Here is a 108,516-nt window from a genome sequence, read left to right as displayed (position 1 = left end):
TCGCCATCGCGCCAGAACTTCCAGCGGTCATACACCTCTTCACCGAGCATGAAGCACAGGCAGCTGTGCGCGGCGAGCGCCTGCGGCGTCTCGGGCCTGCCCCGCGCCTGCAGGTAGGCCGGCGATGCGCACAGCACGCGGCGATTCGTCAGGTGCACCGGCAGCGCCAGCATGCTGGAGTCGGGCGGCTCGCCCTGGCGGAAGGCGGCATCGACCAGGTCGCTGTAGACATTGGTGACACGGTCCGACAAGTGCAGGCGGTACTGGATGCCGGGGTGTTGTTGCTGGAACGTTTCCAGCCAGGGCAGCAGCAGGTTGCGGCCGAAATCGGAAGGCGCGGCCAGCTGCAGCATGCCGCTGACCTGCTGCCGGCCGCTGGCCAGCTCCAGCTGCGCATCCCGCAAGGCGGCTAGCGCAGGCCGGCAATGCGCGAGAAAGACCTCACCCTCGCGCGTGAGGCGCAGGCTGCGCGTGGAACGCACAAACAGCGGCGCCTGCAGCTCTTCTTCCAGCCGCTTGAGCGCGGCGCTGGCGGCGGCGGGCGTCAGGTCCAGGCCGCGGGCAGTGGCCGACAGGCTGCCCGAATCCACGGTCCGGACAAAGATTTCCAGGTCTTGCAAGGCTTTCATTTACAAATTTTATTTGTAAATAGCTTCAACCAGTGGCTTGTTTATCTTCATTTTCAAAATCCATACAGTTCAAACCATCCAATCCATTCATTCCTCTCTGCAACTCAACTCAAAGGACTCCACCATGAAAGCCATTGGCTACCAGCAAGCCCACGCACTGGACCAGGCAGGCCAGCCCGGCCTCGTCGACATCACCCTGCCCGACCCCACCCCCACAGGCCAGGACCTGCTGGTCGAAGTAAAAGCGATTTCCGTCAACCCGGTGGACACCAAGGTGCGCGCCGGTGTTTCGCGCGCCGCGGGCCAGGACTACAAGGTGCTGGGCTATGACGCCAGCGGCATCGTGCGCGCCGTGGGCCCTGACGTGACGCTGTTCAAGGCCGGCGACAAGGTCTGGTACGCCGGCTCCATCCTGCGCGCCGGCACCAACAGCGAACTGCACCTGGTGGACGAACGCATCGTGGGCCGCATGCCCGCCTCGCTCGACTTCGCCCAGGCCGCCGCCCTGCCGCTAACCAGCATCACCGCCTGGGAAATGCTGTTCGACCGCCTCGGACTGCAGCCGGGCAAAAAGCCCACGCACAAAAAGCTGCTGATCATCGGCGCCTCGGGCGGCGTCGGTTCCATCATGACGCAGTTGGCCGCGCGCCTGACCTCGCTGACCGTCATAGGCACGGCCTCACGTACCGAAACCCAGGCCTGGGTGAAAGAGCTGGGCGCCCACCACGTCATAGACCACAGCCAGCCGATTGCCGCGGAGCTCAAGCGCATAGGCATTCCCGAGGTCGACTACGTGGTGAGCCTCACGCAGACCGATTCGCATCTGGACCAGATCGTCGAGGCGTTGGCGCCCCAAGGCCATTTCGGCCTGATCGACGACCCGAAGAACGTGGACATGACAAAGTTCAAACGCAAAAGCATTTCCATCCACTGGGAGTCCATGTTTACCCGTTCGATGTTCGGCACGGCCGACATGGTGGCGCAGCACAGGCTACTGACCGAGATCGCGCAACTGGTCGACGCAGGGCTGGTACGCAGCACGCTGACCGAACGTTTTGGCAGCATCAATGCCGCGAATTTGCGGCGCGCGCATGCCCTGATCGAATCGGGCAAGTCGCGCGGCAAAGTGGTGTTGGAAGGGTTTCTTTGACCTTGCCGGTCGGGCTTGGTTTGGCCGGCTCTTGCTCCGGCCTTTGCGCTTTTTGCTGAGAGCTGCTGGCCGGGGGTTGCCCGGCCAGCAGCCCTCAGCAGAGAAAGCAGAAAAAAGAAGAGAGGAGAAGGAGAGAAGGGAGAGCGCGCACCCGCCGGAGCAAGACCCGGCTCAATCCACCGAACGTTTAAGCCGAATCTCCTCAAGCTTGACACTCCCAAACGCCACAGTCTTGAGGGAAGGCATTTCCCTCTTGAACCCAGCGGCGTGCTCGTAAAACGCCAACGCAGGTTCATTGCGCAACAGCACCCACAGCGTGACCTGCGTGCAGCCTTCGTCCTTCAGGCCTTCGCGCGCGCCGTCCCAGAGGGCCAGGCCGGCGCCTTTGCGCCAGTGTTCGGGGTGGACGTACAGGGCCCAGATTTCGCCGACGGTGGATTTGGTGCCGGCGTCGCGTGAGCGGTCAAAGCCGACAAAACCTACGATCTGTTCGCCCTCGGTGGCCACCAGCAGTTGCGGTTCGCTGAATTCGATGGCTTCGCGCCAGTAGGCCTGGCGTTTTTCGACCGTGATCTTGGCGAGGTAATCCTCGGGCAGGAGGTCCTTGTAGGCGGCTTGCCAGGTGGCGACATGGATTTCGGCGATGGCTTTGGCGTCGCGGGACGTGGCAGGACGGATGGAGTAACTGGACATGAAAAATCGCTTGCTGGTGAATCGGTGCGGGAAATATTCGGGGGGAGCGGAATTGTCGCGCAAATCGCAGCCCGTGCCTCACCTCAGCGGGCCATAGGGCTCTTCTGGGGTAAATTCAGCCCTCCTTCCTCGCGTTTTTCCCGCGCTTTCCTCGATTCCACAGCTGAGGTCCCACATCCCATGCCTGCCAGCGGCCCGCCAGTGCCCGCCTCCTCACAGGCGTTTTCCAAAAAAGAGGAGGAAAACCAGGTGTTCAGCGCACGCATGGCGCCGGACGGCCCTGTGTTTGACGCGCCGGCCGTGCTGCCGCTGCTGGAAGCCGCCGAGCTGGCGGGGCTGGCGCCGGCAAGTTCCTGCCGCAACGGCACCTGCCGCACCTGCATACGCCGGTTGGCCGGCGGCAGCGTGCACTACCGCATCGAGTGGCCGGGCCTGAGCGCCGAGGAAAAGAAGGCGGGCTACATCCTGCCCTGCGTGGCGTATCCGCTGTCGGATGTGGTGATCGCGCCAGCCGATTGAAGCGCAGGCGGCGGCAGGCCACCTGGCGAGGCCGCGCCGTCACCCAGCGCGCGCTGCATCAGCACCGTGTCCACCCACTGGCCGAACTTGTAGCCCACGCAGCCCAGCGTGCCGACACGGACAAAACCCTGCGCCTCATGCACCCGCAGCGAGCCGGTGTTGGCGCTGTTGCCGACCACGGCCACCATCTGCCGGAAACCGCGCTGCTCGCACTCGCGGATCAGTTCGCGCAGCAAGGCGCTGCCGACGCCGGCCTGGCGCATGCCGGGCGCGACATAAATCGAGTCCTCCACCGTATGCCGATAGGCTGGCCGCGAACGGTAAGCGCTGCCGTAGGCATAACCCGCCACCTCGCCGTCGCATAGCGCCACCAGGTAGGGATAGCCGCCGCGCAGGATATCCGCGCGGCGCGCACGCATCTGCTCCACGCTGGGAGGCTCGAGTTCGAAGGTAGCCAGGTTGGTCGCCACATAGTGGGCGTAGATGGCCTGGATCGCCGCCATGTCGCTCTCGGCGCAGGGGCGGATGGACAACGCACCGGCCGCGGGACTGGCGGAGGACGCAAGAAGGGCTTGTGAAGAAAGATGCTGCATGCCACCATGGTTGCGCAAGGACCAGCATAAGTAAATATGTGAAAACTTATGGTTTTCATTAGAATTTCTTTGCATGCTCAACCTCGACCACCTGCGCACCTATGCGCTCATCATCGAAACCGGCAGCTTTTCGGGCGCGGCCGAAAGGCTGGGGCTGTCGCAGCCGGCCATCAGCCTGCAAGTGCGGCAGCTGGAGCAGCGGCTGGGCGTGCGCCTGGTCGAGCGGGTGGCGCGCCGGGCCGCACCCACGCCGGCGGGGCTGGACCTGCTGGCGCAGATCCGGCACGTGGATGCGGCGGTGGAAGGCGTGATGACGGCCATGGCCGCGCATTCGGCCGATGTCACCGGCCGCGTCACGCTGGGAACCGGCGCGACGGCCTGCCTCTATTTGCTGCCGCACATCCTGCGCTCCTTGAGGGTGCGTTTCCCCAATCTCAGCGTGCTGGTCAGCACCGGCAATACCGCCGACTTCGTCAAGGCGGTGGAAGGCAACACCATGGACATGGCGCTGGTGACCCTGCCCGTCAAGCGCCGCGCGCTGGTCACCACGCCGATGCTGAACGACGAGTTTGTGGCGGTCATTCCCCGGCATGAAACGGGCTTGCCCGCCAGGATCACGCCGGCCTTCCTGGCCAAACGCGAGCTGGTGCTGTTTGAACCGGCGGCCAACACCCGCGTGATCATCGACCAGTGGTTTCGCGATGCCGGCCATGCGCCCAGGCCCGTGATGGAGCTGGGCAGCGTGGAAGCCATCAAGGAGATGGTGGCCGCCGGCCTGGGCTGCAGCATCCTGCCGGCCATGGCCGTGACAGGCCCCGGCCAGCATCCCGAACTGGCCGTGCACCCGCTCTACCCGCGGCTGCAAAGAACACTGGCGCTGGTGATGCGCGGCGACAAGCCGGTCAACAAGGCCATGCGCCAGGTGATTTCCGCGATCGAGCAGCGAACGGGAAACTGAAGGGGCTTAGAGGCATTCGATACAAAAAACCCGGCCGGCATGTAGCGCGCTGTCAAACAACTGTGCCAGCATGTCAGGGATGGAAATCCCGCCGCCGACCGCCGCCGTGCAAAGCCCCCGCAGCCTGCACAGCCCCTACAGCCTGACGCCGGCGCGTGACGCGGCCGCGAGTTTTGCGGAGCTCGAGGAGCTCAAGGCGATCCTGCTGGCGGGCAGCGCCCACTTCGACGTGGCCGTGGTGGCCGAGGCGCACACGGCCGGGCCTTCGTTTCCGCTTTACACGGCCAGCATAGGCTCGGCCGACCCGCAGGCGCCGGCCGTCGGTTTTTTCGGCGGCATCCACGGGCTGGAGCGCATAGGCACGCAGCTCATCCTGCACTACCTGCGCGCCCTGCTGTTTCGCCTGGAGTGGGACGAGCTGCTGCACCGCCAGCTCGAAAAAATCCGGCTGGTCTTCATGCCCATCGTGAACCCGGGCGGCATGTGGGCGCACAAGCGCGCCAACCCGCAGGGCGTGGACCTGATGCGCAACGCGCCTCAGCGGGCCGAAAGCCATGTGCCTTTCCTCGCGGGCGGGCAGACCATCAGCCCCCTGCTGCCCTGGTACTGCGGCCGGCCCGGCGCGCCCATGGAAGCTGAAAGCGCGGCCCTGCTGCGTGTGGTGAGCGAGCAGCTCGCCAGCCGCCCCTTCAGCCTGGCACTGGACTGCCATTCGGGTTACGGCTTTGACGACAGCCTGTGGTTTCCCTATGCCAAGACGCGCCGGCTGATGGCGCACCTGCCCGAGATGTTCGCGTTGCGGACCATGCTGGAGCAGTCGCACCCGCACCACGCCTACAGCTTCGAGCCGCAGAGCAACCAGTACCTGCTGCACGGCGACCTCTGGGACCACGCCTACGACCACGCGCCGCCGCGCCATGTGTTCCTGCCGATGACGCTGGAGCTGGGCTCCTGGCTGTGGATACGCAAAAACCCGCGGCAGCTGTTTTCGCGGCACGGCATCTTCAACCCCATGAAGGCGCACCGCACCAAGCGCGTGCTGCGCCGCCATGCGGACTTGCTGGACTTCCTCACGCGTGCCGCCTTTGCCGCGCCAAACTGGCTGCCCTCGGACGAGCGGCGCGCGCAACTCGCGCGGCTGGCCACGGCGCACTGGCGGCCCAGGCGGGTGCTCGCATGAGCTGGGTGCTGCTCAGGGGCCTGACCCGCGAGGCGCGGCATTGGGGCGACTTCGCGGAGCGGCTGGCGCGCACATTGCCGGGCTCGGCCAGCGCCGCCACCCGCGTGTTGGCGCTGGATTTGCCGGGCAACGGCGTGTTCCACCGCGAAGCCTCGCCGGCCACGGTGGGCGCGATGGCCGACTTCGCGCGCGCGCACCTGCTGGCCCGAGGGCTTGCGCCGCCCTACAGCCTGGTGGCGATGTCGCTGGGTGCGATGGTGGCCGCCGACTGGGCACATCGTTATCCGCAGGAAATCGAGCGGCTGGTGCTGATCAACACCAGCATGCGGCCGCTGGGCCGTGCGAGCGAACGCCTGCGTCCCGGCAACTGGCTGCCGCTGGCGCTGGTGGCCGCCCGCTGGAGCGACGCGAAGTATGCCGAGCGCGTGATCCACCGCATCACCTGCAATCGCACGACCTCGATGGAGCAGGATATCGCCGCGTGGACCCGCATTCGCCAGGACGCGCCCGTGAGCCTCGCCAACGCCTGGCACCAGCTCAAGGCCGCGGCCGCCTTCAGCACGGCCGCGCCGCTCGCCCGCCCGACCCTGGTGCTGTCGTCGGCGGCCGACCACCTGGTGCACCCACGCTGCTCGGCCCGGCTGGCCCAGGCCTGGCAGGCCGCCCACCACGAACACCCCTGGGCCGGCCACGACCTGCCGCATGACGATGCGGACTGGGTCTGCAGGCGCATTGCCGGCTGGGTCGATGGCGGCTGAACCGGCGCGCTTTACATTCGGCTGTCAACGCTTTCCTTGGCGCAAAACCGGGTTTTGCCGACCCGGGCCGGCGCGGCCAACCGACTCGGGCAGAATATTGCCTTGTCTATACAAGACACGCCGTCCATGAAGAACCCCTCCCCTCCCGACACCCAGCCCGCCGGCCCACAGCCGGCCGAGGACGGCCAGGCCGCTGCAGCGCCAACGCGCAACAAGCGCATGTGGGCGCTGGCACTGGGCACGGCGGCGCTCTGGAACCTGGACCCGGCCTTTGGCGAAATGGCCGAAATGATTGGCATGATCGCCTGCGCCGGCAACAAGACCCTGGCCAAGGACGCCATCGCCCAGATGCGCAGCAAGGCCGACAGCCTGCGCGCGCAGATCCCACCCCTGCCCGCCAGCGCTCTGACCAAGGTGGTGCGGCGCGCCGAGGCCGCCTGCGGCGCGGTGCTCGACAAAGGCGTGCGCGTCAAGGAAGTGCAGGCCAGCTGGGACCATTTTGTGGCCTGCGTGCGTGCCCTGCCGGACAAGCACCGCTAGGCAAGCCGCCAACGCTCAGCTCGCAGCCTTGTCGTAAGGGCTTTGCCGCCTTGCCAGCATTCCCAGGCCCTGCATCGCCGCCTCAAACCGCTCGCTCCACGGATGGCCGTAATTGAGCCGCAGGCAGTGCCGGAAGTTGCGCCGCGCTGAAAACACCGGGCCCGGCGCCACGCCTATGCCCAGCTCCAGCGCCGCCTGGTGCAGGGCCAGCGCGTCAAAGCCCTCGGCGAATTCCACCCACACAAAATAGCCGCCCGCGGGGCGCGACACACGCACGTCCGGCGGGAAATGGCGGGCGATGGCGGCCAGCAGGCTTGAGAGCTGCGACTCCATCGCATGCCGCAGCTTGCGCAGGTGTTTGTCGTAGCCGCCGTGCTGCAGATAGTCGGCGATGGCCAGTTGCGCGGGCAGGCTGGCCGATAGCGTGGTCATCAGCCTGAGCCGCTCTATCTGCTGGCCGAAGCGCCCGGGCGACACCCAGCCCACGCGGTAGCCAGGCGCCAGCGTCTTGCTGAAAGAGCCGCAGTGCATCACCAGGCCCTTGCGGTCAAAAGCCTTGGCCGGCAGCAAGCCGCGGTGGCCGAAATACAGTTCGGCGTACACGTCGTCCTCGATCAGCGGAATATCGCGCGTGGCCAGCAGCGCGACCAGCGCTTTCTTTTTCTCCAGCGACAGGCTGGCGCCCGTGGGGTTCTGGAACGAAGTCATGAACCAGCAGGCCTTGACCGGGTGGCGCTGCAGCGCGTCGGCCAGCGCCGCCAGGTCCAGGCCGTCCTGCGGATGCACCGGGATTTCCAGCGCTTTCATCTTGAGCCGCTCCAGCGCCTGCAGGCTGGCGTAAAACCCCGGCGACTCGACCGCGACCAGGTCGCCGGGCTGGGCCACGGCCGTCAGGCACAGGTTCAGCGCCTCCAGCGCGCCATGCGTGACGATGAGCTCATCAGCCGACTGCGCCAGCCCCAGGCCCAGGTAGCGCAGCGCGATCTGCCGGCGCAGGCCCTCATCGCCGCGCGGCAGGCTGGCCACGGTGTCCGCCCCCTGGATAAACCGCGCGCTGCGGGCCAGCGACTTGCCCAGCCGCTGCAGCGGGAACAGCCCCGGCGCGGGAAAAGCCGAGCCCAGGGGAACGATGGCCGGGTCCTGCGCCGCGCCCAGCACCGAAAACACCAGCTCGCTGACGTCCGGCCGGGGCGCCACCCGGGCCGCCTTGCCCGCCCTGCTATCGGCCGCGCCGCGCGCCGGTGCAGCGAGCTGCTGCATGGACGAGGCCGTCACGTAATAACCCGAACGCGGCTGTGCGCGCACCAGGCCTTTTTCTTCCAGCCGGTAATAGGCCTTGAAAGCGGTAGAGGCGCTCAAGCCGTGCTGCGCGGTGATGGTGCGTATCGAGGGCAGTCGCGTGCCGGGGGCCAGGCGCCCGTTGCGGATATCGGTCGCCAGCAGTTCGACCAGTTGTTCGTAGCGTTTCATGGGGTGTACGCGGTGCGGCTCGCTTTGGCGCGGCCTGCCGCGATCTGATATTGCAATTTTCCGCTGTTTTTCATCTGATATGCTTTTTTCGTCGGCAACTGATGCTTACGCGGACTGGCCATGTGGGGCATGATCCCCTCATGCATGAGACCTGTTCTGGATATTCCTGGCTGCGCACGCTGGCCCTGCATACGCTGCCGGCCGCCCTGGCCTGGGCAGCGGCCGGCGCCGCCGTTGCGGCGCCACCTCCCTTTGAAGACAGCATCGCCCAGCGCGCCATGGCCTGCACCGCCTGCCATGGACCGCAGGGCCGCGCCGCGCCCGACGGCTATTACCCGCGCCTGGCCGGCAAGCCGGCCGGTTACCTTTACAACCAGCTGCTCAACTTCCGCGACGGGCGGCGCCACTACGGCCTCATGACGCAGCTGATTGAACCGCTGAGCGACGCCTACCTGATGGAGATCGCGACGTATTTTTCGCAGCTCGAAGTACCCTACCCCGCGCCGCTGCCTGCCGCCGCCGCGCCCGAGGTGCTGCGCCATGGCCGCCAGCTGGTGCTGGAAGGCGACGCTGCGCGCCAGCTGCCGGCCTGCGTGCAATGCCACGGCCAGGCCATGACCGGCGTGGCCCCCGGCATCCCAGGCCTGCTGGGCCTGCCGCGCGACTACCTCAATGCGCAGCTGGGCGCCTGGAAGGCCGGCCAGCGCCGCGCGCATGCGCCCGACTGCATGAAGGACGTGGTGAGCCGCCTGACCCTGGAAGACATCAATGCCGTGGCCAGCTGGGCGGCCGCACAGCCCCTGCCCGCCAGCACCAAACCGGCCGCCAGCCTGCCGCCACTCCCCCCGGGCGCGAGCGCCATCACCTGCGGCAGCGCGACCGCGCCCGCGGCGACCGCCGCGGCCCCCGTGAAGGCGCAAAAGTGAAAAAAGCCTTCAAATTCGCCATCGCCCTGGCAGTCATCGCCGCGGGCGGCAGCGCGCTGGTCTGGGCCCTCAATGTGCGCGACGAAGTCGACGTGAAAGCGCCGGTGGCCAGCGCCGCACCCAGCGACGGGCTGATCGCGCGCGGCGCCTACCTGGCGCGGGCCGGCAACTGCCAGGCCTGCCACACCGCGCAGGGCGGCCAGCCCTATGCGGGCGGGCGCGGCATCGCGACGCCCTTCGGAACCGTCTTCACCTCCAACCTCACGCCCGACGACAAGACGGGCATAGGCGGCTGGTCATCCACCCATTTCTGGCGCGCCATGCACAACGGCCGCTCCAAAGACGGCAGGCTGCTTTATCCGGCTTTTCCCTACACCAGCTACACCCAGGTCACGCGCGAGGACTCCGACGCGCTGTATGCCTACCTGCGCAGCCTTCCCCCGGTGGTCGCGCCCAACCTGCCGCATGCGCTGCGCTTTCCCTACCAGTCGCAGGCCGCGCTGGCGGTGTGGCGCGCGCTGTTCTTCAGCCCCGGTGTGTATGAGCCCGACACGGCGCGCGGCACCGAGTGGAACCGCGGTGCCTACCTGGTCAAGGGCCTGGGCCACTGCGCGGCCTGCCACACGGCGCGCAACGCGCTGGGCGGAAGCGACCAGGGCCTGGACCTGGCCGGCGGCCTGATCCCGATGCAGAACTGGTACGCACCCTCGCTGGCCTCGCCCTATGAGGCCGGTGTGGGCGACTGGGACAAACAGCACATCGTGAGCTTGTTGAAAAACGGCGTGTCGCCACGCGCCTCGGTCACCGGCCCCATGGCCGAAGTCGTGCAGCGCAGCACCCAGTATTTGAGCGACGCCGACCTGGGCGCGATGGCTCAGTTCCTCAAAGAATTGCCCCCCTCGCACACAGCGCCCCCCGAACCAGCCGCCATCAAGACACAGGGCGAGTCGGTGGAGCGCGCCGCCAAACTTTATGAGCAGCACTGCGCCCAGTGCCACGGCGCCAAGGGCGAAGGCATCGCCAATGCCTACCCGGCACTGGCCGGCAACCGCGCCGTCACCATGGGCCAGGCGGTCAATCTGGTGCAGATCGTGCTCAACGGCGGCTACGCGCCGGCGACTGAAGGCAACCCGCGGCCTTTCGGCATGCCGCCCTTTGTGCTGGTACTCAATGACGCCGACATGGGACTGGTGCTCACGCACATCCGCCAGTCCTGGGGCAACCGGGCGAGCGAGATCACGCCGCTGGAGGTGAACCGGATACGGGCGAGTACGGGGCGGTAGGCAACCTTGCCCGTTTATCTGCGAAATCAACCTTATCGCAGTGGGCCGGTCATCATGATGACAAAGACTCTGGGGCGGGCAACTGGCATGTGTTGTGCATCAAACCTGCGGTGCCTCCTCAGCTTCTCGCTATAGTGCCTGCTCACATTTACATCGAGCCTTTACCATGCATTCATTACCGCTTGCCAATGCAGTCCCTGAGAACGAAGACAGAGAAAAAATTGCATTGCAAGCGCGCCGAAAGTTTTCTGGGGCGCTTGCGAATGACACAAAATGGAATGAGCTGATCGTGTATGTACGTGGGCTCGGTTACAAACCTTCGTATCGCTCGAAATGGGTCAGCGGCCACATTTCGGGCTGGGATACCGAGTGGTGCTACCACCTCCCGTTCCCATTTGTGGGTGTGGAGTGGTTTGATCTCGGCTTACATGGAGAAGCCCGGACTGGTCGCCTCCTCGCACCGAAAGTCATTGATTACTCGCCAACGATGCTCGGCAAACTAAAAGAGATCGGCTTCGACTTTGAATACAGGGAAGGTTTTGCAAGGATCTGGGGCTATTACCCCAAATCGTATGAAGATTTTCCGCCGGGCAGACGAGCCTAATCCGTCTTCATCGTCCACGATGTATCCGATTTAGCTCCCACTCCAACCCATACACACATCGCGGCTACCACCACTCTGAAGGTCAAGGCGGTGCCACTATACGGTCGCGTCGCGACAGCGACGGAAACATCCGGAACCACGCCGCCGCCACCAGCAGCGTACCCACACCGCCGGCCACCACCGAGCCCACAGGCCCCAGCAGCGCGGCAGTAGCGCCGGACTCGAACTCGCCAAGCTGGTTGGAAGCACCTATGAATACCGAGTTGACGGCACTGACGCGGCCGCGCATCTCGTTGGGGGTTTCAATCTGCACCAAGGTCTGGCGCACCACCACGCTGACCATGTCGGCGCTGCCCGAAATAGCCAGCACCAGCAGCGACAGCACAAAGCTGGTCGACAGGCCGAACACCACCATGCACAGGCCGTAAACCGCTACTGCCGACAACATGGTCGGCCCGACGCGGCGCTCCAGCGGCCAGCGCGTGAGCAGCGCCGACATCAGCAAAGCGCCCGCGGCGGGTGCGCCGCGCAGCAGGCCCAGGCCCCAGGGGCCGACGTGCAGGATGTCCTTGGCGAACATGGGCAGCAGGGCTGTGGCGCCGCCCAGCAGCACGGCAAACAGGTCCAGTGAAACGGCACCCAGCAGGGCCTTGCGCTGCCAGACAAATTCCACGCCGGCCAGCAACGTGCTCAGAGTCACGGGCTCACGCGGCGGCGGGGCATGGTCGTAGCGCAGCACGGCGATCAGCCCGCAGCCGGTGGCGAACAAGAAGGTGCAGGTGGCATACACCGCCGTGGCGCCGGCCACAAAAATCACGCCGCCCAGCGCCGGCCCGCCTATGATCGCCGCCTGCATGCCGGCTGAGCTGAAGGCCATGGCGCGCGGCAGCATGGCGGGCGGCACCAGCATGGGGGTCAGCGCCTGCTGCGCCGGCATCTGGAAGGCGCGGGCCACACCCAGCAGGACCGACACCGCCAGCAGCAACTCGCGCGAAGCCCAGCTGTGGTGGGCGCCCCAGCCCTGCGTGGCGGCCACCAGGATCATCGCCACCGTGCCCTGAGTGACCAGGCAGCCGGCGATGATGCGGCCGCGGTGCACCCTGTCCGCCACATGGCCCGCCACCAGCGTGAGCAGCAGCGCCGGCATGAACTGGTACAGGCCCACCAGGCCCAGGTCCCAGGCGCTGCCGGTCAGCTCGTACATCTGCCAGCCCACGGCCACCATCAGCATCTGGTTGCCCGTGGTGCCGAAAATCCGCGCGAACCACATGCGCATATAGGCGCGCTGGTGGGTCAGTTCTTTAAACGTGTGTGTCGGCATGCGGGCGTGAAGCTTAACAGCGCCGTGTGAAAGCAGCACCCCAAGGGATATTGCGCCCTTCCAGGGGCGCCCCCGCCCGCCAGTTAACATGGAGGCATAACTACAGAGCAACACCCCTGGAGGTTTTATGCACCGCATCGTCATCGTCGGAGGGGGCGCCGGAGGGCTGGCGCTGGCCACACAACTGGGCAAGCGCCTGGGCAAAAAAGGCCTGGCCGAAATCACCCTGGTCGACGCCGCCCGCACCCATGTCTGGAAGCCGCTGCTGCACCAGCTGGCCGCCGGCAGTTTCGACACGCACGCCGAGGAAATCGAATACCTGGCGCAGGCGCGCTGGAACCACTTCAAGTTCCGCCTGGGCAGCCTCACCGGCGTGGACCGGCAAAACAAGACGGTGCAGCTGGCCGCCAGCCATGACGAAGCCGGCCGCGAAATCACGCCGGCCCAGCAGCTGGCCTACGACACCCTGGTGATCGCCGTGGGCAGCCAGACCAATGATTTCGGCACGCCCGGCGCGGCCGAGCACACCATCAAGCTGGACAGCCCGCAGGCGGCCAAGCGCTTTAACGACAGGCTGATCAACGCCTGCCTGCGCGCCCAGACCGTGCCGCGCGTGGCCGGCAGCGGGCGCCTGACCGTGGCCATCGTGGGCGGCGGCGCCACCGGCGTCGAGCTGGCCGCCGAGCTGCATGCCGCGGCGCGGGTACTGGCCAATTACGGCTTTGACCACATCCACCCCGAAAAAGACCTGCAGATCGTGCTGGTGGAAGCATCGCCGCGCCTCTTGGCCCAGCTGCCCGAGCGCCTCAGCGAATCGGCCATGCGCGAGCTGCGCAAGCTGGCCATCGAGGTGCACACCAATGAAAAAGTGGTCGAAGTCACCGCCGACAGCCTGAAGATGGCCAGCGGCAAGGTGGTGCCCGCCAGCATCACGGTGTGGGCCGCCGGTGTGAAGGCCGCGGACTTTTTGCGCAGCCTGGGCGGCACGCCCGAAGGCGGTGAGGCGCTGGAGACCAGCAAGCTCAACCAGTTGATGGTCAACGGCAACCTGCAGACCACGCGCGACACCAGCATTTACGCCTTCGGCGACTGCGCGGCCTGCCAGCAGCCCGACGGCACCTGGGTGCCGCCGCGCGCGCAAGCCGCCTACCAGCAGGCCATGTACCTGGCGCGCTCGCTGCAAGACCTGATCGCCGGCAAGCCGGTCGCGCCCTTTGTGTTCAAGGACCAGGGCTCCCTGGTGTCGCTGTCTGAATATTCATCGGTCGGCAGCCTGATGGGCAGCCTCACCAAGGGCAGCTTTTTTATCGAAGGCCAGCTGGCCAAGTTCATGTACTGGGGCCTGCACAAGCAGCACCAGCTGGCGCTGGGCGGCTTCAAGAAAACGGCCTTGATCACGCTGTCTGAAATGCTGGACCGCACCCACCGCCCGCGCATCAAGTTGCATTGATAATCACAGCATCCCCACTTATCAACCTGACGGAGAAAACCATGGCAAAAGGACAGCAAAACAACAACAAGATGGTCAAAAAGCCCAAGAAGGACAGCTCGCCGCCCAAGCCGGTCTCGCCCGACGCGGTGCGCCCGACCATCGTCACGCAGGTGATCCCGCGCGGCAAGATCAAGGACAAATAAGCCGTGGCAGCCGGCACCGGCGACCCGCCTGCAAAGGCCCTGGCGGCTACGCAGCAGCCAGGGAATCCGCTGCATGGCGTGACGCTGGAAGTCATGGTCACCGCGCTGTCGGGCCACTATGGCTGGGAAGAGCTGGGGCGGCGCATCAACATACGCTGCTTTACCAGCGATCCCAGCGTGGCCTCCAGCCTCAAGTTCCTGCGCAAGACGCCCTGGGCGCGCGAGAAGGTCGAAAGCCTTTACCTCTTCATGCTGCGGGAAGCCAAACGCAGCGGCCCCACGGTTCATAACTTCCCGCCGCCCAAGCCCAGGGGCTGACCCCGCTCCAAAGAGCTGCTCAAAGAGCTACTCAGAAAACCCAGCGAAGCGGTCCTGGCTAGGCGCGTCGCCGCAGACAGTGCACCGGCACGGCAAGGCGATGCAACAACGCCAGGAGGGCTTTATGAGTAGCTCAAAGCGGGTTGGCGAAGAGCAGCATCATGGCAATACCCACCCCGATCAGGAAGTTGGCATCTATCAGGCCGGCCAGCAAAAACATCTTGACCTGCAGCGGCTCCATCATTTCGGGCTGGCGCACGGCGCCCTCCAGGAAGCGCCCGCCCATCGCGCCTATGCCCAGGCAAGCGCCTATGGCACCCAGGCCTATGATCAATCCACATGCAATGGCAATGGCACCTGCGTCAGTCATGCTTTCTCTCCTTGGTTGAAAACTTTGTTGATGGCTCCATCATGAAGGCCGGCACGCCGCCAAACAATGACCTCGCAGGTAATGGCGCCAGCGCAGCCGGCCTGGTCCTGCTGCATGCCGACGACCACCTGCTGGTGCTGGACAAACCCGCGGGCCTGCTCGCCGTGCCGGGGCGCGGCGAAGGCAAGCAGGACTGCCTGAGCGCGCGCGTGCAGGCGGCTTATCCCGACGCGCTGGTCGTGCACAGGCTGGACCAGGCCACCTCGGGCCTGATGCTGATGGCGCGCGGCGCGGCCATGCAGCGCGCGCTGAGCCTGGCCTTTGAAAGCCGAGAGGTCGGCAAGCGCTACGTGGCCGTGGTGGAGGGCCGCCTGCCCTCATCGGGCAGTGACGACGGCTGGGGCCTGATAGACCTGCCCATCATCGTGGACTGGCCGAACCGCCCGCTACGCATCATCGACGCCGAACGCGGCAAGCCCAGCCAGACGCGATGGCGTGTGCTGGCCTTTGACACGGCGGCGAACACCACACGCGTGGAACTTGAGCCCGTCACCGGCCGATCCCACCAGTTGCGTGTGCACCTGAAAGCCCTGGGCCATCCCATCCTGGGTGATGCCTTGTACGCCCCTGCCGAAGTGCAGGCCAAGGCGCCGCGCCTCTTGTTGCATGCTGCGGCGCTGCGCTTCACGCACCCGGCCAGCGGCTTGCCGATGTCGTTTGAAAGCGCTCCCGGGTTTTAGCGGTGCCGGCAGCCCGGGCTTGCCGGCGCTAACATGGGGCCATGAAACATCTCACCCTCCTCACAGGCGCATCGCGCGGCATGGGCTTGTCCATGGCGCGGCAGCTGCTCTCCGCCGGCCACACCGTGCTTTGCATCTCCCGCACGTCGGTACCCGACCTCGACGCGCACGCCAGGCACGTGGGTGCCACGGCGCTGCAATGGGAGCATGACCTGGCCGACAGCGGTTCCCTGGCCGGCAAGCTCGAAAGCTGGCTCAAGGATTCGCAGGCGGACCAGGCCTGGGCCAGTGCCACGCTGATCAATAACGCGGGCGTGATCCCGCAGATCGCGCCGCTGAGCGCCATAGGCGCCGACGATCTGGCGCGCGCGCTGCGTGTCGGGCTGGAAGCGCCCATGCAAATTACGGCCACCTTCCTGCGCGCCACCGAAGACTGGAAAGCGCCACGCAAGGTATTGAATATTTCGTCGGGACTGGGGCGCAGGGCCATGGCCTCGCAGGCCGCCTATTGCGCCGCCAAGGCCGGCATGGACCACTTCACGCGCAGCCTCGCCCTGGACGAAGCCTTGAAGCCACTGGGCGCGAAAGTCTGCTCGCTCGCGCCGGGCGTGATAGACACCGGCATGCAGGAACAGTTGCGCGCAGCGCCGGCCGAAGCCTTTCCCGACCGGGCTTCGTTTGTGGGCCTGAAAACCGGCGGGTCTCTGACTTCGCCAGACGATGCGGCGGCGCGCATCATTGCCTATTTGGCGCGACCCGACTTCGGGACAAATCCAGTAGCGGACGTCAGGGACTAAGAACCATCAGCAGGGGCCGAGGGTCCGGCTTCGCCGGCCCCAGGCGCCGCCCCCTGCAAGGGGGGAACGGGCTACACGAAGTGAGCCCGGACGGGGGTGTTCAATAGACCTCGGGAACGACGATGTCTTGAGGGACAGGATTGCGCACGTAATCCTCGTGCCGCACCCGCTCCGGTAGAACGATGGCCGGGTGTTCGGTTTCCTGGTAAGGCATCTGCTGCAACAGATGGTGTATGCAGTTCAGGCGCGCCTTTTTCTTGTCGACGGCCTGCACCACCCACCACGGGGCTTCGGGAATGTGGGTGCGCTCCAGCATGATTTCCTTGGCCTTGGTGTATTCCTCCCAGCGCCGGCGCGATTCGAGGTCCATGGGGCTGAGCTTCCACTGCTTGAGCGGGTCGTGGATACGGCCCAGGAAGCGCAAGTGCTGCTCTTCGTCGGAGATGGAAAACCAGTACTTGATCAGCTGTATGCCGGACCGGCCCAGCATTTTTTCAAATTCGGGCACGGTGCGAAAAAATTCCTCGTACTGCTCGTCGGTGCAAAAGCCCATGACGCGCTCCACACCGGCGCGGTTGTACCAGCTGCGGTCGAACAGCACGATCTCGCCGGCCGCCGGCAAATGTGACACATAACGCTGGAAATACCACTGCGTGCGTTCGCGGTCATTGGGGGCCGGCAGCGCCGCCACGCGGCACACGCGCGGGTTGAGCCGCTGGGTAATGCGTTTGATGACGCCGCCCTTGCCGGCCGCATCGCGGCCTTCAAACAGGATGACCACCTTGTGGCCGGTGGCGACCACCCAGTCCTGCAGCTTCACCAACTCGGCCTGCAGGCGGAACAGCTCGCGGAAATACTGGCGGCGGTATTCCTTGTCCTTGGCCGTATCCTTGGTGCTGCGGCCGCGGTCCTCGCCTATCAGCTCGTCCACGGTGCGGTCTTCGATCTCCATCTCCAGCTCTTCGTCGAGGCTGTCGAGCAGGTCATTGCGGATACGCCGCATCAACTCTTCGTCGCTTGAATTCAAGGGTCTCTCCCGCAAAAACCGAAAACCGGCAACACGCCAGCGTAGCGGGCTTCCGTGGCAGTTTGATGAAAAGCCCTAAGGGCTTTGCGCGGAACCCGCGAAGGGCCAGTCTCAGGACTTCTTGAGGATCTGGTAGATCTCGTCCTTGACCTTGAGCCGCCTTTTCTTGAGGTCTTCCAGCGCCTCGTCGGTGATGGCGCCCACGCCTTGCTCATAGCGGGCGATGGCGTGGTTGTCGGTGTCGTATTGGGTAAAGAGGCTGGCAAAGTGCGGGTCGGACACCTTGAGGCTGCGCATTTTCTGCAGGTATTGCGGAAACTCGTGCGCCAGATCGTGATTCAGCAAGTCCATGGGAAGCTCCTTGTTTGGCCGGTGAATGCCGCGGGAATCTCGGGGAAGGGACAGCTTAGTCCCTAACCACCAGCACCGGCAAGTGGGCATGCGACAGCACCTGGGCCGTGACGCTGCCCAGCACCAGCTTTTCAAGCCCGCGCCGGCCGTGCGAGCCCATGACGATGAGGTCGGCATTGACCGACTCGGCGGTGTCCAGGATGCCGCGGTAGATCGCATGGCCTTCGACAACCGAGCCGGTGGCGGCGATGCCCACGCCCTCGAAAGCCTGCTTGGCGGTCTTGATGGCCTCGTTGGCCTCGGCCGTGGCCGCGCCCAGGTACTCGGCCTGGCCGTAGGCGAAGTCGGTGCCCACCCCGGTGAAGGCATAGGGGTCTATGACGTAGATGATGGTCACCTCGGCCTTGAAGGCCTGCGCGATTGTCAGCGCGTTGCCTATGGCTTTTTGCGAGGTGGCCGAGCCATCCACGGGGACCAGAATGTGCTTGTACATGATGCGCTCCTTGAAAACCCTGGACAGATTCTCAGGCACCCGCCCCTGGCGGGTCAATGCCGGCCTCGGCCGGCCCGCAAAAGGACCGGCCTTGCATCATTTATAGATCAGGGCGCCCGCGGGCGCCGTCAGACAAGGCGCCGAAACCCGGCGGCCCCGGCTTACTCAGCCTTGATGTTGGCCGACTTGGCCAGCTGCGCGTAACGCGCGAGGTCGGCCTTGATGAGCCTGGACAATGCCGCGCCATTGCCCGACAGCGGCTCGACACCGGCGCCCGAAAGGTTTTCTTTCACGGCGGGTTCGGCCAGCACCTTCTGCACGTCGGCGTATATCTTGGCGGCCACTTCGGGTTTCATCTTGGCCGGGCCCATGAGCGCGTACCAGATGGAAAAGTCCAGCGGCTTGAGGCCCTGCTCTTCGAACGTGGGAACCTGCGGCATCAGCTGGTAGCGCGCGGCGGTGGACACGCCGATGGCATTGAGCTTGCCGGTCTTGAGGTGCGGCGCGGCGAGGTTGGCGCTCAGGATGGCCAGTTGCACCTGGCCGCCCACCACGTCGGTCAGGGCCGGGGCGCAGCCCTTGTAGCCCACGTTGGTGGCGGCGACCCCGGACTTCTGCTTGACCAGCTCCATCACAAAATGCTGGGGCGTACCGACACCGCAGGAGCCGTAGCTCAGCCCGGTCGGGTTGGCCTTGGAATAGGCGACCAGCTCCTTGAGGTTGGTAATGTTGGTGCTCTGGTGCGAGACCAGCGCGATCGGCGTGAGGCCCAGCAGCATGATGGGCGTCAGGTCTTTTTCGGGATCGTAGTTGAGCTTGCCGTTGACGGCCGGGTTGACCACCATGGTGCTGTTCTGCAGCAGCAGCGTGTAGCCGTCCGGCGGCGCGTGCACCACAGCCTCGGTACCTATGTTGCCGGAGGCGCCCGCGCGGTTGTCCACCGCAACGCCCTGCCCCCACATGGCCTGCAGGCGCGCGCCTATCTGGCGCGCCAGGATGTCGGAGCCGCCGCCCGTGCCGTAGGGCACGATGATGCGCACGGCGCGCGACGGGTAGTCCTGCGCCAGTGCCTGACCGGCGCCCAGGCAGCTCAGGGACATCAGGGCGGCCAGCGCCAGCAGTCGGGGGAATTTCATGGTGTGCCTTTTCGTTGACGGGTGGTGTTGCGGTGATGAAGGGATTACTCGACGGCCCCGACGGCCCGGCTCCACAGCTCCCAGGGCCGCATGACCTGGCCCTCGTTGGTGTTCATGGCCTTGTCGGCCTCTTCGGGCGTCAGGAATTCAATCGGTCCCAGCGCGCTGGCGCTGAGTTGCAGCTTGGCGTTTTCCTCGGCATAGACGGCGCGGTAGACCGCGCGCTCCAGCGAGGGCGCCACCACGGTGGAGCCGTGGCCGCGCATCAGCACGCAGCTGTGCTGGCCCAGCGCCTTGGCCAGGTCCTTGCCCAGGCCCATATCGCGGATCAGCAGGTCGGTGTTGCCGTTGGACTCGCGGATCTCATACAGCGACGAGCCGCTGCCCAGGAAACCGCTCATGTGGAAGATGGGACGCAGGCGCTGGCCGGTCACGCCGAAAGGAATCACGCTGGGCGAGTGGCTGTGCACTACCGCCATGACGTCGGGCCGCGCGCGGTAGATCTCGCCGTGGATGAAACGCTCGAGATAGGAACGCAGCGTGGACGGGACCGCCAGATCGCCGTTGAGGTCGTACACCAGGACGTCGGATTTTTTGACCAGGCCGGGCGCGCGGTTGCATGACAGCAGGAAGTGCTCCGGTGACTTGTCGTGGCGCACGCTCACGTGGCCGAAGCCGTCGACCACGCCCCGGTCGTGGAGGATGCGGTTGGCAACCACGAGTTTTTCGACGAGTGCGGGATCGGGAGCGGAAAGCGTCATGGAGTCTCCTTATCAGCAACGGCCGGGGAGGCTGTTTTTAATAAGTATACATATTACATTCGAATTTTCCAGGCAAATGGCGGAAGACAAAGGGTAAACCCGCCCTCTTCCTTCAATCGCCCGCCCCTCGACTGTGGCAGCGCCGGAACCGGCGTCAAGGCTCGATCTTGACACCCTTCCAGAAAGCGATATGGCCCTTGATGTTTTCGGCCTCGGGCTTGGGATCGGGGTAATACCAGGCGGCGTCGGTATTCATCTCGCCGTTGACCAGCAGCGAGTAATAGCTGGCCTGTCCTTTCCAGGAGCACATGGTGTGGTGGTTGCTGAAGGTGACGTAGTCGCGGTTGAGCGAGCTCTCGGGGAAGTAGTGGTTGCCTTCCACCACCACGGTGTCGTCGCTTTGCGCAATCACTGCGCCGTTCCAGATGGCTTTCATGGGAATGTCTTTCTGCGGATGCGAATCGGGGTCAACAAGTCCCCAATGCTACGCTCCCCGCGGCAGGCTCGCGAACCCCGGGGTTTATTCCCGCCGCCGCACAAGGCGCAGCCGTGTGGCGCGCAGAAAAAAGCCGGTGGCAGGCACCGGCTTTTTGAGCAGAGTCGAGGAAAGCCCAGCCGTCAGTCGTGACCTTTGCCGTGCTTCCCGCCGCGGCCCTGCTCATCGTCGTCCCCACCCTTGTTTTTATGCTTCTTGTGCTTGCCGCGCTCATAGTCCTCATCGCCCTGGACTTTCACAAAATACACAGGCTGACCGCAGGCGTTGTACTTCGCGCAGTGCTTGGACCATTTCTTGGCATGGCCGGGGGGCACATGCAGGTACAGGGGCGGCTGCTGCACCACCACAGCGGGGCGCTGGATGATGACGGGCTGCGTGTAAATCACGGGCGGCGGCGGCGCGTTGCCGATTTCAATGCGGCCGTACACGCCGGGCGACAACGCGCCTTCAACCGTGGCGGTGGCGTAGGGGCCGGCGGCCATGGCCGCACCAGTCCACAGTGCGGACAGCGCAAAGACACCAGCCGCCAGCAAAGGGATTTTGTATTTTTTCATGGTGGGAGTTTTCGTTGTTAACAAACCTAAGAGACGCCTCCCTCCGAGCCAGCAGGGGCCGCGGAACCGGCTTTGCCGGGCCGCAGGCGCAGCGCCCCCTCGGGGGGCAGCGAACCACACGCAGTGGGGAGCGTGGGGGCTCTATTTCTAAGCAGCCATACGAAGGTTCTTGCCTTCAACAATCACCTTGGAACCCACGGCCACGGCGCTGGACAGCTCCATATTGCGCACAGAGCCGTCATCCATGCGCACGCGCACTTCATACACGGTGACCTTCTTCATGTTCTTCTCAATCTGGTTGCCGGCAAAGGCGCCGCCGGCCACGCCCAGCACGGTCATGGCCGTCTTGCCGTTGCCGCCGCCCACCTGGTTGCCCAGCAGGCCGCCGACCACGCCGCCGGCGACAGTGCCCAGGCCTATGGTGGTGTTGCCGACATCAACGCCGTTGACCTTGCCTTGGCGCTGCACCGGCGTCACGGCTTCCACCGTGCCGCAGCTTGCGCAGACGTTGGCTCGCGGCGAAGCCTGGGCAACCACGGTCGGGGTGGTGTGCGGCTTGGCGGCTTGCGGTTTAGGCGATTCCGCCGCCAGTTTGGCGACTTTCGCGGGCTCGTTCACAGGCGCGGCGGCCGAGCCGTTCGGATACGCATCGGAGCGGTTGACGACCAGTGCGGCGGCCAGGGCCATGACGGTCACGCCGAGCACGGCAACGATGGCGACAAGCGCCTTGCTGTGCTGCATGCGCTGGGAAAACCCCGGCTGGGCAACTGGGGCATTGGTGACTTGGTTATTGGTATCCATGATGGACTCCTTCTGTGTGAGTCCCAGTTGTAACCACGCCGCTTGATACATCCTGTAGGACGAAGTGACATTCGTAAGGAAAACTTTCCGCATCCCCTTGAAAGCGTGCGTTTATGCGCACATCTGGCCGCCTTTATGCGGCCCTCACTGAACCTTCACCGACGCTTTACACGGCTCCACCGGGGTGCGTCGGGTCCACCCAGAGCACGGTGTCGGGCTTTTCGACCGGCTCGATCTCCAGATTGACGGCCACCGCCTCGCCGTCGCTGCGGCACAGCACGCATTCCAGCACCTCGGTCGGGCTGGCGTTGATTTCCTGGTGCGGCACATAGGGCGGCACGTAAATAAAGTCGCCCGGCCCCGCCTCGGCGGTGAATTCCAGGCGCTCGCCCCAGCGCATGCGGGCCTTGCCGCGTATTACATAGATCACACTTTCCAGGTGGCCGTGGTGGTGGGCACCGGTTTTGGCGTCGGCATGGATGGTGACGGTGCCGGCCCACAGCTTTTGCGCACCCACGCGGGCGAAGTTGATGGCGGCACGCCTGTCCATGCCCGGCGTCTGCGCGGTGTTGCCGTCGAGCTGGTTGCCCGCGATCACGCGCACGCCGTCATGTTTCCACGGTGGGTCGGCCTGGCCCTGGGCGTGGGGATGTGTATGCCCGGGGCCGTGGGAATGGTCGTGGTCGTGCGGGTGGTGCGGCAGCGTGGGGTCTTGGCTCATGCCGCCAGCGTACACCAGCGCCGTGCATTCAGTCCAGCACCACCACATGTCCTTCCAGCGGGTCCATGCGCCCGCCGTGCATGTCGTCGATCAAGGTTTGCGCGGCCTCAAACCCGCGATGTTCACGCACCTGCATCCAGGGATCCTGCGCGTCACTGACGCGGCGGATAAAGGCCAGCTGTGCTTCGTTAAAGCGCTGGTTGACCACGGCATGGCCCCAATCGGCGTTGCGTTTGCGTATCTGCACCGGCGCGAAGTAAAACTTCGGCTCAGGACCCGGCATGTCCAGGGGCCGCAGAAATTGCGTGTTCTGCGCCGAGCCCGCATAGCAGTCATAGACCAGCGACTCGCCGAAATGCCGGTGCACCGCCATGCGCAAACCCTCGTCGCCCGAGAAATCCACATACAGCGTGGGTATGCCGCGGTCCAGCCTGGTCAACTCCTCGTAGCTCGCCACTTCGCCATAGCAGCCCAGTGCTTCGACAAAGCCCCTGTTGCGCGCCGAGGTCAGTGCGATCCGCTTGACCTGCGCAAAAGCCTCCAGGCAAAAGGCCGTGCCGTAGGCGGTCTTGCTCGATGCGCTGGAGAACACCAGCTGCTGCGCGCCGAAAAACGCGTTGTCCTGCAAAAAATCCGCCAGCATGAAAGACGTGATGAACAGCGGGCGCACCAGCATCTGGTAGTTTTCATCTTCCAGGCGGTAAGCGGCGTCGGCGCTGCAGCGCATGTACTGGTTGTAGGCCGAGGTCAGGCTTTTACGGTGGTCGGTTCCGTCGTAAAAGCCGCGCTCCGTCACGCGCTCGGGCCGCACGCGCAAATGGCTGGCGACCGGAAAGTAGCCGTAAAAGCGCTCACCCACTTCCACGCCCGGCACGCCGGAGCTTTCCACATCGGCGAATCCCCACACCGGCATGTGGCCCCAGTCCGCCTCGCCGGTCGGGAAAAAATCCCAGTACTGCATGGCGTCGCCAAAGGCCGCGTAGGTGATGTTGTTGGTGGTGACGGCCACGCGCCGGATTTTGAGGACGGCCTCGCCCGAGGTGTCGCCTGCGGGCTGTTGCCTGTCCACCCGGGTGTGATTCAATGCATTTTTGCGCGTGAGCAGCCGCGTCAGCTGGGCCGGATTGTTCATGGTGTCTTCTTTCCTCGTTGATAGGTCAGTGACAACCAATGTATAGCCGCCACCCTCCTCCCGGGTTCGGAAAACCGCCGGCCGCCAAGCCCCTGAAACGCCCCACGCAGGCGCGCGCGGTGTTCACCGTGCAGGCCATTTATGACGCCTTTGTTCGGATTTGGCAGCGCGACGGCTGGGACGGCGTGAGCACGCGCGCGGTGGCCCTGGAAACCGGCATCTCCGTCGGCACGCTGTACGACTATTTCCCCAACAAGGCTGCGCTGCTGTCAGGTTATGTGCGGCACTGCATGGAGCAGTTGCTGCTGGCGATAGAGCAGCAGGCGGTCAAGCCGCCCGGGCTCAGCGCGGAACAAAGGTTGCGCGCGCTGGTTCGCCTGGCCTGCGGTGCGGATACGCCCGAGCTGCCCTGGTTTGACGCCGGCATGCTGGCGCTGGAGGCCGGCATTGCCGAGGACAAACACCACAGGCGCGTGCACGAGGAACTGCTGGCCGCCTGGACGCGGGTGTTTACCGCCTGCACCGACCTGCCGCAGCGGCCATCGGCCGAAGCCATCCAGGCCATGCACATGGCGGTATGGGGTGGGCGCCGCTACGGCCTGCTGATCGGCCTCAGCGATACCGAGATCGTCGAATGGGCACGCCAGATGGAGCGGCTGTGCCTGGCGTTCGCCAAACCTGAATAAGGCTTATTTGTAGCGCTCACGCGCCAGCGCCGCACCCTGGGCCAGGGCCTGCAACTTTTTGAGCGCCACCTCCCGGTCCATGGGCGCCAAGCCGCAGTTGGTGCAAGGCAGCAGGCGGTTCTTGGGCACATACTGCAGCGCTTTGCCTATGGTGTCGGCCACCTGCTCAGGCGTTTCGATCTCGTCGCTGGCCACGTCGATGACGCCGACCATCACGTCCTTGCCTTCCAGCAGCGCCATCAGGTGCGGCGGAACATGCGAGTGGTAGCACTCCAGGCTCACTTGCTGGATGCTGCTTTTGGCCAGCGCCGGGAACACCGTCTCGTACTGCCGCCACTCCTCGCCCAGCGAGGCCTTCCAGTCGGTGTTGGCCTTGATGCCGTAGCCGTAGCAAATGTGTACGGCGGTCGTGCAAGTCAGGCCCCTGGCCGCGACTTCCAGCGCCTTCACGCCCCAGTCGGCGGCGTCCTTCATGTAGACGTTGAAGGCCGGCTCGTCGAATTGGATGATGTCCACGCCGTCGGCCTGCAGGGCCAGCGCTTCCTGGTTCAGCAGCTCGGCAAAAGCCATGGCCATCTTGACCTTGTCACCGTAAAACCGGTCGGCCACGGTGTCAACAATCGTCATGGGCCCGGGCAGGGTGAACTTGATCTTCTTGCGGGTGTGAGCGCGCAGCAGCCGGGCCTCGGCAGCATGCACGCGCCCTTTTAGCCTGAGCGCCGCCACCACCTGCGGCACCATGGCGTCGTAGCGGTTGTCGCGTATGCCCATCTTGACCTTGTGCTCGAAGTCAATCCCCTCGACCTGCTCGAGAAAGCCGTGCACAAAATGCTGGCGCGACTGTTCGCCGTCGCCTATCACGTCCAGGCCCGCGTCTTCCTGCGCCTTGATCCACAGCAGCGTGGCGTCGGCCTTGGCCTGCTTGAGCTCCTCGCCCTCGGCCTTCCATTGCGGCCAGAGTTTTTGGGTTTCGGAGAGCCAGGCGGGTTTGGGCAGGCTGCCGGCGATGGTGGCGCTGAAAAGCGGGCTTGCGGAGGGCGTCGTCATGGGGGCTTGTTTCCTTGTCTCAATCATTCATCGTTCACGGCCTGCGTTCTAGAAAAACTCGCGGGCCAGCAGTTCGTAAGAGTGGCGGCGGGCGGCCGGGTCGTGGGCCCAGGTAATTACCACCAACTCCTCAACCTCCAGTGTATTAGCCAGGGCCCGCAGTTTGGCGGCGACCTGCGGGCCGCTGCCGACAAACGCATGGGCCCTGAGCTTGTCGGCCTCCAGCTGTTCGGCCGGTGTGTAGGGGCGCAGCGCCACCTCTTCGGGCGACGGCAGGGCCGCGAGCGCGCCGCGGTTGCGGTCTATCTTCCAGCGCTCCCGGCCCGAGAAGTGGTGCCAGGCCTCGGCTTCGGTATCGGCCGCCAGCGCCCAGACGCACAGCACGGCCTGCTGCGTGGGATGGCGCGGGCTGGGCCGATAGTTGGCGCGGTAGAGCTCCAGCGCCTGCTCCGCGCCCTGGCCGTCGGTGATGAAGTAAGCAAACGCATACGGCAGGCCGTAGTGCGCGGCCAGCTGCGCTCCGTAGTCCGAGCTGCCCAGCATCCACATCTCTGGCGTGGTCGGGCCCATGGGGTTGGCCGTCACGCCGCGGCCCGGGTGGCCTTCGGGCAGGTCGATGCCGGCCAGCCAGGCCTGCAGCTCGCGCACCTGGATGGGAAAGTTTTCGGCCGACTGCCGGGGGTCGCTGCTGAGCAGCCGCGCCGTGCGCATGTCCGAGCCCGGCGCGCGGCCCACGCCCAGGTCTATGCGGCCCGGCGCGATGGCCTCGAGCACGCGGAACTGCTCGGCCACCTTGAGCGCCGCATAGTGCGGCAGCATGACACCGGCGCTGCCCACGCGTATGCGGCTGGTGGTCGCGGCGATTGCGGACATCAGCACTTCGGGCGCGGAGCCGACGATGGTCGGGTGGCTGTGGTGCTCGCTGACCCAGAAGCGGCGGTAGCCCAGGGCCTCGCAATGGCGGGCCAGGGTCAGGGTTTCACGGATGGAGGCATCTTCCGTGCGGCCGGTGACGGCGACGGACTGGTCGAGGACGGACAGTTGCATGGTCGGGCCACTATAGCCAGCAGAGATAAACCGCGCTTGCCGGGGGTTTCGCCGGCAAGCTCCCGCGCTCTGTTCCAATAGAGGGTTAGTTCCCGTCCAGACACGAGATAAAGAAGCAAACCCTATGGCACTCAAAGCCACCATTTACAAAGCCCAATTGGCCCTGTCCGACATGGACCGCGGCATCTACGCCGACCACAGCGTGACCATCGCGCGCCACCCCTCGGAAGCCGACGAACGCATGATGATTCGCCTGCTGGCCTTCGCGCTCAATGTGCCGGCCGACGACAAAAAGGGCAACCTGGAGTTCGCCAAGGACCTCTGGGACGTGGACGAGGCTGCGCTCTGGCACAAGGACTACACCGAGCAGATCCTGCACTGGATAGACGTGGGCCAGCCCGACGACAAGCGCCTGATGAAGGCCGCGGGTCGGGCTGAACGCGTCAGTGTCTACAGCTTTGCCAGCAGCACGCCGGTCTGGTGGAAGAACATTGAAACCAAACTCACGCGTGCCGCCAACCTGGTGGTCTGGCAAATCGACGCGGCCGAGAGCCAGGCGCTGGCCAAACTCGCCGAGCGCAGCATGCAGCTGCAGGTGACGGTGCAGGACGGCACGGTGTGGATGAGCACGGCGCTGGGCTCGGTGGAAATCACGCCGCGGCGGCTGACGGCCGGCGAATAAAAACCCGGTCGCCTAGGAGGCCTCGGCCTTTGCCTCCTGGTGCTGGTAAGGCGGCAGCCTGGCGCCGCAGTGAAAGCAGAAGTCCGCCTCGGGCAGGTGGCCTTCGGTCAGGCATTCGTGGCAGCTGCGTGTAGTCGGCAGAGGCAGGTGCTGCAGGCGCCGCTCGGCCGCCATCTCGGCCGTGACGATGCCGGTGGGCACGGCCAGGATGCCCCAGCCCAGCAGCATCATGAAAGACGAGATCAGCCGGCCCAGGTCGGTCTTGGGTGTGATGTCGCCGAAGCCCACGGTGGTGACGGTGCTGATGGCCCAGTAGACCGAGGTCGGGATGCTGGTAAAGCCATTGGACGGCCCTTCGACCACATACATCACCGTGCCCATGACCAGCACCATCATCACCACGGCTGACAGGAAAACGAGTATCTTGCGCCCGCTGGCGGTCAGCGCCCGGCCCAGCGACTGGTATTCGGCCACATAGGCCGCGAGCTTAAAGATGCGGAACACGCGCAGCAGCCGCAGCACCCGCACGTCGATGAGCGCGTGCAGCTCGGGGAAAAAGAGCGCCAGATAAGTCGGCAGCACCGCGACCAGGTCGATGATGCCGAAAAAGCTGGTCGCGTACTGCAGCGGTTTGCGCACACAGGCCAGGCGTGCGAAGTACTCGGCAGTGAACAGCAGCGTGAAGATCCATTCGACCACGGAGAACGCCCGCCCGTGCGAGGCATGGATGGACTGCACGCTGTCAGCCATCACCACCGCGATGCTGACCAGGATCAGGGCGATCAGCGCCTTGTCAAACAAGCGGCCGGCACGGGTGTCGGCCTCGAAGATGATGGTGTAAAGCCGCAGCCGCCAGCCGGCCAGCGGCTTGCCGCCAAAGTCTTCGAGCGTGGGCGGGGTGGGTTTGGCCATGGGCGGGTGACAGTAGCGGCGCCGGCGCTCAGGCCGTGGCCTGGCGGAACTTTTCCCAGGCGGCCGGCGTCGGCGTGGTGCTGGCGCCCGGCTGCTGCGGCAGGCTGAAGTGGCCGTCCACCACCTGGGCGGGCTCGAGGAAGCAGTCCTTGATCCAGGGAATGTATTCCAGCACCGTACAGGCCGGGTGCGCGTGGTTGAGGTGCACATGCACCTGGCTCATGTCGCCCGCATGCGGCGCCACCGGCAGCCGATAGGAGTGCGCGGTGTCGCAGACACGCAGCACCTCGGTGATGCCGCCCATGCGCGTCACGTCGGGCTGCACCCAGTGGATCGCTTCCTGGTGGAAAAATTCGGCAAAGGCATCGTGGGTATAGAGCTGCTCGCCCAGCGCTACAGGAATACTGGTGCTGCGCGCGAGCTGGGCATGGCCTTTCACATCGTCATACCAGAGCGGCTCTTCAATCCAGTACAGGTCAAAGGCCTCGGCCGCCCGGCAAAAACGCTGGCAGGTGGGCAGGTCCCATTTGCCGTTGCCGTCGGTGGCCATGGTGATGGACGGACCTATGGCACGGCGCACGGCTTCCAGGCGCTTCAAGTCACGGTCCACGCTGGAGCCTATCTTGACCTTGATGCCGGTAAAGCCTTCGTCCACCGCGCGCTTCGCGCCGGCCACCAGTTGCTCGTCGGGGATGCTGAGCCAGCCGATGTCAGTGTTGTAGGCGCGAACCTTGTCGCGCACCTGGCCACCCAGCAGCTTCCACAGGGGCACGCCAGCCGCTTTGGCCTTCAGGTCCCACAGCGCGATATCGATGGCGGCCTGCGACAGCGTGATGATGCCGGCGCGCCCCACCCACTGCAAGGCAGGGTTGCGCGCGAGCTTGAGCCACAGGCGGTGGATGTCCATCGCGTCCTCGCCGATCAGCAGCGGCGCATGGCAGGTCTCTATGCAACGCGTGATCAGTTGGTCGCTGGGCAGATGGGCATGGGTGCCGGTAAAACCGTAACCGCTCAAGCCGGTGTCGGTATCTATCTGCGCGCCGACCACACCCCAGTGCGAGATGGTGTGTGTGCTGTCGGCGATCTGGGAGCCCGTCACGGGCACATGCAGGATGAAGGGCTTGACCGAAGTGATTTTCAAACGGGCTCTCCAGAAAACAGGGCCTCGGCCGGAACAATCACTGCTGGCGTTGCTCGGCTTCCTGCAACGCGCGCCACATGACCTTGCCCGAGCCGCTCTTGGGCAGCGCGTCGACAAACTGCACCACGCGCGGGTATTTGTAAGCCGCCATGTTATCCCGGCACCAGCTGATGATGTCTTCCTCGCTGGTATTGCCTTTGGCGGCGGGACGCAGCACGACCACGGCCTTGACGGTTTCACCGCGGTAGGCGTCGCGGGTCGAGATGATGCAGGCCTCCTGGATGGCCGGGTGCTTGAACATCAAGGCCTCCACCTCGGCCGGCCAGACCTTGAAGCCCGAGGCGTTGATCATGCGCTTGAGCCGGTCGGTGATGAAGAAGTAGCCCTGCTCGTCCATGCGGCCCAGGTCGCCGGAGCGGAAAAAGCGCTTGCCGTCGAGTTCGATAAAAGCCTGCTCCGTCGCGTCGGGGCGCTTCCAGTAGCCCTGGAACACCTGCGGCCCGCTCATGATGATTTCGCCCTGCTCACCCTGCGGCACTTCCTTGAGCGTAATCGGGTCTATGACGCGCGCGTCACAGCTCATGAAGGGCACGCCCAGGCATTGCTGTTTGGTGGCGTCGTAGGGGTTGCTGTGCGAGGGCGCGGCGGTTTCCGTGAGGCCGTAGCCTTCGGCAAAGCGCAGGCCGTATTGCTCCCACAGGCGCTGGGCCACGGCCTGCGGCATGGCCGCGCCGCCACCGCCGATATAGACCAGGCTGCTCAGATCGAACTCCGCAAAGTTGGGGCTGGCCAGCAGGTCTATCACCATGGTGGGGATGTTGGTCCAGTGCGTCACACGCCAGCGCGAGATCAGGCGCCCGGCCAGCTCGCGGTCCCAGCGCGGCATGATGACCATGGTGGCGCTGCCGTAAATGGACGCATGCATCACCGACACCATGCCCGTGATATGGAACATGGGTACCACGGACAAAGTCACGTTTTCAAAAGTGCTGCCGCCCCACAGACAGCTGGCCACCGCGTTGTGCATGATGCTGGCGTGGGTGTGCATGCAGCCCTTGGGCAGGCCGGTGGTGCCGCTGGTGTAGGGCAACACGGCCAGGTCTTGCGGCGTGGCGGTATGCGGCGGCAATTCGCCGGCCTCCAGTGCCTTGCCCGACGTAGCCTCGGCCCAGTCCATCACGCCGGCGCCTGCTAGTGTCGGCAGCGCATGGCGCGTGCCCAGCCATTCGCGCCAGGCCGGCGGCATGGCTGCGTCGCCCTCGCCTTCCCCGTCCAGGTCGAAGGCGTCGCTGTAATGGGTGACCACTATATGCGCCAGCTGCTCGCCGGGTGCCAGTTGCGCATCGGCCCTGGCGAGTTCGGCCGCCAGATCGGCAGTCGTGATGGCGACTTTCACGTCGGGGTCGGTGATGTAGTGCTTGAGCTCCTCGGCCCGGTTCATGGGATTGACCGGCACCACCACCGCGTTGGCGCGCAGGATGGCAAAGTGCGCGATCACCCACTGCGGGCAGTTCTGCATGTTGAGCAGCACGCGGTCGCCGCGGCGCACGCCCAGGCTGTGCAGCGTGGCGGCCAGGCGCTCGGCCTGGCACATGACTTCGGCGTATGTGAGCACGCGCTTGAAAAACACCAGCGCGGGCTTGTCGGGAAAACGCAGCGCGCTGACCGCGAGGTTGTGCCACAAGGAGGTGGCCGGCGGCGTGATGCTGTGCGGCAGGCGCTTGGGCCAGACCTGGTGGTGCAAGGTATGCGAGGGCATGGCGGGGACGGCCTGGCCGGTATCGGATTCAAGGGACAAGAAGGGCTCCAGGCAAGTGCTGACTTGAGGGCTTCAGCCTACCCCGAGTCCGCGGCGCACACATCCGGGAAGCTCCCGATAAAACACTGTCACTTGAGCGACCGGTGCTCACTATGATCAAACGGCACCGCGTGGGCTTTCGCCCGAAGCGGCGGGCATTCCCGCCGCGCTTGCCGCCTCATCAAAAACCCGGCATTGCTTACACGCGGAAACAAACCCAACAGGAGACTTCATGACTCGCTTCCTCGCCCTGGCCCGCAAAATCCTTACGGTGCTGGCCATCGCCTCCCTGACCTGCTCCACGGCCATGGCGGCATTTCCCGACAAGCCCATCCGCGTCGTCATCGGCTTTCCGGCTGGCGGCCCGCTGGACCAGCATGCCCGTTTGCTGACCGAACGCCTGCAAGTCGTGCTGGGGCAACCCATCGTAATCGACTACAAGTCGGGCGCGGGCGGCACCGTGGGCGCACAGGACGTGATGAAGGCCCCGCCCGACGGCTATACGCTGATGCTGGCCAATACCGGTGTGATGGTGATCAACCCCGCGCTGTACAGCAAGCTGCCTTACAACACGCTCAAGGACTTCACGCCGATCGCGCGTACCGCCATGCAGCCGCTGGCCCTGCTGGTCAACCCCAAGCTGCCGGTGAACAACCTGCAGGAATTCATCGCCTACACCAAGGCCAGGCCGGGCCAGGTCAACTACGGCTCGGCTGGTAACGGCGGCATCAGCCACTTGGTGCCCGAGATGTTCAAGAACGCCACCGGGCTTTTTATGGTCCACATTCCCTATCGCGGCAGCGCGCCGGCCTTTACCGACCTGATGGCCGGCCAGGTGCAGTTCATGGGCGAGTCCATCCCGCAGGCCGCCAACTACCACAAGCAGGGCAAGGTCCGCGCCCTGGCCGTGACCAGCAGGGAGCGCAACCCGGCCCTGCCGGACATCCCGACCGTCATTGAATCGGGCATCAAAGGTTTTGAAGTGGTCGGGTTTTACGGCTTTCTGGCGCCGGCCGGCCTGCCCAAGGACGTGACCGCCAAACTGAGCGACGCCTTCAAGCAGGTCATGAACAACCCGGACATCCGCACTCGCATGGTGACCCAGGGCGCCGACCCGGCCTTTATGGGCAGCGAGGAGTTCGCGCAGTTCCTGGCCGCTGAAATGCCGCGCTGGGCCCAGGCCGTCAAAGCTTCCGGCGCCAAGATGGACTGAGTGGCGACCGGAAGGCAATCCCCTTTTTGGTGCGACCGGCCGCCCAAAAAGCCGCAAGCCGGTGCGCAGGCACGCCAGTCAGGTGCACATATCTTGCATACCAAATAGTGACAAATTCAACAAAACCATCCCGAAAAGGGGTAAATGCCAGACACAAAAAATAAGAAGAAGGTATAGGCTGACAAGGTCAACGGTTCAGGCCGGATACGCCCGTCAGGAAACCGTGCAGGCCTCGCCAGCCCCTTTTTTGCGCCGGAAACGGGACTCCCATTTTTTCGGCCGAAGATTGGCACAAGACTTGCACTCAAGATTCCGGATTCAGGTCGCATCGGCGCAAATCGGTATGACTTTTTCAACCTACGGAGCGTGCCATGACCTCAAGTAAATTCCTGCTTTCGCTGAGCCTGACGGTTCTTTCACTCCTGTCGAGCTTTGGTGTCCACGCGCAAAGCGCCCTGGACACCATCCTCAAAAACAAAAAAATCACCATCGCGGTTCCACCCGACTTTCCGCCTTATGGTTCCATGGGGGCGGACTTCAAGATCCAGGGCCTGGACGTCGACATGGCCAACTACATTGGCGCCAAACTGGGCGTGGCTGTCGATGTGATTCCCGTCAGCAGCGCCAACCGCATTCCCTACCTGCAGACGAAAAAAGCATCGCTGGTGATCGCGACCCTGGGCAAAAACCCGGACCGCGAAAAGCAGATTGACTTTGCCGGCGCGTATTCGCCTTTTTTCCAGGCAGTCTTTGGCCCAAGAACGCTCAACATCAAGAGCTTCACGGACCTGGCGGGAAAAACCATTGGCGTGACGCGCGGCTCGGTCGAGGACGAGGAGCTCAACAAGCTGGCCCCCTCGGGCACCGATATCCGCCGCTTTGACGACAACTTCAAGACGGTGAACGCCTTCACCGCCGGCCAGGTGCAGCTCATCGCCACGGGCGCTTCCGTTGCGGGCAACATCATGAGCAAGAGCCCGCAGCTGCGCACCGAGTACAAGCTGCTGCTCAAGGAGAGCCCCAACTTTATCGGTGTACCCAAAGGAGAAGACACGCTTCGCCTGACCGTCAATGGCATCCTTGCCGAGGCCAAAAAGAACGGCGACCTGGACAAGATTTCACTCAAATGGCTGGGACGCCCCGCGGGCGATTTGCCGCAATAACTTCGTACGACCGGGAGGACGCCATCCTCCGAGAAAACCCTGACGTGATACACCAATCTTGTATACAAATATTGAGTTAACTCATCTACATTTGCACCATGGCCACCGCCCCCGACATCAGCAACCGCATCATCGAAGCCGTGATGGCGCAAAAGCTCGCCCCCGGCTCGCGCCTGGGCGAGCAGCAGTTGGCCCTGCTGTTTGACTGTAGCCGCACCATCGTCCGCGAGGCCCTGACCCGACTGGCAGTGCGCGGCATCGTCACCGTCAGCAGCCGGCGCGGCTGGTATGTCATAGAACCCTCCCAGGAAGAAGCGCGCGAGGCCTTTGAAGCGCGCCGCGTGATCGAGATGGGCCTGATCCGCTGCACCACCGACGTCAGCAAGGCCGCCATCAAGCAGCTCAAGAGCCACCTGACCCGCGAAAAGGCTGCCATCAAGGGCGACGACGTGGGCCTGCGCAGCTTTTTGCTGGGCGACTTCCATGTCTGCCTGGCCGAATGCCTGGGCAACAGCCTGCTGGCCGACACCCTGCGCGACTTCACCGCGCGCACCACACTCATTGCCATGCTGTACCAGTCCTCGCACGACGCGGCGCAGTCCTGCGAAGAGCATGTGCTCATCGTGCAGGCGCTGGAAAAGGGCGACCTGGCGAAAGCCGAAAAACTCATGCAGGCGCACATCGGCAGCGTGCAGGCCGCGCTCAAGCTGCAGGCCGGCGCGGGCGATCCGCTGGCGCAACTGCGCAGCGCGCTGAGCCCGCTGGCCGCGCAAGACAACAAACCGGCGTCTTCCGTGCCTTCCCGTGTTCGCAAAGCCGGCCGCACCGCGGCCAAACCCACAGACGATTCCTCAACCTACCTTGGAGCCCTGCTATGAAGTCCAGCAAACGCGTTTTTTCTTTCGCCCTCGCCGCAGCCGCGGTGCTGGCCGCCACCGGCGCCCATGCGCAAACCGCGCTGGACGACATCATGAAGGCCAAGGAAATCAAGATCGCCATCCCGACCGACTTCCCGCCCTACGGCATGGTCGGCACTGACCTGAAGCCCCAGGGCCTGGATGTCGAGATGGCCGGCTACATCGCGCAAAAACTCGGCGTCAAGGTAGAACTGGTTCCCGTCACCAGTGCCAACCGCATCGCCTACCTGCAAACCAAAAAGGCCGACCTGGTGATCTCCACACTGGGCAAAACCGCGGAGCGCGAAAAAGTCATCGACTTCACCGCCGCCTACACCCCCTTCTTCCAGGCCGTGTTCGGCCCCAAGAGCATCAGCGTGAAGTCTTTTGCCGACCTCAATGGCAAGACCATCAGCGTCACCCGCGCCGCCCTGGAAGACCAGGAACTGAGCAAGGTCGCGCCGGTCGGCGCGGACATCAAGCGCTTTGAGGACAACAACACCACGGTATCGGCCTACACCGCCGGCCAGGTGCAGCTGATCGCCACTGGCGCCTCGGTGGCCGGCAACATGATCGCCAAGAACCCGCAACTCAACACCGAGTACAAGCTGCTGCTGAAGGACTCCCCCAACTTCATAGGCGTTGCCAAGGGTGAAGACAAGCTGCGCCTGAAGGTCAATGAAGTGATTGCCGAAGCCAAGAAAAACGGCGACCTCGACAAGCTGGCCCTCAAGTGGCTGGGCCGACCTGCCGGCGATTTGCCGCAGTAGTTGCACACCCCCGTTGCGGTTCGCTTCGCGTAACCGCCTCCCCCCTTGCAGGGGGTGCCGCTGGTGGCCCGGCGAAGCCGGTTCCACTGCGGCTGCTGGTATGACGGGGAACAGCAACCTCTTTCAATAGGAAGTGAATCAGATGCGTGTCGAGCTTGATTTCATGGCAGTGCTGTCGCAGTGGCCGCTGCTGGCCACCGGCGTCGTCTGGACGCTGGGCCTGACGGCGATCTCGTCGGTGGCCGGCGTGTTTGTGGGCATGGGCTTTGCCTGGGCGCGCGCCAGCGGCCCCAGCTGGCTGCGCTGGGTGGTGGGCACTTACGTCGAGCTGATACGCAACACGCCTTTTATCGTGCAGCTGTTTTTCATTTTTTTCGGCCTGCCGGCCCTGGGCTTCAAGCTCTCGCCCGAGATCGCCTCGGTGCTGGCCATGGTGATCAACCTGGCGGCCTATGCCACCGAGATCATCCGCGCCGGCGTTGAAGCCACGCCGCGCGGGCAGATCGAAGCGGCCGAAAGCCTGGCGCTCAACCGGGTGCAGATCTACACCCGCGTGGTGCTGCCGCCCGCGCTCAAAAAGGTCTGGCCCGCCATGGTGAGCCAGATCATCATCGTGATGCTGGGCTCCGCCGTCTGCGGGCAGATCTCTACGCAGGAACTGTCTTACGCCGCCAACCTGATCCAGGGCCGCAACTTCCGCGCCTTTGAGGCCTTCATCATCGCCACGCTGATTTACCTGGCGCTGTCGGTGGCGGTGCGAAAGCTGCTGAACTGGGCGGGACCGAAATTTCTCTTCGGCCGCTGACAGGAAAGGCAGGACAACACCATGATCGAATTTTCCATCTGGGACATCTTCCGCAACCTGCTGCTCGCGGCGCGCTGGACCGTCGTGCTCTCGCTGGTCGCCTTCATAGGCGGCGGCCTGGTCGGCGCGCTGCTGCTGGTGGGCCGGCTGTCGGCCGCGCGCTCGGCGCCGGGCGCGCAAAAAGCCGCCCGCATCGTACGCCGCGCGCTGGACGGCTATGTGCTGCTGTTCCAGGGCACGCCGCTGCTGATGCAGCTTTTCCTGGCCTATTTCGGTTTGGCGCTTTTCGGCATCAACGTGCCGGCCTGGGTGGCAGCCGGGGTGGCGCTCACGCTTTACACCAGCGCCTACCTGGCCGAGATCTGGCGCGGCTGCGTCGACGCGATCCCCAAAGGCCAGTGGGAGGCCGCGCAAAGCCTGGCGCTCAATTTCGGCGAACAGCTGCGCTACATCGTGCTGCCGCAGGCCGTGCGCATCGCCGTGCCGCCCACCGTGGGTTTCCTGGTGCAGGTCATCAAGGGCACGGCGCTGGCCTCGGTGATCGGTTTTATCGAGCTGACCAAGGCCGGCACCATGATCACCAACGCCACCTTCAAACCCTTTGTGGTCTACAGCTGTGTGGCGCTGATGTACTTCGCGCTGTGTTTCCCCGTGTCCCTGTATGCCCGCAAGCTTGAGAGGAAAGCCCGCAATGGACGTTAACGTCACCCCATCCGCCGCAACGGCCGCAACGGCCGACAAGACATTGGTTGAAATCAATCAATTAAGAAAAAGCTTCGGGACTAACGAGGTGCTCAAGGGCATAGACCTGGAGGTCAAGGCCGGCGAAGTGATCGCGATCATCGGCAAAAGCGGTTCGGGCAAAAGCACGCTGCTGCGCTGCATCAACGGGCTGGAAGTGTTCCAGAGCGGTACCCTGCGCGTCGACGGCAAACACCTGCTGCACGACAACCCGCAGGTCATGCGCGAGCTGCGCCAGCGCGTGGGCATGATCTTCCAGAGCTTCAACCTGTTCCCGCACCTGACCGTCGGCAAGAACATCATGCTGGCGCCCACCCTGGTCAAGAAGACAGCCGGCGCGCCCGCGGCCGAGCATGCGCGCGCGCTGCTGCAGCGCGTGGGCCTGGCCGAGAAATTCGATGCCTGGCCCGACCAGCTCTCGGGCGGGCAGCAGCAGCGCGTGGCGATCGCGCGCGCGCTGGCCATGCAGCCTTCGGTGCTGCTCTGCGATGAAATCACCTCGGCGCTGGACCCTGAACTGGTGGGCGAGGTGCTGCAGGTGGTGGAAAGCCTGGCCGCCGAGGGCATGACGCTGTTGATGGTGACGCACGAGATGAACTTCGCCCGCAAGGTCTGCGACCGCGTGGTCTTTATGCACCAAGGCCGGGTGCACGAAATCGGCCCGCCCGAGGAAGTGTTCTCGAATCCGCAGACGGCCGAACTCAAGCAGTTCCTCGGCATGATCCAGTAAGCGCGGGCGGCAAGCGCGTCCCGGCCGGCTTCGGGATTGCGCAAAACGCACCAAAGCTGCGCGTCCATAGGTCGTGGCCGGCCCGAGCCTGGCTTTTTTTGGCGCCGGCTTGCCCCCGGCCCTGCGCAATCGCACGGCTTCCCGCACAATGGCGAGGTTAAACCTGCCCCGCTCCTGACGGGACAGCTGCCGCCGCCCGCTCCCCCGGATGGCTTGCGCCGTCCCCGCTACCCGCCGTCGCCTTCATGAACACCATGCCTCCCATCCTGTATTTTTTTGCGCTGTGCAACCTGGTCATAGGCAGCGGCGCCTTTGTGCTGGGCGGCATCCTGCAGCCCATGAGCGCGTCGCTTGGCATCAGCGTGGCGGCCGCCGGCCAGGCCATGACGGCCTACGCGGTGGCCACCGCCTTGCTGGCGCCGCTGCTCATCATCCTCACGGCCCGCTGGCCGCGCAAGCGCGCGGTGCAGCTGGCGCTGGCGCTGTTCACCGTGGGTTGCCTGGTGTGCGCCCTCGCGCCTAACCTGCCCCTGCTGCTGCTGGGCCGCGTGCTGATGGGCGCGGGCGCGATGTTCACCGCGGCGGCCTCGGCGCTGGCCGTCAGCATGGTGGTGCCCGCGCTGCGTGGCCGGGCGCTGTCCATCACCTTCCTGGGCATGAGCATCAGCTATGCCGTGGGCCTGCCCATAGGCGCCTGGCTGGGTTTTGAGTTCGGCTGGCGCGTGCCGGTGTGGCTGTCGGCGGCCGCCAGCGGCGCGGCATTGGCCGCGGCCAGCTGGCTGATTCCCGCCAACATGGCCAGCGCCGGTACCAGCTTCGCGGGCTTTCAGGCGGCCGCGCGCCAGGGCGCGGTGCTGCGCGTGTGGGGCCGCACCTTGCTGTATTTCATCGCCATCTTCAGCGTCTTCGCCTATGTCGGGCCGGTGCTGCACGCACTCAACCCCATGAACTCGGCGCAGCTCTCGGCCACACTGGCCGTCTTCGGCCTGGCCGGCGTGGGCGGCACGCTGATGGGCGGCTGGGCCACCGACCGTTTCGGCGCATTGCGCACCATGCGCGTGCAGCTTGCCGTGCTGGTCGCGATGATGTGCCTGCTGCCGCTCACGCGCGGCAGTGTGCCGGCCACCATGGCCGTGCTGGTGCTGTGGGGCATCGCCGGCTTCGGCCTGATGGCGCCGCAGCAAAGCCGGCTGGCCAGCCTTTCCCCGGCGCAGGCGCCCTTGCTGCTGAGCCTCAATGGCTCCATGCTGTATGTGGGTACGGCGCTGGGCGCGGTGATCAGCGGCGCGCTGCTGGACCAAGTGGGCTTTGCGCAGCTGGGCTGGGTGGGCGTGCCTTTCGGCTTGCTGGCCATGCTGACCCTGGTGTTTGACCGCAGGACCATGCGCATACCAGCTTCGGCCGCCGCATAAGATTTGGCATCACACCATGACAGCACAGGACCAGCTCGACAGCCTGCAAACCGCCTTGCAGCAATTGCGCAGCGGCGCGCTCGGCGTGGCGGCCTTTTCGCAAGCCGCGATGCAACAACAAAGCCTGGCGGCGGCCCTGCCCGAGCGATTTAACGAGGTGCTCTCGCAGTTGCTGAACCGGCTCGAATCCAGCGCGCTGTTCACCGAGGAAAGCTGCTCCTTCAGCCAGCAGGATTTGCTGGACAGCCTGCAGCTGTGGCTGGACAAGGCGCGGCTGCAGTTGCAAAAAACCGAGGCAAAAAGCTGAACTCGCGGGAACTTATCCGGGTCCTGCCCTATCATTCACCCATGCGCCATTTTCTGTTCGCCATCCTGATCGCCCTGCTGCCCCTGCGCGGCTGGATGGGCGACGCGATGGCCACGCAGATGGCGGCCGGCCAGATTCAGCATCATCAACAAACGCATGCCGCAGCCCAGGCGAATCATGTGCATGAAGCCATGGATGCGGCCCATGCCGACCACCCCACAGAAACCCAGGCGCTGCACGATTGCATGGACCAGGCGGCGAATGACGCCAGCCATTCAAATGACGACGGCCACTGCGAAACCTGCGCCGCCTGCCAGGCCTGCCACACGGTGGCCTTGTCGCCCGTGGCGCCCGGCCTGATGCCGCATTTCAGCGCACCCGCCCTGCCCCGTTCAGCGGCAGACCCCTTCGCCAGTGCTGACGCCGCACTGCGCCAAAAACCACCCATTTCCTGATCTCCAGGCCCGTAGTGGGTCTGTACTTGCCAGCCAGCGCAGCCCTTTGCGGCTAAACGCGCTGGGTTCTGCGATGCCCGCCATCGCACCCGCTTGTCTCAGGAGATTTTTGTGAACGTCCACGTCTGTTTTTTAAACCCGCGCGCATGGCTGCTGGCCGTGCTGCTGCCCGCGGGGGCCGCCGCCCATGCGCAGGCCCCCACACCCTATCCGCGGCTCGACCCCCGGCCTACCGAGCAGGCGGCCGACCCGGCCGCGCCGGTGCCGCCTGCCTTGTACACATCGGCCTTTGCCGGCCTGCCCAGCGGCGTGGAACCGGCCCTTGATGACTGGAAAAAAGCCAACGCCGCCGTGGGCCAGTTCCCGCGAGGCCATGCCGACCTGCTGAAGTGGGAGCAGGCCCAAGGCGCCCAGCCCGCGGCGCCCGCCGCCAAAAAACCATGAGGCCGGGCATGAACCCTCCCTTTATTCGCGACCGGGCCGGCCCGCGGCAACTGGGCACGCTGGCCTTGCTGTGTCTGGCACTGACGGCGCGCGCGGCCGTGCCTTTCGACGGCGGCGTGAGCAGCCTGGAGGCGCTGGCCCAGGGCCAGGCGTCCGGCCCCGTCGCCATCGCGCGGCCGGGCACGGACTCCGGCGCGGCCATCGCGCCCTTGCTGGCGGCCGGCCCGCTCAGCGCCGACACAGCGGTGCGCATCGCCCTGCTCAACAACCCCGGCCTGCAGGTTTCGCTGGCGGCGGACGGCGTCAACATCTCGGATGCCGCCATGGCCGCCAGCCCGACCAGGCGCAAGGCCGGCCAGGACATTGTTCTGCTGGCGGCCCAGGCGCGCAAAGCCTGGACACGTGCCGTGGCGGCCGCGCAGATAGCCCGCCTGGCGGCCGAGGCCAAAGACAGCGCCGAGGCCGGTGGCGAACTGGCCCGCCGCATGGCGCGCGCCGGCAACTGGAGCAAGCTGCAGCAGGCACGTGAACAACTGCTGCTGGCCGATGCGGCGGCGCAGCTCGCGCGTGCCCGGCAGGCGGCATCCAGCGAGCGCGAAAAGCTCATCGTGGTGCTGGGCCTGTGGGGCGCGCAAACCGGCTTTGCGCTGCCGGACCGCCTGCCCGAACTGCCGAAACAGCCCCAGGAATTGCCCGATGTGGAAAGCCGCGTGCTGCAGCAGCGGCTGGACCTTCAACTGGCAAGCGCAGAGTGGGCGCAGCAACGCAGGGCCCGGCGCGAACCCGGTGCCGAGGCGCTGTGGGATGCGATGGGCAATGCGGCCCGCGTGCGTGAACTGGCGGTGAAAGCCCGCAGCGAAGCCCGCGAGGCCTACCACGGCTACCGCACGGCCTGGGACCTGGCACAGTACTACGAAAAGCAGGTGCTCCCCTTGTCGCGCTTCATCAAGGACGAGACCCTGCTGCGCTACAACGGCATGCTGGCCAGCGTCTTTGAACTGCTGGCCGAATCACGCGCGCAGGCGCAGGCCGCGGGCGAAGCAGTCCAGGCCAGCCGCGACTTCTGGCTCGCCGACGCCGACCTTCGCACCGTGCTGGCCGGCGCGCCTTACGACGCGGCATCCGGCGCCTCCACGGAACGCCCTTCCACCGGCGCGGCCGCGGCCGCGCACTGAGGCAAAGCCCTCATCACTGGATCTTCAAGGACATTTCATGAATCGACGACATTTTTTCAACCGCGCGGCGACGGCAGGCATGAGCGCCGTGGCCGCCGCCTCGGTCAGCAAGGTGGCCATGGCCGCGCTGCCCGAGCCGGCGACCATGGCGCATGCCAACACCGCCGCGCCGCTCATGCCGCCCAATGGCAGGCCCTACAACCCCGTCCTCACCCTCAACGGCTGGACCCTGCCCTGGCGCATGAACAACGGCGTCAAGGAATTCCACCTGGTGGCCGAGCCCGTGGTGCGCGAAATGGCACCCGGCTTCAAGGCCCATATGTGGGGCTACAACGGCCAAAGCCCCGGCCCGACCATCGAAGTGGTGGAAGGCGACCGCGTGCGCATCTTCGTGAGCAACAAGCTGCCCGAGCACACCTCCGTCCACTGGCACGGCCAGCGCCTGCCCAACGGCATGGACGGCGTGGCCGGGCTGAACCAGCCGGCCATCCCGGTGGGCAAAACCTTTGTCTACGAGTTCATCGCGCGGCGGCCCGGCACCTTTATGTACCACCCGCATGCCGACGAAATGACGCAGATGGCCATGGGCATGATGGGCTTCTGGGTGACGCACCCCAAGGAGAAACACCCGCTGATCGCCGAGGTGGACCGCGACTTCGTGTTCCTGCTCAACGCCTATGACATAGAACCCGGCAGCATGACACCCAAAATCATGACCATGCTGGACTTCAACCTCTGGAGCTGGAACAGCCGCATCTTCCCGGGCATAGACCCGCTGGTGGTGCGAAGGAACGACAGGGTGCGCATACGCGTGGGCAACCTCACCATGACCAACCACCCGATACACCTGCACGGCCATGAGTTCACGGTGACCGGCACCGACGGCGGTCCCACGCCGCCGGCATCGCGCTGGCCGGAGGTGACGGCTGATGTCGCGGTGGGCCAGATGCGGCAGCTGGAGTTCCTGGCCGACGAGGAAGGCGACTGGGCTTTTCACTGCCACAAAAGCCACCACACCATGAACGCCATGGGCCACAACGTGCCCACCATGCTGGGTGTGGACCACCGCGGCCTGGTCGGCAAAATCCAGAAAGCGGCGCCCGACTACATGGTGATGGGCGAGCGCGGCATGGCCGACATGGGAAGCATGGAAATGCCGATTCCCGACAACACCGCGCCCATGATGACGGGCACGGGCCCCTACGGCGGCGTCGAAATGGGCGGCATGTTCAGCATGCTCAAGGTGCGCGGCGGCCAGAAACCCGGCGACTACAAGGACCCGGGCTGGTATCGGCAGCCGCCCGGCACCCGGGCCTTTGAATGGACAGGCTCCCTGCCCGAGGCCGTACGCCCCGGGGCCGGCAGCGCAGCCGCCACACCTTCGGCCGAAGTCCAGATCCGCAAGCCTTCGGGCCACGGCAGCCATTGACACCCTCTCTTCATATCCACACCATTTAATTTAAGGACTCTCATGAAATTCTCATCCGCACTCACCCTCGTTGCCGCTTGCGCCATCGGCTTGGCGGCGCCCGCCGCCTTTGCCCACGGCAGTGAAGACCATGCCGGCAAGCCCGCCGCCGTCAGGAAGGAACAAAAGGACTGGGGCATTGCCGGCGATGCCAAATCGGCCACGCGCACCGTGACGCTGGCCATGGACGACAACATGCGCTTTACGCCCGACAAGCTGGCCTTCAAGCAGGGCGAGACCGTGCGCTTCGTGATCCGCAACCAGGGAAAACTTTTGCACGAACTCGTGATCGGCACGAAACCGGAGCTCGATGCGCACGCCGCCATGATGATGAAATTTCCCGGCATGGAGCATGACGAGCCTTACATGGCGCACATACCCGCCGGCAAGTCGAGCGATCTGGTCTGGACCTTTAACCGCGCCGGCGAGTTCGACTTCGCCTGCCTGATCGCCGGCCACTACCAGGCCGGCATGGTGGGCAAGATCAGCGTGGCGCGCTGAATGGAGCCGGTATTCCCCCCACACACAAGGAGCACACCATGAAAAGGCGACAACTGATGCAAGCCATGGCAGCCATCGCCAGCCCGGCGCTGGCCACCGGCTTGCTGGCGCAGACCCGGCCTCAGGTCGAGGTCTGGAAAGACCCCGAATGCGGCTGCTGCAAGGACTGGGTAGCCCACCTGGAGGCCAACGGTTTTCAAGTTCGCGTCAATGACAGCGGCAACACGGCCGCGCGCAAACGCCTGGGCATTCCCGACAAGCTGGGCTCCTGCCATACGGCGGAGGTCGGCGCGCAGGGCAAACGCTACGCGCTCGAAGGCCACGTGCCTGCCCGTGAGGTGAAGCGCCTGCTCAAGGAGGCGCCGCAAGCCGTCGGCCTGGCCGTACCCGGCATGCCGGTGGGCTCGCCGGGCATGGATGCGCCGCTCTACGGCGGGCGCAAAGACCCGTATGACGTGCTGCTGGTCCTCCAGGACGGCAGCAACCGTGTTTACCAAAGCTATCACCGCAGTTGAAAAGGAATCCCCATGAAACATTTGAAACAGGCACTTATTACCCTCCTCACCGCGCTGGCCGCCTCGGCGGCCCTGGCGCAAGCCGCGGCGCCGCTGACCGAAGGCGAAATCCGCAAGGTCGACAAGGAAGCCGGCAAGCTCACGATCAAGCACGGCGAGATCAAAAACCTGGAGATGCCGCCCATGACCATGGTGTTCCGTGTCAGCGACCCCAAGCTGCTGGAGTCGCTCAGCGCGGGGGACAAGATCGGCTTCCAGGCCGAGAAGGTGGACGGCCAGTTCACGGTGACGGCGATCGACAAAAAAGCGCCGTAGCGAAACGCCCGCGGCGCATGCTAAGGTTGGCGTATGCCCAAAGCCATACGCTACACCCTGCTGTCGCTGCGCGACCTGGCCGCCTCGGCCGGGCCTTTCATCGTGCTGGCCTTTGCCTTGCTGGCGCTGGCCTACTGGTGGTTGGACCCAAACCCGCCCAAGCGCGTGACGCTGGCCACCGGCCCGGCGCAAAGCGCCTACGAGGAATTCGGCAAGCGCTATGCCAAGGCGCTGGCGGCCGAAGGCATAACGGTGGTGCTGCAGCCCTCCGAAGGCTCGGCCGCCAACCTGCAGCTGCTGCGTGAGGGCAAGGTCGACGTGGGTTTTGTCCAGGGCGGCACCAGCGACTACACCGAGCAGGATGAAGAGGACCTGGCATCGCTCGGCAGCCTTTTTGTGGAGCCGCTCTGGCTGTTTTACCGCGAGGACGCCGCGCGCAAGGTGGCCGCGGCGGCGCGGGCTGGCAAAACCAAGGCCAGCCAGGCTGCTGGCAAGGCCGATCCGGCCGAAGACGCCAGCCTGAGTTCGCTCACACAGCTGCAGGGCCTGCGCGTCAACACCGGCACGCCCGGCAGCGGCGTTCCCAGCCTGATGGCCAAGCTGCTGGAGAGCAACCATATTGACCCGGCGTCGCTGAAGATATCCCGGCTGGAGCAGACGCCCGCCACCGTGGCCTTCCTGGGCGGCGAGCTGGACGCCATCGTGTTCGCGTCCGCGCCCGAATCGTTGATGGTGCAGATGCTGCTGCAGACGCCCGGCGTGAAGCTGATGAACTTCGCCCAGAGCGAGGCCTACTCCAGGCGTTTCGCCTTCCTGACACCGACCCGCCTGCCGCGCGGCGTGGTGGACCTGGCCGCCAACATCCCGCCCGACGACGTGCGCCTGGTGGCATCCACCACCTCGCTGATCACGCGCACCACCACCCATCCCGCCCTGCAGCAGCTGCTGGCCCAGGCCGGCAACGAGATCCACGGCGGGGCCGGCTGGTTCAAGAGCGCGCGCGAATACCCCAACCGCGACAACAGCGAGCTGCCCATTTCCAAGGAGGCCGAACGCGCCATCAAGAACGGCACGCCGGTGCTGCAACGCTACCTGCGCTTCTGGGTGGCCAACCTGGTCGAGCGCATGTGGCTGGTGATGGGCATCATCATCGCCATCATGCTGCCGCTGTCGCGCATCATCCCGCCGCTCTACGCCTTTCGCGTGCGTTCGCGCATCTTTCGCTGGTACGGCCGGCTGCGCGACATCGAGAACCGCGTGGACGGCAGCGGCGACAGCGACCGCAACAGCAGCAAAAACGAGGCCCTGCTGGAAGAACTCAACGACCTGGAACGCCGGGCCGAAAAAATCACGGTGCCGTTGTCCTACACCGACGAGCTGTACGCGCTGCGCGGCAATATTCACCTGGTGCGCAAGAAGCTGCAGCGGCTTTAGCGGGCCGACCCGCCGTTTTGGGACGGGCGGGCGGCACCTGAAAGGGGCGCGCCGGGCCCTGTTTGGGGCGCCAACAGGGCCGCGCAAAGCGTTTCCGGGGCACGCGTTGTTTCTTTAACCCTAAAGTAAACCCCTGTGTCGGCATATCATTTGCTCTGCTAGTATCGCCCGATACTTTTTTCTTTGGCCGATGCTTGCTTTTATTCTGCGCCGCCTGATCCAGGCCGTGATCGTGATGGTCGTGGTCGCCCTGATCGCCTTCATGCTGTTCCAGTATGTCGGCGACCCGGTGGTGTTCCTGCTGGGGCAGGACGCCTCACCCGCGCAGATCACCCAGCTGCGCGCCGACCTGGGCCTGGACAAGCCCTTCATCGTGCAATTCTGGCACTTCCTCATGAACGCCACGCAGGGTGAGTTCGGCCTGAGCCTGCGCCAGGGCGCCAAGGTCTCACGGCTGATCGCCGAACGTTTTCCGGCCACGCTGGAACTGGCCCTCGTGGCGGCTTTCATGGCGCTGCTGATCGGCATTCCCATGGGCGTGTATTCGGCGCTGCGCCGCGGCAGCTTCCTGAGCCAGGTATTCATGACGATCTCGCTGCTGGGCGTGTCACTGCCCACCTTTTTGATCGGCATCCTGCTGATCCTGGTGTTCGCCGTGGGCCTTGGCTGGTTCCCGAGCTTCGGCCGCGGCGAAACCGTGCAGATAGGCTGGTGGAGCACCGGCCTCTTCAAGGCCGACGGCTGGCACCATATCGTGCTGCCGGCCGTGACGCTGGCGGTGTTCCAGCTCACATTGATCATGCGGCTGGTGCGCGCGGAAATGCTGGAGGTGCTGCGCACCGACTACATCAAGTTCGCGCGCGCCCGCGGCCTGCCCGACCGCGCCATCCACTTCGGCCACGCACTCAAAAACACGCTGGTGCCGGTGATGACCATCACCGGCCTGCAGCTGGGCGGGCTGATCGCATTTGCCATCATCACCGAGACCGTGTTCCAGTGGCCAGGCATGGGCCTGCTGTTCATCCAGGCCGTGACCTTCGCCGACATCCCGGTCATGGCAGCCTACCTGTGCCTGATCGCGCTGATTTTTGTGGTGATCAACCTGGTCGTCGACCTGCTGTACTTCGCGGTGGATCCCAGGCTGCGCATAGGCAACCCCGCCGGCCACTGAGGCCGCGGGCCCGCGCAACCCCCAACGCCCCCTTCATTTTTCTTCCGTTTTTTCCCGCAAGCCCTCATCCCTTCCACAAGGAGTCCCCGATGAATTTCAAGTCAACCCTGCTCTCGGCCAGCGTCCTGTGCGCCTTCGCGGCCACCTCTTTTGTCGCATCCGCGCAGACCCTGAGGGTCGCCAACCAGGGCGACTCGCTGTCCATGGACCCGCACTCGCTCAACGAATCGCTGCAGCTCAGCGTGACCGGCAACGCCTATGAGGGCCTGGTCATCCGCAACAAGGACCTGAGCCTAGCGCCCGGCCTGGCCACCTCGTGGAAACAGACTTCGCCGACCGTGTGGCGTTTCGAGCTGCGCAAGGGCGTGCAGTTCCATGACGGCACGCCGTTCACGGCCGACGATGTGGTCTTCAGCTTCAACCGCACGCAGGCCGAAGGCTCGGACATGAAGAGCTACACCAACGATTTCAAGGAAGTGCGCAAGATCAACGACCACGTGGTCGAGATCGAAACCAAGACGCCCTTCCCCATCCTGCCCGACGTGATCTCGCTGGTCTACATGATGAGCAAGAAGTGGTGCGAAACCAACCAGGCGACCCGGCCGGTGGACCGCCGCAAGGGCATAGAGAACGCGGCCTCCTTCCGCGCGAACGGCACCGGCCCCTACCGCGTGCGCGAGCGCCAGCCCAATGTGCGCACCACCTTCGTCCGCAACGGCAACTACTGGGGCAAGATCGAGGGCAACGTCCAGGAAGTGATTTACACGCCCATCGGCAACGACGCTACCCGCGTCGCGGCCTTGCTGTCGGGCGAGGTCGACGTGATGGAACCCGTGCCGGTGCAGGACATAGACCGCGTCAACGGCAACGCCGGCACCAAGGTGCTGGTCGGCGCCGAACTGCGCACCATCTTCCTGGGCATGGACCAGAAACGCGACGAGTTGCTGTACTCGAACGTCAAGGGCAAGAACCCCTTCAAGGACAAGCGCGTGCGCCAGGCCTTCTACCAGGCCATCGACATCGACGGCATCAAGAAAACCGTGATGCGCGGCGCTTCCAGCCCGACGGCGCTGCTGATAGGCCCCGGCATCAACGGTTTCCAGCAAGAGCAGAACAAGCGCCTGCCCTACGACCCGGAAGCCGCCAAAAAACTGATGATCGAAGCCGGCTACCCGAACGGCTTTGAAGTGTCCATGAACTGCCCGAACGACCGCTACGTGAACGACAGCCGCATCTGCCAGGCCGTGGCCGCCAACCTGTCGCGCATCAACGTCAAGATCAACCTGCAGGCCGAAACCAAGGGAACCTACTTCCCCAAGGTGCTGCGCCGCGACACCAGCTTTTACATGCTGGGCTGGACGCCGGCCACCTATGACGCCCACAACGCGCTCAATGCGCTGGTCGCCTGCGTGGACGACAAGGGCGCCGGCCAGTTCAATCTGGGCGCCTATTGCAACCCCAAAGTCGACGAGCTGACCAAAAAGATCCAGTCGGAAACCGACAAGACCAAGCGCAACGCGCTGATCAAGGAAGCCTTCGACATCCACGGCGCCGACATCGGCCACCTGCCGCTGCACCAGCAGTCGCTGGCCTGGGGCACGAGCAAGAAGGTCGAGCTGGTCCAGCTGGCCGACAACTTCATGTTCTTCAAGTGGATGACTATAAAGAAATAAGCACCCCCCTGTTGCCGTTCGCTTCGCGTAACGGCCTCTCCCCTACAGGGGACAACAGCCGCGGCCCGGCAAAGCCGGTTCCGCGCTGAGGAGTAACCTCCCCCCTGTTGCCTTTTCGCTTCGCGTAACGGCCTCTCCCCTACAGGGGACAACAGCTGCGGCCCGGCAAAGCCGGTTCCGCGCTGTTGCTGGCACAGGACTCGCTTTACTCGCCTCTAGTTAATACGGATTGCGCCTTCTTTTGATGAAAAAAACCCTTGCGCGCTGGCTGGACAGTGATGTGGGCCACAGCTTTCGCACCTCGCCGGTGGCGATGGTGGCGGCCGCCATTGCGCTGGTCTGCATTTTTTGCTCGGTGTTCGCCGGTTGGGTGGCGCCGCACGACCCCTTCAACCTGAGCACGCTGGAGCTCGGCGACGCGCGGCTGCCGCCGGCCTGGTATGCGCAGGGCAGTTCCAAATACCTGCTGGGCACCGACGACCAGGGGCGCGACATCCTGTCGGCGCTGATGTACGGCGCGCGCATTTCGCTGGTCGTGGGCGTGGCCTCGGTCATCCTGTCCATGCTGGCCGGCGTGTCGCTGGGCCTGATTGCGGGGTTCAGGGGCGGCTGGATCGATTCGGCCCTGATGCGGGTTTGCGACGTGATGTCCTCGTTTCCGCCCATCCTGGTCGCGCTGCTGATCGCGGGCGTGGGCCGCGCGGTGTTTCCCAATGCCAGCCAGCTGCTCGCCATGGGCGTGCTGATCCTGTCGATCTCCATGGGGCAGTCGGGCTGGGTCCAGTACGCGCGCACGGTGCGCGGCTCCACCATGGTGGAGCGCGGCAAGGAATATGTGCAGGCCGCCCGCGTCACCGGCGTGGCGCCGCTGCGCATCATGCGCCGCCACGTGCTGCCCAATGTGATGGGGCCGGTACTGGTGCTGGCGACCATCCAGGTGGCCACCGCCATCATCACCGAGGCCACGCTGTCCTTTCTGGGCGTGGGCGCGCCGCCGACCTCGCCCTCGCTGGGCACGCTGATCCGCGTGGGCAACGACTACCTGTTTTCGGGCGAGTGGTGGATCACCGTGTTCCCGGGCCTGATGCTGGTGCTGATCGCGCTGAGCGTGAACCTGCTGGGCGACTGGCTGCGCGATGCGCTGAACCCGCGCCTCAGGTAAGGACGAGTCAGAAAATGAGTCTTTTGCAAATCAAGAACCTGGTGGTCGAATTCCCCGGCCGACGCGGCACGCTGCGCGCGCTGGACGACATTTCCTTTGACATCGCGCCCGGCGAAATCCTCGGCGTTGTGGGTGAATCGGGTGCGGGCAAGTCGCTGACCGGCGCCGCCATCATCGGCCTGCTGGAGCCGCCCGGGCGCGTGGCCGGCGGCCAGATCCTGCTCGAAGGCGAGCGCATCGACAACCTGCCCCATGAGCGCATGCGCCACATCCGGGGGCGCAAGATAGGCGCGATCTTCCAGGACCCGCTGACCTCGCTGAACCCGCTTTACACCATAGGGCGGCAACTGGTGGAAACCATACAGGCCCACCTGCCGGTGACGGCGCGCGAGGCCAGGGCGCGCGCCATTGAGCTGCTCAACGACACCGGCATACCGGCGGCCGCGCAGCGCATAGACCACTACCCGCACCAGTTCTCGGGCGGCATGCGACAGCGCGTTGTGATTGCCTTGGCGCTGGCGGCCGAGCCCAAGCTGATCGTGGCCGACGAGCCGACGACCGCACTCGACGTGTCCATCCAGGCGCAAATCATCACGCTGCTCAAAAACATCTGCAAACAGCGCGGCGCCGCCGTGATGCTGATCACCCACGACATGGGCGTGATCGCCGAGACCTGCGACCGCGTGGCCGTGATGTATGCGGGGCGCATTGCCGAGATAGGCCCGGTGCATCAGGTGATCAACCACCCCTCGCATCCCTATACCGCGGGTCTGATGGCGGCGATTCCCGACATCACGGTGGAGCGCGAGCGCCTCTACCAGATCGACGGCGCCATGCCGCGCCTGAACGCCATCCCGCAGGGCTGCGCCTTCAACCCGCGCTGCCCCAAGGCTTTTGACCGCTGCCGCCAGGACAGGCCGGACCTGATGCCGGCCGGCGCCACACGCGCCGCTTGCTGGCTGCATGACGCGCATGCGGGGGTGGCGGTATGAGCGACACGGCAAAAAACGTGGAGGCTCCGCTGGTCCGGGCCCATGACCTGGCCAAGACCTTCGACGTGTCGCCGCCCTGGCTGAACCGTGTGCTGGAGCGCAAGCCCCGGCTGCTGCTCAAAGCCGTCGACGGTGTGAGTTTCGAGATTGAAAAAGGCAAGACACTGGCGCTGGTCGGTGAATCGGGTTGCGGCAAAAGCACCGTGGCACGCCTGCTGGTGGGCCTGTATGAGCCCACGCGCGGCGGCCTGAACTTCGACGGCCAGGACGCGCATGCGGTGTTCAAGACGCCGGCCGGCCGGCAGTTGCGCAGCCGGATCCAGATGATCTTCCAGGATCCCTACGCCAGCCTGAACCCGCGCTGGACGATTGAGGACATCATCGCCGAGCCGCTGCGTGAGCACGGCCTCCTGGAGGGCGGCCCCGCGCTCAAGGAACGCGTGGGCGAACTGCTCAGGTCGGTGGGCCTGTCGCCGCTGGACATGACCAAATACCCGCACCAGTTCTCGGGCGGGCAGCGCCAGCGCATCTCCATCGCGCGCGCCCTGGCCACCGAGCCCGAATTCCTGGTCTGCGACGAGCCCACCTCGGCGCTCGACGTGAGCGTGCAGGCGCAGGTGCTCAACATCATGAAGGACCTGCAGCGCACGCGGGGCCTGACCTACCTCTTCATCTCGCACAACCTGGCGGTGGTGCGCCATGTCAGCGACCAGGTCGGCGTGATGTACCTGGGGCGCCTAGTAGAACTGGCCGACAAGCACAGCCTGTTCGACAGGCCGCGCCATCCCTACACGCGCATGCTGCTGGACGCCATCCCCAAGATGCACGACACCGGCCGCGCCCGCACGCCGGTCTCGGGCGAGGTGCCGAATCCGCTGAATCCGCCGGGCGGCTGTACCTTCCACCCGCGTTGCCCGCACGCCGACGCGCGCTGCCGCAGCGAACGGCCGGAGTTCCTGCAGTTCGAAGGCGTTCGCGTGGCCTGCCATGCGGTTGAAGAGGGCAGGATTTAGGGAACAAATACCGGGAACTCGGCACCGTCATGCAAAGCGCAACCGGCTTGGTTACCATGTACTTTTAGGGGCATCGCCATGAAAATCATTGACTCCATCCTGGCCGGAGCGGCCGACATCGCAGCCGTGCGCCGCGACATCCACGCCCACCCCGAGCTGTGTTTCCAGGAAGTGCGCACCGCCGACGTGGTCGCGAAAAAACTCGAATCCTGGGGCATCCCCATCCACCGCGGCATGGGCACCACCGGCGTGGTGGGCATCGTGCATGGGCGTGACGGCGGCGCCTGCGGCCGCGCCGTGGGCCTGCGCGCCGACATGGACGCCCTGCCCATGCAGGAATTCAACACCTTTGCCCACGCCAGCACGCAGCCTGGCAAGATGCACGCCTGCGGCCATGACGGCCACACCGCCATGCTGCTGGCCGCGGCGCGCCACTTCTCGCAGAACCGGGACTTTGACGGCACGGTCTACCTGATCTTCCAGCCGGCCGAAGAAGGCGGCGGCGGCGCGCGCGAGATGATCAGGGACGGCCTGTTCGAGAAGTTCCCCATGGAGGCTGTCTTCGGCATGCACAACTGGCCCGGCGCCCCGGTGGGCACCTTCGCGGTCAGCGCGGGGCCGGTGATGGCATCGAGCAATGAGTTCAAGATCACCATACGCGGCAAGGGCAGCCATGCCGCCATGCCTCACAACGGCATAGACCCGGTACCGGTGGCCTGCCAGATGGTGCAGGGCTTCCAGAACATCATCAGCCGCAACAAAAAACCCGTGGACGCGGGCGTCATCTCGGTGACCATGATCCACGCCGGCGAGGCCACCAACGTGGTGCCCGACTCCTGCGAACTGCAGGGCACGGTGCGCACCTTCAGCATCGAGGTGCTGGACCTGATTGAAAGGCGCATGAAGGAAGTCGCCGAACACACCTGCGCCGCCTTCGAGGCGCGCTGCGAGTTCAAATTCCATCGCAACTACCCGCCCACCGTGAACAGCGCCGCCGAGGCAGAGTTCGCGCGCCAAGTCATGAGCGACATCGTGGGCCCGGCCAATGTGCTGGCGCAGGAGCCCACCATGGGCGCGGAAGACTTTGCCTACATGCTGCAGGCCAAACCCGGCGCCTACTGCTTTATCTCCAACGGCGACGGTGCTCACCGCGACATGGGCCACGGCGAGGGGCCCTGCACGCTGCACAATCCGAGCTACGACTTCAACGACGACCTCATTCCCCTGGGCGGCACCTACTGGGTCCAGCTGGCCACACGCTGGCTGGGCACGGCCGCCAGGGCCTGAATCCTGACCACGCCAACATCACCATGAACCCACACGCGGCTTTTTCGGCCAGCTACGCGGCTGCGCGCGCCAAATTCCTTGAGGCGGCCGGCGCCGCCGGCATGGCACTTCGCGCCTACGAACACCCGCTTAAAGGCCGCGACGGCGAAACCCTGGCCATGGACGTGGCCCTGGACGGTTCGCCCGACGCCGAGCACCTCTTCATCGTCAGCAGCGCCTGCCACGGCGTCGAAGGCTATTGCGGCTCGGGCGTGCAGGTGTATGCCGCGTGCGATGCCGAGTGGCGCGCCAAGGCCCGCGCCGGCGGCGTCGCGGTGCTCTACATCCATGCACTCAATCCCCACGGCTTCTCGTACGCACGGCGCACCACGCATGAGAATGTGGACCTGAACCGCAACTTCCACGACTTCGGCCAGTCGCTGCCCGTCAACGAGGCCTACCGCGAGGTCCATGACCTGCTGCTGCCCGCGCAATGGCCGCCCACGGACGGGAACGAGGCATCCATCGCGGCCTACATCGACACACACGGCGTAGCGCGCTACCAGGCGGCGGTGTCGCAAGGGCAGCATGAATATGCCGACGGCATGTTCTTCGGCGGCACCGCGCCGACCTGGAGCAACCAGACCCTGCGCGAAGTGCTACGCACCTTCGGGCGGCAGGCCAGGCGCATCGCCTGGATGGACCTGCACACGGGCCTGGGACCCAGCGGGCTGGGCGAGCGCATTTTTGCCTGTGAGAACGACGCCAAGGTCCTGGCACGTGCACGCGCCTGGTGGGACGGCGGCGGCGAGACGCCCGTGACCTCTTTCTACGACGGTTCCTCCACCTCGGCAAAACTCACCGGACTGATGTGGACCGCCGTGTACGACGAATGCCCGCAGGCCGAATACACCGGCATGGCCATGGAGTACGGCACACTGCCCATCCTCGACATCATCGCCGCCCTGCGCGCCGATCACTGGCTGCACAAGCACCCCGGGACGCCACCCGAGGTGCAAGCGGCGATCAAACGCCAGATGATGAACGCCTTTTATATCGATACCGACGAATGGCGTACCCAGATCATCGCGCAGGCGCGCCAGGCCATGTTCCAGACAGTGGACGGGCTGGGCTCGGCCTGAAAGCCACATAATGAGGCGTGGCGGCCCCGACCCGGGCGGCCGTCTTTCCACCCGAGCACGAAAGCCGCGCCATGCCGTCTGACGCCGACCTGCAACGCCAGCTCCAGCAGCTGCAACAGCAATACCAGGCGCTGCAGGCCGACTACCGGGACCTGCAGCTTGAAAAGCAGAAGCAGGAAACCTCGGCCACCTTGTGGCTGGAGCAGCGCACCCGCGAACTGCAGGCCGAGGCACGGGAGCAGAAAAAGGCCGAAACCCTGCAGCGGGTGTTTTACCGCATCGCCGAACGAGCGGCGGCGGACCTTTCCTTCTACGATTTCCTGCAGTCGGTGCACGGCCTGCTGGGCGAGCTGCTGTACGCGAAGAACTGCTATGTGTGCCTCTACGACGCGCAAAAGCAGCGCAAGGATTTCCCCTACTACGTGGACGAGCGCGACGGCGACACGCTGCAGCGCAGCAATGTGCCCTACCGGCGCGGGCTGACCGAGTTCGTGCTGAGCACCGGCCGGCCGCAGATCATCGACGCCGCGCGGCTCAAGCTGCTGGAAGCCGGCGGCCAGGTGACCGAAGGCAGCGGCGACATGACCTTCAGTTCCTGGCTGGGCGTGCCCATGCACATACGCGGCGCCATAGGCGGCGTGCTGGCGGTACAGGGCTATGAACCGGGCGTGGCATACAGCGACACGGACGCCGACATCCTTTCGTTTGTCGCCAACCACGTGAGCAGCGCGATCGAGCGCTACCAGGCGCTGGACGAGCTGCGCAAATCGGAAGAGCGCTACCGCACGGTGATTGAAAACGTCGGTGTCGGCGTGGTGGTGGTACAGGACGACCGCATGGTGTTCGTGAACCCCAGCCTGGAGCGCATCGTGGGCCATCCGCGCGAATATCTGCTGTCCCAGCCCTACACGGCGACGGTCCACCCCGAGGACTTGCCGGTGATGCGCGAGCGCCATGAGCGGCGCCTGCGCGGCGACGAGGTGGACTCGATGTACAGCTTTCGCGTCATCACCCAGTCCGGCGAGGTGCGCTCGCTGGAGCTTTCCGCCGTGAAGATCGAATGGGGCAAGCGCGAGGCGACGCTGATCTTCGTGGTGGACGCCACGGCCCGCCTGCAGGCTGAACTCACGCAGCGCCAGACCCTGCAGCGGCAGACCGAGCTCAATGACATGAAGTCTCGCTTCATCTCGGTGGCCTCGCATGAATTCCGCACGCCGCTGGCCTTCATCCTGTCGTCGGCAGAGCTGCTCAAGCACTACGGCGACCGGCTGCCTGGGCCCGAAAAAGCCGACGTCATCGCCACCATAGAAACCGGCGTGCGGCGCATGACCCAGATGCTGGACCGCGTGTTGCTGCTGGGCAAGGTGGAGGCGCAGATGCTGGAGTTCCAGCCTGCGCAGGTCGACCTCCAGGTACTTTGCCAGGACCTGATCGAGGACGCCCGCATCCAGCACTCGGAAGCGGGCTGCGAGCTGGCCCTGGAATTCGAGGCCAGTCCGGCGGTCGGGTTTTTTGATGAAAAGCTGCTGCGCCATATTTTCGGCAACCTGCTGTCCAACGCCATCAAATACTCGCCACAGGGCGGGAAAATCCTGTTTCGGGTCTCTTCGTCGGAGGGACGGGTGATTTTTGAGGTGTCGGACCAGGGCATAGGCATTCCGGCCGAAGAACTTCCCCACCTGTTCGAGTGGTTCCACCGCGCCAGCAATGTCGGGGAGATCCAGGGCACGGGCCTGGGGCTGGCCATCGTGAAAAATTCCGTCGACCTGCATGGCGGCCGTATAGAGGTCGCCAGCATGGTAGGCCAGGGTACGCGATTCACCGTCACGATTTAAGGCGGTGAAAACCGGCCCAAAACCGGAGCAAGGCTATAAGATGGGCATCAGGCCAGGCCAGCGGTGCAGCCCGCGGCCTGGCGGCTCAGGGAAATCCGCCCCCTAACAATGACAGCCGGGGCCTTCGCTACGAAAGAACAATGGCGCGCATTCTGGTGATTGAAGATGAGTCCCATATCCGGGACAACCTGCTGCGCTTCGTCCGGCTCGAGGGCCACGAAGGCCTGGGAGCGGCGGACGGTGGCGCCGGCCTGCAGCTGGCCCGTGAGCAGCGGCCGGACCTGATTTTCTGCGACGTGATGATGCCGCAGATGAGCGGCATTGAGGTGCTGGCCGCGCTGCAAGCGGACCGCGCGCTCAGCCAGGTGCCTCTGGTGTTCCTGTCGGCCAGCGCCGAGTCAGAGCGGCTCGAGGAAGCCCTGCGCCTGGGCGCCAGCGCCTATGTGACCAAGCCCTTTAATTTCGCCCAGCTGCAGGCGGTGCTCAAGCAGTATCTGCCCAAATAGCGAGCTGCGACCGGAAGGCTACAGGCCCAGCGCCTTCCATCCCTGGTGGCCCAGTTTTTCGAGCACCTGGATGTTCTGCTCAAAAATCGCTTCGGCCTCGGGAAAGGCCTCCACGGCCCGTTCCACGCTGTCCTCGCGCAGCAAATGCAGGATGGCAAAAGGCGCGCGGTTGGTGTAGTTGCCGATGTCCTCGGGCTCGGTGCCCTCAAACTGGAAACGCGGGTGAAAACTGGCCAACTGAATCACGCCCTCCAGCCCATGCTCGTCCACCACGCCTTCGGCAATTTCCAGGAAATCGTTGAAGTCCAGGAAGTCCTCGAACAGCGTGGGATGGATCAGCAGCGTGGTGTCGACCTCTTCGGCCGGCGTGGCGACCAACAGGTCCAGCTCGCGGTCCAGCTCCTCCAGCAGGTCATCCGCATGCCGGGCATGGCTGACCACCAGGCGCACCTGGTTCTTGACATAAACCGCCTTGGCAAACGGGCACAGGTTGAGCCCGATCACGGCTTTTTCCAGCCACAAGCGGGTTTTGTCCAGAACCTCCTGGTCTGTCATGGCCACGCTCCCCAAGCCTAGTGCAAAGCCTTGAAGCGCACGCGCTTGGGTTTTGCACCCTCTTCACCCAAACGTTTCTTCTTGTCGGCTTCGTACTCCTGGTAATTGCCGTTGAAGAAGGTCCACTGGCTGTCGCCTTCGGCGGCCAGGATGTGGGTCGCGATGCGGTCCAGGAACCAGCGGTCGTGGCTGATCACCAGCACCGAGCCGGCGAATTCGAGCAAGGCGTCTTCGAGCGCGCGCAGGGTTTCCACGTCCAGGTCGTTCGAGGGTTCGTCAAGCATCAGCACGTTGCCGCCCGCGATCAAGGTCTTGGCCAGGTGCAGACGCCCGCGCTCGCCGCCCGACAGCATGCCGACGCGCTTTTGCTGGTCGGCGCCGTTGAAGTTGAAACGGCCGGCGTAGGCACGGCTGGGCATCGTGAACTTGCCGACGGTCAGCATATCCAGGCCGCCTGAGATGTCTTCCCAGACGGTTTTGTCATTGGCCAGGTCGTCGCGGTGCTGGTCAACGAAGGCCATGCGCGCGGTCTTGCCGATGGCGACTTCGCCGCTGTCGGGCTGCTCCTTGCCGGCGATCAGCTTGAACAGCGTTGACTTGCCCGCGCCGTTGGGGCCGATGATGCCGACGATGGCGCCCGCGGGCACCTGGAAGCTCAGGTTGTCGATCAGCAGGCGGTCGCCGAAGGACTTGCTGACGTTCTTGAACTCGATGACCTCATTGCCCAGGCGCTCGGCCACGGGAATGAAGATTTCCTGGGTTTCGTTGCGCTGCTGGTATTCGTAGTCGGACAGTTCCTCGAAACGGGCCAGGCGCGACTTGCTCTTGGCCTGGCGCGCTTTCGGGTTCTGGCGCGACCATTCGAGTTCCTTCTTCAGGGCCTTGGCGCGGGCTTCCTCGCCCTTTTGCTCCTGCGCCAGGCGCTCGCCCTTCTGGTCCAGCCAGCTGCTGTAGTTGCCCTTCCAGGGAATGCCGTGGCCGCGGTCCAGTTCCAGGATCCACTCGGCGGCGTTGTCCAGGAAGTAGCGGTCGTGGGTGATGGCCACCACGGTGCCCGAAAAGCGCTGCAGGAACTGCTCCAGCCAGTCCACCGATTCGGCGTCCAGGTGGTTGGTAGGTTCGTCGAGCAGCAGCATGTCAGGCTTGGACAGCAGCAGGCTGCACAGGGCGACGCGGCGTTTTTCACCGCCCGAGAGCACGCCGATCTTGGCGTCCCAGGGCGGCAGGCGCAGCGCGTCCGCGGCGATCTCGAGCTGGTGCTCGGAATCGGTGCCGGCGGTGGCGATGATGGCTTCCAGGCGGGCCTGCTCGGCGGCCAGCGCATCGAAATCGGCATCGGGCTCGCCGTAGGCCGTGTACACGGCCTCCAGCTGGGCCTTGGCGGCAAACACCGCGCCCATGCCGGCTTCCACGCTCTCGCGCACCGTGTGCTCGGGATCCAGCTTGGGCTCCTGCGGCAGGTAGCCGATGTTCAGGCCCGGCATGGGGGTAGCTTCGCCCTCGATTTCCTTGTCCAGGCCGGCCATGATCTTGAGCAGCGTGGACTTGCCGGAACCGTTGGTGCCCAGCACGCCGATCTTGGCGCCCGGGAAGAAGCTGAGCGACACCTCCTTGAGGATATGGCGCTTGGGCGGCACGATCTTGCCGACCTTGTTCATGGTGAAAACGTACTGAGCCATCAGGATTTACTTTGGTAAAAATGAAAAAACAATGCAGGAAAACGGACTGCTTGCCACCTGTAAATGCTATTTTTACAGGCTATCGGCAGGCTTTCTTGCGGGCTGGAACGACACGCCGCGCCGGGGCGCCAACGCCTTTTGAAGGGGCGTGTTTTTCTGCGTGAATGCCCCATTATCGTTGCTGTGCGACAATACAGGGGTTGCTGGCTCCAGTTGCCTTCAACATTTGGGCACATCCGGGTACCGCTTCAAGTGGCTGCTTATGATGTTTTCGGCCCACTTTCTGACCCCATCTGCCTTTGACTGGCGGGTTGCCCTCCAGCAGGGCGCCCAACAGGCCGATCCAAAGCGCCCTACGGCGCCACATCATGACATTTGAAGAATTGAATTTGGCCCCGGCCATTCTGAAGGCCGTGCTTGAGCAGGGCTACGACACCCCCACCCCCATCCAGGCACAAGCGATCCCCGCCGTGCTCAAAGGTATCGACCTGCTGGGCGGCGCCCAGACCGGCACCGGCAAAACCGCGGCTTTCACGCTGCCCCTGCTGCAGCGCCTATCTACCGAGCCGCGCCTGACCAATCGCCGGGGCGTCAACGCCGTGCGAGCCCTGATCATGACCCCCACCCGCGAACTCGCGGCCCAGGTCGAGGAAAGCGTGCGCACCTACGGCAAATACACCGACCTCACCTCCATGGTGATGTTCGGCGGCGTGGGCATGGGCGCCCAGATTGAAAAACTGCGCCGCGGCGTGGACATCCTGGTCGCCACCCCCGGCCGCCTGCTGGACCATGCAAGCCAAGGCACGCTGGACCTGAGCCAGGTGCAGATCCTAGTGCTGGACGAAGCCGACCGCATGCTGGACATGGGCTTCATCCATGACATCAAGAAGGTGCTGGCCCTGGTGCCCAAGCAAAAGCAGTCGCTGCTGTTCAGCGCGACCTTCAGCGATGAAATCCGCGAGCTGGCCAACGGCCTGCTCAAGAACCCCGAATCCATCCAGGTCACGCCGCGCAACACCACGGTGCAGCGCATCACGCAGACCATACACCCCGTGGGCCGCAGCAAGAAGAAAGCGCTGCTGACCCACATCATCAACGAACACAACTGGAGCCAGGTGCTGGTGTTCACCCGCACCAAGTTCGGCGCCAACAACGTGGCCGAGCACCTGACAAAGCACGGCATCCCCGCGATGGCGCTGCACGGCAACAAGAGCCAGACGGCCCGCACACAGGCGCTGGCCGACTTCAAGAGCGGCACGATACGCGCGCTGGTGGCCACCGACATCGCCGCCCGCGGCATCGACATTGACGAGTTGCCGCACGTGGTCAACTACGAAATCCCCAACGTCAGCGAAGACTATGTGCACCGTATTGGCCGCACCGGCCGCGCGGGCAACAGCGGCGAAGCCGTCAGCCTGGTCTGCCTCGATGAGGAAGGCTTCATGCAGGACATCGAGCGCTTCACCAAGCAGAACATCGAAAAAATCATCGTCCCCGGTTTTGAAGCCGAGCCCGGCGAACGCGCCGAGCCGCTGGCCATGGGCCGCCAGACCATCTGGGGCGGCCTGGGCAAGCCGCCTAGCCGCGAAGTGATGCAGGCCGCCGCCAAGGCCGCCCGCACCGAGATGATGCAACGCATCCGCGACAGCAAGGGCGCCCAGCCCGCGCGTGGCGCAGGCGGCGGCAACGGTGGCGGCAATGGCGGCGCGCGCGGACGCGGCCCCGCCAGCGGTGGCAATGGTGGTGGTGGCAATGGCGGCGGCAGCGGCCGCGGCCCGCGCACCCCCAATCCCGGCCAGCCGCGCCAGGCTTCGGGTTATTCCCAGAACGGCCAGCCGCCACGGCAGGCCCAGGCGCCACGCCAGCGCGACGAGCTGCAGCCGCGCGCACCCCGCAACGAGTCCAGGGAGCCACGCAATGACTTCGACGACCGCCAACCCGCCAGCCACGCCTCCTCAGGCTTCCCCTCCTCCGGCCAGCCCACGGGCGGCAACCGGGGCAACTACCGCGGCAACCGCTCCGGCGGCGGCGCGGGTGGCTCTGGTGGCCGGGGCAACGGGCCTCGTCGGCCGGGCGGTCCTGGACCTTTTACTGGCCGATAAACGCTATTCGGCGCTCCACTGCGTGGGCCGCCGCGCACCGGCCCGGCACGACAGCCGGCTGGTTGTGCATTTAGTCGACTCTTTTGCCGGTTTCAAGGCCCCGCCGGTAAACGACGTCTTCATCGCGCTGGGAACCACCATCAAAACCGCCGGCAGCCGCGCGGCCTTCAGGGCGGTGGATTTCGACGCCGTGCTGGCCGTGGCCCGTGCCGGCCGTAATGCCGGCGCCACGCGCCTGGGCCTGGTCAGCGCCATGGGCGCCGATCCGCATTCCATGCTCTTCTACACCCGCGTCAAGGGCGAGGCCGAGCAAGCGCTCTCGCAGCTCGGTTTTGCCACGCTGGTGGTGGTGCGGCCGTCATTTCTGGCGGGCGACCGGGAATCGCTGGGCCAGCCCTTGCGCGGCGGTGAAAAGCTGGCGATCAATCTTTCAAAACGCCTCAGCCGCGTGATACCGCTGAACTACCAGTCCATTTCAGCGGACAGCGTTGCGCGCACGCTGGTCGAAGAAGTGGCGGTTCGCCAGGGACACCACGTGGTCCTGTCCGGCGACATGCAGCGCCGCTAAGACGCCAAGAAAAAGACGCTCAGGCCGCCGCTTTAAGCTGCTTGGCCGGATTACTCAATTTAGGCAAACGCCGCCGCGAGCCGAGCACCAGCTCGATATCCTCGCGTGCGCCGTCGATCAATACCAGGATCGCCTTTTCGGCCTTGGCCGGGTTGCGGGCGATCACCGCGTCCAGCACCGCCCGGTGCAGCGGCAATGAACGCTTGGGGCCGTCCTTGCGGATGGTGGAAATTTCAAAGCTGGTGCGCAGCAAGGCACTCAACGCCTTGCTCATCTGGATCAGCATGCGGTTGTGCGCGGAGCGCAGCAGGCCCTGGTGAAAACGCAGGTCGTAGGTGACGTAGTCGCCGCCGCCTTCCACGGCGCGCTTCATGCCGGCATAGGCGTCCTCGATCTCGGCGATCTCTTGCGCGGTGGCGCGCTCCGCAGCCATGCGCACGGCGGCGGGCTCCACGAGGCGCCGCAGCTCCAGCAGGTCGCGCAAAAATTCGGGCGTGATGCCGGCCTTGGCCTTCCAGGCGATGACGTCGGGGTCGAACCAGTTCCAGTGCTCCTCGGTCAGCACGCGGGTGCCGACCTTGGGGCCGGTGGTGACCAGCCCCTTGGCAATCAGCGACTTGACCGCTTCGCGCACCACCGTGCGGCTCACGCCCAGTTCCTCGCAGAGCACCGGCTCCGGCGGCATGGACATGCCGGCGGCATAACGGCCCGCGACGATGGCTTCCCCGATATGGTCTACCGTGTTGCCGTGGACGTTTTTCATGGTGGCCATGGCGCGCCTTCAGCCCCGCACAAACAGCGTGACCAGCGGGTCCGGCCCCACCTGGCGGCTCCAGTGGCCGTGCAGGGCCGGGTCGAAGGTGGCGCCGGCCGGCAGCACGTCGGCCGAGTAGAAATGCTGGCCCGGCTTGAAGATGCGCGAGACCCCGCCCTGCAGGCCGATTTCCATCTCGCCGCCCAGGATGAACACCCATTGCGGATTCGGCGTGCAATGGAACTGGCTGCGAAAGCCCAAAGGGCTGTGGCGCAGCTGGTAACCGCCCGAAGCGAACACTTCCGACAGCATGGCCTGCGGCGAGCCTTCGCCCAGCGGGACGGCCTCTTCGCGGAATCTGGCCCGGCCGTCGGTATCGGTGTAAAGAATGACTTTGGAAAAAACCGTCACAAGGGACTCCGGTGAATGGCGATAAAAAGCAGGCGCTTCATGAAGCTTCGCCGCCAAAGGCGATCTGCACTTTCATGGATTGGCGCTTGTCGCCGGCGAGTGTAAAGGCATGCGTGGCCTGCTCGAAGGCGACGATGTCGGTGATGACGGGCCGGCCGTCTATCAGGCGCTGGTTCAGGAAGGCCACCGCCACGGCGAATTCGGGGTGAAAGCGGAAGGTGCCGCGCAGCTCCAGCTCCTTGGCGACCAGGGTGTTGAGCGGCAGCGACACATTGCCGCCCAGGCCCACCGTCACAATGACGCCGCGCGGCGCCACCACATCCAGACCTGCGACCAGGGCTTTCTCATTGCCCGAGGCCTCGAACATCACATCGAACTGCCCCTTGCCGGCGGCGAAGGCCGCCAGGCCGTCCGGCTCCTGGGCCAGGTTGATGGTCTGGTCGGCGCCCATCTTTTTGGCACAGGCCAGGGGAAGCTCGGCGATATCGGCCGCCACGATGCGGGCCGCGCCCGCGCGGCGCAGGCCGGCGATCAGCAAGGCGCCTATGGGGCCGCAACCGGTGACCAGCACCTGTTTGCCGAATACCGAGCCGGCGCGCGAAATCGCGTGCAGACCAACCGACAGGGGCTCGGCCAGCGCGGCCTCGGACAGCGGCAGGTCGTCGGCCACGGGATGCGCCTGGGCGACCTCGATGACCAGGGTTTCGCGGAAAGCGCCCTGGATGTGCGGAAAGCGCATCGCGCTGCCGTAAAAACGCATGTCCATGCAGTGGTTGTGCAAGCCCTGCTGGCAAAAGCGGCAAACGCCGCAAGGCCGCGAAGGGGAAATCGCGATACGCTGGCCGGCGCGCAGGCCGCTGACCTCGCTGCCCACGGCCTCGACCACGCCCGACACTTCATGGCCCAGCACCATGGGCTCCTTGATGCGGACCGTGCCGAAGCCGCCGTGCTGGAAGTAATGCAGGTCCGAGCCGCAAATGCCGCCATAGGCCACCCGCACACGCAGCTGCTGCGGACCCAGGGTTTCGGTGTCCAGCGCGTCAAGGCGCAGGTCTAGGGGCGCATGACAGACAAGTCCACGCATGATATTTCTCCCTGGTTGCGCGGGACGGCGGCGTCACAAAGTCGCCGTCACCCCACCGTCGACATATAAAACATGGCCGTTGACAAAGCTGGAGGCATCGCTGGCCAGGAACACAGCCGCGCCGGCCAGTTCGGCCACGTCGCCCCAGCGCCTGCTGGGCGTGCGCCCCGTGAGCCAGGCACTGAACTGTTCGTCGGCCACGAGCTTTTCCGTGAGTTCGGTCTTGAAGTAGCCGGGCCCGAGGCCGTTGACCTGAATGCCGTGAGGGCCCCAGTCGATCGCCATGCCCTTGGTCAGCATCTTGACCGCGCCCTTGCTGGCCATATAGGGCGCGATGTTGGGCCGCCCAAGCTCGCTCTGCACCGAGCAGATGTTGATGATCTTGCCCCTGCCGCGCGTGATCATTTTCCGGGCAACCGCCTGCCCGACAAAAAAGACGCTGTCGACATTGGTGCGCATCAACTCATGCCAGTCCTGCGCGGGGAAGTCTTGCAGGGCCATGCGCCTTTGCATGCCGGCGTTGTTGACGAGAATGTCTATGCCGCCCAGCGTGCCCTCGATGTCCTCCACCGCCGCCTGCACTGCGGCGGCATCGGTGACGTCAAAACCGCGTGTATGGACGACGAGGCCCTCTTCGCGCAGCACGCCGGCCGCCTGCTCCAGCTTCGCGCCGTCGCGGCCGTTGAGCACCAGGGTGGCTCCCGCCTGCCCCAGGCCGCGCGCCAATGCAAAGCCAATGCCGCCCGAAGAGCCGGTCACCAGCGCAAGGCGCCCGTCAAGCCTGAAGGAGTTCAGAACCATGGACGCCCTCAATCCAGGCGGACGCCGCTGGCATCGTCAAACACATGGGTCTTGCCGGCCGCGATGTCCAGGTGCACGATGTCGTCGGGGCGCACCGCCGTGCGGCCGTGCATCACCACGATGATCTTCGCGCCGCCCACCTCGAGCAGCAACTCGGTCTCGGCGCCGGTGGGCTCCACCACAATGACCCTGGCCGGAATGCCCTGCCCCGTGGCGGACAGCGACAGGTCGCCGGGCCGCACGCCGTAGTGCACGGGCTGGCCGTCCTGCGCCTGGGCAATCTGGCCTATGGGCCACTGGTGGCCCTCGGCCTCAACCCAGGCCCGGCCGCCCTCCTTGCGCAAAACGCCTTTGAGGACATTCATGGCCGGCGAGCCTATGAATTGCGCGACAAACAGGTTGCCGGGGCGGTCGAACAGCTCCAGCGGCGTGCCTATCTGCTCGATGATGCCGTCGTGCATGACCACGATGCGGTCGGCCATGGTCATGGCCTCGATCTGGTCGTGCGTGACGTAGACCGTGGTGGTTTTCAGGCGCTGGTGCAGGGCCTTGATTTCGGCGCGCATGGCCACGCGCAGCTTGGCATCCAGGTTGGACAGCGGCTCGTCGAACAGGAAGACCTTGGGGTCGCGCACGATGGCCCGCCCCATGGCCACGCGCTGGCGCTGCCCGCCCGAGAGCTCGCGCGGAAAGCGATCCAGCAGCGGGTCCAGGTTCAGGATGCGAGCGGCGTCGCCCACGCGCTTGTTGGTGAGTTCGGCATCGGCCTTGCGCAGCTTCAGGCTGAAAGCCATGTTGTCGCGCACCGTCATGTGCGGGTAAAGCGCATAGCTCTGGAACACCATCGCGATGTCGCGGTCCTTGGAGTCGAGTTCGTTGATGACCTTGCCGTCGATCGACATCTCGCCACCGCTGATTTCCTCCAGCCCGGCCAGCATGCGCAGCAGCGTGGACTTGCCGCAACCCGATGGGCCCACCAGCACGACAAATTCGCCGTCGGAGATGTCGAAGCTGATGCCGTGAATGATCTTGACCTTGCCGAAGGCCTTTTCAATATTGCGAAACGATACAGATGCCATGGTATTTTTCTCGAGGTCAGCTCTTCACGGCACCGGCCGTCAGGCCCGACACCATATAGCGTTTGAAAGCGTAATAAATCGCCGCCGGTGGCAGCGCGTAGATCAGGCCGGTGGCCATCAGCAGTTCCCACGGTGAGTCGTCGGCGGCGAGGAAATTGCCCAGGGCCACCGCCAGCGTCACGCTGGTGTCCTTGGACAGCAGCAGGAAGGCGTAGAGGTATTCGTTCCAGGCCAGCAGCAGCGCATAGGTGCCGACCGCCACCAGCGAGGGCACCATGAGCGGCAGGTAGACCAGCCGGAACAGTTGCATGGCCGTGGCGCCGTCCATGCGGGCTGCCTCGTCGAGTTCGTAGGGCAGCTTGTCGGAGGCCTGCTTGAGCACCCAGATGCAATAGGGCGAAGCGATGGTCACCATGGCCAGGATCAGCGACCACTGGTGGTTCAGCATGCCGTAGTTGCCCATGGTCTTATACATGGGAACGGCCAGGAAAGCGGCGGGAATGAAGTAGGTGAAAAGCGCCATGTTCATCACCGTGCGGCCTCCGCGCACCTTGAGCCGGCTGATGGCAAAGGCCGCCGTGGTGGAAACCACCAGCGTCAGCGCCCCCACTGACAGCGCGATCACCAGCGAGTTGCCCAGTTGCTCCCAGAAGTGGTCAAGGTAGAAATGCTTTTGCCAGAACACCGTCTCGAAATTGTCGAGCGTGGGTTTTTTGGGCCAGAGGCGCCCTGTCGTGGCTTCATTGCGCGGCGAGATCGCGAACAGCACCATGTGGTAAATCGGGATCAGCGTCCACAGCAGGACCGGAATACCGACCAGCAGCAGTCGGGCTTCCCGGGTAACCGTACGCAACGTGATGCGGCTCATTTGGACAACCTTTTCATCATGAAATACACCAACGGCAGCACCAGCGGCAAGGCCACGACGATGGAGGCCAGGGACAGGTCGACCTGGTCCAGCCGCAGGTAGCGGATGCCCAGCGTGGCCAGCACATGCGTGAGGTCGGCCGGTCCGCCGCCCGTGAGCAGGTAGACGCTGTTGAAGTCGCCCAGTGTCCAGATCATGGAAAGGATGGTTGAGGTCAGGTACAGCGAGCGCATGGACGGCCAGGTGATGAAGCGGAACTTCTGCCAGACCGTGGCGCCGTCCACCGAGGCCGCTTCATACTGCTCGGCGGGAATCGCCATGCGCCCGGCCAGCAGGATCAGCGTCCAGAAGGGCAAGGACTTCCAGATGTGCGCCAGCATGGAAAACGACAGGGCCAGCGTCGGGTCGTTGAGCCAGTTGGGGCCGTCTATGCCCGTGGCCTTGAAAATCAGGGTATTGATGACGCCCCACTCGGGGTTGAGCATGAAGCGCATCGACAGAATGGTCGGAATCGAGGGCACGGCCCAGGGCAGGATAAAAATCACCGACAGCGCCTTGATCCACCAGCGCGTGTTCAGGAAAAATCCCGACAGGAACAGCGCCACCACCATCTTGAGATTCACCGCCACGACGATGAACACCACCGTGTTGATCAGTGAGCGGAAAAAGATCGGGTCGGCGAACAGCCTGACATAGCTGTCCGGATGGCGTGCCAGCCACAGGCCGTAGCCCACGGGGTAGATCACGAAAACCAGAAAAATCAGCAGGTAGGGAACGACCAGCGCGAGTCCCCACTTCTCCCACGAAGTCATGGCGGCGCGCTCGGCGCGCACAGAAGGGGCGGCCTGTTGAATGGTTGCAGTGCTCATGCTTTGCTTTGTTGACGCGCGCCGCCGGTCCGGGAGTCCAGACAGGCGGCGCGGCTTTCTTCAGTCGGTCAGCGCTTAGTTCGCCACTGTCTTGATGCGGGCGATCATTTCGTCAACGGCCTTGTCCACCGGCATCTTTTCATTGATCACGCGGTTGGCGGCCTTGGCCCAGACGTTCTCGTTGTTCAGGATGGTGAACTTGTAGTTCTTGGTGAACTCGAAGTTGACGGTTCCGGCGGTGAACTGGTTGTAGACCGACAGCCTGTGCGCATCGGCTTTCCAGAACGGACGCTGCTGCGCGGTCTTGGTCACCGGGAACCAGCGGCCCAGCGAGCCTTCCACATAAGGCGTGAGGTTCTCTTCCTGCATCAGGAAGGACACGAACTCCTTGGCGCGGGCCTTGTTCTTGGCCTGGTTGAACACCACACCCACCTTGACGGCGGCGCGGTAAACCATCTTGCTGCCGTCGGGCTTGTTCGGGAAGCCCGCCGTGCGGATGCGCTCGGTGTAGTTCTTTTTCGCGGTCTCGCGCTCTTCCGGCTTGAGCGACGCGTTGTTCATGTCGTCCAGCCATTTCGCCGCGATGGAAATCGTGGCGTTATGGGTCAGGATGGTGGTCTTGTTGTGGAAAGCGACGTTGTTGTCCGGGTCCTTCCAGCTGGTGGACGAGGGCGGCGTGCAACCCTTGGCGTAGGGCTGGGTGTAGTCCGTCAGCGCGCTGATCAGGCCCGTACGCACCTGTGGATCATCGACCAGCAGCTTGCCGCTGTCGTTCACCAGCTTGACGTTGTAGGCGTCCATAAAGGTCAGGAAGGAATAGAACGAGTCGCTGGAATCCACGCCCAGGGGCTGGCCTATGCCGAAAGTGCGGTTGCCGGTTTTCTGGCGATGCGCGGGCTGCACCTTGTCGCACCAGAAGGACCAATAGTCCTTCCAGCCGGTGGGAATGTCCGATTCCTTGAAGCCGGCCTCGTTGAGCATGTCCACCCAGTACTCGATGTGCATGGTCTGCTGCTTCATCGGGAAGGCGTAGTAAGCCCGCGTCTTGGTGGCGTCGTTATAGAGAAAGGCCGTCTCCACCGTGTTGGGCGCGAAACGCGCGCGCATGGGGTTGATCACGCTGCTGATGTCTTCAAGCTTGCCGTCGAAGGCCCACTTGCCGGCGACCTGGAAGTCATAGACGTCGGCATAGGCCACGTCGGGCGGGCTGCCGGAGTCGAGTGCTGCGACGGTTTTTGGGATCATGTCCTGCACGGGGTACTGCGAGAGCTCGACCTTCACGCCCTTGTGTTTTTCCTCGTACTTCTTGATCGCGGCGAAGAGCGCATCGTCTTCGGCTTTGTAAAAGCCCTTGACCCACCAGACGGTGAGTTTTTCCTGGGCGGAGGCCTGCCCCGCCGATATGAGGCCTGCCGCGACCATCGCGGCGGCCAGGATTGTCTTGAGTCTCATGTGTCTTGTCTCCTCTGCGGGTGGGTTGTTGAACTGCAAAAACTCGGCGCCTTGCGCTCTTGGACGCATTGTTATCATATGATGATTAACCCCCTGATCTTTTATGGAAAACCCGGAGCATCCCGACCTCGGAACCAAGTCCAAGGTGGATTCAATGCCATTCCGGCACCGGGGTAAAGAGGGCTTGCCCGGCAAAATGCGCGCGCAGGTTGTCGACCGCCAGTTTGGCCATGGCGTGGCGCGTCTGCACCGTGCCGCTGGCCATGTGCGGCGTCAGCACCACGTTGTCCATGGACCAGAGCGCCTCGCTGGGATTCGGTTCTTTTTCGAACACATCGAGCGCCGCGCCGGCGATCACGCCCTGCTGCAGCGCGTCAACCAATGCCGCCTCATCGACCACCGAACCGCGCGCCACATTGATCAGGTAGCCCTCAGGCCCCAGAGCCTTGAGCACCTCGGCATTGATCAGGTGGCGCGTGCCGGCGCCGCCCGGCGTGATCACGATGAGGAAATCCACCTGCGCGGCCAGCGCCTGTGCCGTGGGGTAAAAGGTGTAAGCGAGTTCCGCCTTGGCGCTGCGGCCGGTGTACGCAATCGACATGCCGAAGGCTTCGGCCCGGCTCGCGATGGCCTGGCCTATGCGGCCCAGGCCGACGATGCCCAGGCGCGCACCCGAGACCTTGCGCGCCAGCGGCATGGGCCCTTCCTTGGCCCAGCGCCCGGCGCGCACATAACGGTCCGCCAACGGGATGCGGCGCGCCACCGACAGCATCAGGCCTATGGCCAGGTCCGCCACCTCGTCGTTGAGCACGCCGGGCGTGTGGGTGACCGGAATGCGCCGCTGCAGCGCGGCGGGAACGTCCACGCCGTCATAGCCCACCCCCATGATGGAAACGATTTCCAGCGCGGGCAACTGGTCCATCAGCGAACTCGGCACCTTGGACTCCCCGCCCCCGGCAATGCCGCGCACCAGCGGCGCGACCCTGGCGAAGGCCGCGGGGTCGCCCTCATGCAGCCTGTCATGGACCTCATAAGCCGCCCGCAGCGGCTCCATCAGAAAGGGCGGGAGCTTGGCGACGGTAAGGATGTGGGGACGGCTGGACGGAACGGACACTGGGCGGGGCTCCTGCGATCATGGTTTTCACTAAGATAGTCAGGTCAATGGTATGACGATAATATGTTTGACGAATTAAGGACTTTCCCGCATGAGCACACCACCCAAGAAAAAACCCGCCCATGAACTACGCAGCCAGCAGTGGTTCGGCCGCCAGGACCGCGACGGCTTTGCCTACCGCAGCTGGGTCAAGGGCAAGGGCGTTCCGCACGACCAGTTCGACGGCCGGCCGGTTATCGGTATCTGCAATACCTTCAGCGAACTGACGCCCTGCAACTCGCATTTCCGCACGATTGCCGAGCAGGTCAAGATAGGCGTCTACGAGGCCGGCGGCTTCCCACTCGAGTTCCCGGTGATGTCGCTGGGCGAAACCCTGCTGCGCCCCACCGCCATGCTGTACCGCAATCTGGCCAGCATGGACGTGGAGGAAAGCATACGCGGCAACCCCATTGACGGCGTGGTGCTGCTGATGGGCTGCGACAAGACCACCCCCGCGCTGGTCATGGGCGCCTCCAGCGTCGACTTGCCCACGGTTGGCGTCAGCGGCGGCCCCATGCTGAGCGGCAAATGGCGCGGCCAGGAGCTGGGCTCGGGCACCGGCGTCTGGAGCATGAGCGAGCAGGTGCGCGCCGGCACCCTGAAACTCCAGGAATTTTTCGAAGCCGAGAGCTGCATGCACCGCAGCCACGGCCACTGCATGACCATGGGCACGGCCTCGACCATGGCCAGCATGGTCGAAGCGCTGGGCATAGGCCTGCCGGGCAACGCCGCCTATCCGGCGGTGGACGGCCGGCGCAATGTGCTGGCCCGCATGGCCGGCCGCCGCGCCGTCGAGATGGTGCACGAAGACCTCACGCTGTCGAAAATCCTCACGCGCCAGGCGTTTGAAAACGCCATCAAGACCTTGGCTGCGATAGGCGGCTCGACCAACGCGGTGATCCACCTGATCGCGATCGCCAGGCGCATAGGCGTGGAGCTCACGGTGGACGACTTCGACCGTCTCGCCAGCGAGCTGCCCTGCCTGGTCAACCTGCAGCCCTCGGGAAAATACCTGATGGAAGACTTCTGCTACGCCGGCGGCCTGCCGGTGGTCATGAAGGAAATCGCACAGCATCTGCACACTGGCGCCATCACCGCCAACGGCAAGACCATTGGTGAAAACATCGCCGACGCGGAAAACTTCAACACCGAGGTGATCAAGCCGCTGTCCGCGCCCTTCAAGGACAAGGCCGGCATCGCTGTGCTGCGCGGCAACCTTTCGCCGCGCGGCGCCGTCATCAAGCCCAGCGCGGCCACGCCGGCGCTCATGGTGCACAAAGGCCGGGCCGTGGTGTTTGAAACCATTGAAGACTTCCACGCGCGCATTGACGACGAAAACCTGGACATCGACGAAAACTGCGTGATGGTGCTGAAAAACTGCGGCCCCAAGGGCTACCCCGGCATGGCCGAGGTCGGCAACATGCCGCTGCCGCCCAAGGTGCTGCGCAAGGGCATCACCGACATGGTGCGCATCAGCGATGCGCGCATGAGCGGCACGGCCTACGGCACCGTGGTGCTGCACACCGCGCCCGAAGCCGCGGCCGGCGGCCCGCTGGCCCTGGTGCAGAACGGCGACATCATCGAGCTCGACGTACCGAATCGCCGCCTGCACCTGCATGTGAGCGACGAAGAACTCGCCAAACGCATGGCCGGCTGGAAGCCGCCGCAGCCCCCGCTGAATTCGGGCTACTGGAAGCTCTACATCGACCACGTGCTGCAGGCCGATGAAGGCGTGGACCTGGATTTCCTGGTCGGCAAACGCGGGGCGTTTGTGCCGCGCGACAACCACTGAGCCGGGTACAAGGCGGGTACCGGGCCGCGCGCAGGCGGCGGGTACCATAGTGGTTTGAGGCGCGGCGTATTTTTCCCGGTTTTTCTTCCCTGAAAAAGCCCGCGCCGGGATGCCGGAAGACGGCGGAAGAAGCCAGGAAACCCAATGCAAGCCAGAAAATTCGATGTCGTCGCGCTCGGCGAAGCCATGGTGGAGTTCAACCAGACCACCGCCGGCCAGCCCAACTACCTGCAGGGCTTTGGCGGCGACACCAGCAATGCCGTGATCGCCGCCGCGCGCGCCGGCGCCAGCACCGCCTATCTGACCCGCCTGGGCAGCGACACCTTCGGCCAGTCGCTGATGGCCTTGTGGGCCGCCGAAAACGTCTCCACACAAGCCGTCCAGCAGGACAGCGAGGCCAGCACCGGCCTTTACTTCGTCACCCACGGCCCCAAGGGGCACGAGTTCAGCTACCTGCGCGCGGGCTCAGCGGCCAGCCGCATGACGCCGGCCTGGCTGCGGGAGGCCGGCGCGGCAGAAGCCGTGCGCCAGGCCAGGGTGCTGCACGTCTCGGGCATTTCGCTGGCAATTTCCGCGACCGCCTGCGACACGGCTTTTGCCGCGATGAAGCTGGCCAAAGAGGCCGGCACGCTTGTCTCGTTTGATTCCAACCTGCGGCTCAAGCTCTGGCCGCTGGACCGTGCCCTGGCCTGCACCCGCCACGCCGTGTCGCTGTGCGACATCTTTCTGCCCAGCCTGGAAGACATCACCACCCTCAACGGCATGACGGACCCCGACCAGGTGGTGGACTGGGGCCACGCCCTGGGCGCCAAAACCGTGGTGCTCAAGCTGGGCGGCGACGGCGCGCTGGTTAGCGATGGCGCGCGGCGTGAACGCGTGCCGGTGCACCGCGTGAAGCTGGTGGATGCCACCGGCGCGGGCGACTGCTTCTGCGGCAACCTGCTGGCGCGCATCGCCCAGGGCGACACGGTGTTCGACGCCACACGCTACGCCAATGCGGCGGCCGCCCTCACAGTGCAAGGCTATGGCGCCGTGGCGCCGCTGCCGCGCCCCGAACAAGTCAGGGCCTTGCTGTGAGCCGCCTGCTAGCCGTCGACTGGGGCAGCTCGTCGCTGCGCGGCGCGCTGCTCAGCGCCGAGGGCATCGCACTTGAAGAACGCGCCTTTCCGCGCGGCATCCTCACGGTAGAGGCCGGCGGCTTTCCCGAAGTTTTTCAAAGCTGCTTTGGAGACTGGATGACGCCCGGTACGCTGTGCCTGATCTCCGGCATGGCCGGCAGCAAACAAGGCTGGCGTGAAGCGCCCTACTGCGCATGCCCCGCGGGTTTTGACGCGATTGCCGCCGCGCTTGAGTGGGTGGAGCCGGGCCGCATCGCCATCGTGCCGGGCCTGAGCATTGACAAGGCCGGCGTGCCCGACGTCATGCGCGGCGAGGAAACACAGATCTTCGGCGCCCTGCAGTTGCTGGGCCTCAACCATGCCCGGCTGGTGCTGCCTGGCACGCACAGCAAATGGGTAAGCGTCACGGACCGCAAGGTAATGGATTTCTCGACCTGGATGACCGGCGAGCTGTATGCGCTACTGCGCCGGCATTCCATCCTCGCGCGCATGCTGCCCGAGGACGAACCCGCGCTGGACAGCGCCGCTTTCGAGCGGGGCGTGGCCCATGCGCTGGCCGGCCCCGGCCTGCTGAACACGGCCTTCAGCACACGCACGCTGTCTCTATTCAACCGCATGGGCACTGAAGCCCTGCCCAGCTACCTGTCGGGCCTGGTCATAGGCGAAGAGCTCAAGGCGCAGACGTTGCCGCACGGCGAGCCGGTGGTGGTCATGGGCGCCGAGGCGCTCACGGCCCGCTATGAACAGGCCTTGGCCCAGCTCGGCGTGCCCGTCCAGCGCGTGGGCGCGGGCGCCACCTGGCGCGGCTTGCGCGCGATTGCAAACACGCTTGGCTGACCCGCGAATCCACTCTCAGAACACCATGAACACCGCATACACCAAATTTTCCCAGGCACTCGGCGCCCTCCCCCTGGTCGCCATCCTGCGCGGGCTCACGCCGGCCGAGGCCCTGCCCGTCGGCCAGGCACTGGTCTCCACGGGCTGGACGCTGATCGAGATTCCGCTCAATTCACCTCAGCCGCTGGAGAGCATCGCCGCGATGGCAGGCGCCTACCCCGAGGCCTTGATAGGCGCGGGCACGGTGCTGACCCCCGAGGATGTGCGCAATGTGCAGGCCGCTGGCGGCCAGCTCATCGTCTCGCCCAACTTCAACCCGGCCGTGGTGCGGGAAGCCGCGCGCCTGGGCATGGTCTGCCTGCCCGGCGTGATCACCCCCAGCGAGGCCTTTGGCGCGCTTGAAGCGGGTGCCACCGGCCTTAAGCTGTTCCCGGCCGAGATGATCACACCGGCCGTGGTGAAAGCCTTGCGCGCCGTGCTGCCGGCGACGGTCCCCGTCATGCCGGTGGGCGGCGTCACGCCGGCCAATATGGGCGCCTACCTCGCGGCCGGCGCCAGCGGCTTCGGCATAGGTTCGGCGCTGTACAAGCCCGGCATGACGGCCGCCCAGGTGGCCGACAGCGCGAAAAACTTCATCGCGGCCTACACGGGTAGCATGCGGGCATGAACACCCTCACGTCCGCGACTGCATCTACCATTTCTTTCGGCCTGGCCGGCCGTGTCTGCATCGTCACCGGCGGGGCACAAGGCATAGGCGAGGCCTGCGCGCGCCGCTTTGCGCGCGAGGCGGCCCATGTGGTGATTGCCGACATAGACGACGCGCGCGGCACGGCATTGGCCCAGGAGCTGGGCGGCCTGTATGTGCATTGCGACGTCGGCGACAGGGCCCAGGTCGATGTGCTGGTCGCGCAAGCCGTGGCCGCGCATGGCCGTATCGACGTGCTGGTCAACAACGCCGGCATCTTCAAGGCCGCCGAATTCCTCGAGGTGACGGAAGCCGACTTTGACGCCGTGCTGCGCATCAACCTCAAAGGATCCTTCCTGGTGGGCCAAGCGGTGGCGCGCGTGATGGCCGCCGCCGGCAAGGGCAGCATCGTCAACATGAGTTCGGTCAACGGTGTGCTCGCCATCCCCACGATCGCCAGCTACAACGTCAGCAAGGGCGGCATCAACCAGCTCACGCGCGTGATGGCGCTGTCGCTGGCTGACAAGGGCGTGCGCGTCAATGCCGTCGCGCCCGGCACCATCTCGACTGAGCTGGCTGCCAAAGCCGTGCTGACCAGCGACGAGGCCAAGGCCAAGATCATGAGCCGCACACCCATGAAGCGCCTGGGCGAGCCCTCGGAGATCGCCGACACCGTAGCCTACCTGGCCAGCGACGCGGCCAGCTACGTCACCGGCGAAATCGTGGTGGTGGACGGCGGGCGCATGACACTGAACTACACCGTGCCCGTGTAGCCCGGCAGGCGCGCGCGGGCGTGCTGGTTTTGCGCCTTCAGTTGACATGGATCAGGCCCTCCACCACGGCAGGCCCTGATGATCCCTTTCGCCATCCATGGCAAATACCCCTCCAATCCAGGAGGCTTGACCTTCCCACAGGGGGAAGGTCTACGCTTGTCCGTGGGCCTGATCCAGGTCTGCAGAATGGAAAAGGAAGCCCTCCATGAATCACACGCACCACGCCGCACCGGGAGGCGTACACGGCACAGGCCACATACCGCCCGCAGCACCAGCCTGCCTGAAAGACCCCGTCTGCGGCATGAACGTCAGCACGGCGTCCCCACACCACCTTGAGCACGAAGGAAGGCTTTACTACTTCTGCAGCGCCGGCTGCATGGCCAAATTCTCCGCCGACCCGGCGGCCTATGCCGGTGCGCCCAAGGCGGCGCCCACGCCCGCTGCGGCGCGCGAGCCTGATATGGGCCAGGGCGGCGAAACCCTTTACACCTGCCCCATGCACCCGGAAATCCGGCAGGACCATCCGGGCAACTGCCCGATCTGCGGCATGACGCTGGAGCCCGTCATGCCCAGCCTCGACGAAGACGACAACCCGGAACTCAAATCCTTCACGCGCCGTTTCTGGTGGACCTTGCCGCTCAGCGTGGTGGTCACGGTGCTGGCCATGTTCGGCCACCAGCTCGGCTGGTTCAACATGGCCGTGCAAAGCTGGATAGAGCTGGTGCTGAGCCTGCCGGTCGTGCTGTGGGCAGGCTGGCCCTTCTTCGTGCGCGGCGCGCAATCGGTGGCCCACCGCAGCCCCAATATGTGGACCCTCATCAGCCTGGGCACGGGCGCGGCCTTTGCCTACAGCGTGGTCGCCGCTCTCGCACCCGGGGTGTTCCCGGATTCGTTTGTTTCCATGGGCCGTGTGGCGGTCTACTTTGAAGCCGCGGACGTGATCATCTCGCTGACGCTGCTCGGCCAGATGCTGGAGCTGAAGGCGCGTTCGCAGACCTCCGCCGCGATCAAATCGCTTTTAGGCCTGGCGCCCAAAACCGCGCGGCGCATCAAAGCCGACGGCACCGAGGAAGACGTGCCGCTGACCCATGTGCACGTCGGCGACAGCTTGCGCGTGCGCCCCGGCGAAAAAGTGCCGGTCGACGGCATCGTCACCGAAGGCGGCAGCGCCGTCGATGAATCCATGCTGACCGGGGAGCCCCTGCCCGTGAGCAAACGTCCCGGCGACAAGCTGATTGGCGCCACGCTCAACACCAGCGGCGCCCTGGTGATGCGCTCCGAGCGCGTCGGCGCGCAAACCATGCTGTCGCAAATCGTGCAGATGGTGGCGCAGGCCCAGCGCTCCAAAGCCCCGCTGCAGCGCATGGCCGACCAAGTGGCCGGCTGGTTTGTGCTGGCCGTGGTCGCCGTGGCCGTGCTGACTTTTCTGGGCTGGGGGTTTTTCGGCCCGCAGCCGAGCTGGGTCTACGGCCTGATCAACGCGGTGGCGGTGCTGATCATCGCCTGCCCCTGCGCGCTGGGCCTGGCCACGCCGATGTCCATCATGGTCGCCACCGGCAAGGCGGCCGGCCAGGGCATTCTTTTCCGAGACGCGGCGGCGATTGAGCATTTGCGCACCGTCGACGTGCTGATCGTCGATAAGACCGGCACGCTGACGGCCGGCAAGCCGGCGTTCGACCGCGCGGTCCCCGCAGCCGGATTCAGCGCCGACGAGGTGTTGCGGCTGGCCGCCAGCCTGGACCAGGGCAGCGAACACCCGCTGGCCGATGCCATCGTGGCGGCGGCGCGCGAACGCGGCCTTGCACTGGAGCCTACCGAGAACTTCGAGTCCGCCAGCGGCATAGGCGTCAGCGGGCGTGTGGCCGGCCGGCAGCTGGCGCTCGGCAATACCGCATTGATGGCGCAAGCCGGTGTGGCGGTGGATGCGCTGCTGGCCCAGGCCGAAGCCCTGCGTGCCGAGGGCGCCAGCGTGATGCATCTCGCGGTCGACGGCCGGCTTGCCGGCCTGCTTGCCGTGGCGGACCCGGTCAAAGCCAGCACACCCGAGGCGCTGGCGGCGCTCAAAGCCGCCGGCCTGCGCGTGATCATGGCCACCGGCGACGGCCTGACCACCGCCAAGGCCATAGCCGCCCGCCTGGGCATTGACGAGGTGCACGGCGGCGTGCAGCCGGCCGACAAGCTGACGCTGGTCAAGCGCCTGCAGGATGAAGGCCATACCGTCGCCATGGCCGGCGACGGCATCAACGACGCCCCGGCCCTGGCGCAGGCCAACGTGGGCATCGCCATGGGCACAGGCACAGACGTGGCCATGAACAGCGCCCAGATCACGCTGGTCAAGGGTGATTTGCGCGGCATTGCGCAGGCCCGGAAAATCTCGGAAGCGACGATTGCCAACATGAAGCAGAACCTCGGCTTTGCCTTTGTCTACAACGCGCTCGGTGTGCCCTTGGCCGCAGGCCTGCTCTTTCCCTTCACCGGCTGGCTGCTATCGCCCATGATCGCAGCCCTGGCGATGAGCCTGAGTTCGGTGTCGGTAATCAGCAATGCGTTGAGGCTGCGCGGAAAGCGTTTGTAAGCGGCGCTTAATCAGGGCTGTCTCCGTCCGGTTTGATTGCTATGCTGTGATGACAAGGCGCCCGCCCGGCGCCAGCCAGACTGGAGACACCATGGCCACGATCTACAAGGAATTCATCGTCGACGCCGGCATAGACAGCGTCTGGGACGCACTGCGCGACTTCAACGCGGTGCACCAGCGCCTGGCGCCGGGCTTTGTGGTCGACTGCCAGCCCGGCGAAGGCAGCCGCACCGTGACCTTTGCCAACGGCGCGGTGGCGCATGAAGCGCTGGTCGGCATCCATGAGGCGGTGCATCGCCTCAGCTATACCGTAGTCGGGGGCAAGGCCAGCCACCACATGGCTTCGGCCCAGCTGTTTGCCGAGGGTGACAGCCGCACCCGTTTTGTCTGGATCACCGATGTGCTACCCGATGCGCTGGAGGGCTACATCGACGCAATGATGACCCAGGGCGGAGCGGTGATGCAGCGCACGCTCAGCGCGCCAGCCGCCTGAAACCGAGCGGAATCAAACAGGCCGTTTGGCCAGCAAGGCCCACACACCTGCCATAGACAGCAGTGATCCACCCGCAAAATTAAATCGCCGTTGCGCGCGCGGCGAGGCCAGCAGCGTGCGGGCCGAAGCCGAAAACACCGCGTACAGCGTGGCATTGAGGCCGGCCATCACAACAAAGGTTGTCGCCAGCATCCAGAGCTGACGCGTCACGTCCCCGGCCGGGTTGATGAACTGCGGCAAAAAGGCCACAAAAAACACAATGCCCTTCGGGTTAAGCGCGGTGACCAGATAGGTGTTGCCGAACAGCTTCCACAAGGAGCCGGGCGCCTCGGGCGCGGCCGCCTGCAGGGGTGAAATGCCGGCGCGCAACAGTTTGATGCCCAGGTAGAGCAGGTAGAGGCCGCCTGCCAGTTTGACGACCGTGAACCAGAAAGCCGAGGCCGCGAGCAAAGCGCCCAGGCCGAACAGCGAGACCACCAGCGCCGTCGAGTCACCGAGCGCCACGGCGGCAACCAACGGAATATTGGCCCGCTTGCCGTGCGCCATCGAGTAGCTGATGACGGTGAGGATGGTGGGACCGGGAATGATGAGCAGGACGGCGGTTGCGGCGACGAATGCGAGCCAAAGCTGGAGGGACATGATGGGTGTTTCCGAAGTGGCGGGTCAATGAGGGGAATCGGGTTTCATGATAGCGCCGGCCGGCCGCATCTGCCTAAAATCGCCCATGCCTTTAGCCGCCCCACCCAAGCCCTCCCCGGTTGCCGCATCGCCCGCTGCGGGCCTTTTTACCGACGACAGCCGCACCACGCGTTGCGCCTGGTGCCAGGCAACGCCCCTCTACCGCAACTACCACGACAGCGAATGGGGTTTCCCAGTGGACGACGAACGCCGCCTGTTTGAAAAAATCTGCCTCGAAGGCTTCCAGGCCGGTCTGAGCTGGTTGACAATTTTGAACAAGCGCGAAGCCTTTCGCAGCGCCTTCGCCAATTTTGATGCCGAGCAGGTGGCGCGCTTCGGCGCGCGCGATGTCAAGCGCCTGGTCAACGATGTCGGCATAGTCCGCCATGCAGGCAAGATCGCCTCGACCATCAACAATGCGCAGCGTGTGATCGAGCTGCGAAAAGAGTTCGGATCGCTGGGCGCTTTTGTCTGGCGGCTGGAGCCCGAGGCCAAAAGCCGGCCTGCTCGCATCACGCATGAGGCCGTCAAAGCCATGCCAACCTCGCCGGCCTCCACCGCGCTGTCCAAGGACCTCAAAAAACGCGGCTGGACTTTTGTGGGGCCGACCACCATGTATGCCTTTATGCAGGCCATGGGTCTGGTCAACGACCACCTTGAGGGTTGCGCCAGCCGCAAGGCCGCGCTGTCGGCGCGCAAGGTTTTTACCCCGCCGCGCGTGTTGTAACTTAGAGCCGCTCACAAATCCAGCGAAGCGGTCCTGGCAAGGCGACGCAACAACGCCAGGAGGATTTTTGGGTGGCTCTACAGCCAGCGTGCGCGCTTGAAGCGCCAGTAGAGTAACGAGCAAGCCACCACAATCATGCTGATGGCCATGGGGTAGCCGTAGCGCCATTTGAGTTCGGGCATGGCTTCGAAATTCATGCCCCATATGCCGGCAAAGGCCGTGCAAACCGCAAAAATACTGGCCCAAGCCGCGAGCTTCTTGGTCACCTCGCTTTCCTCGATGGTGACCATCGCCAGGTTGACCTGGATGGCGGTGCCTATCGTGTCGCGCATGTTTTCGATCAGCGCATTGATGCGCGACAAATGGTCGACCACGTCGCGGAAATAATCCTGCACGCCGCTGCAGATCTGCGGTACCCGGCCGCCGTAGAGTTTGCTGGCGCCTTCGAGCAGCGGCGCGACCGCGTGCTTGAGGATCATCACGCGGCCTTTGAGTTCGTAGAGCCGCTCGATATTCTTGCGCGCGGCGCCGGGCGTGAAGATTTCCTTTTCGATCAGTTCCAGTTCGGTCTCGAGGTCGTCGAGGATAGGGAAGTAGCGGTCCACCACCGCATCCATCAGGGCATACAGCACAAAACCAGAACCGTGGCGCAGCAGCTCGGGCTCGCGCTCGCAGCGTTCGCGCACACCCAGGAAACCCTTGTTGCTGCGGTTACGCACCGAGAGCACGTAATTTTTTCCGGTGAACACGTCGACCTCGCCGACGTGAAGCTCACCCGGCTTGTCGGTGGAGGGCTCCACCAGGTGCAGCACCGAAAACAGCGAGGCGCCGTACTCTTCTATCTTGGGACGCTGGTGGCCGTGCCTGGCGTCTTCGACCGCCAGTTCATGCAGGCCGAACTCGTGCTGCATTTCCTCGAGTTCTTCCGGCGTAGCATCCTGCAGCGCCACCCAGACAAAGGCATCGGGCCGGCAGATGTAGTCGCTGATCTCGCTGACTGGGATGTCGGCAAGCTTGGTGCCGTTCTGGTAGACCACACAATTGATAAGCATCTGATGTTTCCCGCAAGTTGGCTGCCTGCGTGGATTCTGGCACAGCGGCCCTCAAGCGCACAGTCCCCTCACGCCGCCCCTTGCCCCGTCAAGCGGGGCGGCGCGGAACCACCAGGTTGTAGACGGACTGCTGCACCACCTCCCCGTGCTGGTTGATCGTCTGGCTGCGCACCACAACCCGGCCACGGTCGGGCCGTGAGGCAGAAGGCGTCACGCTCACCACTTCGGTCTCGACATGCAGCACGTTGCCGGGACGCGTGGGCTTGGGCCAGCTGATTTCTCCACCCGCGCCTATGATGCCGCCGGCCAGAGGTAAACCACCGCCGACCAGGAGGCGCATCGTGACGGCCGCCGTGTGCCAGCCGCTGGCCGCAAGGCCGCCAAACAGCGTGGACCTGGCGGCTTCATCGCTCAGATGAAATGGCTGGGGATCAAACTGCGCGGCGAATGAGGTGATCTGCGCCTCATCGAGAGCATGTTCGCCACTGACGAAACGGTCACCAGCCTTCAAGTCATCGAGGTAACGGAGTTCCGGAACGCCTGTTTCAGAAATATTGCTCATGCATTTCTCTCGTTTTTTGAGGCGGTACTCAGGCCGCGGCCTTGGCCGCCATCTGCCGCGGCAGCAAGGCCTCGCGTATCGGCAGGTTCACCAGCGCGGCGCCCGCGGCCAGCACGATGTCCATGTACCAGACCCAATCGTAGCTGCCCGTGGCCTGGAACACATAGCCGCCCAGATAAGCCCCCAGGAAGCCGCCCACCTGGTGCGACAGCATGACCACACCGAACAGCATGGCCATATTGGCCGTGCCGAACATCTTGGCGACCAGCCCCACTGTGGGCGGCACCGTCGACAGAAAAGTCACGCCCATCACGGCGGCGAAGACCAGCATCACGGCCGGCGTCTTGGGCGCCAGCAAGAAGGCCAGCACCGCAAGGCCGCGCGTCGCATACAGCAGGGCCAGCAGCGACTTCATGCGCCAGCGGCCCACGGCCCAGCCCATGCCCAGGCTGCCGACGATGTTGAAGAGTCCGATCATCGCGAGCGACCAGCCGCCGACTTCCGGCGGCAGGCCGCAGGCCGCCACCACGCCGGGCAGATGGGTGGCGAGGAACGCGACGTGGAAACCGCAGACCAGGAAACCCGCGGCCAGGTAGCGGTAGCTGGGCGTGGCCAGCGCCTGGGCAATGGCCTGGCGCGCGCTCAGCGCTTTGGCGCCCGAGGCCGCCGCGGCCTGCGCGGCCAGCGCTTTGGAGTTGCCCTTGAGCACCAGCGCCGCCGGCAGCGCCAACAGGACCAGCGCGCCCAACCACTGCATAGCGCTGGCCCAGCCGACGGCGGCGGTCAGGCCTATGGCGATGGGCGCCATCGCGAACTGCCCGAAGGAGCCGCCCGCGTTGACGATGCCCGTGGCCAGGCCGCGCTTTTCCGGCGGCACCAGGCGCGTGCTCGCGGCCATCAGCACCGACGGGCCGGCCATGCCGGCGCCGCCCGCGGCCAGCATGCCGATCGCAAAAATCAGCCCGGCCGTGCTGGTCATGAGCGGTGTGATGATTGTGCCCACGGCGACCAGCAGCACACCGAGGAAGATCACGCGGCCTGTGCCTATGCGATCGGCCACTGCACCGGCAAAGGGCTGCGTCAGCCCCCACCAGAGCTGGCCGAAGGCGAAGGCCAGGCTGATGCTGCCTACACCCAGCGCGGTCGACGTGTTGAGCGCCGAGAGGAACAGGCCCATGGTCTGGCGCACACCCATGGTGAGGGCAAAGGTGCCACCGGCGGCCAGCAGCACCAGCCACATGGCAATGCGACGGGCGTTGGAAGGCGAAGGTGACGCAGCGGGGTTGGAGGGCACGGGTTTATTCATCATCGGCTCCGGATTCGATGGGGGACAAAAGTTCCAGGGATTCATTGACCAGTGTGTGCAAGGCCAGCACGCGTTCGACGCCCAGCAGCGCATTGAGCTGCACCTGCGCGGCTTTCCAGTGCACGCGTGCCTCATCGCGCTTGGCGCGGCCCGCGGCGGTCAGCACCACGGTGCGGCTACGAGCATCGGTGCCCGCGGTGAGCTCAATCCATCCGGCGTCTATCAGCGGTTTGAGGTTGCGCGTCAGCGTGGAAGCACTCATCTTCATGTCGCGCGCCAGTTCACCGGGCCGCATGGGCCCCTTGAGCGCATAGCTCAGCAGTGAATACTGCGTGGTCTTGAGTCCCGCCTTGGCCATTTCAAGGTCATAGTGGTGCGCAACACGGCGCATCAGCTGGCGCAGCTTGAGGTTGGTGCAGCCTTGCACCTTGAGTTCAGCCTGGGTTGACAGGCGGGTTTTCTCGTTCATAATTTGATTGTAGCTACAACTATTGCATATGCAACAATTATGAACGACAAAACCCCACAAGACACATTGACTCAGTGGATGGAGCAAAGCGCCGCGGTGCGCGCCCGCATGGAAAGCGGCGGCGGCAGGCCAGGCCTGGCACGGCCCGAAGACGTGGCCGGCAAAACCGGCATGGAAGTCATGAACGCCATGCTGGCCGGCAAGCTGCCCTACCCCCACATTGCCGACACGATGGACTTTGCACTGATCGAGATCGAGCCCGGCAAGGCCGTGTTCCAGGGCACGCCACAGCTCAAGCACTACAACCCGCTGGGCACGGTGCACGGCGGTTGGTACGCCACGATGCTGGATTCCGCCGTGGGCTGCGCCGTGCACACCATGATGCCCGCGGGCCGGGCTTACACCACGGCCGAACTGAGCATCAACATCGTGCGCGCCGCCTCGCACAAGACCGGGCCGCTGCGCGCCATAGGCACGGTGATCCACTGCGGCCGCCAGCTGGCCACCGCCGAAGGCCGCATCGTGGGCCCGGACGGCAAGCTGTATGCGCATGCGACCACGACTTGTTTGGTATTTGAGGTGGCACAGAGATAGCAGCGACTAAATACGCGCCAGGCCGGGCGGATTGAAAACAGGGCGCGATATCCGATGCGTTTTCAGTCACGGCCCGGTCTCAGGCAGGCAATGGCCGAGCATGACAGAAGAAGTGCGCAGACACCGTAGATCCATTCGGGCGGCGCGACCGGCAACAGCAGGCCAGCGAGCACAGGACCCATGCCCGCGCCCATGTCCCGCCAGACCGAACGCGTGGCAAGGGCTTGTATGCGTCCGGCTCCCGGTGTACGAAGAGCCACCAGCGCCGGCAACAGCGGCAGCAGCAAGGCACGCAAAATCACGATAACCAGTGCACACGTCCACAGCCAGCCGAAGCCAAAACCTACAAGGGCCGCGGAGGTCAGCACGGAAAGGCCCACCAGCAGAATCTCGATGCCGTATTTCTCGGCCATGCGGCCGCCGGCAGAACCCAGCAGGATTTCCGCCAGGTAGCGCACCGACAGCAGAAGGCCTGCCACGATGACCGGATTGCCCGGCAACAAATCACGGCCCAGATAAGACAAACCGATGATGAACAGGCCGTCCAGCACCAGGCCCTCAATGAACGACCAGGTGTCGAGGCTGCCCGGGAGCCTGGCCTTTTTTGTTGCCGGCGGCTCGCCATGGGGGGTAGCCGGGAGTTGCCGGGTTACCAGCAGCCCGACCACCGCGACAGCCGCGAACACAAAAAATATGACTCTTGGGCCAAACCAGAGCGCGCACGCACCGCCCAAAGGCAATGCAAGCATGGGCCCCAAGGCCGTAAACGCGCGGGACCGCCCCGCCCGGCGCGCGGCACCTGCCGGTTCGGCAGTGGCCAAGGCCTGGGTGGCCAGGTTGAGCGCGGCAAAAGCCAGGCCCCACAGGAGCCGCAGGAGCAGCAAAGCGACGAACCCCGTGAATGTGGCGTAACCCAGCGCGCATACCGCGGCCGCCATCACCGCCAGGGAGCAGGTGAGCCTCTCGCCGTTGCGGGCATAAAACTTCGCCACCATCCCGTAACCGGCAATGCGCACGAGGCGATTTGCGGCCAGGAGAACGCCCGCTTCGGGCAAGGTGACGCCAAACGCGGGCGCGAACATCGGCAAGAGCAGGTAGAGCACCGTGTCCCCCGGAAGTGACAGCCCGAGCGCCATGGCGGCATGGCGTGAGTTGCGGTCCGGGTCAGCAGCAATGGATTGTTTCATGGGCCGCATGGTGCGCGATGCCGCCGTCCCCGACAAACGATATTCGTGCGCAACACGTGTGAGAAAATGACACGCATGTCGCCCCGCTTACCTCCGTTGAATGCGGTCCGTGCTTTCGCGGCAGCGGCGCGGCATCTGAGCTTCACCCGCGCGGCCCTTGAATTGCACGTCACACACGGCGCCATCAGCCGCCAGATCAAGACGCTGGAAGCTTTTCTTGGCGTGGACCTGTTCGAGCGAAAAACCCGGCAAGTGCTCCTCACGGCGGCCGGCCATCAGTTCCATGCGCAGGCCGGGCCCGCACTCGATCAAATCGGCGAAGCGGCTCAATCGCTCAAGGCCCGAACGCCATCGCGCGCTGTGAGGGTCAACGTCAGGCCCACTTTCGCCGTGCGCTGGCTGATCCCGAGGCTGCCCGGGTTCGTGGCAAAACACCCGGACGTCGAACTGCAGATGATGACCAGCACCCTGGCGCCGGATCAAGCGCCTGAGGCATTCGATCTTGCCATCCGGCGGAGCACCAAGGGATGGCCGCAGGCGATGCAGATTCGCCCATTCCTGGAGGACGAGGTCCTGGTCGTTGGATCTCCCGCATTGTTCGCCCATCGCCCAGTCACCGATCCGCAATCCTTGGCTTCCCACGTTTTGCTGCTGTCGAAATCGCGCGGCAATGATTGGAGCAACTGGAAAAAGCATGTGAATGCGCCCGAGCTGGAACCCGCCAGCTGCCTGCAGTTCGAGCACCTGCATTTTGTCCTTCAGGCAGCCGTCGACGGGCTGGGTTTCGCGCTGGCACCGACAACCCTGATCGCCCACGACATCGCTTCGGGACGGTTGACCTGCCCTTTGCCCGAGTTGCGGATGGCGCTGAGCCGCCACTACTTTGGCCTTGCACCGGATGCGACACCCGAAACACAGCGCTTTGTGCAATGGCTCATGGAAGAGATGAAAATCGCGCGATAGGCCCAGCAAGCCGCGGACCTCAACAACACCCCATGAATGCACCTGCATCGAACGCCGCAATCTATGTGCGCCACCCCGCTCTGGCCGATGAGCGCGCATTTCTTTCCGCGGTACGGGCAAGCCGCAGGCTTCATCACCCATGGACAGCCCCGCCCGACACACCGGCCCTGTTTCGCGCCTACATCGAACGCATGAGCCTGCCTGCCAACTGCGCTTTCCTCGTCTGCCGCCGCGACACTCACGCTTTGGTGGGTGTCATCAACATCACGAATGTCGTGCTGGGCCTGTTCCGCAGCGGCTACCTTGGCTATTACGCCTTTGCGGGGCATGAGCGGCAAGGCCTCATGCGCCAGGGGCTGCGAGTCGCCGTGGGCCACGCGTTCAAGTCACTCAAGCTCCACCGCCTGGAAGCGAATATCCAGCCGGCGAACGCGGCCTCCATTGCCCTTGTGGCTTCCTGCGGGTTCAAGCAAGAAGGGTATTCACCGCGGTACCTGAAGATAGGTGGCCGCTGGCGCGATCACGAACGCTGGGCCATCCTGGCCTCATAGGCCTGCAACGGCCATCCTACGCAACTCCCAGCGCGTTGACCGGAATCTTGAGATAGCTGACACCGTTTCCCTCGGGCGGAGGCAAATCGCCCGCGCGGATATTGACCTGGATGGAGGGAAGAATCAGCGTGGGCATGCCAAGCGTGGCATCCCTTGCCGCGCGCATGGCCTCAAAAGCATCTTCAGAAATACCGTCACGCACGTGGATGTTGGCCTTGCGCTGCTCGCCCACGGTGCTTTCCCATTGCGGCACGCGTTCGCCGGGTGGGTAGTCGTGGCAGACGAAAATCCGGGTATGCGCCGGCAACTGCAGCAGCCTGTGGATGGAGCGGTACAGCTGACGGGCGTCGCCGCCCGGGAAGTCCGCGCGCGCTGTTCCCACGTCGGGCATGAAGAGCGTGTCGCCCACAAATACCGCGTCACCCGCCAGGTAGGCCATGTCCGCGGGCGTGTGGCCGGGCACATGCAGCGCGGTCATCTCCACGTCGCCTATCGCGAATGTCTCGCCGTCCTTGAACAGGTGGTCGAACTGGCTGCCGTCCGGCACGAACGAAGGCTCCAGGTTAAAAATCGCCTTGAACGTGGACTGCACGGCGCATATGTGTTCGCCAATGGCAATCTTGCCGCCGGTGCGCGCCTTCAGGTAATGGGCTGCCGACAGATGGTCGGCATGTGCGTGGGTTTCCAGAATCCAGTCGACCTGAAGACCTTGCTCCACCACATAGGACAAAACCTTGTCAGCCAGATTCGTATCGGTTCGCCCCGACTTGAAGTCATAGCCCAGCACCGGGTCGATGATGGCCGCCTGCCCTGTTCCGCGATCCGCCACAACATAGGTGACAGTCCCGGTCACGGGATCAAAAAAGGCCTGGGGATTGAGCGGGGTTTGCATGGACCGGGTTCTTTCATTCAAGGCGCATTCAAGGCGTGCATCTCTACATTATATATTTTCATATAATATTGAACACATCCCTGCGCATGGCCATGAAATCATCCCCTCCAGTTTTAGACACCGGGCAACTTCGCAACGCTGCCGCGCAAGCCGTGGGCGCGCTGAAGGCACTGGCCAATGAAGACCGCCTGTTGCTGCTCTGTCAGCTCTCGCAGGGCGAGCGCTGCGTGAGCGAACTGGAGCAGGACCTGGGCATACGCCAACCCACGCTGTCCCAGCAACTCGGTGTACTGCGCAATGAAGGCATGATCACCCCGCGCCGTGAAGGCAAGAACATCTATTACAGCGTAGCCGAACCCGGGACACTGGAAATCCTGACGCTGCTCTACCGGCTCTACTGCCCTCAAGGAGGAAAACCATGACCCTGGACTGGAACGCCTTCACACCCTGGCCCGCGCTGGCGGGCGGCCTGCTCATAGGCCTAGCCGCTGCGATGTTCGTGCTGCTCAACGGGCGCATCGCCGGCATCAGCGGAATTCTGGGCGGGCTGCTCAAACCGGTGCGCGGCGACACCGGCTGGCGCGTGGCTTTTGTCGCCGGGCTCATAGGCGCACCATGGGCCTACGCCGCGTTCTCGGCCTTGCCGCGTGTGCAGGTGGATGCCGGCTATGGCGTGCTGGCCGCCGCCGGATTGCTGGTGGGCATAGGCACGCGCTACGGTGCGGGTTGCACCAGCGGCCATGGTGTATGCGGGCTTTCGAGGCTGTCGCCGCGTTCACTGGCGGCCACGGCGGCTTTCATGGCCGCCGGTTTTGCGGTGGTGTTCCTGGTGCGCCACCTGTTCAAGCTTTAGGAGCAAAACCATGCTGATGTTGTCTTCCCTGCTGGCCGGCCTGGTGTTTGGCCTGGGCCTGATCGTCTCGGGCATGGCCAATCCGGCCAAGGTGCTCGGCTTCCTGGACCTTGCCGGCCCCTGGGACCCCTCGCTGGCCTTTGTCATGGCCGGCGCGATCGCCGTGGGTTTCCTCGCCTTTCTTCTGGCCAAAAAACGGCGCCTTTCCTTCCTGGGTGCCGAGATGAGGCTGCCGCCCGCGGGCCGAATCGACCGCAGGCTGGTCGCCGGCAGCCTGCTTTTCGGTGCGGGCTGGGGGCTGGCCGGATTCTGCCCAGGCCCTGGCCTCGTGGCCCTGGGCATGGGAGAACCCAAAGCCGCGGTGTTTGTGCTGGCCATGCTGGCCGGCATGGCGATCTTCGAGCTGCTCGAAAAGCGGCGGCCGTAGCCCGCGATACCCCCGATTCAAGCAAAATAAGCGAGGTCCCCCTGTCATATCTAGCAGGGTAAAGCTTGATTCAGCCTTGCGCGGCGCATAGACTGCGCGAACATCAAAAAAAGAAGTGATGCAATGACGACCTCTATGAACCACCATGCACCGGCCGCCTTTCCAGCTCTGCGCCAGCCCCTGGATGCTCCGGGAGCCGTTTTCCCCAACGGGGGATACCCCTTCGTTTCACCCCAGCAGGAAAATTTCATCGAGGAAATCACGCTGTCCCATCTGGACACCGCATCAAAACTGGAAAAAGTACAGGGCCTTCGGCACCACATCAACCTGCCGTCCGGATGCCGTGACGAGCGGTTCTTTGAGCAAGAAAAAAAAGAGACGAATTGGGTTTGGTGTTTGCGTTCGAGGTCCATCGGACCGTAATCGGCACCTTAAGACTGGTTCCCATGCACAAGGGACTGACATCACTTGAAGGGCTGCTGGCGCAGAGACAATTGGTCGACCCGGCAACCTGCCAAAGCAGCTGGGAAATCGGGCGCCTTGTATTGAATCCAGACTACAGGAGCGGACCCGATCTCGTGAAGAGATGCGTATTTCTCGGTGTTTCGTATTTCGCCCAGCACACCGATGGGCAACACCTCTTTGCCTCTTGCTCGCCCGTGCTGAGCCGTTTGTACAGGCGTTTTGGACTTTCCACCATCGTCAACAATTTACGGGTGGATGGAACGGACGGATTGTATGTTCTGATGCGTGGACGGGTCTCGGACGTTCTGAAAGCATCGGCATGCTGATGCACACGCTCCGTGGGCTTGCGCCATAGCGGACGGCGCTCTTTCGCATGGCACCCAAAAAACCGGCACCTGACTCAAAGAGTTTTGTGCACCTGGGGAGTTGAAAAAAAACATGAGTTGGTTCAAAAAGCTCTTTGGCTACTACGAGACCTACCATGCGCATGGCAGGCCGCTGCTTAAGTACATCGGCATCATTGGTGCGCTGACCTATGTGGTGTTTTACCTGATACGGTTCACGAAACCGAATCCTCGCCCTTACGACGATCTTGCAATTCGGCTGCCGGTTGTTGTCCTGTTCACCGTACTGGCCTTGAGAAGCCATTGGCCCGAAAAACTTAAAAAATACTACTTTGCCTACTCTTACTGGGCACTGATTTTTTGCCTGCCGTTTGCCAATGTATTTCTGTCGCTGATACGGCACGGAGGCATCCCGTCGATCTCCAATTGTTTTATCGCGCTGAGTTTCCTGGTCATGTTGACCGACTGGCGCAATACGATTGTCATGCTCTTGATCGGGGGAGGCGCGGCAACGCTGCTTTACACCACCATCACGCCTCATCCGGCGGTCCCCATGGACATGGTGGCCCAACTTCCCGCGTACCTGCTGATTCTTATCGGCGGCGCGGCATTCAAGCTCTCGGAGAGGCAGATAGATGCCGAAAAGCTGCGTATCGCGAATTCTCTTGCCGGGTCGATTGCCCACGAAATGCGCAATCCGCTGGGGCAGGCCAGAATGAGCCTGGAAAGCATCGGGAAGATACTGCCTGCCGCGGACACCGCAATTCCCGCTGAGCACGTTTCCCGTATGCGCCAGCTCGTCAGTATGGGGGAAATTGCGGTGCACAGGGGCCATCAGGTGATAGACCTGATTCTTGGGTCGCTCAAATCCAGTGCTGTAGACCGCAGCAAGTTTGAGTACATATCCGCCGCGAAGGCGACGCAAAAGGCAGTGGACGAATACAGTTTTATCGAGCGAAACGTCCGCGATGATTTTGGCAATCTGCGCGACAGAGTCACGGTGCGTGTCGTCAAGGATTTCGTTTTTTATGGTGATGAGACTGCCTACGTTTTTGTGCTCTTCAATCTGATCAAAAACGCTCTTTATTACCTCGGACAAAGGCCGGACGGGACCATCGTGCTGACGGTGGCCGATCACAAGGTGATCGTCAGGGATACGGGGCCCGGCATCTCCAAGGAGGTTCAGGCTCACCTGTTCGAGTCCTTCATGACTTCGGGGAAGGCCGGTGGGACGGGCCTTGGACTCTCCTATTGCAAACGGACCATGCAAAGCTTTGGGGGTGACATCCATTGCGATTCCGTGCAAGGTGAATTCACGCAATTCACGCTCACCTTCCCAGTGGCGCCGCAAACCGGGATGAACAAGGCTCCCGAGACCTTGCAAGCGTCAGTCCCCCCCGCCGCCAAACCGGTCATCTCCAGCGATGTGCTGGAAGGCAAAACCGTGATACTGGCCGAAGACGACGAACTGAACCGCTTGATGGTAGGCGACTGCCTGAAAGACTGGGGCTTGACAGTGCTGGAGGCCGAGGGAGGACGCCAGGTTCTGGCCCATTTGAACAATACGCCAGGCGTCGACTTGATCTTGATGGACATGAATATGCCAGGCCTGGATGGCGTGCAAACGACAAAAGCGATCCGTTCGCGGGACTGGGAGCATCAGGGCATTTTTATCCTTGCACTCAGCGGAAACTCCGATGAGCTTGATGTCAGAACAGCCCTCAGTGCGGGCATGAACGGCTACATCCTGAAAAATGGGGACATGAAGTCGCTGCGAGGAAAAATGCTGGAGGCACTGGCAGCAACACAGTAGCGCGCGAAATATTTCGATACGGCAAAGCCCATTTCAGCGAGATGCCCGAGATATACGTCGCCGCAGCCTTTGCCCCCGGGAGCAAGCCTGCAAGAGAATCCAAGATTGGCGACAATGGGCAAACCACGACTCACCGGCCCATCTTCCTATGCGACTCCTACACACCATGCTGCGCGTTGGCAATCTCCAGCGCTCCATTGATTTTTACACCCAGGTGCTCGGCATGAAGCTGCTGCGCACCTCGGAAAACCCCGAGTACAAATACAGTCTGGCTTTTGTCGGCTACGGCAACAACCCCGAGCATGCCGAGATCGAGCTGACCTACAACTGGGGCACCGACAGCTACGACATGGGCACGGCCTTCGGCCATATCGCGCTGGGCGTGCCGGATGCCTATGCGGCCTGCGAAAAAATCAAGGCCGCGGGCGGCAATGTGACGCGCGAAGCCGGCCCGGTCAAGGGCGGCACCACGGTGATTGCTTTTGTGACGGACCCGGACGGCTACAAGATTGAGCTGATCCAGCGAGCTGAAAACGCCTCGGGCGCTGGTCTGCGCTAAGAGCCGGGCTCTAACCCTTACTCGCCCTTATTCGCGCGACAAACGGCAAGCCTGCTGCGCCAGCGCCGTCACCTGAGCCCAGTCGCCGCGCGCCAGCACGTCGGCCGGCGTCAGCCAGGAACCACCCACGCAGACCACATTGGGCAGGCTTAAAAATTCCGCGGCATTGGCCGTCGAGACACCGCCCGTGGGGCAAAAGCGCACGTCGCCGAAAGGGCCGCTCCAGGCTTTGAGCATAGCCGGGCCGCCGGCCTGCATGGCCGGGAAAAACTTCAGTTCGGTCAGGCCGTCTTCCTGGGCCATCATGATCTCGCTGCCGGTGGCCACGCCGGGCAACAGGGGCAGGCCGGCATCGCGGCAAGCCTGGCCCACGGCGTGGGTGTAACCTGGGCTCACGGCAAAACGCGCGCCGGCCATGGCGCAGGCCTGGGCGTCGGCTGCGCTGCGCACCGTGCCCGCGCCGACAACAGCTTCGGGCACTTCGCGTGCGATGGCTTCGATGCAGGCCAGCGCCTGGGGCGTGCGCAAGGTGACTTCCAGCATACGTATGCCGCCGGCGACGAGCGCGCGCACCAGCAGCACAGCCTGCCTGGTATCTGTCAGCACGATGACGGGAATCACCGGCGCATCCTGCATCACCTGCAGTGCCGTCAGCTTGCTGCCGGGCTTGATGTTCACATCCACGATAAAGCTCCTTCTTCAGCCGTCAGCGCGTGGCGGCGCATGCCGGTAAACAATTCACGGCCCATGCCGACAGCATTGCCTGCGCGCAATCCGGCGGGCATGGTGTCCACGGGCCTGGCCGCCCACTCCGCCTCGGCCACCAAGACCTTGAGCTCGCCGGTGACGGCGTCGACACGAATCAGGTCGCCGTCGCGCACCTTGGCCAGCGGACCGCCGGCGGCCGCTTCGGGCGACACGTGGATGGCGGCCGGCACCTTGCCGGAAGCGCCGCTCATGCGGCCGTCGGTGACCAGCGCGACCTTGAAGCCCTTGCCCTGCAGCACGGCAAGCGGCGGCGTGAGCTTGTGCAGCTCGGGCATGCCGTTGGCCTGCGGGCCCTGCCAGCGCACCACGCAGACCACGTCACGGTTGAGTTCGCCGGCACTGAAGGCCTGGTGCAGGGCTTCCTGAGAATCAAACACCCGTGCCGCCGCCTCGATCACATGGCGGTCGTCGGGCACGGCCGAGACCTTGATCACGCTGCGGCCCAGGTTGCCCTGCAGCAGCTTGAGGCCGCCCGTGGCGCTGAAAGGTTTGGCGACGGGCCGCACGATGGTCTCGTCCTTGGAGTTGCCAAGCTCATGCCAGGCCAGGGCTGCGCCGGCCAGCGCCGGTTCGCGTGTGTATTCGCGGATGCCACCTTCTCGCACCGTGAGCACGTCTTCATGCATGAAACCGGCGTCCAGCAGCTCGCGGATGACCAGCCCGGGGCCGCCCGCGGCCTGGAACTGGTTCACGTCGGCGCTGCCGTTGGGATAGACATGGGCCAGCGTCGGCACCACGTCGGAGAGGTCGGAAAAATCATTCCAGTCGATCACGATGCCGGCCGAATGCGCCACCGCCACCCAATGGATCAGGTGGTTGGTCGAGCCCCCGGTGGCCAGCAACGCGACCATGGCATTGACGATGGCCTTCTCGTCAACAATCAAGCCTATAGGCGCAAAACGTTTGGCCTTGATGATGCCCAGCACGGTGCGCGCCGCCTCGCGCGTGAGTTCCTCGCGCAGGGCGTTGCCCGGATTCACAAAGGCGGTGCCGGGCACATGCAGGCCCATGGCTTCGAGCAGCAGCTGGTTGCTGTTGGCCGTGCCGTAGAAGGTGCAGGTGCCGGGGCTGTGGTAGGACTTGAACTCGGAATCCAGCAAGGCATCACGGCCGACCAGGCCCTGCGCGGCCTGCTCACGCACATGGGCTTTTTCCTTGTTGGGGATGCCGGAGGTCATGGGCCCGGCCGGCACAAAGACCGTGGGCAGGTGGCCGAACTGCAGCGCGCCTATCAAGAGGCCGGGCACGATCTTGTCGCACACACCCAGCATCAGCGCCGCGTCGAACATGTCGTGCGAGAGCGCTATCGCCGTACCCATGGCGATCACGTCGCGGCTGAAGAGGCTGAGTTCCATGCCGCTGGTGCCCTGGGTCACGCCGTCGCACATGGCGGGCACGCCGCCGGCCACCTGGGCCGTGGCGCCCAGCTTGCGGGCTTCGTCCTTGATGAAAGCCGGGTAGGCCTGCAAAGGCGTGTGCGCCGACAGCATGTCGTTGTAGGCGGTGACGATGCCGATGTTGGGCGCGCGCTGCGTCACCACCTTGAAGCGGTCGTCCAGCGGCATGCCTGCGAAGGCATGCGCCACGTTGGCACAACCCATGCGGTCCATGCCGGGGTCACGCGTGGAAGCCGCATGCAGTTGCGCGAGGTAGGCTTCGCGCGTGGGACGGCTGCGCGCGGTGATGCGGGCCGTGATCTCGGAGACTTTGGAATGAAGGGCCATGGTGGGGCTTTATGAAGTTTGGGTGGCGGGGCACCGGGTCGCCGTAACTTTATTACTGACTCTATGGTAACGGGTTACCGGCCATTTCACGCCAGTGTGGTTACGGTACGGTTACCAAACACTCTGCCCGCGAGGCGGTGCGCCGGGCGTCAGCCCTGCTCCTTTGCGCTTGTCAGCGGCCCGCTACGCCGCATTGCCCCCGGTAGCCTATTGCAGCGAGATCTCGACGCGGCGCGCCTCGGCGTCGTTGCCGCCGGCCAACTGTTCGGGTTTTCTGAGCTCGATTTGCCGCTCGGGAACACCCGCGGCCTTGAGCGCCTCACGCACGGCCACGGCACGCTGCCTGGCCAGGGCCGCGTTTTTGACGGTATCGCCCGTGGCGTCATGAAAGCCCGAGATGACCAGCGTGCGGCCGTCCTTGGCGGCCTTGACCAGGTCGGTCATGGCATCGACCGCACCGGCCGCAAGGTCGGCACTGCCCGACGCGAAATAAAAACGCACCACGCCCTGCTCGACCTTCACGCTGGCGGCATCGGCCGCGGCTTGCGAAACCTGGGAGGCCTGTATGGCCTGGCTGACCTCGGGAAGGATGGATGCCGGCGCTGCAGCCGCAGGTGCTGAAGCCGCCGGCGCGGGGACTGCCGCGGCAACGGCCTTTGCGGGAACAGACTGCGGGCCCGAAGGCAGGGCACGGTGCAAGCGATGCAGGCTGATGCCAATGACCAGCGTGATGACAAAAGCAATCAGGCCCAGAACGAGCGCCAACACCAGGCCCTGCTGGCCTTCATCGTCCTGAGAAAACATTACCGACTCCCGTCACAAAAACTCAGCCCATTGTAAAGTGCGGCTGTGGAAAATTCAGCCAAGCAAGCCGCCGTCAACGGCCTTTCCGTTTCCCGCAACCCTGACCACATGCTGGAGACCGTCATGCGCGAATGGGGCGGCAAGGATGACCTCTGGATATTCGCCTATGCCTCGCTGATCTGGCGGCCGGAGTTCGAGCATGCGGAGGAGCGCTTCGCCACCATCCACGGCTACCACCGCGCACTCAAGATGTGGAGCCGCGTGAATCGCGGCACGCCGGAATGCCCGGGTCTGGTCTTCGGCCTGCTGCATGGCGGCAGCTGCAAGGGCATGGCTTTTCGCATCCCGCGAGCGCAGGTGGAAGGCGCCCTGCCCGCCCTGTGGGCGCGCGAGATGCCCAACGGCGTGTACGACCCCAAGTGGCTGCGCTGCCAGACCGCCGACGGCGACCTGCGGGCGCTGGCGTTCACCTTGTCCAAGCGCAGCCCCAGCCACACCGGCGTACTCAGCGAGGATGCTTACCGTCGGATTTTTTCGGATTCCTGCGGGCGCTACGGCACCACGCGCGAGTACGCGCAACTCACCTATGACAAGCTGAAAACCCTGGGTATCCACGACCATGCGCTGGGCAAGCTGCTGGCGCTGGTTAACGGCTAGAGACCGTTTCAGTCTTGCCATCGCGGGCCATGCGGCCTACAGTGGGCTTTTCTCTCACTACCCCAACCAATCAACCAACCTGTCAGGAGACAGCTTCATGAACCACCTTCTCGCGCCGCTTGCCGCGGCCCTTGTGCTCAGCGCCTGCGCATCGACCATGAGCGGCCCGCGTGCCGTGGCCCAGCTGCAAAGCACCACCGGCAACACCGCGGCCGGCACTGTGAACTTCACCCAGAGTGGCGACAAGGTGCTGGTCTCGGGCGAGATCCGCGGCCTCAAGCCCAATGCCGAGCACGGCTTTCATGTGCACGAAAAAGGCGATTGCTCCAGCGGCGACGGCATGAGCGCGGGCGGCCACTTCAACCCCGGCGGCCAGCCGCACGGCAGCCATTCAGACATGGCCCATCATGCCGGCGACCTGCCCAGCCTCAAGGCCGACGCGGCCGGCGTCGCGAAATTCAGCTTTGAATCCAAAACCATTGCCATCGGCAGCGGCATGAACAACATCGTGGGCAAGGGCCTGATCGTGCACCGCGACCCGGACGACTTCAAGACGCAGCCCACCGGCAACTCCGGCCCACGGCTGGCCTGCGCGGTGATTGCGCTGACCTAAAAACGCTGGGCCAGCAAGGCTTCGGCGCGCTGCAGGTCTTGCAGCGTGTCGATGTCGGTGACTGCGCCCTCATCGAGAACATCGATAAAGCCGACGGCATTCAGCGCGGCTTGTGCCTGGACCACCGGGGACGCACCCCGGTTTCCCGTCAACGCCAGCAAGGCATCGCGGCAGGCGGCCGAAAACCCGACCGGATGGCCACGCGCGCCCTTGAACATGGGCACCACCACCGCATGCCGCGCCAGCGCATCGGCCACCGCCAGCAGCGTGGCAGCCTGCACCAGCGGCAAATCACCCGGCAACACCAGCCAGCCCGAGGCTTCGGGTGTGGCCCGCACGGCGGCCGCGATGCTGTCGCCCATGCCGGGGTGGCCCGCATCCTCAAGGTGCCAGGGCAGGCCGCTGGCGGCCACAGCCTCCAGCGTGCGCCCCAGCACCGGCTTGCCGGCCAGCAAGGCCTGCAGCTTGTGCGTGCCGCCGCCGGAGGCGGCAAAGCGCTCGCCCCGGCCCGAGGCCAGCACCAGCACCGTGGGCACGCCCTTACCCATCACGCCAGCTTGAAAGGCAGCTCGCGCGGCGCCGGCTTGCCGGTGAGCTTGGCGATGGCATTGGCAAAAGCCGGGGCCAGCGGCGGCAGGCCGGGCTCGCCCAGGCCGGTGGGCGCATCGGCGCTGGGCACAATGAACACAGCCACCGTGGGCATGTCGGTGATGCGCGGCACCGGGAAGTCACCGAAGTTGCTTTGCTCCACCACGCCGTCTTTCAGCGTGATGGCGGCGCCCGGCAGACACATGGACAGCCCCATGAGCGCCGCGCCCTGGATCTGCGCTTCGACGCTGGTCGGGTTGATCGCGAGGTTGCAGTGCACACCCGCGGTGATGGCGTGCAGCACCGGCGTGTTGTCCTTGACCGAGGCTTCGACCACATAGGCCACCACGGTGTTGAAGGACTCGTGCACCGCCACGCCCCAGGCGCGGCCCGCAGGCAGCGTGCGTTTGCCGTAGCCGGACTTGTCGACCGCCAGTTGCAGCGCGGCCGCATGGCGCGGGTGCTTGCTGCCGAACTGCTTCATGCGGTAGGCCACCGGGTCCTGCCCACTGCCGCGGGCAACCTCGTCGATCAGGGTTTCCATGACGTAGGCGGTGTGCGTGGAGCCCACGCTGCGCCACCAGAGCACCGGCACATTGAGCTTGGGATGGTGCACCGACAGGCGCATGGGGATGTCGTAAGGCTCTTTCATGCCTTCGACCATGGTGCCGTCCACGCCGTCCTTGACCATGAAGGCTTCAAACGGCGAGCCGGCGAGAATGGACTGGCCGACGATGACATGGTCCCAGCCCAGGATTTCGCCCTTTTCGTCAAAGCCGATTTCGGCACGGTGCACATGCATGGGACGGTAGTAGCCGCCCTTGATGTCGTCCTCGCGGCTCCACAGCGTGCGCACCGCGGCCGTCAACCCGGCGCCGCGCGCGGCCTTTGCGACATTGCAGGCCTCGACCACGTAATCGCTGGTCGGAATCGCGCGGCGGCCGAAACCGCCGCCGGCCATCTGCACATTCATCTTGACGTTTTGCGGCGCCACGCCCAGGGCCTTGGACGCGGCCATCGTGTCCAGGCCCGGCATCTGCGTGCCCAGCCAGAGTTCGGCTTTCGCGTCCGCGCCCTGGCCGCTGAGCTGCACGGTGCAATTGAGCGGCTCCATGGGTGCGTGGGCCAGGTAGGGAAACACAAACTCGGCGCTGATCTTCTTGGGAGCCGTTGCCAGCTTGCCGATGTCGTCCTTGTACTTGAGCGCGCCGGTCTTCTGTGCCAGCGCGCGGTAGCTCGCGAGCTGCTGCGCGCTGTCGACTTTCTCGACACCGCTGGTGTCCCACTCGGCCTTGAGCGCATCGCGGCCTTGCTTGGCGGCCCAGTAGCCCTCGGCCACCACCGCAACGCCTTCGCCGCCGCGGTCCAGCGGCACGCGCAGCACGGCCTTCACGCCGGGCACCGCTTTGGCCGCCGTGTCGTCCAGCGACTTGAGCTTGCCGGCAAACACCGGAGGATGGGCCACCACCGCCGTCAGCATGCCGGGCAGGCGCACGTCGATGCCATAGCTTTGGCCGCCACTGGATTTGGCGCGCGCGTCCAGCCGCCCCGTGGGCTTGCCGATGATGCGGAACTGCTTCGGGTCCTTGAGCGTGACCGCCTCGGGCACCGGCTGCTTCATCGCCGCTTCGGCGAGCTCACCGTAGGTCAGGCGCTTGCCGCCAGGGCCGATGACCACGCCTTGCTGGGTGCGCAGGCTGCCGGCGTCCACGCCCCATTGCGCGGCGGCGGCCGACACCAGCATGGCGCGGGTGCGCGCGCCGAGTTCGCGGTACTGCGTGTAGGAGTTCTTGATCGAGCCCGAGCCACCCGTAAGGTGCATGCCGAAAGCCGGGTCCACATAGGCCGGGTCGGCATTGCCGTGCTGGCTTTTGACCAGGGCCCAGTCGGCGTCCAGCTCCTCGGCCAGGATCATGGGCAGGCCGGTCTGTACGCCCTGGCCGAAGTCCAGGCGGTTGATGGTGACGGTCACCGTGCCGTCCTTGTCGATGCGCACAAAGGCCGAGGGCTGCTGGGTTGGCTTGAGGCTGGACGCCGCGGGCGCGCCGGCCGTCGCCATGGTTTGCGCCTGCGAGAGCAACGGAAAGGCGCCCATCGCAAAGCCGCCGGCGGTCGCGACCTTGAGGAAGCTGCGTCGCTGCAGGGCCGCGTCGGCGATGCCTTGCGCGGCATCCTGCGTCTTGTGCATCAGGGCCTGCAGGCCTTTGGGGAGCTGGCTGGCGATGTTGAGGGTGTCTGTGGAATTCGAATACATGATGTTCTCCTTCAAGCCAGGGTTTGGGCGGCGTCTTTGATGGCGGCGCGTATGCGCACATAGGTGCCGCAGCGGCAGATGTTGCCGGCCATGGCGCCGTCGATGTCGGCGTCGCTGGGTTTGGCGTTGGCCTTGAGCAAGGCGGTGGCGCTCATCACCTGGCCGCTCTGGCAGTAGCCGCACTGCGCCACGTCGTGCTTGACCCAGGCGTCCTGCACCGCCTTGCCGACGCGGTCGCTGGCCACGGCTTCAATGGTGGTGATTTTCTGGCCGGCGGCGGCCGAAATCGGCGTGATGCACGAGCGTATGGGCGCGCCGTTGAGGTGCACGGTGCAGGCGCCGCACAGCGCCGCGCCGCAACCGAACTTGGTGCCGGTCATGCCCAGCGTGTCGCGCAGGGCCCAGAGGATGGGCGTGGACTCGTCGGCGTTGACGGCGGTGTCCTTGCCGTTGATGTTGAGGGTGGGCATCGTGGAACTCCTTGAGGTTGTTGTTAGTGGGAAAAAAGCGGGGAAGAGAAGCAGCAAAGAGGAGCAGAAAAGCAGTCAGCGGAGAAATGAGAAAACTACTTATCGAATATATATTCGCTTAAAGAAGGGTTTTTATCAAAATAACTTGGCCTACTGATATCAGGGGGTATTGCCTTTTCGGGGCGGGTTCAGGCGATTCGGCGATCAAGCCTTGATGGCGTCCCAGCACAGGCTGAAGGCCGCCTGGTGCACGGCCTCATCGTCGGGCAGCACCTGGGTGCGTATCAGGTTGGCGGTTTCCCGCACCGAACCCACCACGCTGGCCGTCAGCAGGGGCAGTGGCACGGGCTTGAAGATCTCCTGCTGCTGGCCCTCCTCCATCAGCGCCAGGAAGCTCGCCGCAAGGCGGGTCGACAGCTCGCGGTTGCCCTGGGTGAACCAGGGGGAGTTGTAGTATTGCTCCTGGAACACCACTTCGGCGTAGCGCTCCAGCCGGTGCCGCAGCAGGTTGCCCCAGATGCGGCGCACCCGGCTGCGCAAGGGGGTGCCGGGGACCACACCGTCCATCAGGCGAAGCATTGTCGCGGTCTTGGCCTCTTCATAGAGCTGGCTGATCAGCTCGTCCTTGGACGGGTAGTAGACGTACAGCGTGCTGGTGGCAATGCCAGCCGTGCGGGCGATGTCGGCCATGGTCAGGCCGCTCAGGCCGGTCTGGGCCACCAGGTTGAAGGTGGCCTCGGCGATCGCACGCTGCTTTTCGTCGTCTTTGGGCTTCATGGGAAGCTGGAAATATAAGCGAATATTAATTCGGCAGCAAGCACACCTTCGACAACACAGGATTCGCGCACGGCAAGGGCATGGCGCCAGCGGGCACAATCAAGGGCATGAGCCAGCCCACCTCTTCCATCGCCGACCTGCGCAAAAGTTATGAACGCGCCGAACTCAACGAAGACGCCTCGCAGGCGGACCCGCTCAAACAATTCGAGCAATGGCTGCAGGAAGCCATCGCGGCCGAGGTGCCCGAGCCCAACGCCATGACGCTGGCCACCGTGGCCAGCAACCTGCGTCCCTCCACCCGCATCGTGCTGATCAAGGGCTATGACGAACGCGGCATCACCTGGTTCACCAACTACGACAGCCGCAAGGGCCAAGAGCTGGCCGGCAACCCCTACGCCGCGCTGCAGTTCCACTGGGTGGAGCTCGAACGCGTGGTGCGCATAGAGGGCGTGGTCGAAAAAGTCTCCGCCGAGGAAAGCGACGCCTACTTCAACACCCGGCCGCTGGATTCCCGCATAGGTGCCTGGGCCAGCCCGCAAAGCGAAGTCATCCCCAATCGTGGCGTGCTGGTGGCCAATGCAGCCAAATACGGCGCGAAATTTTTGCTGCAGCCTCCGCGCCCGCCGCACTGGGGCGGCTACCGCTTGAAGCCCGACAACTGGCAGTTTTGGCAGGGGCGCAAAAGCCGGCTGCATGACCGGCTGCGGTACACGCTGCAGGATGGCGGCGGCTGGTTGCGGGAGCGGCTGGCGCCTTAGGGCTTATTGGTCCGCATATTTCCTGCGGGGCTCGGCTACTCCCGGGACCAATCCGTTGAATACGCGCGTGGTTAATTTTTAATACCGGTTATTCGGTATAACTTGAACACCTCCATGGGTCCATTTGAATAGTGCCATGGAAGATCGTGAGAGACATAAAAGTTACTGCTCGCGTAGTGCTGAAACCAGTGCTCTTTCATAACTTCAACTGTCTTCAGTTCCGTGCCTTCCAGGTAAGCCGGTATGTGTTCGCTGCCAATCACATTGAATGGCACCACCAGATAGTCACCAATGTTCGGGCGAGGGGAATTTAATGCCAGTTGCCTCATTCCAGCCTGCTGCGCATACCACTGCCACCCCCAATGGCCAACAAACCAGATCGGGGTATCCGCAGGCAAATATTGGGCAATGGCAACAGCATTAGTTTTGTAAATACCGGCGTACCACGAGTCGGCTTTTGCAAGCAGCGTCGTATTGAATATCGTCAGCGCAACGGAAATCCAATAAAGCTTTGCAATATTCGATGCTCTGACCACTTGCGGATAAATCAACAGCAGAACTGCGGGCATCGCCAGCAACACATGACGAGTTGCGACGAAAGGAGCGAAGAAAACGATAAAAATGAAAGATGCCCCGATCCAGTAAAGAAGCAGGTATTGGATGGAGGTCATGCCGTTCCCGAATGCTTGCGCCTTGGCAATCTGGTAACAGATACACAGCACACCGATGCCGCTCAAAAGGAAAGATGCAAACAGTACGAGATTTATGAGGGCAACATCTGCCACGGAACTGAGAAGCACCACTGCGGGAACCAAAAGCGTTGCCGCACACAAAAAGCCAAAGACCACCTTTGGAAAAATACGGGGGCTCTCCTTGAATTTCGCGTAAAAACCCAGAAAGACACAGGGCAGTATTGCACCGATCGCCATCACCCATGCCATGGAGAACGTCAAATAGGAAACCAGCGTCTGTGAAACCCTGTTGGGGCGGTCCAATAGATGAACTCCCCCGTAGTCATAAACATTAAATGCAGACCAAAGCACAAGCGTTGCGACGGGAATCAGTATCCATCCAGTGTTTCTGTACTTCTTCGTCAGCACCACTTGCAGCAGCATTGCCGGAATAAGCACCAGGCTTGTGTACTTGATCAACAAGGCTGCCGCGCAGAGAACTGACGCAATCGCATACTTTCTTTTTTCTCCGTACCGCGGATTCATCAACGTGTAATAGAACTCCATCCAAACGGCAATGAGAGGCACGTCGACCATCGAATTTTGTCCGACGACGAAAACCGACGATAGGGAAAAAAGGGCTGTCACGTGTAGGGCGTAATCAGGCTCAACCAGTTTTGCGAGTCTGTAAAACGCCACAATCGCCCATAGAGTGAACAAGCTCATCAGGCAGTGAATCGCGATTTCTGAATATCCAAAAAAATGGGCCCAGCCTGCCATCAGGTAAAAATAAAGATGGGGCTGATTCAATTGGCTTATGGGTTCAAAATTACCGTTCCAATTCACCAACCCGCTCATGGGATGAAGCGGGTTTTTCTCTATCCATTGAGCGATTGCCAGGTGCCCCGCATCATCGATGTGAAAAGGCTTATCGATGTTCCAGTAAGTGGCAAACAACCACAATACAAGAAGCACCAGGATAGTTTTATGGTTGGATTTTGTATTCATATCTCGATTGTTAGGTTCAGGCATCCGGCCAGCCCAACTTCTCAATTCTCTGTTGCGCCACCGCCGCCAGCTGCGCGGCGCTGACCAGATCCGGCGCGATCTCCGCCAGCGGCACCAGCACAAAGGCCCTATGCATCATGCGTGGATGCGGCACGGTAAGGCAGGCTGAGTCTATGCGGCCGCTGCCGTAGAGCAGCAAATCCAAATCCAGCGTGCGCGGCGCATTGCGGAAAGGCCTTTCGCGGCCGGCCTGTTGTTCGATGTGCTGCAGCTGGTCCAGCAAGTCGGGCGCGCTGAAGCCGGTGTCGACTTCGACCACGGCATTGAGGTAGTCATTGCCCGGCGCGGCCACCGCGCCGCCCGCATCGGTATCCAACGGCGCTGTTTTATAGAGGCTGGAAGATTGAAGCACCTGCGTCCGCGGCAGGCTGTTTATGGCCTGGACGGCCCGTCGCAGGGCAGCGGCCGCATCGCCCAGATTGGCACCCAGGGCGACGTAGGCGCGAACCATGGACTGCTCAGGCGCTGGAGGTCGTATCGGCGGATGGCGAAGCCGCGTCGCCGCCCGCGCCTTCTCCACCTGCATTGCCGCGGTTGGCCGGCTTGCGGCGGCGGCGACGTTTTTTGGCCGGTGGGGCATCGCCCTGCTCACCAGACACATCGGCCGCATCGGGCGCGCTGCGTTCGACGTGACCCGTATGGCTTGATCCGGCTTCGGCATCGGGGCGCTTGACACGAACCCGCGGCGCCTGCGGCTTGCTCTGTTGTTCGCGGCGCGCCTCTTCAATCATCGCGTGGCGTTCGTCGTCGTAGGCCGTGCTGAATTTTTCCCACCACTCGGCCAGCTCCATGTCGATCTCACCAGTCTGCGCGCGCAGGCGCAGGAAGTCGAAGCCGGCACGGAAACGCGGCTGGTCCAGCAGCGAATAGGGCGCGCTGCCCGTACGCTTTTCAAAGCGCGGCTGCATGGTCCAGATCTCGCGCATGTCTGTGCCCAGCTTGCCACGGCCCGAGACGTCGCCGATCTTGGCATTGAAGGCATCGTCGATCGCATCCTGCAACGCGGGCATGAGGTGCTCGCCGCGCTTTTTGCGCTGTTCCCAGCCCTCGCGCACGTCGGACCACAACACGCAGGACAGCAAGAAGCTGGGCGCCACCGGCTTGCCCTCGCCGACGCGGCGGTCGGTGTCCTGCAAGGCCAGCTTCAGGAAGGGTTCGTCGGCATTTTGGACCACCACGTCGAGGAGCGGGTAGATGCCGGTGCCAAGGCCCAGGAACTTGAGCTGCGCGATGCTTGCCAGCGCATGGCCGGTCTGCAGCAACTTGAGCATTTCGTCAAACAGGCGCGACTGCGGCACGTCGGCCAGCAGGCCTTTCATCTCGCGCAGCGGGGCCATGGTCTTGTCTTCGAACTTGAACCCCAGCGCGCTGAGTTTGGCCGCAAAACGCACGGCGCGAATAATGCGAACCGGGTCTTCGCGGTAGCGCACGGCCGGGTTGCCGATCATGCGGATGATCTTCTTCTTGGCGTCCTTGATGCCGTTGTGGTAATCGACCACCACCTGCGTCTCAGGGTCGTAGTACATCGCGTTGATGGTGAAGTCGCGGCGCGCGGCGTCCTGCTCGATCGGGCCCCAGACGTTGTCGCGCAGCACCCGGCCGGAGGCATCGACCGCGTGTTTCATGCCGGCGAGTTCACTCTTGCTGGTGCGCTCGTTGCCGCCGACCTGCTCGGCCAGGCTGCTGTCCAGGTGGGCGCGGAAGGTCGAAACCTCGATGACTTCATGCTCGCGCCCGCGGCCGTAGATGACGTGCACGATGCGAAAGCGCCGGCCGATGATGAAAGCACGGCGAAACAGGGACTTGACCTGCTCGGGCGTGGCGTCGGTGGCGACGTCGAAATCCTTGGGGCGCAGGCCCACCAGCAGGTCGCGCACCGCGCCGCCGACGATGTAGGCCTCATAACCGGCTTCCTTGAGCGTGTGCACCACGTCCATGGCGCGGTCGTCCACCAGCTTGACGTCGATGCCGTGTTCCTTGACGCCTACATCCTGGCGCTGCCCGAAAGGGGATTTTTTGGCCCGTTTTGCACCAGGCTCCGTGCTGTCCGATTTGCCGAACAGCTTGTCGATAAATTTTTTGATCATGGATAACTAGGTAAACAGCTCAAGTATGCGCCATCCGCGCTCCACCGCCAGCGCCCGCAGGCGTGCGTCGGGGTTGGTGGCCACGGGGTGGGTCGCCTTCTCCATCAGGGCCAGGTCGTTCAGGGAATCGGTGTAAAACGTGGTTTCCACCTCGTCCCACCCAAGCTTGCGGGCCGCCAGCCATTGTTCCACGCGGGTGACCTTGCCTTCACGGGCCGAGGGCGTACCCAGGATTTCACCGGTCAGCCAGCCCTGAGCGTCCCGTTCCAGCTCCACAGCGATCAGTTCCTTGACGCCGAAAGCCTCGGCAATGGGCCGCGTGACAAATTCATTGGTGGCGGTGACGATGACCAGCTCGTCGCCCGCTGCGCGGTGCCCGTCCACCAATGCCAGCGCCTGGGGGGTAATGGCTTTTTGCACAACTTCCCGCATGAAGCGGGCATGGGCGGCGGCTGAATTGGACGCGCCCTGCTCGCGGATAGCCTGGGTGGCAAAACGCACGTAGTCGTGGATGTCCAGCGTGCCGGCGCGGTAGTGCTCGAAAAATTCCGCATTGCGCCGCTTGAACTCGGTGCTGTCGCACCAGCCCAGCGCGATGGTGAATTCGCCCCACTCGTAGTCGGAATCGATAGGGATCAGCGTGTGATCCAGATCGAACAAAGCCATCTTTTTCTTGCCCGTCATTCACTCTCCAGCATGGACTTGATCAGGGGGATGGTGATGGCGCGCTTGGTTTGCAGGGCGTAGCCGTCGAGCTGGTCCAGCAGCTGCATCAGGCTGCCGAGGTCGCGCGAAAAGCGGGTGAGCATGAAGTCCATGGCGTCGTCGCTCAGGAACACGCCGCGCGCGTCGGCCTCGCGCCGCAGCACGGCGCGCCGCTCGGGTTCGGTCAGCGCCTGCAAGGCGAACACATGGCCCCAGCCCAGGCGGGTGCGCAAATCCTCGCGCAGCGCCAGGTCGGCAGGCGGCACATTGCCGGCGGCCAGCACCCAGCGCGGCCGGCCGTCGGACGCGCTGAGCGCATTGACAAACCAGTTGAAGGCCGCCTGCTGCTGCACCGCTGTGTAGAGGTGGCATTCGTCGAGGATGACGGCAGCCCAGGATTCGTTGAACTCGGGCGGCTCCAGCAGCGAGGCGTCCATCCAGCCGCTGGAGGCGCCCTGCTCGCGCAGCGCTTCGCGCACGGCCTTGAGCAAATGGGTCTTGCCGCTGGCAGCCTCACCCCAGAGGTAGGTGGGCACGGGCGAGCGCAGCGTGTTGCCGGCCCAAAGTTCCAGGTGCTTGAGCGCGGCCTCGTTCGGCCCGCCGAAAAAATTGGCGAACGAGGGGGCCGAAGCCAGCCCGATGTCCAGCGCAATCTGTTTCATGCCCGCCATGTGTTTATCCCGGACCGGCCTGGTAAAGCCGGCTGCCCATATAGCTTGCCTTGAGGCGGCGTATGCCCACCAGCAACACGGCGCTGGCCGGCAACGCCACCAGCACGCCAACAAAGCCGAATATCTGGCCGAAGGCCAGCAGGGCAAAAATCACCGCGAGCGGGTGCAGGCCTATGCGCTCGCCCACCAGGCGCGGCGTGAGGTACAGGCTTTCCAGCAACTGCCCCACGCCATACACCACGGCCACCATGACCAGCGCCTTGAGCGAGGCGAATTCCAGCAGGCCGGCCAGCACGGCCAGCAACAGGCCCAGGCCGAAGCCGAGGTAGGGGATGAACATCGCCAGGCCGGTAAAGACGCCGATAGGCACGGCAAGGTCCAGGCCGAAAAGGGCCAGGCCCACGGCATAAAACACCGCCATGATCAGCATGACCAGCAACTGGCCGCGCAGGTACTGGCCCAGCACCGCGTCGGCCTCTTCGGTAAAGCTGTCGAAGCCGCCGCGCAGGTGGGGCGGCACCAGCTCGAGCACGCGGGCGACAAACTTGTCCCAGTCCATCAGCAGGTAAAACAGCGCCACCGGGATCAGCACGGCGTTGCCGACCACGGCCAGCGCCACGCTGCCGCCCAGCTTGAGCGAGGACATCAGCGAACCGAACAGGTCCTCGAAGTTGGCATTGAGGTACTTGAGCACAAAGGCCTTGATGCTGCCCACGTCCAGCGCCACATGGATGCCGAACTGCGCCAGCCAGGGAGAAAGGCTGCTGTTGAGCCTGTCCGCCAGAAGCGGTACCTGCTCGCGCAGCACGGGCAGCTCCTTGGCCATGATGGGCACGATCAGCAAGAACAGGCTCAGCAGCACCACGATGAAGAGGAATTCGACGATGACCACCGCCACCACGCGCGGCAGGCGGCCTTTGCCCATGTCGTCCAGCCGGTTGACCAGGGGCGTCAACGCATAGGCCAGCACGGCGGCCACCACAAAGGGCGTGAGCACCGGCCCCAGCAGCCACAGCGCGAGGACGACCAGTCCAGCGATCAGGCACCAGGCGGCGGCGCGTTTTTGGGCGGTGGTGAATTGCATAAAGCCTTGGGTTGAGCTTGCCGGAACAAGGCCGGATGGGGCCTGAAAGCGGCCGGATGGGTAGCCTTTAGAATCTCAGGCTGAATTCTATCGGGCTTGCAGGCCCCTCCAGCGCCGCAAACCCGGCTTCCAGCCCCTCATTCGCCCCCCTACCGCCCTTACCGCCCCTACCCGTAGCAAAGCCGACACCATGACCACCTCCTCCTCTTCCCCCCTGAGCTACAAAGACGCGGGCGTTGACATCGACGCGGGCGACGCGCTGGTTGAACGCATCAAGCCCCTGGCCAAAAAAACCATGCGCGAAGGCGTGCTGGCCGGCATAGGCGGCTTCGGCGCGCTGTTTGAGGTACCCAAGCGCTACAAGGAGCCGGTGCTGGTCAGCGGCACCGACGGCGTGGGCACCAAGCTCAAGCTGGCCTTTGAATGGAATATGCATGACACCGTGGGCATAGACCTGGTGGCCATGAGCGTCAACGACGTGCTGGTGCAAGGCGCCGAGCCGCTGTTTTTCCTCGACTACTTTGCCTGCGGCAAGCTGGACGTCGACACGGCGGCAAGCGTTGTCGGCGGCATCGCCAAGGGCTGCGAACTCAGCGGCTGCGCGTTGATAGGCGGCGAAACCGCCGAAATGCCCGGCATGTACCCGGCCGGCGAATACGACCTGGCCGGCTTTGCCGTGGGCGCGGTTGAAAAATCGAAAATCCTGACCGGCAAGGACGTGAAAGCCGGCGACGTGGTGCTGGGCCTGGCCAGCAGCGGCGTGCACTCCAACGGTTTCAGCCTGGTGCGCAAGTGCATAGAGCGCGCTGCCGGCAATGCCCCCGCAACCCTGGACGGCAAGCCCTTCAAGCAGGCCCTGATGGAACCCACCCGCCTTTACGTCAAGAACGTGCTGGCCGCCCTGGCCGCCCACCCGATCAAGGCGCTGGCCCACATCACCGGCGGCGGCCTGCTCGAGAACATTCCCCGCGTGCTGCCCGAAGGCACGGCCGCCCACCTCAAAAAGGGCAGCTGGCCGCAAACCGAGCTGTTCGCCTGGCTGCAAAAAACCGCCGGCATTGACGACTTCGAGATGAACCGCACCTTCAACAACGGCATCGGCATGGTGGTGGTGGTGGACGCCGCCAACGCGCAAGCCACGGCCAAGACCCTGCGCGACGCAGGCGAGCAGGTGTATGAGATCGGCGTGATCGCCGCCAAGGGCGACGGCGCCGCCGTCACCGTCGGCTAAATACCTCGGCGCGGCAAGCCAGACACCCATGCCGCAATCCGAACCGCACCCCGCACCCCCTCGCCAGCGCCTTCCGGCGGCCATCTGGGCGCTGGGTTTCGTCAGCCTGCTGATGGACATCTC

Annotated in this window: 120 protein-coding genes (2 of these 120 cut by a window edge); 67 read left to right on the top strand and 53 right to left on the bottom strand. The window is 64.5% G+C overall.

All coding sequences use genetic code 11. The annotated features are described in order from the left end of the window. A protein-coding gene (locus ACEN8I_RS03180) for a LysR family transcriptional regulator (RefSeq protein ID WP_413326195.1) crosses the window boundary here: on the bottom strand, positions 1-629 show its 5' portion. 274 nt of this gene lie to the left of the window's left edge; 629 of the gene's 903 nt are visible here — the first part of the coding sequence; its start codon is at positions 627-629; its stop codon lies off the left edge, out of view. 124 nt (positions 630-753) lie between these two features. On the opposite strand from ACEN8I_RS03180, the gene ACEN8I_RS03175 reads away from it, so the two are divergent. Then, a complete protein-coding gene (locus ACEN8I_RS03175) occupies positions 754-1,779 on the top strand; it encodes a zinc-binding alcohol dehydrogenase family protein (RefSeq protein ID WP_413326193.1) in 1,026 nt (341 codons plus the stop codon). A 171-nt stretch (positions 1,780-1,950) separates the two neighbouring features. On the opposite strand, the gene ACEN8I_RS03170 is transcribed toward ACEN8I_RS03175, so the two are convergent. Continuing rightward, on the bottom strand, positions 1,951-2,472 hold the full coding sequence (locus ACEN8I_RS03170) for an N-acetyltransferase family protein (RefSeq protein WP_413326190.1): 522 nt from the start codon (positions 2,470-2,472) through the stop codon (positions 1,951-1,953). 264 nt (positions 2,473-2,736) lie between these two features. On the opposite strand from ACEN8I_RS03170, the gene ACEN8I_RS03165 reads away from it, so the two are divergent. Next, positions 2,737-2,991 (top strand): 2Fe-2S iron-sulfur cluster-binding protein, encoded by a 255-nt coding sequence (locus ACEN8I_RS03165; RefSeq protein ID WP_413326394.1) that lies wholly within the window; start codon positions 2,737-2,739, stop codon positions 2,989-2,991. Here the strand turns inward: ACEN8I_RS03165 and ACEN8I_RS03160 are convergent. Continuing rightward, positions 2,931-3,584 (bottom strand): N-acetyltransferase family protein, encoded by a 654-nt coding sequence (locus tag ACEN8I_RS03160; protein ID WP_413326188.1) that lies wholly within the window; start codon positions 3,582-3,584, stop codon positions 2,931-2,933. The genes ACEN8I_RS03165 and ACEN8I_RS03160 overlap by 61 nt on opposite strands. A gap of 73 nt (positions 3,585-3,657) precedes the next feature. Between ACEN8I_RS03160 and ACEN8I_RS03155 the strand changes: the two genes are divergently transcribed. The 4 genes from ACEN8I_RS03155 to ACEN8I_RS03140 all read left to right on the top strand — a co-directional run bounded on the left by ACEN8I_RS03155 (position 3,658) and on the right by ACEN8I_RS03140 (position 7,020). Next, positions 3,658-4,542, top strand: a complete 885-nt coding sequence (locus tag ACEN8I_RS03155; RefSeq protein WP_413326186.1) for a LysR family transcriptional regulator — start codon at positions 3,658-3,660, stop codon at positions 4,540-4,542. A 79-nt stretch (positions 4,543-4,621) separates the two neighbouring features. Next, a complete protein-coding gene (locus ACEN8I_RS03150; RefSeq protein ID WP_413326183.1) occupies positions 4,622-5,722 on the top strand; it encodes a M14 family zinc carboxypeptidase in 1,101 nt (366 codons plus the stop codon). Beyond that, positions 5,719-6,480, top strand: coding sequence for an alpha/beta fold hydrolase (locus ACEN8I_RS03145; RefSeq protein WP_413326181.1), 762 nt, complete (start codon positions 5,719-5,721; stop codon positions 6,478-6,480). Before ACEN8I_RS03150 ends, ACEN8I_RS03145 begins: the two co-directional genes overlap by 4 nt. A gap of 126 nt (positions 6,481-6,606) precedes the next feature. After that, positions 6,607-7,020 (top strand): hypothetical protein, encoded by a 414-nt coding sequence (locus ACEN8I_RS03140; RefSeq protein WP_413326179.1) that lies wholly within the window; start codon positions 6,607-6,609, stop codon positions 7,018-7,020. A 15-nt stretch (positions 7,021-7,035) separates the two neighbouring features. Here the strand turns inward: ACEN8I_RS03140 and ACEN8I_RS03135 are convergent, their stop codons facing one another. Both ACEN8I_RS03135 and ACEN8I_RS03130 read right to left on the bottom strand, forming a co-directional pair. Beyond that, the gene (locus ACEN8I_RS03135; protein ID WP_413326177.1) at positions 7,036-8,490 is read right to left on the bottom strand and encodes a PLP-dependent aminotransferase family protein; all 1,455 of its coding nucleotides are present in this window, start codon (positions 8,488-8,490) and stop codon (positions 7,036-7,038) included. Beyond that, on the bottom strand, positions 8,487-8,621 hold the full coding sequence (locus ACEN8I_RS03130) for a hypothetical protein (RefSeq protein WP_413326175.1): 135 nt from the start codon (positions 8,619-8,621) through the stop codon (positions 8,487-8,489). Before ACEN8I_RS03130 ends, ACEN8I_RS03135 begins: the two co-directional genes overlap by 4 nt. Positions 8,622-8,630: 9 nt before the next feature. Here ACEN8I_RS03130 and ACEN8I_RS03125 point away from each other — a divergent pair, with 9 nt between their 5' ends. The 3 genes from ACEN8I_RS03125 to ACEN8I_RS03115 all read left to right on the top strand — a co-directional run bounded on the left by ACEN8I_RS03125 (position 8,631) and on the right by ACEN8I_RS03115 (position 11,303). Then, positions 8,631-9,416 carry a c-type cytochrome gene (locus ACEN8I_RS03125; RefSeq protein ID WP_413326172.1) on the top strand — a complete coding sequence of 262 codons (786 nt, stop codon included), beginning with the start codon at positions 8,631-8,633 and terminating at the stop codon, positions 9,414-9,416. Then, positions 9,413-10,699: a c-type cytochrome gene (locus ACEN8I_RS03120; protein WP_413326170.1), complete on the top strand. Its 1,287-nt coding sequence runs from the start codon at positions 9,413-9,415 to the stop codon at positions 10,697-10,699. Before ACEN8I_RS03125 ends, ACEN8I_RS03120 begins: the two co-directional genes overlap by 4 nt. A gap of 166 nt (positions 10,700-10,865) precedes the next feature. Next, positions 10,866-11,303, top strand: a complete 438-nt coding sequence (locus tag ACEN8I_RS03115) for a DUF6678 family protein (RefSeq protein WP_413326168.1) — start codon at positions 10,866-10,868, stop codon at positions 11,301-11,303. Between the two features lie 82 nt (positions 11,304-11,385). On the opposite strand, the gene ACEN8I_RS03110 is transcribed toward ACEN8I_RS03115, so the two are convergent. Beyond that, entirely contained in the window at positions 11,386-12,624 is a 1,239-nt protein-coding gene (locus tag ACEN8I_RS03110; RefSeq protein WP_413326166.1) for an MFS transporter, read from the bottom strand. A gap of 127 nt (positions 12,625-12,751) precedes the next feature. Here ACEN8I_RS03110 and ACEN8I_RS03105 point away from each other — a divergent pair, with 127 nt between their 5' ends. From ACEN8I_RS03105 to ACEN8I_RS03095, 3 genes are read left to right on the top strand one after another with little or no spacing between them, the layout of a single operon-like run. Continuing rightward, positions 12,752-14,074 (top strand): NAD(P)/FAD-dependent oxidoreductase, encoded by a 1,323-nt coding sequence (locus tag ACEN8I_RS03105; RefSeq protein WP_413326164.1) that lies wholly within the window; start codon positions 12,752-12,754, stop codon positions 14,072-14,074. Positions 14,075-14,115: 41 nt separating this feature from the next. After that, positions 14,116-14,259 (top strand): hypothetical protein, encoded by a 144-nt coding sequence (locus ACEN8I_RS03100; RefSeq protein ID WP_175456107.1) that lies wholly within the window; start codon positions 14,116-14,118, stop codon positions 14,257-14,259. A 3-nt stretch (positions 14,260-14,262) separates the two neighbouring features. Further along, entirely contained in the window at positions 14,263-14,577 is a 315-nt protein-coding gene (locus ACEN8I_RS03095) for a VF530 family DNA-binding protein (protein ID WP_413326161.1), read from the top strand. A gap of 133 nt (positions 14,578-14,710) precedes the next feature. Here the strand turns inward: ACEN8I_RS03095 and atpE are convergent, their stop codons facing one another. Next, entirely contained in the window at positions 14,711-14,947 is a 237-nt protein-coding gene (gene atpE / locus ACEN8I_RS03090) for a F0F1 ATP synthase subunit C (protein ID WP_007868318.1), read from the bottom strand. 41 nt (positions 14,948-14,988) lie between these two features. On the opposite strand from atpE, the gene ACEN8I_RS03085 reads away from it, so the two are divergent. Continuing rightward, on the top strand, positions 14,989-15,687 hold the full coding sequence (locus ACEN8I_RS03085; protein WP_413326391.1) for an RluA family pseudouridine synthase: 699 nt from the start codon (positions 14,989-14,991) through the stop codon (positions 15,685-15,687). Between the two features lie 41 nt (positions 15,688-15,728). Further along, complete coding sequence (locus ACEN8I_RS03080) at positions 15,729-16,484, top strand: SDR family NAD(P)-dependent oxidoreductase (protein WP_413326159.1); 756 nt, start codon at positions 15,729-15,731, stop codon at positions 16,482-16,484. A gap of 100 nt (positions 16,485-16,584) precedes the next feature. Here the strand turns inward: ACEN8I_RS03080 and ppk2 are convergent, their stop codons facing one another. The 10 genes from ppk2 to ACEN8I_RS03030 all read right to left on the bottom strand — a co-directional run bounded on the left by ppk2 (position 16,585) and on the right by ACEN8I_RS03030 (position 23,956). Further along, a complete protein-coding gene (gene ppk2 / locus ACEN8I_RS03075; RefSeq protein WP_413326389.1) occupies positions 16,585-17,487 on the bottom strand; it encodes a polyphosphate kinase 2 in 903 nt (300 codons plus the stop codon). Between the two features lie 135 nt (positions 17,488-17,622). After that, on the bottom strand, positions 17,623-17,862 hold the full coding sequence (locus ACEN8I_RS03070) for a YdcH family protein (protein ID WP_413326157.1): 240 nt from the start codon (positions 17,860-17,862) through the stop codon (positions 17,623-17,625). Between the two features lie 55 nt (positions 17,863-17,917). Beyond that, positions 17,918-18,355 carry a universal stress protein gene (locus tag ACEN8I_RS03065; RefSeq protein WP_413326155.1) on the bottom strand — a complete coding sequence of 146 codons (438 nt, stop codon included), beginning with the start codon at positions 18,353-18,355 and terminating at the stop codon, positions 17,918-17,920. 161 nt (positions 18,356-18,516) lie between these two features. After that, positions 18,517-19,491, bottom strand: coding sequence for a Bug family tripartite tricarboxylate transporter substrate binding protein (locus ACEN8I_RS03060; RefSeq protein ID WP_413326153.1), 975 nt, complete (start codon positions 19,489-19,491; stop codon positions 18,517-18,519). Between the two features lie 44 nt (positions 19,492-19,535). Then, on the bottom strand, positions 19,536-20,252 hold the full coding sequence (locus ACEN8I_RS03055; RefSeq protein ID WP_413326151.1) for a class II aldolase/adducin family protein: 717 nt from the start codon (positions 20,250-20,252) through the stop codon (positions 19,536-19,538). A gap of 154 nt (positions 20,253-20,406) precedes the next feature. Beyond that, positions 20,407-20,688, bottom strand: coding sequence for a DUF427 domain-containing protein (locus ACEN8I_RS03050; protein ID WP_413326149.1), 282 nt, complete (start codon positions 20,686-20,688; stop codon positions 20,407-20,409). 182 nt (positions 20,689-20,870) lie between these two features. Further along, a complete protein-coding gene (locus ACEN8I_RS03045) occupies positions 20,871-21,302 on the bottom strand; it encodes a hypothetical protein (protein WP_413326147.1) in 432 nt (143 codons plus the stop codon). A gap of 147 nt (positions 21,303-21,449) precedes the next feature. Continuing rightward, positions 21,450-22,103, bottom strand: coding sequence for a glycine zipper 2TM domain-containing protein (locus ACEN8I_RS03040; protein WP_413326144.1), 654 nt, complete (start codon positions 22,101-22,103; stop codon positions 21,450-21,452). A 166-nt stretch (positions 22,104-22,269) separates the two neighbouring features. Then, complete coding sequence (locus ACEN8I_RS03035; protein WP_413326142.1) at positions 22,270-22,824, bottom strand: cupin domain-containing protein; 555 nt, start codon at positions 22,822-22,824, stop codon at positions 22,270-22,272. A 28-nt stretch (positions 22,825-22,852) separates the two neighbouring features. Next, a complete protein-coding gene (locus tag ACEN8I_RS03030; protein ID WP_413326140.1) occupies positions 22,853-23,956 on the bottom strand; it encodes a DUF2855 family protein in 1,104 nt (367 codons plus the stop codon). A gap of 38 nt (positions 23,957-23,994) precedes the next feature. Between ACEN8I_RS03030 and ACEN8I_RS03025 the strand changes: the two genes are divergently transcribed. Continuing rightward, positions 23,995-24,642, top strand: a complete 648-nt coding sequence (locus ACEN8I_RS03025) for a TetR/AcrR family transcriptional regulator (RefSeq protein ID WP_413326138.1) — start codon at positions 23,995-23,997, stop codon at positions 24,640-24,642. Between the two features lie 3 nt (positions 24,643-24,645). Here ACEN8I_RS03025 and ACEN8I_RS03020 read toward each other — a convergent pair whose 3' ends face one another. Next, entirely contained in the window at positions 24,646-25,689 is a 1,044-nt protein-coding gene (locus tag ACEN8I_RS03020) for a methionine synthase (protein ID WP_413326136.1), read from the bottom strand. 48 nt (positions 25,690-25,737) lie between these two features. Then, complete coding sequence (locus ACEN8I_RS03015; RefSeq protein WP_413326134.1) at positions 25,738-26,736, bottom strand: LLM class flavin-dependent oxidoreductase; 999 nt, start codon at positions 26,734-26,736, stop codon at positions 25,738-25,740. A gap of 124 nt (positions 26,737-26,860) precedes the next feature. Here ACEN8I_RS03015 and ACEN8I_RS03010 point away from each other — a divergent pair, with 124 nt between their 5' ends. Continuing rightward, positions 26,861-27,418, top strand: a complete 558-nt coding sequence (locus ACEN8I_RS03010; RefSeq protein WP_413326132.1) for a YaeQ family protein — start codon at positions 26,861-26,863, stop codon at positions 27,416-27,418. Positions 27,419-27,430: 12 nt separating this feature from the next. Here the strand turns inward: ACEN8I_RS03010 and ACEN8I_RS03005 are convergent, their stop codons facing one another. From ACEN8I_RS03005 to ACEN8I_RS02995, 3 genes are read right to left on the bottom strand one after another with little or no spacing between them, the layout of a single operon-like run. Then, on the bottom strand, positions 27,431-28,330 hold the full coding sequence (locus ACEN8I_RS03005) for an ion transporter (protein WP_413326130.1): 900 nt from the start codon (positions 28,328-28,330) through the stop codon (positions 27,431-27,433). 28 nt (positions 28,331-28,358) lie between these two features. After that, a complete protein-coding gene (locus ACEN8I_RS03000) occupies positions 28,359-29,471 on the bottom strand; it encodes a mandelate racemase/muconate lactonizing enzyme family protein (protein WP_413326128.1) in 1,113 nt (370 codons plus the stop codon). Positions 29,472-29,508: 37 nt separating this feature from the next. Further along, positions 29,509-31,230 (bottom strand): long-chain fatty acid--CoA ligase, encoded by a 1,722-nt coding sequence (locus tag ACEN8I_RS02995; RefSeq protein WP_413326387.1) that lies wholly within the window; start codon positions 31,228-31,230, stop codon positions 29,509-29,511. Positions 31,231-31,576: 346 nt separating this feature from the next. On the opposite strand from ACEN8I_RS02995, the gene ACEN8I_RS02990 reads away from it, so the two are divergent. From ACEN8I_RS02990 to ACEN8I_RS02865, 26 genes are all read left to right on the top strand, one after another. Next, a complete protein-coding gene (locus tag ACEN8I_RS02990) occupies positions 31,577-32,482 on the top strand; it encodes a Bug family tripartite tricarboxylate transporter substrate binding protein (RefSeq protein WP_413326385.1) in 906 nt (301 codons plus the stop codon). A gap of 371 nt (positions 32,483-32,853) precedes the next feature. Further along, the gene (locus tag ACEN8I_RS02985; protein ID WP_413326126.1) at positions 32,854-33,645 is read left to right on the top strand and encodes a transporter substrate-binding domain-containing protein; all 792 of its coding nucleotides are present in this window, start codon (positions 32,854-32,856) and stop codon (positions 33,643-33,645) included. 98 nt (positions 33,646-33,743) lie between these two features. Beyond that, complete coding sequence (locus ACEN8I_RS02980; protein ID WP_413326124.1) at positions 33,744-34,523, top strand: GntR family transcriptional regulator; 780 nt, start codon at positions 33,744-33,746, stop codon at positions 34,521-34,523. After that, positions 34,520-35,311 carry a transporter substrate-binding domain-containing protein gene (locus tag ACEN8I_RS02975; protein ID WP_413326122.1) on the top strand — a complete coding sequence of 264 codons (792 nt, stop codon included), beginning with the start codon at positions 34,520-34,522 and terminating at the stop codon, positions 35,309-35,311. The genes ACEN8I_RS02980 and ACEN8I_RS02975 overlap by 4 nt, the downstream gene beginning before the upstream one ends. Before the next feature lie 142 nt (positions 35,312-35,453). After that, positions 35,454-36,116 carry an amino acid ABC transporter permease gene (locus tag ACEN8I_RS02970; protein WP_413326120.1) on the top strand — a complete coding sequence of 221 codons (663 nt, stop codon included), beginning with the start codon at positions 35,454-35,456 and terminating at the stop codon, positions 36,114-36,116. Positions 36,117-36,137: 21 nt separating this feature from the next. Then, entirely contained in the window at positions 36,138-36,818 is a 681-nt protein-coding gene (locus tag ACEN8I_RS02965) for an amino acid ABC transporter permease (RefSeq protein WP_413326118.1), read from the top strand. Next, positions 36,808-37,587, top strand: a complete 780-nt coding sequence (locus ACEN8I_RS02960; protein WP_413326116.1) for an amino acid ABC transporter ATP-binding protein — start codon at positions 36,808-36,810, stop codon at positions 37,585-37,587. The genes ACEN8I_RS02965 and ACEN8I_RS02960 overlap by 11 nt, the downstream gene beginning before the upstream one ends. Before the next feature lie 245 nt (positions 37,588-37,832). Beyond that, positions 37,833-38,999, top strand: a complete 1,167-nt coding sequence (locus ACEN8I_RS02955) for an MFS transporter (RefSeq protein WP_413326114.1) — start codon at positions 37,833-37,835, stop codon at positions 38,997-38,999. A 16-nt stretch (positions 39,000-39,015) separates the two neighbouring features. Further along, positions 39,016-39,306 (top strand): hypothetical protein, encoded by a 291-nt coding sequence (locus tag ACEN8I_RS02950; RefSeq protein ID WP_413326112.1) that lies wholly within the window; start codon positions 39,016-39,018, stop codon positions 39,304-39,306. A 41-nt stretch (positions 39,307-39,347) separates the two neighbouring features. Next, complete coding sequence (locus tag ACEN8I_RS02945) at positions 39,348-39,761, top strand: hypothetical protein (RefSeq protein ID WP_413326110.1); 414 nt, start codon at positions 39,348-39,350, stop codon at positions 39,759-39,761. Between the two features lie 111 nt (positions 39,762-39,872). Beyond that, on the top strand, positions 39,873-40,205 hold the full coding sequence (locus tag ACEN8I_RS02940; RefSeq protein WP_413326108.1) for a hypothetical protein: 333 nt from the start codon (positions 39,873-39,875) through the stop codon (positions 40,203-40,205). A gap of 8 nt (positions 40,206-40,213) precedes the next feature. Then, positions 40,214-41,380: a TolC family protein gene (locus tag ACEN8I_RS02935; RefSeq protein WP_413326105.1), complete on the top strand. Its 1,167-nt coding sequence runs from the start codon at positions 40,214-40,216 to the stop codon at positions 41,378-41,380. A gap of 37 nt (positions 41,381-41,417) precedes the next feature. After that, positions 41,418-42,809: a multicopper oxidase family protein gene (locus ACEN8I_RS02930; RefSeq protein WP_413326103.1), complete on the top strand. Its 1,392-nt coding sequence runs from the start codon at positions 41,418-41,420 to the stop codon at positions 42,807-42,809. A gap of 42 nt (positions 42,810-42,851) precedes the next feature. Continuing rightward, the gene (locus ACEN8I_RS02925) at positions 42,852-43,349 is read left to right on the top strand and encodes a plastocyanin/azurin family copper-binding protein (protein WP_413326101.1); all 498 of its coding nucleotides are present in this window, start codon (positions 42,852-42,854) and stop codon (positions 43,347-43,349) included. Positions 43,350-43,387: 38 nt separating this feature from the next. Next, positions 43,388-43,864 carry a DUF411 domain-containing protein gene (locus tag ACEN8I_RS02920; RefSeq protein WP_413326099.1) on the top strand — a complete coding sequence of 159 codons (477 nt, stop codon included), beginning with the start codon at positions 43,388-43,390 and terminating at the stop codon, positions 43,862-43,864. A 12-nt stretch (positions 43,865-43,876) separates the two neighbouring features. Further along, complete coding sequence (locus ACEN8I_RS02915) at positions 43,877-44,179, top strand: copper-binding protein (RefSeq protein WP_413326097.1); 303 nt, start codon at positions 43,877-43,879, stop codon at positions 44,177-44,179. 33 nt (positions 44,180-44,212) lie between these two features. Further along, positions 44,213-45,613 (top strand): TAXI family TRAP transporter solute-binding subunit, encoded by a 1,401-nt coding sequence (locus tag ACEN8I_RS02910; RefSeq protein WP_413326095.1) that lies wholly within the window; start codon positions 44,213-44,215, stop codon positions 45,611-45,613. Positions 45,614-45,803: 190 nt separating this feature from the next. Continuing rightward, a complete protein-coding gene (locus ACEN8I_RS02905; protein WP_413326093.1) occupies positions 45,804-46,784 on the top strand; it encodes an ABC transporter permease in 981 nt (326 codons plus the stop codon). A gap of 89 nt (positions 46,785-46,873) precedes the next feature. Then, complete coding sequence (locus ACEN8I_RS02900; RefSeq protein WP_413326091.1) at positions 46,874-48,457, top strand: ABC transporter substrate-binding protein; 1,584 nt, start codon at positions 46,874-46,876, stop codon at positions 48,455-48,457. Between the two features lie 244 nt (positions 48,458-48,701). After that, on the top strand, positions 48,702-49,619 hold the full coding sequence (locus tag ACEN8I_RS02895; protein ID WP_413326089.1) for an ABC transporter permease: 918 nt from the start codon (positions 48,702-48,704) through the stop codon (positions 49,617-49,619). A 14-nt stretch (positions 49,620-49,633) separates the two neighbouring features. After that, the gene (locus ACEN8I_RS02890; RefSeq protein WP_413326087.1) at positions 49,634-50,611 is read left to right on the top strand and encodes an ABC transporter ATP-binding protein; all 978 of its coding nucleotides are present in this window, start codon (positions 49,634-49,636) and stop codon (positions 50,609-50,611) included. Continuing rightward, positions 50,608-51,624 carry an ABC transporter ATP-binding protein gene (locus ACEN8I_RS02885; protein WP_413326085.1) on the top strand — a complete coding sequence of 339 codons (1,017 nt, stop codon included), beginning with the start codon at positions 50,608-50,610 and terminating at the stop codon, positions 51,622-51,624. Before ACEN8I_RS02890 ends, ACEN8I_RS02885 begins: the two co-directional genes overlap by 4 nt. A 78-nt stretch (positions 51,625-51,702) precedes the next feature. Then, positions 51,703-52,911 carry a M20 aminoacylase family protein gene (locus tag ACEN8I_RS02880; protein ID WP_413326083.1) on the top strand — a complete coding sequence of 403 codons (1,209 nt, stop codon included), beginning with the start codon at positions 51,703-51,705 and terminating at the stop codon, positions 52,909-52,911. A 23-nt stretch (positions 52,912-52,934) separates the two neighbouring features. Continuing rightward, a complete protein-coding gene (locus ACEN8I_RS02875; RefSeq protein ID WP_413326081.1) occupies positions 52,935-54,032 on the top strand; it encodes a M14 family metallopeptidase in 1,098 nt (365 codons plus the stop codon). 71 nt (positions 54,033-54,103) lie between these two features. Beyond that, positions 54,104-55,867 (top strand): ATP-binding protein, encoded by a 1,764-nt coding sequence (locus tag ACEN8I_RS02870; RefSeq protein WP_413326079.1) that lies wholly within the window; start codon positions 54,104-54,106, stop codon positions 55,865-55,867. A gap of 140 nt (positions 55,868-56,007) precedes the next feature. After that, the gene (locus ACEN8I_RS02865) at positions 56,008-56,373 is read left to right on the top strand and encodes a response regulator (RefSeq protein WP_413326077.1); all 366 of its coding nucleotides are present in this window, start codon (positions 56,008-56,010) and stop codon (positions 56,371-56,373) included. A gap of 18 nt (positions 56,374-56,391) precedes the next feature. Here ACEN8I_RS02865 and ACEN8I_RS02860 read toward each other — a convergent pair whose 3' ends face one another. Beyond that, entirely contained in the window at positions 56,392-56,928 is a 537-nt protein-coding gene (locus ACEN8I_RS02860; RefSeq protein ID WP_413326074.1) for a DUF1415 domain-containing protein, read from the bottom strand. A gap of 17 nt (positions 56,929-56,945) precedes the next feature. Next, complete coding sequence (gene ettA, locus ACEN8I_RS02855) at positions 56,946-58,607, bottom strand: energy-dependent translational throttle protein EttA (protein WP_413326071.1); 1,662 nt, start codon at positions 58,605-58,607, stop codon at positions 56,946-56,948. 368 nt (positions 58,608-58,975) lie between these two features. Between ettA and ACEN8I_RS02850 the strand changes: the two genes are divergently transcribed. Together ACEN8I_RS02850 and ACEN8I_RS02845 are read left to right on the top strand one after the other, a co-directional pair. Beyond that, positions 58,976-60,709, top strand: a complete 1,734-nt coding sequence (locus ACEN8I_RS02850) for a DEAD/DEAH box helicase (RefSeq protein WP_413326069.1) — start codon at positions 58,976-58,978, stop codon at positions 60,707-60,709. 64 nt (positions 60,710-60,773) lie between these two features. After that, the gene (locus tag ACEN8I_RS02845; protein ID WP_413326067.1) at positions 60,774-61,277 is read left to right on the top strand and encodes an epimerase; all 504 of its coding nucleotides are present in this window, start codon (positions 60,774-60,776) and stop codon (positions 61,275-61,277) included. 19 nt (positions 61,278-61,296) lie between these two features. On the opposite strand, the gene ACEN8I_RS02840 is transcribed toward ACEN8I_RS02845, so the two are convergent. The 9 genes from ACEN8I_RS02840 to ACEN8I_RS02800 all read right to left on the bottom strand — a co-directional run bounded on the left by ACEN8I_RS02840 (position 61,297) and on the right by ACEN8I_RS02800 (position 69,709). After that, positions 61,297-62,049, bottom strand: a complete 753-nt coding sequence (locus ACEN8I_RS02840) for a FadR/GntR family transcriptional regulator (protein WP_007868430.1) — start codon at positions 62,047-62,049, stop codon at positions 61,297-61,299. A 9-nt stretch (positions 62,050-62,058) separates the two neighbouring features. After that, complete coding sequence (locus ACEN8I_RS02835; protein WP_413326065.1) at positions 62,059-62,442, bottom strand: hypothetical protein; 384 nt, start codon at positions 62,440-62,442, stop codon at positions 62,059-62,061. 37 nt (positions 62,443-62,479) lie between these two features. Further along, entirely contained in the window at positions 62,480-63,526 is a 1,047-nt protein-coding gene (locus ACEN8I_RS02830; RefSeq protein WP_413326063.1) for an L-idonate 5-dehydrogenase, read from the bottom strand. Between the two features lie 33 nt (positions 63,527-63,559). Next, positions 63,560-64,327 carry an SDR family oxidoreductase gene (locus ACEN8I_RS02825; protein ID WP_413326061.1) on the bottom strand — a complete coding sequence of 256 codons (768 nt, stop codon included), beginning with the start codon at positions 64,325-64,327 and terminating at the stop codon, positions 63,560-63,562. Between the two features lie 8 nt (positions 64,328-64,335). Continuing rightward, positions 64,336-65,406, bottom strand: a complete 1,071-nt coding sequence (locus ACEN8I_RS02820; RefSeq protein ID WP_413326059.1) for an ABC transporter ATP-binding protein — start codon at positions 65,404-65,406, stop codon at positions 64,336-64,338. A gap of 16 nt (positions 65,407-65,422) precedes the next feature. Further along, a complete protein-coding gene (locus ACEN8I_RS02815) occupies positions 65,423-66,274 on the bottom strand; it encodes a carbohydrate ABC transporter permease (RefSeq protein WP_413326057.1) in 852 nt (283 codons plus the stop codon). Further along, complete coding sequence (locus tag ACEN8I_RS02810; RefSeq protein ID WP_074577463.1) at positions 66,271-67,143, bottom strand: carbohydrate ABC transporter permease; 873 nt, start codon at positions 67,141-67,143, stop codon at positions 66,271-66,273. The genes ACEN8I_RS02815 and ACEN8I_RS02810 overlap by 4 nt, the downstream gene beginning before the upstream one ends. A 75-nt stretch (positions 67,144-67,218) precedes the next feature. Continuing rightward, the gene (locus ACEN8I_RS02805; protein ID WP_413326054.1) at positions 67,219-68,595 is read right to left on the bottom strand and encodes an ABC transporter substrate-binding protein; all 1,377 of its coding nucleotides are present in this window, start codon (positions 68,593-68,595) and stop codon (positions 67,219-67,221) included. A gap of 151 nt (positions 68,596-68,746) precedes the next feature. After that, positions 68,747-69,709 (bottom strand): 2-hydroxyacid dehydrogenase, encoded by a 963-nt coding sequence (locus tag ACEN8I_RS02800; protein ID WP_413326052.1) that lies wholly within the window; start codon positions 69,707-69,709, stop codon positions 68,747-68,749. 91 nt (positions 69,710-69,800) lie between these two features. Between ACEN8I_RS02800 and ACEN8I_RS02795 the strand changes: the two genes are divergently transcribed. From ACEN8I_RS02795 to ACEN8I_RS02765, 7 genes are all read left to right on the top strand, one after another. Beyond that, a complete protein-coding gene (locus ACEN8I_RS02795) occupies positions 69,801-71,540 on the top strand; it encodes an IlvD/Edd family dehydratase (RefSeq protein WP_413326050.1) in 1,740 nt (579 codons plus the stop codon). A gap of 144 nt (positions 71,541-71,684) precedes the next feature. Then, positions 71,685-72,617 (top strand): sugar kinase, encoded by a 933-nt coding sequence (locus tag ACEN8I_RS02790; RefSeq protein WP_413326048.1) that lies wholly within the window; start codon positions 71,685-71,687, stop codon positions 72,615-72,617. After that, positions 72,614-73,495: a 2-dehydro-3-deoxygalactonokinase gene (locus tag ACEN8I_RS02785; protein WP_413326046.1), complete on the top strand. Its 882-nt coding sequence runs from the start codon at positions 72,614-72,616 to the stop codon at positions 73,493-73,495. The genes ACEN8I_RS02790 and ACEN8I_RS02785 overlap by 4 nt, the downstream gene beginning before the upstream one ends. Before the next feature lie 25 nt (positions 73,496-73,520). Then, positions 73,521-74,162: a 2-dehydro-3-deoxy-6-phosphogalactonate aldolase gene (locus ACEN8I_RS02780; protein ID WP_413326044.1), complete on the top strand. Its 642-nt coding sequence runs from the start codon at positions 73,521-73,523 to the stop codon at positions 74,160-74,162. Beyond that, positions 74,159-74,953, top strand: a complete 795-nt coding sequence (locus tag ACEN8I_RS02775) for an SDR family NAD(P)-dependent oxidoreductase (protein WP_413326041.1) — start codon at positions 74,159-74,161, stop codon at positions 74,951-74,953. Before ACEN8I_RS02780 ends, ACEN8I_RS02775 begins: the two co-directional genes overlap by 4 nt. A 205-nt stretch (positions 74,954-75,158) precedes the next feature. After that, positions 75,159-77,528, top strand: a complete 2,370-nt coding sequence (locus tag ACEN8I_RS02770; protein WP_413326039.1) for a heavy metal translocating P-type ATPase — start codon at positions 75,159-75,161, stop codon at positions 77,526-77,528. Between the two features lie 91 nt (positions 77,529-77,619). Further along, positions 77,620-78,021, top strand: coding sequence for an SRPBCC family protein (locus ACEN8I_RS02765; protein ID WP_413326037.1), 402 nt, complete (start codon positions 77,620-77,622; stop codon positions 78,019-78,021). 12 nt (positions 78,022-78,033) lie between these two features. Here the strand turns inward: ACEN8I_RS02765 and ACEN8I_RS02760 are convergent, their stop codons facing one another. Next, positions 78,034-78,660 (bottom strand): LysE family translocator, encoded by a 627-nt coding sequence (locus ACEN8I_RS02760; RefSeq protein WP_413326035.1) that lies wholly within the window; start codon positions 78,658-78,660, stop codon positions 78,034-78,036. Between the two features lie 85 nt (positions 78,661-78,745). Here ACEN8I_RS02760 and ACEN8I_RS02755 point away from each other — a divergent pair, with 85 nt between their 5' ends. Further along, positions 78,746-79,426 carry a DNA-3-methyladenine glycosylase I gene (locus ACEN8I_RS02755; protein WP_413326033.1) on the top strand — a complete coding sequence of 227 codons (681 nt, stop codon included), beginning with the start codon at positions 78,746-78,748 and terminating at the stop codon, positions 79,424-79,426. A gap of 77 nt (positions 79,427-79,503) precedes the next feature. Here the strand turns inward: ACEN8I_RS02755 and ACEN8I_RS02750 are convergent, their stop codons facing one another. The 4 genes from ACEN8I_RS02750 to ACEN8I_RS02735 form a co-directional block, all read right to left on the bottom strand. Further along, positions 79,504-80,478: a magnesium and cobalt transport protein CorA gene (locus ACEN8I_RS02750; protein WP_413326031.1), complete on the bottom strand. Its 975-nt coding sequence runs from the start codon at positions 80,476-80,478 to the stop codon at positions 79,504-79,506. Between the two features lie 88 nt (positions 80,479-80,566). Continuing rightward, positions 80,567-81,040: a MaoC family dehydratase gene (locus tag ACEN8I_RS02745; protein ID WP_413326029.1), complete on the bottom strand. Its 474-nt coding sequence runs from the start codon at positions 81,038-81,040 to the stop codon at positions 80,567-80,569. Between the two features lie 28 nt (positions 81,041-81,068). Further along, positions 81,069-82,346: an MFS transporter gene (locus ACEN8I_RS02740; protein ID WP_413326027.1), complete on the bottom strand. Its 1,278-nt coding sequence runs from the start codon at positions 82,344-82,346 to the stop codon at positions 81,069-81,071. After that, a complete protein-coding gene (locus ACEN8I_RS02735; protein WP_413326025.1) occupies positions 82,339-82,815 on the bottom strand; it encodes a MarR family winged helix-turn-helix transcriptional regulator in 477 nt (158 codons plus the stop codon). The genes ACEN8I_RS02740 and ACEN8I_RS02735 overlap by 8 nt, the downstream gene beginning before the upstream one ends. 39 nt (positions 82,816-82,854) lie before the next feature. Between ACEN8I_RS02735 and ACEN8I_RS02730 the strand changes: the two genes are divergently transcribed. Then, on the top strand, positions 82,855-83,409 hold the full coding sequence (locus tag ACEN8I_RS02730) for a PaaI family thioesterase (RefSeq protein WP_413326023.1): 555 nt from the start codon (positions 82,855-82,857) through the stop codon (positions 83,407-83,409). A 62-nt stretch (positions 83,410-83,471) separates the two neighbouring features. Here ACEN8I_RS02730 and ACEN8I_RS02725 read toward each other — a convergent pair whose 3' ends face one another. After that, entirely contained in the window at positions 83,472-84,545 is a 1,074-nt protein-coding gene (locus ACEN8I_RS02725) for an MFS transporter (protein ID WP_413326021.1), read from the bottom strand. A 126-nt stretch (positions 84,546-84,671) separates the two neighbouring features. Between ACEN8I_RS02725 and gcvA the strand changes: the two genes are divergently transcribed. Both gcvA and ACEN8I_RS02715 read left to right on the top strand, forming a co-directional pair. Next, positions 84,672-85,559 (top strand): transcriptional regulator GcvA, encoded by an 888-nt coding sequence (gene gcvA, locus ACEN8I_RS02720; protein ID WP_413326383.1) that lies wholly within the window; start codon positions 84,672-84,674, stop codon positions 85,557-85,559. Positions 85,560-85,591: 32 nt separating this feature from the next. Beyond that, complete coding sequence (locus ACEN8I_RS02715) at positions 85,592-86,110, top strand: GNAT family N-acetyltransferase (RefSeq protein WP_413326019.1); 519 nt, start codon at positions 85,592-85,594, stop codon at positions 86,108-86,110. Between the two features lie 16 nt (positions 86,111-86,126). On the opposite strand, the gene ACEN8I_RS02710 is transcribed toward ACEN8I_RS02715, so the two are convergent. After that, positions 86,127-87,002: an MBL fold metallo-hydrolase gene (locus ACEN8I_RS02710; protein ID WP_413326017.1), complete on the bottom strand. Its 876-nt coding sequence runs from the start codon at positions 87,000-87,002 to the stop codon at positions 86,127-86,129. A 92-nt stretch (positions 87,003-87,094) separates the two neighbouring features. On the opposite strand from ACEN8I_RS02710, the gene ACEN8I_RS02705 reads away from it, so the two are divergent. The 7 genes from ACEN8I_RS02705 to gloA all read left to right on the top strand — a co-directional run bounded on the left by ACEN8I_RS02705 (position 87,095) and on the right by gloA (position 91,463). Beyond that, positions 87,095-87,424, top strand: coding sequence for an ArsR/SmtB family transcription factor (locus ACEN8I_RS02705; protein WP_413326015.1), 330 nt, complete (start codon positions 87,095-87,097; stop codon positions 87,422-87,424). Beyond that, entirely contained in the window at positions 87,421-87,855 is a 435-nt protein-coding gene (locus tag ACEN8I_RS02700) for a YeeE/YedE family protein (protein ID WP_413326013.1), read from the top strand. The genes ACEN8I_RS02705 and ACEN8I_RS02700 overlap by 4 nt, the downstream gene beginning before the upstream one ends. Before the next feature lie 10 nt (positions 87,856-87,865). Beyond that, positions 87,866-88,282, top strand: coding sequence for a DUF6691 family protein (locus tag ACEN8I_RS02695; RefSeq protein ID WP_413326011.1), 417 nt, complete (start codon positions 87,866-87,868; stop codon positions 88,280-88,282). Between the two features lie 123 nt (positions 88,283-88,405). Next, positions 88,406-88,705 carry a hypothetical protein gene (locus tag ACEN8I_RS02690; RefSeq protein ID WP_413326009.1) on the top strand — a complete coding sequence of 100 codons (300 nt, stop codon included), beginning with the start codon at positions 88,406-88,408 and terminating at the stop codon, positions 88,703-88,705. A gap of 23 nt (positions 88,706-88,728) precedes the next feature. Then, positions 88,729-89,073, top strand: coding sequence for an N-acetyltransferase (locus ACEN8I_RS02685; protein WP_413326007.1), 345 nt, complete (start codon positions 88,729-88,731; stop codon positions 89,071-89,073). A gap of 112 nt (positions 89,074-89,185) precedes the next feature. Next, positions 89,186-90,904 carry a hybrid sensor histidine kinase/response regulator gene (locus ACEN8I_RS02680; RefSeq protein WP_413326005.1) on the top strand — a complete coding sequence of 573 codons (1,719 nt, stop codon included), beginning with the start codon at positions 89,186-89,188 and terminating at the stop codon, positions 90,902-90,904. A gap of 148 nt (positions 90,905-91,052) precedes the next feature. Further along, positions 91,053-91,463 (top strand): lactoylglutathione lyase, encoded by a 411-nt coding sequence (gloA, locus tag ACEN8I_RS02675; RefSeq protein WP_007864019.1) that lies wholly within the window; start codon positions 91,053-91,055, stop codon positions 91,461-91,463. A 27-nt stretch (positions 91,464-91,490) separates the two neighbouring features. On the opposite strand, the gene eda is transcribed toward gloA, so the two are convergent. From eda to ACEN8I_RS02660, 3 genes are all read right to left on the bottom strand, one after another. Continuing rightward, positions 91,491-92,147: a bifunctional 4-hydroxy-2-oxoglutarate aldolase/2-dehydro-3-deoxy-phosphogluconate aldolase gene (gene eda / locus ACEN8I_RS02670; RefSeq protein ID WP_413326002.1), complete on the bottom strand. Its 657-nt coding sequence runs from the start codon at positions 92,145-92,147 to the stop codon at positions 91,491-91,493. Further along, complete coding sequence (gene edd / locus ACEN8I_RS02665) at positions 92,138-93,955, bottom strand: phosphogluconate dehydratase (protein ID WP_413325999.1); 1,818 nt, start codon at positions 93,953-93,955, stop codon at positions 92,138-92,140. The genes eda and edd overlap by 10 nt, the downstream gene beginning before the upstream one ends. A gap of 207 nt (positions 93,956-94,162) precedes the next feature. Next, complete coding sequence (locus tag ACEN8I_RS02660; protein ID WP_413325997.1) at positions 94,163-94,759, bottom strand: OmpA family protein; 597 nt, start codon at positions 94,757-94,759, stop codon at positions 94,163-94,165. 108 nt (positions 94,760-94,867) lie between these two features. Here ACEN8I_RS02660 and ACEN8I_RS02655 point away from each other — a divergent pair, with 108 nt between their 5' ends. Beyond that, positions 94,868-95,416: a gamma-glutamylcyclotransferase gene (locus tag ACEN8I_RS02655; protein ID WP_413326381.1), complete on the top strand. Its 549-nt coding sequence runs from the start codon at positions 94,868-94,870 to the stop codon at positions 95,414-95,416. A 97-nt stretch (positions 95,417-95,513) separates the two neighbouring features. Next, on the top strand, positions 95,514-96,029 hold the full coding sequence (locus tag ACEN8I_RS02650) for a superoxide dismutase family protein (protein ID WP_413325995.1): 516 nt from the start codon (positions 95,514-95,516) through the stop codon (positions 96,027-96,029). Here ACEN8I_RS02650 and ACEN8I_RS02645 read toward each other — a convergent pair. The 4 genes from ACEN8I_RS02645 to ACEN8I_RS02630 form a co-directional block, all read right to left on the bottom strand. Further along, the gene (locus ACEN8I_RS02645) at positions 96,026-96,577 is read right to left on the bottom strand and encodes a nucleotidyltransferase family protein (protein WP_413325993.1); all 552 of its coding nucleotides are present in this window, start codon (positions 96,575-96,577) and stop codon (positions 96,026-96,028) included. The two genes, ACEN8I_RS02650 and ACEN8I_RS02645, sit on opposite strands and share 4 nt — an antisense overlap. Beyond that, a complete protein-coding gene (locus ACEN8I_RS02640) occupies positions 96,577-98,871 on the bottom strand; it encodes a molybdopterin cofactor-binding domain-containing protein (protein ID WP_413325991.1) in 2,295 nt (764 codons plus the stop codon). Before ACEN8I_RS02640 ends, ACEN8I_RS02645 begins: the two co-directional genes overlap by 1 nt. Before the next feature lie 11 nt (positions 98,872-98,882). Beyond that, positions 98,883-99,341, bottom strand: coding sequence for a (2Fe-2S)-binding protein (locus ACEN8I_RS02635; protein WP_413325989.1), 459 nt, complete (start codon positions 99,339-99,341; stop codon positions 98,883-98,885). A 204-nt stretch (positions 99,342-99,545) separates the two neighbouring features. Then, a complete protein-coding gene (locus ACEN8I_RS02630; protein ID WP_413325987.1) occupies positions 99,546-100,118 on the bottom strand; it encodes a TetR/AcrR family transcriptional regulator in 573 nt (190 codons plus the stop codon). A 107-nt stretch (positions 100,119-100,225) separates the two neighbouring features. Here ACEN8I_RS02630 and pdxH point away from each other — a divergent pair, with 107 nt between their 5' ends. Next, entirely contained in the window at positions 100,226-100,876 is a 651-nt protein-coding gene (pdxH, locus tag ACEN8I_RS02625; RefSeq protein WP_413325985.1) for a pyridoxamine 5'-phosphate oxidase, read from the top strand. Between the two features lie 71 nt (positions 100,877-100,947). Here pdxH and ACEN8I_RS02620 read toward each other — a convergent pair whose 3' ends face one another. Genes ACEN8I_RS02620 through ACEN8I_RS02595 form a run of 6 tightly spaced genes read right to left on the bottom strand, consistent with a single transcriptional unit; the run spans position 100,948 to position 107,162 of the window. Then, positions 100,948-102,555, bottom strand: coding sequence for an ArnT family glycosyltransferase (locus ACEN8I_RS02620; protein WP_413325983.1), 1,608 nt, complete (start codon positions 102,553-102,555; stop codon positions 100,948-100,950). Positions 102,556-102,571: 16 nt separating this feature from the next. Continuing rightward, complete coding sequence (gene folK, locus ACEN8I_RS02615) at positions 102,572-103,066, bottom strand: 2-amino-4-hydroxy-6-hydroxymethyldihydropteridine diphosphokinase (protein ID WP_413325980.1); 495 nt, start codon at positions 103,064-103,066, stop codon at positions 102,572-102,574. Between the two features lie 7 nt (positions 103,067-103,073). Next, positions 103,074-104,702: a polynucleotide adenylyltransferase PcnB gene (gene pcnB / locus ACEN8I_RS02610; protein WP_413325978.1), complete on the bottom strand. Its 1,629-nt coding sequence runs from the start codon at positions 104,700-104,702 to the stop codon at positions 103,074-103,076. 6 nt (positions 104,703-104,708) lie between these two features. Then, on the bottom strand, positions 104,709-105,386 hold the full coding sequence (locus tag ACEN8I_RS02605) for an HAD family hydrolase (RefSeq protein ID WP_413325976.1): 678 nt from the start codon (positions 105,384-105,386) through the stop codon (positions 104,709-104,711). Beyond that, positions 105,383-106,069, bottom strand: a complete 687-nt coding sequence (gene hda, locus ACEN8I_RS02600) for a DnaA regulatory inactivator Hda (protein WP_413325973.1) — start codon at positions 106,067-106,069, stop codon at positions 105,383-105,385. The genes ACEN8I_RS02605 and hda overlap by 4 nt, the downstream gene beginning before the upstream one ends. A 13-nt stretch (positions 106,070-106,082) precedes the next feature. Then, positions 106,083-107,162 carry an AI-2E family transporter gene (locus tag ACEN8I_RS02595; RefSeq protein ID WP_413325970.1) on the bottom strand — a complete coding sequence of 360 codons (1,080 nt, stop codon included), beginning with the start codon at positions 107,160-107,162 and terminating at the stop codon, positions 106,083-106,085. 190 nt (positions 107,163-107,352) lie between these two features. Between ACEN8I_RS02595 and purM the strand changes: the two genes are divergently transcribed. Beyond that, complete coding sequence (gene purM, locus ACEN8I_RS02590) at positions 107,353-108,393, top strand: phosphoribosylformylglycinamidine cyclo-ligase (RefSeq protein ID WP_413325968.1); 1,041 nt, start codon at positions 107,353-107,355, stop codon at positions 108,391-108,393. Positions 108,394-108,421: 28 nt separating this feature from the next. After that, positions 108,422-108,516, top strand: the 5' end (the start) of a protein-coding gene (locus ACEN8I_RS02585) for an MFS transporter (protein WP_413325966.1). The gene runs 1,126 nt beyond the window's last position; only the first 95 of its 1,221 coding nucleotides appear in the window; the start codon lies at positions 108,422-108,424; its stop codon lies beyond the right edge, outside the window.

This window comes from Polaromonas sp. CT11-55 (assembly GCF_047303325.1).
Lineage (GTDB): Bacteria > Pseudomonadota > Gammaproteobacteria > Burkholderiales > Burkholderiaceae_C > Polaromonas.
This window is presented reverse-complemented; position numbering and strand designations above follow the sequence as displayed.

Coding starts and splice junctions, on each gene's coding strand:
- ACEN8I_RS03175 (WP_413326193.1), top strand. CDS start 754: ATGAAAGCCATTGGCTACCAGCAAGCCCACGCACTGGACCAGGCAGGC.
- ACEN8I_RS03170 (WP_413326190.1), bottom strand. CDS start 2,472: ATGTCCAGTTACTCCATCCGTCCTGCCACGTCCCGCGACGCCAAAGCC.
- ACEN8I_RS03165 (WP_413326394.1), top strand. CDS start 2,737: ATGGCGCCGGACGGCCCTGTGTTTGACGCGCCGGCCGTGCTGCCGCTG.
- ACEN8I_RS03160 (WP_413326188.1), bottom strand. CDS start 3,584: ATGCAGCATCTTTCTTCACAAGCCCTTCTTGCGTCCTCCGCCAGTCCC.
- ACEN8I_RS03155 (WP_413326186.1), top strand. CDS start 3,658: ATGCTCAACCTCGACCACCTGCGCACCTATGCGCTCATCATCGAAACC.
- ACEN8I_RS03150 (WP_413326183.1), top strand. CDS start 4,622: ATGGAAATCCCGCCGCCGACCGCCGCCGTGCAAAGCCCCCGCAGCCTG.
- ACEN8I_RS03145 (WP_413326181.1), top strand. CDS start 5,719: ATGAGCTGGGTGCTGCTCAGGGGCCTGACCCGCGAGGCGCGGCATTGG.
- ACEN8I_RS03140 (WP_413326179.1), top strand. CDS start 6,607: ATGAAGAACCCCTCCCCTCCCGACACCCAGCCCGCCGGCCCACAGCCG.
- ACEN8I_RS03135 (WP_413326177.1), bottom strand. CDS start 8,490: ATGAAACGCTACGAACAACTGGTCGAACTGCTGGCGACCGATATCCGC.
- ACEN8I_RS03130 (WP_413326175.1), bottom strand. CDS start 8,621: ATGCCCCACATGGCCAGTCCGCGTAAGCATCAGTTGCCGACGAAAAAA.
- ACEN8I_RS03125 (WP_413326172.1), top strand. CDS start 8,631: ATGCATGAGACCTGTTCTGGATATTCCTGGCTGCGCACGCTGGCCCTG.
- ACEN8I_RS03115 (WP_413326168.1), top strand. CDS start 10,866: ATGCATTCATTACCGCTTGCCAATGCAGTCCCTGAGAACGAAGACAGA.
- ACEN8I_RS03110 (WP_413326166.1), bottom strand. CDS start 12,624: ATGCCGACACACACGTTTAAAGAACTGACCCACCAGCGCGCCTATATG.
- ACEN8I_RS03105 (WP_413326164.1), top strand. CDS start 12,752: ATGCACCGCATCGTCATCGTCGGAGGGGGCGCCGGAGGGCTGGCGCTG.
- ACEN8I_RS03100 (WP_175456107.1), top strand. CDS start 14,116: ATGGCAAAAGGACAGCAAAACAACAACAAGATGGTCAAAAAGCCCAAG.
- atpE (WP_007868318.1), bottom strand. CDS start 14,947: ATGACTGACGCAGGTGCCATTGCCATTGCATGTGGATTGATCATAGGC.
- ACEN8I_RS03085 (WP_413326391.1), top strand. CDS start 14,989: ATGAAGGCCGGCACGCCGCCAAACAATGACCTCGCAGGTAATGGCGCC.
- ACEN8I_RS03080 (WP_413326159.1), top strand. CDS start 15,729: ATGAAACATCTCACCCTCCTCACAGGCGCATCGCGCGGCATGGGCTTG.
- ppk2 (WP_413326389.1), bottom strand. CDS start 17,487: ATGCGGCGTATCCGCAATGACCTGCTCGACAGCCTCGACGAAGAGCTG.
- ACEN8I_RS03070 (WP_413326157.1), bottom strand. CDS start 17,862: ATGGACTTGCTGAATCACGATCTGGCGCACGAGTTTCCGCAATACCTG.
- ACEN8I_RS03065 (WP_413326155.1), bottom strand. CDS start 18,355: ATGTACAAGCACATTCTGGTCCCCGTGGATGGCTCGGCCACCTCGCAA.
- ACEN8I_RS03060 (WP_413326153.1), bottom strand. CDS start 19,491: ATGAAATTCCCCCGACTGCTGGCGCTGGCCGCCCTGATGTCCCTGAGC.
- ACEN8I_RS03055 (WP_413326151.1), bottom strand. CDS start 20,252: ATGACGCTTTCCGCTCCCGATCCCGCACTCGTCGAAAAACTCGTGGTT.
- ACEN8I_RS03050 (WP_413326149.1), bottom strand. CDS start 20,688: ATGAAAGCCATCTGGAACGGCGCAGTGATTGCGCAAAGCGACGACACC.
- ACEN8I_RS03045 (WP_413326147.1), bottom strand. CDS start 21,302: ATGAAAAAATACAAAATCCCTTTGCTGGCGGCTGGTGTCTTTGCGCTG.
- ACEN8I_RS03040 (WP_413326144.1), bottom strand. CDS start 22,103: ATGGATACCAATAACCAAGTCACCAATGCCCCAGTTGCCCAGCCGGGG.
- ACEN8I_RS03035 (WP_413326142.1), bottom strand. CDS start 22,824: ATGAGCCAAGACCCCACGCTGCCGCACCACCCGCACGACCACGACCAT.
- ACEN8I_RS03030 (WP_413326140.1), bottom strand. CDS start 23,956: ATGAACAATCCGGCCCAGCTGACGCGGCTGCTCACGCGCAAAAATGCA.
- ACEN8I_RS03025 (WP_413326138.1), top strand. CDS start 23,995: ATGTATAGCCGCCACCCTCCTCCCGGGTTCGGAAAACCGCCGGCCGCC.
- ACEN8I_RS03020 (WP_413326136.1), bottom strand. CDS start 25,689: ATGACGACGCCCTCCGCAAGCCCGCTTTTCAGCGCCACCATCGCCGGC.
- ACEN8I_RS03015 (WP_413326134.1), bottom strand. CDS start 26,736: ATGCAACTGTCCGTCCTCGACCAGTCCGTCGCCGTCACCGGCCGCACG.
- ACEN8I_RS03010 (WP_413326132.1), top strand. CDS start 26,861: ATGGCACTCAAAGCCACCATTTACAAAGCCCAATTGGCCCTGTCCGAC.
- ACEN8I_RS03005 (WP_413326130.1), bottom strand. CDS start 28,330: ATGGCCAAACCCACCCCGCCCACGCTCGAAGACTTTGGCGGCAAGCCG.
- ACEN8I_RS02995 (WP_413326387.1), bottom strand. CDS start 31,230: ATGCCCTCGCATACCTTGCACCACCAGGTCTGGCCCAAGCGCCTGCCG.
- ACEN8I_RS02990 (WP_413326385.1), top strand. CDS start 31,577: ATGGCGGCATTTCCCGACAAGCCCATCCGCGTCGTCATCGGCTTTCCG.
- ACEN8I_RS02985 (WP_413326126.1), top strand. CDS start 32,854: ATGACCTCAAGTAAATTCCTGCTTTCGCTGAGCCTGACGGTTCTTTCA.
- ACEN8I_RS02980 (WP_413326124.1), top strand. CDS start 33,744: ATGGCCACCGCCCCCGACATCAGCAACCGCATCATCGAAGCCGTGATG.
- ACEN8I_RS02975 (WP_413326122.1), top strand. CDS start 34,520: ATGAAGTCCAGCAAACGCGTTTTTTCTTTCGCCCTCGCCGCAGCCGCG.
- ACEN8I_RS02970 (WP_413326120.1), top strand. CDS start 35,454: ATGCGTGTCGAGCTTGATTTCATGGCAGTGCTGTCGCAGTGGCCGCTG.
- ACEN8I_RS02965 (WP_413326118.1), top strand. CDS start 36,138: ATGATCGAATTTTCCATCTGGGACATCTTCCGCAACCTGCTGCTCGCG.
- ACEN8I_RS02960 (WP_413326116.1), top strand. CDS start 36,808: ATGGACGTTAACGTCACCCCATCCGCCGCAACGGCCGCAACGGCCGAC.
- ACEN8I_RS02955 (WP_413326114.1), top strand. CDS start 37,833: ATGAACACCATGCCTCCCATCCTGTATTTTTTTGCGCTGTGCAACCTG.
- ACEN8I_RS02950 (WP_413326112.1), top strand. CDS start 39,016: ATGACAGCACAGGACCAGCTCGACAGCCTGCAAACCGCCTTGCAGCAA.
- ACEN8I_RS02945 (WP_413326110.1), top strand. CDS start 39,348: ATGCGCCATTTTCTGTTCGCCATCCTGATCGCCCTGCTGCCCCTGCGC.
- ACEN8I_RS02935 (WP_413326105.1), top strand. CDS start 40,214: ATGAACCCTCCCTTTATTCGCGACCGGGCCGGCCCGCGGCAACTGGGC.
- ACEN8I_RS02930 (WP_413326103.1), top strand. CDS start 41,418: ATGAATCGACGACATTTTTTCAACCGCGCGGCGACGGCAGGCATGAGC.
- ACEN8I_RS02925 (WP_413326101.1), top strand. CDS start 42,852: ATGAAATTCTCATCCGCACTCACCCTCGTTGCCGCTTGCGCCATCGGC.
- ACEN8I_RS02920 (WP_413326099.1), top strand. CDS start 43,388: ATGAAAAGGCGACAACTGATGCAAGCCATGGCAGCCATCGCCAGCCCG.
- ACEN8I_RS02915 (WP_413326097.1), top strand. CDS start 43,877: ATGAAACATTTGAAACAGGCACTTATTACCCTCCTCACCGCGCTGGCC.
- ACEN8I_RS02910 (WP_413326095.1), top strand. CDS start 44,213: ATGCCCAAAGCCATACGCTACACCCTGCTGTCGCTGCGCGACCTGGCC.
- ACEN8I_RS02905 (WP_413326093.1), top strand. CDS start 45,804: ATGCTTGCTTTTATTCTGCGCCGCCTGATCCAGGCCGTGATCGTGATG.
- ACEN8I_RS02900 (WP_413326091.1), top strand. CDS start 46,874: ATGAATTTCAAGTCAACCCTGCTCTCGGCCAGCGTCCTGTGCGCCTTC.
- ACEN8I_RS02895 (WP_413326089.1), top strand. CDS start 48,702: ATGAAAAAAACCCTTGCGCGCTGGCTGGACAGTGATGTGGGCCACAGC.
- ACEN8I_RS02890 (WP_413326087.1), top strand. CDS start 49,634: ATGAGTCTTTTGCAAATCAAGAACCTGGTGGTCGAATTCCCCGGCCGA.
- ACEN8I_RS02885 (WP_413326085.1), top strand. CDS start 50,608: ATGAGCGACACGGCAAAAAACGTGGAGGCTCCGCTGGTCCGGGCCCAT.
- ACEN8I_RS02880 (WP_413326083.1), top strand. CDS start 51,703: ATGAAAATCATTGACTCCATCCTGGCCGGAGCGGCCGACATCGCAGCC.
- ACEN8I_RS02875 (WP_413326081.1), top strand. CDS start 52,935: ATGAACCCACACGCGGCTTTTTCGGCCAGCTACGCGGCTGCGCGCGCC.
- ACEN8I_RS02870 (WP_413326079.1), top strand. CDS start 54,104: ATGCCGTCTGACGCCGACCTGCAACGCCAGCTCCAGCAGCTGCAACAG.
- ACEN8I_RS02865 (WP_413326077.1), top strand. CDS start 56,008: ATGGCGCGCATTCTGGTGATTGAAGATGAGTCCCATATCCGGGACAAC.
- ACEN8I_RS02860 (WP_413326074.1), bottom strand. CDS start 56,928: ATGACAGACCAGGAGGTTCTGGACAAAACCCGCTTGTGGCTGGAAAAA.
- ettA (WP_413326071.1), bottom strand. CDS start 58,607: ATGGCTCAGTACGTTTTCACCATGAACAAGGTCGGCAAGATCGTGCCG.
- ACEN8I_RS02850 (WP_413326069.1), top strand. CDS start 58,976: ATGACATTTGAAGAATTGAATTTGGCCCCGGCCATTCTGAAGGCCGTG.
- ACEN8I_RS02840 (WP_007868430.1), bottom strand. CDS start 62,049: ATGGCCACCATGAAAAACGTCCACGGCAACACGGTAGACCATATCGGG.
- ACEN8I_RS02830 (WP_413326063.1), bottom strand. CDS start 63,526: ATGCGTGGACTTGTCTGTCATGCGCCCCTAGACCTGCGCCTTGACGCG.
- ACEN8I_RS02825 (WP_413326061.1), bottom strand. CDS start 64,327: ATGGTTCTGAACTCCTTCAGGCTTGACGGGCGCCTTGCGCTGGTGACC.
- ACEN8I_RS02820 (WP_413326059.1), bottom strand. CDS start 65,406: ATGGCATCTGTATCGTTTCGCAATATTGAAAAGGCCTTCGGCAAGGTC.
- ACEN8I_RS02815 (WP_413326057.1), bottom strand. CDS start 66,274: ATGAGCCGCATCACGTTGCGTACGGTTACCCGGGAAGCCCGACTGCTG.
- ACEN8I_RS02810 (WP_074577463.1), bottom strand. CDS start 67,143: ATGAGCACTGCAACCATTCAACAGGCCGCCCCTTCTGTGCGCGCCGAG.
- ACEN8I_RS02805 (WP_413326054.1), bottom strand. CDS start 68,595: ATGAGACTCAAGACAATCCTGGCCGCCGCGATGGTCGCGGCAGGCCTC.
- ACEN8I_RS02795 (WP_413326050.1), top strand. CDS start 69,801: ATGAGCACACCACCCAAGAAAAAACCCGCCCATGAACTACGCAGCCAG.
- ACEN8I_RS02790 (WP_413326048.1), top strand. CDS start 71,685: ATGCAAGCCAGAAAATTCGATGTCGTCGCGCTCGGCGAAGCCATGGTG.
- ACEN8I_RS02780 (WP_413326044.1), top strand. CDS start 73,521: ATGAACACCGCATACACCAAATTTTCCCAGGCACTCGGCGCCCTCCCC.
- ACEN8I_RS02775 (WP_413326041.1), top strand. CDS start 74,159: ATGAACACCCTCACGTCCGCGACTGCATCTACCATTTCTTTCGGCCTG.
- ACEN8I_RS02770 (WP_413326039.1), top strand. CDS start 75,159: ATGAATCACACGCACCACGCCGCACCGGGAGGCGTACACGGCACAGGC.
- ACEN8I_RS02765 (WP_413326037.1), top strand. CDS start 77,620: ATGGCCACGATCTACAAGGAATTCATCGTCGACGCCGGCATAGACAGC.
- ACEN8I_RS02760 (WP_413326035.1), bottom strand. CDS start 78,660: ATGTCCCTCCAGCTTTGGCTCGCATTCGTCGCCGCAACCGCCGTCCTG.
- ACEN8I_RS02755 (WP_413326033.1), top strand. CDS start 78,746: ATGCCTTTAGCCGCCCCACCCAAGCCCTCCCCGGTTGCCGCATCGCCC.
- ACEN8I_RS02750 (WP_413326031.1), bottom strand. CDS start 80,478: ATGCTTATCAATTGTGTGGTCTACCAGAACGGCACCAAGCTTGCCGAC.
- ACEN8I_RS02745 (WP_413326029.1), bottom strand. CDS start 81,040: ATGAGCAATATTTCTGAAACAGGCGTTCCGGAACTCCGTTACCTCGAT.
- ACEN8I_RS02740 (WP_413326027.1), bottom strand. CDS start 82,346: ATGAATAAACCCGTGCCCTCCAACCCCGCTGCGTCACCTTCGCCTTCC.
- ACEN8I_RS02735 (WP_413326025.1), bottom strand. CDS start 82,815: ATGAACGAGAAAACCCGCCTGTCAACCCAGGCTGAACTCAAGGTGCAA.
- ACEN8I_RS02730 (WP_413326023.1), top strand. CDS start 82,855: ATGAACGACAAAACCCCACAAGACACATTGACTCAGTGGATGGAGCAA.
- ACEN8I_RS02725 (WP_413326021.1), bottom strand. CDS start 84,545: ATGGCGCTCGGGCTGTCACTTCCGGGGGACACGGTGCTCTACCTGCTC.
- gcvA (WP_413326383.1), top strand. CDS start 84,672: ATGTCGCCCCGCTTACCTCCGTTGAATGCGGTCCGTGCTTTCGCGGCA.
- ACEN8I_RS02715 (WP_413326019.1), top strand. CDS start 85,592: ATGAATGCACCTGCATCGAACGCCGCAATCTATGTGCGCCACCCCGCT.
- ACEN8I_RS02710 (WP_413326017.1), bottom strand. CDS start 87,002: ATGCAAACCCCGCTCAATCCCCAGGCCTTTTTTGATCCCGTGACCGGG.
- ACEN8I_RS02705 (WP_413326015.1), top strand. CDS start 87,095: ATGAAATCATCCCCTCCAGTTTTAGACACCGGGCAACTTCGCAACGCT.
- ACEN8I_RS02700 (WP_413326013.1), top strand. CDS start 87,421: ATGACCCTGGACTGGAACGCCTTCACACCCTGGCCCGCGCTGGCGGGC.
- ACEN8I_RS02695 (WP_413326011.1), top strand. CDS start 87,866: ATGCTGATGTTGTCTTCCCTGCTGGCCGGCCTGGTGTTTGGCCTGGGC.
- ACEN8I_RS02690 (WP_413326009.1), top strand. CDS start 88,406: ATGACGACCTCTATGAACCACCATGCACCGGCCGCCTTTCCAGCTCTG.
- ACEN8I_RS02685 (WP_413326007.1), top strand. CDS start 88,729: ATGCACAAGGGACTGACATCACTTGAAGGGCTGCTGGCGCAGAGACAA.
- ACEN8I_RS02680 (WP_413326005.1), top strand. CDS start 89,186: ATGAGTTGGTTCAAAAAGCTCTTTGGCTACTACGAGACCTACCATGCG.
- gloA (WP_007864019.1), top strand. CDS start 91,053: ATGCGACTCCTACACACCATGCTGCGCGTTGGCAATCTCCAGCGCTCC.
- edd (WP_413325999.1), bottom strand. CDS start 93,955: ATGGCCCTTCATTCCAAAGTCTCCGAGATCACGGCCCGCATCACCGCG.
- ACEN8I_RS02660 (WP_413325997.1), bottom strand. CDS start 94,759: ATGTTTTCTCAGGACGATGAAGGCCAGCAGGGCCTGGTGTTGGCGCTC.
- ACEN8I_RS02655 (WP_413326381.1), top strand. CDS start 94,868: ATGCTGGAGACCGTCATGCGCGAATGGGGCGGCAAGGATGACCTCTGG.
- ACEN8I_RS02650 (WP_413325995.1), top strand. CDS start 95,514: ATGAACCACCTTCTCGCGCCGCTTGCCGCGGCCCTTGTGCTCAGCGCC.
- ACEN8I_RS02645 (WP_413325993.1), bottom strand. CDS start 96,577: ATGGGTAAGGGCGTGCCCACGGTGCTGGTGCTGGCCTCGGGCCGGGGC.
- ACEN8I_RS02640 (WP_413325991.1), bottom strand. CDS start 98,871: ATGTATTCGAATTCCACAGACACCCTCAACATCGCCAGCCAGCTCCCC.
- ACEN8I_RS02635 (WP_413325989.1), bottom strand. CDS start 99,341: ATGCCCACCCTCAACATCAACGGCAAGGACACCGCCGTCAACGCCGAC.
- ACEN8I_RS02630 (WP_413325987.1), bottom strand. CDS start 100,118: ATGAAGCCCAAAGACGACGAAAAGCAGCGTGCGATCGCCGAGGCCACC.
- pdxH (WP_413325985.1), top strand. CDS start 100,226: ATGAGCCAGCCCACCTCTTCCATCGCCGACCTGCGCAAAAGTTATGAA.
- ACEN8I_RS02620 (WP_413325983.1), bottom strand. CDS start 102,555: ATGAATACAAAATCCAACCATAAAACTATCCTGGTGCTTCTTGTATTG.
- folK (WP_413325980.1), bottom strand. CDS start 103,066: ATGGTTCGCGCCTACGTCGCCCTGGGTGCCAATCTGGGCGATGCGGCC.
- pcnB (WP_413325978.1), bottom strand. CDS start 104,702: ATGATCAAAAAATTTATCGACAAGCTGTTCGGCAAATCGGACAGCACG.
- ACEN8I_RS02605 (WP_413325976.1), bottom strand. CDS start 105,386: ATGACGGGCAAGAAAAAGATGGCTTTGTTCGATCTGGATCACACGCTG.
- hda (WP_413325973.1), bottom strand. CDS start 106,069: ATGAAACAGATTGCGCTGGACATCGGGCTGGCTTCGGCCCCCTCGTTC.
- ACEN8I_RS02595 (WP_413325970.1), bottom strand. CDS start 107,162: ATGCAATTCACCACCGCCCAAAAACGCGCCGCCGCCTGGTGCCTGATC.
- purM (WP_413325968.1), top strand. CDS start 107,353: ATGACCACCTCCTCCTCTTCCCCCCTGAGCTACAAAGACGCGGGCGTT.